Raw genomic sequence first — 89,552 nt, 5'->3', positions numbered from 1 at the left:
TCCGGATCCAGATTGTTCTGCAGCATCCGCAACGCGGCCTCCTGCTGCCAGCCCAGAGCGCTCAGCTCCGTACCGCGCGGGGCCCGAACGGGGCGGGGTCCTGACATGGCGATGCCTCCTCGCGACAGCGACGACCACTACGGGTGTGGGATCTTCTATTCACATCCTGTATGTCTGAATAGTTTTAGTCAACAGCTGCGGCGCGACCCGCCGGATGATTGGCTGAACACCATGACTGCGGACGTGAGTGCGGACGTGATCGCCGACCGTCGTGACCTGGCCGTGCGAGCGGCCGTGGAACAGGGGCTCGTCTCCGAGGCCGAGCCCGTGACCGCCCTGATCGACGTGGCGGGAGTCCGTGCCTCGGCCGCCGCCCTGCGGGAGGCGTTCGCCGCCGTCACCGACGCGCCCGTGCTGCACGCCTTCGCCGTGAAGGCCGCACCGCTGGTGCCGGTCCTCGCCCTCCTGCACGCCGAGGGCATCGGCGCGGAGGTCGCGAGCCCCGGCGAACTGGCCCTCGCCCGGGCCGCCGGCCTGCCCGCAGGTCTGACCGTGCTCGACTCCCCCGCCAAGACCTCCGCCGAGCTGCGCGAGGCCCTCGCCCTGGGGATCGCGGTCAACGCGGACAACTTCCAGGAACTGTGGCGTATCGACGCGCTGATGGCCTCGGCGCCGAGCGCCTCGCCTCTGGGCCTGCGCGTCAATCCCCAGGTCGGCGGCGGCTCGATCGGCGCGCTGTCGACGGCCACGGCCACGTCCAAGTTCGGCTTCGCGCTCGCCGACGCGGGCGCCAGGGACGCGGTCGTGCGCGCCTACGCGGAACGCCCCTGGCTGACCCGTCTGCACACCCACTCCGGTTCCCAGGGAATGCCGCTCGCGCGCATGGCACAGGGCGTCCTCGCGGTCCACGAGCTCGCCGAGGAGATCAACGCGACGGTGGGACGGCGCCAGGTCGACACGATCGACATCGGCGGCGGCCTCCCGGTCAACTTCGCCTCCGACGAGCACACGCCGTCCTTCGCCGCGTACACGCGGCAGCTGAAGGAGCGCGTGCCGGGCCTGTTCGACGGGCGCTACGGGCTGGTCACCGAGTTCGGCCGCTCCCTCGTCGCCAAGCACGGCCTGGTCCTCGCCCGTGTCGAGTACGCGAAGTCGGCAGGCGGCCGTCCCATCGCCGTCACCCACGCCGGCGTCCAGGTCGCCACGCGCACCGTCTACGACCCGGTGTCCTGGCCGCTGCGGATCGCCGCGTACGACGCCAAGGGCCTGCCCAAGCCGGGGCCGGACGTGGCGCAGGACATCGCGGGACCCGCCTGCTTCGCCGGTGACCTGCTCGCCGAGAAACGGGCCCTGCCGCTGCTGGAGCAGGGCGACGTGATCGCGGCGCTCGACACCGGCGCGTACTACTTCTCCAGCCACTACGGCTACAACAGCCTTCCCAGGACCGCCGTGCACGGCTTCACCGCCGGCCCCGAGGGAGTCCGCTTCCGCCTGGTACGAGCCGCGCAGACCCTCGACGAGATCGTCGCGGAGTCGGGCGGCGCCGACCCGGGCGCGCTGCTGTAGCCCAGGCGGCGCAACACGCGGCGTCCCGGCGGCCCTGGAGGCATCACACCGGTCCCACAGGGCAGAACCCCTCCGTCGGGAACGGTCGGGTCCACGGGAAAGGTGTCTCATGAGCGCATCCGCGCCGGCGTCCACCGGAACACCGGACGGGTCCCCTTCGCTCAAGCGGGCGATCGGGCCGAAGCTGCTGATCCTCTTCGTGATCGGAGACATCCTCGGGACCGGCATCTACGCCACCACCGGCAAGGTGGCGGGCAAGGTCGGGGGCGCGCTGTGGCTGCCGTTCGCCATCGGCTTCGTGGTCGCGATCCTGACGGCCGCCTCGTACGTCGAACTGGTCGGGAAGTACCCGCGGGCCGCCGGTGCCGCCCTGTACACGCAGAAGGCGTTCAAGGTCCCTTTCCTGACCTTCATCGTCGCCTTCATGGTGATGTGCTCGGGGCTGTCGTCCGCGAGCGCCGCGGCCCGCGCCTTCAGCGGGGACTACTTCCAGGAGTTCACCGACGCCATCCCGCCCACCGTCATCGCGATCGCCTTCATCCTGGCTCTCGCCTCGCTCGCCCTGCGCGGTGTGTCGGAGTCCGTGAAGACCAATGTGGTGCTGACGCTCGTCGAGCTCACCGGGCTGCTCGTGATCCTCACGATCGGCGCCTGGGCGGTGGTCACCGGTGACGGGGAGCCGTCCCGGCTGGGCGAGTTCGAGGCGTCGGGCACGGGCTACGCGCTGATCACCGGCGTGCTGGGCGCCACCGCGCTCGGGTTCTTCGCCTTCGTGGGGTTCGAGGACTCGGTCAACATGGCGGAGGAGACCCGTGATCCGGTGCGCACCTTCCCCCGCGCGATCTTCACCGGGGTCGCGGTCACCGGGACGATCTACGTGCTCGTCGCGCTGGTGTCGTCGCTGCTGGTGGACTACCGCACCCTGGAGAAGTCCAGCGGCCCGCTGCTGGAGGTCGTCAAAGCGGGCGGGGTCGACTTCCCGCCGAGGCTCTTCGCGCTGATCGCGCTGTTCGCGGTCACCAACTCGGCGCTGATCAACATCATGATGGCCTCCCGGCTCTGCTACGGCCTGGCCAACGAGAAGGTCCTCCCGCGCGGCATGGGCAAAGTGCTGCGGCGGCGCCGCACCCCGGTCACCGGCATCGTGTTCGTGACGCTGATCGCCATCGGGCTCGTGTCCACGGGCGAGATCGAGGGGCTCGGCGACACGACCGCGTTCCTGCTGCTGTGCGTGTTCGCGGTCGTCAACGTGGCGGTGCTGGTGCTGCGCGGGGACCGCGTGGAGCACGCGCACTTCCGTACGCCCACGGTCCTGCCGGTCCTCGGCGCGATCACCGCGGTGATCCTCGCCAGCCCGCTCGCCGACCGCGCGGCGGACGTCTACATCAGGGCGGGAGTGCTGATCGCCATCGGCATCCTGCTGTGGGGCGTGAACAAGCTGGTGCTCAGGCTCCGGCCGGAGGACTGAGCCGCCCCCGTCGTCAGGTGCGGCGCCGCGCCCCGCCCGGGGCGGCGTCGCCCGCGGCGATCCCGGTGGTGCGAAAGCCCTTGACCCGCTCGCCGACCGGACCCTGCGCCATCCAGTCCGTACGCAGCCACAGCAGGGTCTCCTCCGCGCGCTCCCGCCGGCCGATCCACAGCGCCTTGGCCCACAGCCCCGCCCCCGCGCCGGCGAGCAGCGCGCCGCCGACGACCGGCACGGCGAAGGAGGTGCCGACCGCGGCCAGGAAGGCGAGCAGCAGCCGCGTGCGATGGGCGCGCCGCCGCAGACGCAGCGTCACGCGCCGGTCCTGGAGCACGTCGTGGCGTCCCGCGCGCGTGGCGCAGTCCGCAAGGTGGGTGTAGCGGCGGCGGCGTGCGAGCGCGACGACGGCGAAGGCCACGAGGAAGACGGCGGCGCCGGCGAGGGCCCCGATGCGACGGCCGGTGAGCCCGGGGACCAGGGTGCCGATCCCCGCGGCGAGAACGCCGAGCCACCACAGGGGCGCCGCCCCCGCCCGTACCGTCACCGCCACCCGCGCCAACGACTGCGCCCCGCGCCCCACTGCCCGTTCCCTTCCGCCGAGTTCCGTTGCCGCGGGAGGGTAGCGGCCGTTTCTGAGCGGTTCCTGAGAAACGCGGAGGGGTTTCCGCCTAGTCCACGAACAGGCCGCGCTCCGCCGCCTGCACGTCGAAGTCCTCGAGCCGCGCCTGGGCGTCCGGGAGGTCGTCGCACATGGCCTCCAGCAGCACACGGCCGAGCAGCATCGGGGCGCACGCCGTGTCGAAGGCGAGGCCCGTGCCCACGGCGGCGGGGATCAGCACATCGCTGTGGGCCGCGACCGGCGCGAACGCCGAGTCCGCGACGGTCACGACCTTCAGTCCGGCCGCGCGCGCGTACTCCAGCGCCGCCACGACCTCCTTGGGGTGGCGCGGCAGCGCGAAGCACAGCAGAGCGCTCGCCCCGGCCCGCCGCGCGGAGTCGATGCGGTCGGCGAGCATCGAGCCGCCCTCGTCGAGGAGGCGGACGTCGGGGTGGACCTTGGCGGCGAAGTACGCGAAGCCGCGGGCCTGCGAGGACGCGGCGCGCAGCCCGAGCACCGGCAGCGGACGGGAGGCGGCGAGCAGCCGCCCGGCGCGCTCCACGAGGGACGGGTCGGCGAGCATCTCGGCCAGCTGCCGCAGATTCTCGATCTCGGCCTGGACCGCCTGCTGGTACTCGTTGTTCGTGTCCTCGTGCGCGACGGCCTCGGGCGGCGCGACCTCGCGCAGGTGCCTGCGCAGCGCCGGGTAGCCGTCGAAGCCGAGGGCGACGGCGAAGCGGGTGACCGACGGCTGGCTGACGCCCGCGAGCTCGGCGAGCTCCACGCTGGACAGGAACGGCACGTCTCCGGCCCGGCGGACCATGCTGTGCGCGATGCGCCGCTGGGTCGGGGTGAGGCGGTGCCCCTCGAAGAGCGTCTGCAGCCGCGCCGCAGGGCTGTCGTTCATGCCATCCCCCTTGTCCGGCCCGGTCTATTCAGCCACCGACCACTCTGCATGACCATATGCAGCTGCCAGGCGGAGGGGCAAGGGCGGCTCCGACGGGTGAATCCGAGTGGTCGCTCCGGTGCATTGCGTCAAGACTCCGTAACAGGACGTACGGCCGACTGCGCGCCGTCGCCGAGGTCCCGGTGCCGACGAACGGCGGCTCGCCGGCACGGCCGCGGACCGGCAGGGACCTCCTGCGCGAGGCGGTCACCGGCGCAGGTCCCGGCCGTGTCGCAAACAGAAAGGCAGCACCATGGACGCAGCCGAGGCACTCGGGGAACAGGCCGAGGAGACCGCCCGGGAGACGGCGGACGACTCCACGTGGGAGACCCCGGGGCACATGGTCGTCGAGACCGCGCCGCACGTCACCGGCTGCTCCGGCGACCGCGTCTGACGGGCGCGGTGCCGCTGCACGTGCTCGGCGGCACTCGCCCGCTCGCCGCCCGGTGCCCGAACCCCCACCTCAACAACAGCGACCCCTTCGTCGACCCGGCGGCACCGCCGCACGAGCGGCTCGCCGGCCCGGGCGTCGAGGAGGCCTACGACGGGATGGTGATCGAGTGGTGACCACGCTGCTCGCCCCGGTCGGCGACGCCCCCTGGAGCACCGCGGAGTTCGAGTCACGGCTCCGCGCGGTGCCCGAGGAGCGGTACCACGACCGACACGCCTTCAACATCCGCATGCACAGCGGCGCGCTCAGCCGGGCCGAGCTGCGGTGCTGGATCGCCAACCGCTTCCACTACCAGCGCCACATCCCCGTCAAGGACGCCCTGATCACCGCCAAGCTCCCGACCCCCGCACTGCGCCGCATGTGGCTGCGCCGCATCCAGGAACACGACGGCCTGGACGAGGGCGAGGGCGGCATCGAGCGGTGGCTGCGACTGGGTCAGGCGGCCGGCCTCGACCGCGAGTCGCTGCTGCGCGGGGACGCCGTGCTGCCGGGCGTACGGCTCGCCGTCGACGGCTACGTGAACTTCTGCCGCCTGCGCCCGCCCCTCGAAGCCGTCGCCGCCTCGCTGACGGCACTGGCCGCCCCGGATCTGATGCGCACCTGCGTCGACGCCTTCGAACGCCACTACCCGTGGATCGAACCGGACGGCCTCGCCTGCTTCCGCTCCCGGATCTCCGAGGGCGGGCGGGACAGCTCCGAGGCGCTCAGGCTGGTCCTGTCCTGGGCGTGCACGCGCGACGACCAGGAACGTGCCGTGGCGGCGCTCCGCTTCAAGTGCGACGTCCTGTGGGCGCTCCTCGACGCGGTGGCCCACGCGCACTGCCCGGAGGGGTCGTGAAGGCGTCGCACGCGGCCGGCTGGCAGCCTGCGCTGGCCCCGGTCATCGTGCGCCGCCACGACCGGGACCGGGGCGCGGACCTGCTGGTCCTCCCCGAACGCGTCGTCGTCCTCACCGGCAGAGCCGCTCTCGTCGTCGGGCTGTGCGACGGGACCCGGACCGTGCCGGCGATCGTCGACGAGCTGGCCGGACGCTTTCCGGGCGCTCCGGTCGCCACGGACGTGCCGCCGTTCCTGGACCGTCTGCGACAGGAGGGCTGGCTGCAATGACGTCCGCCGCATCGGCCGGCGCGCCGGGGCCCTTGCGAGCTGACCATGTGCCACGGACGGACAGACGGACGGGTGCGGACATCTCGACGCCGTCGACGCACACGCCGCCCGTACGGAGCCGGGTGCGGTCCCGGACCACGGTCTCGTCCGGTGCCGGCCGAGGAGGGCGCGGGCGGTACGCCGCCGTGCCGTACCTGTCACGCGGTCAGGGCGCGCCGCGGCCCTGGCCGTTACGGCGGAGGCCCCCCGGCGGACGGGCGGTTGAAGGATGTCGCGGGGACCGCCGCACCCCCGGCGAGCCGGGGGGCGGGACGACGGCGGTCCCCGCGAAGGACACGGACCGGGTCAGGGCCGGTCTCCGCGTCCGGGGCGTCCAGGGGTCCGGGAGCCGCTCCGGAAGTCCTTGACGCCGTTGGCTGCCGGCCGGGTTACCTGCCCGGTCCCCCTGCCGACATCCACCAATGTGCCGGACGCGTGTTAAGCGGGTGCTGCGCGAACGTGTCGCGCTCGTACCGTTTACGCGAAAGGACTCCGCCCGCCGGTCACTTGGCGTCGTTCGCGAGGAACGCCAGCAGGTCCTGACGGCTCACCACACCCGTCGGCTTGCCCTCGACCAGCACGATCGCCGCGTCCGCGACGTCGCCGAGCACCGTCATCAGGTCGGCCACCGGCTCGCCGGAGCCCACCTGGGGCAGCGGGGCGGACATGTGCTTCTCCAGCGGGTCGTGCAGCGAGGCGCGCTGGGTGAACAGGGCGTCGAGCAGCTCGCGCTCGACCACCGAGCCGATGACCTCGGCGGCCATCACGTCCGGGTGGCCGGCACCGGGCTTGACGATCGGCATCTGCGAGACGCCGTACTCGCGCAGCACCTCGATGGCCTGACCGACGGTCTCCTCCGGGTGCATGTGCACCAGGCTGGGCATGGCGCCCGCCTCCTTGTGGCGCAGCACGTCCGCCACGGTGGCGGAGCCCGTCTCCTCCAGGAAGCCGTAGTCGGCCATCCACTCGTCGTTGAAGATCTTGGAGAGGTAGCCGCGCCCGCTGTCGGGCAGCAGGACGACCACGATGTCGTCCGGGCCGAGCCGCTCGGCGACGCGCAGGGCGGCGACGACCGCCATGCCGCAGGACCCGCCGACGAGCAGGCCCTCCTCCTTGGCGAGGCGGCGGGTCATCTGGAAGGAGTCCTTGTCGGACACGGCGACGATCTCGTCGGTGACGGTCCGGTCGTAGGCGCTCGGCCAGAAGTCCTCGCCGACGCCCTCGACGAGGTAGGGCCGTCCGGAGCCCCCGGAGTACACCGAGCCCTCGGGGTCGGCGCCGATGATCTTCACACGGCCGTCGCTCACCTCCTTGAGGTAGCGGCCGGTGCCGGAGATGGTGCCGCCGGTGCCGACGCCCGCGACGAAGTGGGTGATCCTCCCGTCCGTCTGCTCCCACAGCTCCGGACCGGTGGTCTCGTAGTGCGAGCGCGGGTTGTTGGGGTTGGAGTACTGGTCCGGCTTCCAGGCGCCGGGGGTCTCACGCACAAGGCGGTCGGAGACGTTGTAGTACGAGTCCGGGTGCTCGGGGTCCACCGCGGTGGGGCACACGACGACCTCGGCACCGTACGCGCGCAGCACGTTGATCTTGTCCGTGGACACCTTGTCCGGGCAGACGAAGATGCACTTGTAGCCCTTCTGCTGGGCCACGATCGCGAGTCCGACGCCGGTGTTCCCGCTGGTCGGCTCGACGATGGTGCCGCCGGGCTTCAGCTCGCCGCTCTGCTCGGCCGCCTCGATCATCCGCAGGGCGATGCGGTCCTTCACCGACCCGCCGGGGTTGAAGTACTCGACCTTGGCGAGGACGGTCGCCGAAATGCCTGCGGTCACGTTGTTCAGCTTCACCAGCGGGGTGTCGCCGACGAGGCTGATCATCGAGTTGTGGATACGCACAGTGTTCTCCGGGGTCTCCGTAATGGTGCGGCCAGCGTATGCCGGATGGCCTCTGGATTGGGCGACACCGGCTACGGGGCAGTTAGCTCTAGTACGGCAAGACGGCGGCCTGCGAGGGCCGCGAGGAGGTGGCTGTGTCGAGGGCGAGGGTGGCCAGGCGCATCGCGGCAGGTGCGGCGTACGGCGGAGGCGGTATCGGCCTGATCGGTGCGGCGGCGGTGGGCGTGCTGCTGGCGGAGGTCCAGCTGGCGAAGCGCTCGGTCGGCGGGGGCACGGCACCCGTCCCCCCACGGGGCAACGGCCTGTACGGGATGGCGTTCGGCCGGGACGACCCGCTGTACCTCGCCGTCCTCGGCGACTCCACGGCGGCGGGCCAGGGCGTGCGCAGGGCCGGCCAGACACCGGGGGCGCTGCTGGCCTCGGGGCTCGCGGCGGTGGCGGAACGTCCGGTCGAGGTCCGCAACATCGCGCTGCCGGGCGCCCAGTCGGACGACCTGGAGCGGCAGGTGACCCAGCTGCTCGCGGACCGCACGCGGACCCCGGACGTGTGCGTGATCATGATCGGTGCGAACGACGTCACGCACCGGATGCCCCCGACGCAGTCGGTGCGCTACCTGGCGTCGGCGGTGCGCCGGCTGCGGACGGCGGGGGCGGAGGTGGTCGTCGGCACATGCCCGGACCTGGGCACGATCGAGCCGGTGTACCAGCCGCTGCGCTGGCTGGCCCGCCGGGTGTCACGGCAGCTGGCGGCCGCGCAGACCATCGTGGTGGTGGAGCAGGGCGGGCGCACGGTCTCGCTGGGCGACCTGCTCGGCCCCGAGTTCGCGGCGAACCCGCGCGAGATGTTCGGCGCGGACAACTACCACCCCTCGGCCGAGGGGTACGCCACGGCGGCGATGGCGATGCTGCCGACCCTGTGCGCGGCGCTCGGCCTGTGGCCGGAGAGCGACGCGCTGGACGTGGACCGCGACGAGGACATGCTGCCGGTGGCTCGTGCGGCGGCGACCGCCGCCGCGGAGGCGGGCACCGAGGTCACGGGCGCACGGGCGCCCTGGGCACTGCTCAAGCACCGCAGGCGCCGTCGCCTCCCGGCGGCGGAGGTGCCCCCGACCCCGGAGAGGGAGCCCGCGGAGGCCCGGGTGGAGACGGACTGACGGCCGTACACTTTCACTGAACAAGCGCTTAGAAAAGAGGCCCGCATCACACGGCCCGTACGGTGACCCGGCTGGTACGTACGGGTAACTTCCCAGTCAGTCAGCCTGCCCGTCCTTCCTTTCCCTCATGGAGCCGTGATGCCCGAAGCCGTGATCGTCTCTGCCGCCCGTTCGCCCATCGGCCGGGCCTTCAAGGGCTCCCTGAAGGAGCTGCGGCCCGACGACCTCACCGCCACGATCATCGAGGCCGCGCTCGCCAAGGTGCCCGAGCTCGACCCCCGCGACATCGACGACCTGATGCTCGGCTGCGGTCTGCCCGGCGGCGAGCAGGGCAACAACCTGGGCCGCATCGTCGCCGTGCAGATGGGCATGGACCACCTGCCCGGCTGTACCGTCACCCGCTACTGCTCCTCGTCGCTGCAGACCTCGCGCATGGCTCTGCACGCCATCAAGGCGGGCGAGGGCGACGTCTTCATCTCCGCGGGCGTCGAGATGGTGTCCCGCTTCGTGAAGGGCAACTCCGACAGCCTGCCGGACACGCACAACCCGTTCTTCGCCGAGGCCGAGGCCCGCACGGCGGCCGTCGCCGAGTCCGAGGGCTCCACGTGGCACGACCCGCGCGAGGACGGCCTCGTCCCGGACGCGTACATCGCCATGGGGCAGACCGCCGAGAACCTGGCCCGCTGGAAGGGCGTGACGCGCCAGGACATGGACGCGTTCGGCGTGCGCTCGCAGAACCTCGCCGAGGAATCCATCAAGAACGGCTTCTGGGAGCGGGAGATCACCCCGGTGACGACCCCCGACGGCACGGTCGTCAGCAAGGACGACGGCCCGCGCGCCGGTGTCACGCTGGAGGGCGTCCAGGGCCTCAAGCCCGTCTTCCGACCCGACGGTCTCGTCACGGCGGGCAACTGCTGCCCGCTCAACGACGGCGCCGCCGCGCTCGTCATCATGAGCGACACCAAGGCCCGCGAGCTCGGCCTGACCCCGCTGGCCCGCATCGTCTCCACCGGCGTCTCGGGCCTCTCGCCCGAGATCATGGGTCTCGGCCCGGTCGAGGCGTCGAAGCAGGCGCTGAAGCGCGCCGGCCTGACCACGTCCGACATCGACCTGGTCGAGATCAACGAGGCGTTCGCGGCGCAGGTCATCCCGTCCTACCGCGACCTCGGCTTCGACCTGGACAAGGTCAACGTCAACGGCGGCGCGATCGCGGTCGGCCACCCCTTCGGCATGACCGGCGCGCGCATCACCGGCACGCTGATCAACAGCCTCCAGTTCCACGACAAGCAGTTCGGCCTGGAGACGATGTGCGTGGGCGGCGGCCAGGGCATGGCGATGGTCATCGAGCGGCTGAGCTGAGCCGGAGCGGAGGGTAGGGGTCGCCGCGAGGAACGAGCGGCGGCACCTGCCCGCAGCGGTGGCGAAGCTCAGCGCGACCAGACGAACCGAGCGGCTGAGCCGAGGCCGATCTGACGAGGTCCGTGGGTCTACGCGCTGTGGATCTCAGTTCGTGACGCAATCTCCCCCAGGATGTGACCTATCTCCTGGGGGAGACCCTTTTCCCAGGTCAACGCCTTTTCCCGGCTAAACACAGGAGACAAAGTCCTGTCCAATTCGTGACGTAATGCACTGACAGGAGGCGCGAGCACATCGCAAGCTGAGGTAGGAAGTCGGGGGTATCGAGTGAAACCGGGAGTACGTCAGTGAGCGCCATGTCTCTTGCCCTGCTGCTGACCACGGCCGCCGCCACGGCCGTGGGCGCCGCTGCCCTGCACGCCGCCCACGGACTCCGCAAGCAGGTCACCGCCCTGCGCGCCGAGCTCGCGTCGTCGTACGGGCCCGGCCTCACCGCCTCCGTACCCGCGGCGCGCAGCAGCGACACCGCCGAGATACGCGCGGCCGTCGCCGAGGCGCTGGCGGAGGAGCGGGAGCGCGAGCTGGCCGAGGCGCGCGCCTTCTGGGCGGCGCAGGAGGCCAGGGACGCCGCGGACGCCTCCGCCCGCTACGCCGGCGACGGCTCCGCGCCGCTGTTCGGCGGCCTTCCCGACGCCGGGGACGAGATTCCGCCGTTCTACGTGCCCCGCCAGGCGGACTTCGTGGGTCTGGAGGCCATGGACCTGGACGCCGTGGAGGCGCTCGACGACATGGCGGACCTGCCGGAGATGACGGAGTTCGCCGAGGACTCCCCCGAGCTGGCCGCCGCCCGCCGCCGCCACCCCTCGCACCCCGACTTCGTCCCGGTCCAGACGCCGGTGGTCACCGACCACGAGCGCACGGTCGCACGGCTCGAGGAGCTTGCCGAGACCGGTACCGAGCTGGCCGACGTCCGGCCGGGCCCGCTCGGGACGCTCGACGTCTACGTCTTCGCCGACGGGACGACGCTGTGCATGACTCCCGGCCACCGCGAGACCGCCGAACGCCTCTCCGAGGCGCTGCGCGCGGGCCACGCGCCCGTGCTGCTCGGTGGTTCCAGCGTCTCGGGCGCGTACGCCCTGACCTTCACCTGCGGCGAGGAGAGCGTCTACATCCTCGCGGACCGCGTGATCGCCTCCCACTGAGGCCCCCGGGCCCCACTGCCCGCCGAGCGCCCCCTAGAGCCCCGACCGCGCCGCGGCCTCCTGTACGAGGACGACGGCGGCGTCAACCTGTTCCGGACCTTCCGGGGTGTCCCGCAGGACCTCGGCCAAGTCACGGACCGCCACCACCAGCTGGTCCGCCACCGCGAACACGCCCTCGTCGGGCATGAGCATCGGCTCGCCCGACGGGTCCTCCAGACGCTGCGCCCGCACCGACAATTCCCTGGCCAGGGCCAGCCCCTCGGCCGCCGCGCCACGCTGGAGACGGCTCTGCGGGGCCGCCCGCAACCGGTCCGCGAATCGCTCACCGACAGTGATCAGCTCACTCGTATCAAGCACGCCGCGACCCTACGCGCCCTCGCGGGACTGTTGCCAATACGCGAACGCTCAGGCACGGTGGCGTGAAGAGCACACGCGCAATGCGTCCGGAGGCGCCGATGTCCCAAGTCTTCTCCGAAGAGACCCATCGAAATCTGCTCTCCCGAATCCCCGAATGCACCGGTCGTGAGATCTCCGACTGGCTGCGCACCGTCGAAGAAGGTCCGTCGCTCTTCCGCTTCGAGGAGAAGGTCAGCTGGCTCCGCGGCGAACACAACCTCTCGTACGGCCAGGCCAAAGCGATCATCCATGAGTACGATCTGAGGCGCGCCGCGCGCAAGCTGCTGTAGCGGCTTGGCGGAATCGCGCACGAGCAACGGAAAGGGCCCGCCCGGCAGGTGCCGGGCGGGCCCTTCGTGCGTGTGCCGCACGGGTGAGGACGGACCTGGATCAGTCGTCGCCCTGCAGGATCGACAGCAGACGCAGCATCTCCAGGTAGATCCACACCAGGGTCAGGGTGAGGCCGAAGGCCGCCAGCCAGGACTCCTCGCGCGGAGCGCCGTACGCGATGCCGTCCTCGACCTGCTTGAAGTCCAGGGCGAGGAAGCAGGCGCCGAGGATGACGCCGATGACACCGAACAGGATGCCGAGGCCGCCGGTACGGAAGCCGAGGCCGTCACCGCCGCCGAAGACGGAGAACAGCAGGTTCACCAGCATCAGCAGGACGAAGCCCATCGCCGCCGCCATCACGAAGCCGTAGAAACGGCGCGTGACACGGATCCAGCGCATCTTGTAGGCGATCAGCACGCCGGCGAAGACCGCCATCGTGCCGAGCACGGCCTGGGCGACGACGCCGTCCGCGATGTACGTGGAGACCGCACTGGAGATCACACCGAGGAAAACGCCCTCGAACGCCGCGTACAGCAGGATCAGCGCGGGCGACGCCTTGCGCTTGAAGGCCTGGACGAGCGCCAGCACCATCGCGACCAGAGCCGCGCCGACGGCGATGCCGTACGACGTGCCGAGGTTGGCAGGGTCGACCGGCAGCAGCACCCAGGACAGTATCGCGGTGAGCACGACCGTGCCGAGGGTCATGGCGGTGCGCGTGACGACGTCGTCGATCGTCATCACGCCCGTGCGGGCGGGAGCCTGCGGCGGAGCGCCGAACTGCGTGCCTGCCGGAGCGTAGGGGTTGGTGGCGTACGGGTTGCCCGCGCCCTGTGCGTAGGGGTTCGTTCCAGCGGCGGGGCCCCCGGCCTGCGTCTGCTGCGCGTTGAAGCCCGCGTAGCCGTTGTCGCGGCTGAACCCCCGTCGCGAGAAGACCGGGTTGCTGCTCCTCATCTCACTCCTCCTTGGCCACCGTGCGCGGCCTAGAAGTCAAGAGTAATGCGGAAGCAAAGAGAACACCCTAGTGCTCTGGGAGGATCTTTCCGAGATCGTGACGTACCGAAGGGCCGCCGGGCCGGTGGCCGGGCGGCTGCGGGGCGCGTGCCGGAGGCCGCAGGTGTGCCCGGAGCCGGACTCGAACCGGCACGCCCCGAGGGGCAGCGAGGTTTAAGCTCGCCGTGTCTGCATTCCACCATCCGGGCGTGTACGCGGCTCCGCGTTGGCACCCGAGCCTATCGGTGGAGATCGAACCGACATCGGCCCCGATGGCCCGATGTTGTCTTATTTTATTGGCACCTGAGGGTGCGTCAGGGCTGGTACATGGGTGTTCGTACCCGCATCACGGGGGTCCTGCCCGTCCGCGCACGGCATCCGGAATGACGGAAAACTGCCGGGCGCGTATGTCAGGTCGGCACCGGTGCGCGTCCCCGGAAGGGCTCAGGGGCGCTGTCATACCCAAGGATGACGAGCGCGTCGCCCGGTCCGACCGGAGAGGGCCCCGGGAACGGGCATCGGGAGTGACGATCCACGGCCGGTCGGGCGACACGATGAGGTGGTCCCCTCAGCACCAGGCCGACAGGAGCCCTTCTCGTGACCACCACGCCCATCGCTCACCGCGCCACCGCCGTGGCCGCCCGCGCCACGGACCTGTCCAAGGTGTACGGACAGGGCGAGACCCAGGTGGTCGCGCTCGACCGGGTGAGCGTCGACTTCCGCCAGGCGGAGTTCACCGCGATCATGGGGCCCTCGGGCTCCGGCAAGTCGACGCTGATGCACTGCGTCGCCGGCCTCGACACCTTCAGCTCCGGCTCCGTGCGCATCGGGGACACCGAACTCGGCTCCCTCAAGGACAAGCAGCTGACCCAGCTGCGCCGCGACAAGATCGGCTTCATCTTCCAGGCGTTCAACCTGCTGCCGACGCTGACCGCGCAGGAGAACATCACGCTCCCCATGGACATCGCGGGCCGCAGGCCCGACAAGGAGTGGGTGCAGCGCGTCATCGAGATGGTCGGTCTGCGGGACCGGCTCGGCCACCGTCCGGCCCAGCTGTCCGGCGGCCAGCAGCAGCGCGTGGCCGTGGCCCGCGCCCTGGCCTCCCGGCCCGAGATCATCTTCGGTGACGAGCCGACCGGAAACCTGGACTCCCGCTCGGGCGCCGAGGTGCTGGGCTTCCTGCGGAACTCGGTGCGCGAGCTCGGCCAGACGGTCGTCATGGTGACGCACGACCCGGTGGCCGCCTCCTACGCCGACCGCGTGATCTTCCTGGCGGACGGGCGGATCGTCGACGAGATGCCGAGCCCGAGCGCCGACGGGGTGCTCGACCGGATGAAGGCCTTCGACGCCAAGGGCCGCACGAGCTGACGCTCCCCCGCCCGGCGGGCCGTACGACCGGCCCCGTGCCCGGGGTGCGCGGCGACGCGTCGCGCGCCTGAGGGCCCCCTGCTCGCCTGTTGTCATCGCCCGGCCCGCGGCCGAGCCCGCCGGGCTCGTTCGTCGCGCGCCGGCCCGTTCCCAGGACACACCATGTTCCGTACCGCCCTGCGCAATGTGCTCGCGCACAAGGCCAGGCTGCTGATGACCGTGCTCGCCGTGATGCTCGGCGTGGCCTTCGTCTCCGGCACGCTGGTCTTCACCGACACCCTCGGCAACGCCTACCGCAAGCAGTCCGCCAAGAGCTACGACGACGTCGCGGTCGCCGTGACGACCTACGCAGATCCGGACGACAGCCGGAAGACCCCCGGCATCGACGACAAGACCCTGGAGAGGATCCGGGCCCTCGAGGGCGTGGCCGGGGCCACCGGACGGGTCTCCGGCTTCGCGGGGGTCGCCGACCGGGACGGCAGGCTCATCGGCAACGGCTGGTCCAACACCGGAGCCAACTTCGCCCCCGGCGAGAACGGCAAGGACCCGGCGTACGACTTCACCGACGGCACCGGCCCGAAGGCGGCCGGCGAGATCGCCCTCGACAGGGACTCCGCACGGAAGGGCGAGTACAAGGTCGGCGACACCGTGCGCGTCGCCACCAACGGCCCGGTGAAGGAGTACACCCTGGCGGGTGTGTTCACGACCGAGGACGGCGCGGTGAACGCGGGCGGCAGCCTGGTCCTGTTCGACACCGCCGTCGCGCAGAAGCTCTACCTCCTGCCCGGCTCCTACAAGGACGTCACCGTCACCGCCGCGGCGGGCGCGTCCGACGCCGAGATCCTCGACGCGGTCGTGCCCCTGCTGCCCGAGGACGCCACGGCCCAGACCGGCAGGCAGCTCGCCGACGACCAGGCCCGGCAGATCGAGAGCGGCCTGTCGAACCTCAACACGATGCTGCTCGCCTTCGCGGCCATCGCCCTGTTCGTCGGCGTCTTCCTGATCGCCAACACGTTCACCATGCTCGTCGCCCAGCGCACCAAGGAGCTGGCGCTGCTGCGCGCCGTCGGCGCCTCGCGGCGCCAGGTCAAGCGCTCGGTGATCCTCGAGGCCATGCTCGTCGGAGCGGTCGCCTCGGTGGTCGGCTTCGCCCTGGGCCTCGGCCTGGCGACCGGGCTGCGGTCCGCGATGAGCGCCTTCGGCGCGAAGGTGCCGGCCGGTCCGCTGGTGGTGTCCCCGACCGCGGTCGCCGCGGCGTTCGGCGTCGGCGTGCTGATCACGGTGCTGGCGGCATGGCTGCCCGCCCGCCGCGCCGCGAAGATCGCGCCGGTCGCGGCGATGAGCAGCGTGCACGCGGTCGCGACGACCAAGTCGCTCGTCCTGCGGAACAGCATCGGCGGCGCCATCACCCTGCTCGGCGCGGCCGGCATCGTCGGCGGCGCGGCGGTCGGCAAGGACGGCCGGATGCTCATCGCCGCCGGCGCCTTCCTCGCCCTGGTCGGCGTCATCGTCCTCATCCCGCTGCTGTCGCGGCCGGTCATCGCCCTGGCCCGCCCGCTGCTGCACAAGGTGTTCGGCGTGTCCGGCAAGCTGGCCGGCCAGAACGCGGTCCGCAACCCGCGCCGCACCGGCGCCACCGCATCCGCCCTGGCGATCGGCCTGACCCTGGTCACCGGCCTGTCGGTGCTCGGCGCGACGACGGGCCGGGCCGTCGACAGGATGACGACGGACAACATCCGGGCCGACTACATGGTCTCGATGGCCGGCGGCGGCGCCCTGGACCAGTCGGCGCTGGAGGCGATCCGGAAGGCGAAGGGCGTCAGCGCGGTCTCGCCGCAGCAGGCGACGTCGCTGGAGATCAAGGGCACGTGGCACTCGGCGTCGGCGGTCACCCCCGGTGCCGTGGAGAAGGTCTTCGACCTGAAGACGGTGTCCGGATCGCTCGCGACACTCGCCAAGGGCGAGATCGCGGTCGCCGAGGACACGGCGAAGTCCCACGGCTACAAGGTCGGTGACACGCTGCCGGCGGACTTCGGCGACGCGGACGAGCCGGAGAAGAAGGACGTGCGGATCGGCGCCGTCTACCAGGGCAACGAGTTCCTCTCGCCGGTGCTGGTGTCGACCGACCTCGTGGCCCCGTACGAGACCAAGCCGTTCATCCCCGAGATCTGGGTGGCGATGGACGGCGGTGCGAGCGAGGCGAACGAGCAGGCGCTGGTGGACGCGCTCGGCGACAACCCGGCGATGAGCGTCATGGACCAGCAGGACATCCGGAACATGTTCGGCGGCTTCATCAACACGGCGCTGAACATCATGTACGGCCTGCTCGCGATGGCCCTGATCATCGCGGTGCTCGGTGTGATCAACACGCTGGCGATGTCGGTGTTCGAGCGCCAGCAGGAGATCGGCATGCTGCGCGCGATCGGTCTCGACCGGGGGAAGGTGAAGCGGATGATCCGTCTGGAGGCCGTGGTGATCTCGGTGTTCGGCGCCGTGGTCGGCGTGGGTCTGGGCGCGTTCCTGGCGTGGGCGATCGGCGAGACGATCCGCTCGCAGATCCCGGGCTACGCGCTGATCGTGCCGTGGGACCGGATCGGGATCTTCCTGCTGCTGGCCGGTGTGGTGGGTGTGCTGGCGGCGATGTGGCCGGCGCGGAGCGCGGCGCGGCTGAACATGCTGATGGCGATCAAGACGGAGTAGGCCGGGGGCGGGGCGGGTCGGCCTGGGGCCGCCGCGCGGGCTTTCCCCTACCCGCCCCGTCCCGAACCGGGCTCAGCCCGGACCCGGTGCCGCGCTGTGCGCGGTGTCCTCGACCTCTCCCTACGGCCTGGCGGCCGTGCGCGGTGCCCCCCGGAGGGGGTGATTCGCTCCGCGAAATCCAGCCCCGCCGGCGTTCGAGGCGCGGGGCCGGGGGCGGAGCCCACGGTTCGGGCGGGGGTACCTCCCACGCCGCCTGGCGGCGTGGGAGGGCGGACGGGGGAACGGCCCCGCCGAGCGGTAGCCGCCCGCTAGACCCGCCAGTCCCGTGTCCGCGCGCGCAGGCCCGACTCGCCCGTCGTCGGCGTCCGGACCGCCAGGATCTGGTTGACTCCGATCCGGTTCCGTTCGAACGACACCGCCGACGCCGCCATGTACAGCCGCCACACCCGCGCCCGGCCCGGGGACGTCAGGCGGGACGCGCGGGGCCAGGACGCCTCCAGGTTGGCGACCCAGGCCCGCAGCGTGCGGGCGTAGTGCTCGCGGATCGCCTCCACGTCGCGGACCTCGAAGCCCGCCTCCTCCAGCGTGGCGACCGTACGGCCGAGCGGGGCCAGTTCGCCGTCGGGGAAGACGTACCGGTCGATGAACTCGTCGACGTGATACGCCGCTTCGTCCGTCTCCGGGCGGCGCGCGATCTGGTGGTTGAGCAGCCGGCCGCCCGGCTTCAGCAGCGCCAGGAGCTGGTCGGCGTACTCGCGGTAGCGGACGCGGCCGACGTGCTCCGCCATGCCGATGGAGGAAATCGCGTCGTAGGGACCGTCCCTGACGTCGCGGTAGTCCTGCACGCGGATCTCGATCCGGTCCGTCAGCCCCTCGTCGGCGATCCTCTTGCGGGCGTACGCGGCCTGTTCGCGGGACAGCGTGATGCCCGTGACCTGCGCGCCGTACTCGCGTGCCGCGTGGATCGCCATCGAGCCCCAGCCGCAGCCGACGTCGAGCAGGCGGTCGCCCGTCGCCAGCCCCAGCTTGCGGCAGACCAGGTCGAGCTTGTCGCGCTGGGCGTCCTCAAGCGTGCCCTCGCCCTCGTCCCAGTAGGCGCACGAGTAGACCATCGACGGGCCGAGCACCAGCTCGTAGAAGTCGTTGCCGACGTCGTAGTGGTGGCTGATGGCCTCCTTGTCGCGCCGTCTGGTGTGCAGCGGTCCGGTGCGGCGCCGCACCTCCTCGGCGGGGGCGGCCGGCGGGGGAAGCGCGCCGCCGAGCTTCAGCAGCCCGCGGGCGGCGGCCCGCAGCCGGGGGTCACGCAGCGGGTGCACGGCAGGGGCGGCGTCGGTGTCGGGGTCTCGCTCCCACACGATCCCGGACAGCCGGTCGAGCGCCTCGTAGAGGTTCCCGTCGACGTCGATCTCCCCGGCGACCCACGCGCGCGCGAGGCCGAGTTCGCCCGGCCGCCACAACAGCCGCCGCAGCGCCCGCCGGTGGCGTACGACGAGGACCGGCGCGCCCGGGGGACCGGACTCGCTGCCGTCCCAGGCCCTGATGCGCACCGGAAGCGGCGCTCCCAGCACTTCCTCGGCAAGAGTGGTCAGCCGCAGCGCGGCGTCGGCCATGGCGCACACCTCCGTGAGGGTGGTTCCGCGGAACGCTCCACTTGCGTCCAACACGATGCCCACCCTGTGTACTTCCCCGCACTACGCAATGCACAGGCAAAATGCCCGCACGGCACACCGGCGGACGCCCGGAACGCCGAAGGGGCCGCCCGCACCACGGATGGCGGGCGGCCCCTTCGGGGCGTTGCGGGTGTCGTTACGACGCCTTGGCCTTCTCGGCCTCCGGCTTCGCGACGACCGGGGCCGGCTTGGCGGCCTCGTAGAACTCCTCGCGCGGGCTCTCCATCGCGCCGAGGGAGACGACCTCGCGCTTGAGGAACATCGCGAGCGTCCAGTCGGCGAAGACCCGGATCTTGCGGTTCCAGGTCGGCATGGCCAGACCGTGGTAGCCACGGTGCATGTACCAGGCGAGCCGGCCCTTGAGCTTGATCTTCACCTTGCCCATGACGATCATCGCGACGCCCTTGTGCAGGCCGAGACCGGCGACCGCACCCTTGTTCGCGTGCTCGTACGTCTTCTGCGGGAAGCCGCGCATCCCGGAGATCACGTTGTCGCCGAGGACCTTGGCCTGGCGCAGCGCGTGCTGGGCGTTCGGCGGGCACCAGGCGTTCTCGACGCCGGCCTTGCGGGCGGCCATGTCCGGGACCTGGGCGTTGTCGCCGGCGGCCCAGATGTAGTCGGTGCCGTTGACCTGGAGGGTCTCGTTGCAGTCGACGTGGCCGCGGGGGCCGAGCGGCAGGCCGTAGCGGGCCAGCGCCGGGTTGGGCTTCACGCCGGCCGTCCACACGATCGTGTTGGAGTCGACCTCGAGGCCGTTCTTGAGCACCACGTGGCCGTCGACGCAGGAGTCCATGGAGGTGGAGAGGTAGATCTCGACCCCGCGGGCCTCCAGGTGCTCCTTGCCGTACTTGCCCAGCTTGGGGCCGACCTCGGGAAGGATCTTGTCGGCGGCGTCGACGAGGATGAAGCGCATGTCCTCGCGCTTGACGTTGGTGTAGTACTTGGCCGCGTCGCGGGCCAGGTCCTCCACCTCGCCGATGGTCTCGGCACCGGCGAAGCCGCCGCCCACGAAGACGAAGGTCAGCGCCTTGCGGCGGACCTCCTCGTCGGTCGTCGAGTCGGCCTTGTCGAGCTGCTCGAGGACGTGGTTGCGCAGGCCGATGGCCTCCTCGATGCCCTTCATGCCGATGCCCTGCTCGGCGAGGCCGGGGATCGGGAAGGTGCGGGAGATCGCGCCGAGGGCGATGACCAGGTAGTCGAAGGGCAGCTCGTACGCCTCGCCGACCAGCGGGGAGACGGTGGCGACCTTGCGGTCCTGGTCGATGGTCGTGACCCGGCCGGTGAGAACCTCGGCCTTGGGCAGCACGCGTCGCAGCGGGACGACGACATGCCGAGGCGAGATGCTGCCCGCGGCAGCTTCGGGGAGGAAGGGCTGGTACGTCATGTACGAGCGCGGGTCGACGACCGTGACGGTCGCCTCGCCGTAGCGCATCTTCTTCAGGATGCGACGTGCCGCGTACAGGCCTACGTACCCACCGCCTACAACGAGGATCCTGGGACGCTCCGTGGTGCTCATGCCATCGAGTATCCACCCCCCTCGGAGGGGGTGCTCGTGAGCCCCTTCACAAGCACTGCGGTGTGCTCTGCTACACTGCGCCGCCCACGTGACCGAGGTCATGGCGTGGTACGGGAACCACGGTGTAACGGAGGACGTTGTCCACCCCCCGTGAGCTGGCCCCTAAGCCTTTCTCGGCAGGAGAACCACTCCTCCTTCCCCTCTGAGGGCAACGCATACCGAATGCCTTGGAATCCGCTGCGGAACGCCCAACAGGCGGGTGGAGAGAGGGTTTCGGGGCTCCGGAGCGCCCGTCGGGGCCGAATTCCTTGTGAAGAACTTCACGAACTTTTTCGGCGACGGCTTCCAGGACCCTCCGATCAGTCCGCCCGACCCGGCCCGGCGGCCCGGACACCGTCGGATGCCAGGTCCCGCCGGAGCGGTTCCGCCCTGTTCGGCGCGCGACGGGCCCTGCCCGGTGCCAGGCTGGAAAAGGTGTGCCACGAGCCCTGAGACACCGCCCCGGAGGGAGAGAACCCGCCATGATCACCACCGACTTCGTCCCCGGCTCCCCGTGCTGGATCGACCTGGGCGCCCGCGACGTCCCGGCGGCGGCGGCCTTCTACAACGCCGTCTTCGGCTGGGAGGCCCATCCGTTCGGCCCCGAGCCGAGTGACTACAAGGCACTCCGCCTCGACGGCAAGGTGGTCGGCGCCATCGGGCCGCTCACCGAGGAAGGCGCCCGCTCGGCCTGGATGATCTACTTCCGCACCCCCGACATCGAGGCCACGGTCAAGGCCGTCGAACAGGCGGGCGGCTCCGTCCGCACCCCGCCGTCCCAGACGTCGGAGGAGGGCAGGTTCGCGCAGCTCACCGACCCGCAGGGCGCCCAGTTCGCCGTCCTGCAGCCCGGCAGCTACCCGGGCATCGAGATCGCGGACAGCCCGGGCAGCCTCGGCTGGGTCGAGCTGTACACGAAGGACTCGTCGGCCGCGCTGGACTTCTACGGCACGGTCTTCGGCTGGAGCGGCCAGGACATGGAGCTCCCGGGCGGCGGCGGCACCTACACACTGCTGACCCCGAAGGACCATCCGCCGGAGCGGATGTTCGGCGGCCTCATGACCGTGCCCGGCATGTTCGACTCGGGGGAGGCGAAGCCGTACTGGCACCCCGTCTTCGGCTCGGCGGACTGCGACGCCACGGTCGCCCGCGTGCGGGAGAACGGCGGGTCGGTCTCGATGGGCCCGGAGGACGCGGAGGGCGTCGGCCGGCTGGCGGTGTGCAACGACCCGGCGGGGGCGGAGTTCGTCGTGCTGACCCCCGCCCCGCCGGCCTGAGACACCTCAGAACCAGCCTTCGGCCGCCTTGTAGGCGATGCCGTCGAGGATGTCGTGCTCGCTGACGACGACCTCACGGGCGCCGATGCGCTGCATGATCGTGAGCAGGACGAGCGCCCCGGCCTGGATGACGTCGACCCGGCCGGGGTGCATCACGCCGATCGCCGCGCGCTCGTCGTGCGTCGCGTTCAGCAGCATCGTCGTGACCTCCTCGACCTTCTCGTAGGAGATCCGCGAGTGGTGGATCCTGGCCGAGTCGTACGTGTCGAGGCCGAGCGCGATCCCGGCCACCGTCGTCACGGAACCGGCGAGGCCGACCAGGGTGCGGGCCTCGTCGATCGGGACGGTCTCGGCCGCGAGGTCGAGCGCGGCCTCGATGTCGGCGCGGATCGCCGCGATCTGCTCCGGGGTGGCGGGGCTGCTCGGCGCGTGCCGCTCCGTCATCCGCACGCAGCCGATGTCGACGGACCGGGCGGCAAGAGAGAGGGTGTGGCGCGCAGCGCCTCCGTTGAGGGTGGTGGTGGGCGACGGGCGGGCGTGTTCCTCGCCGACGACGAACTCGGTGGAGCCGCCGCCGATGTCGACGACCAGGTACGGCTTGTCCAGATCGGTGCGCCCGGCGAGGGAGCGGGTGGCGCCGGTGAAGGAGAACTCGGCCTCCTGGTCGCCCGAGATGACCTCCGGCTCGACGCCGAGGATGTCGAGGACACCACGGACGAACTCGTCGCGGTTCTCGGCGTCCCGGGAGGCGGACGTGGCGACGAAGCGTACGGTCTCGGCGCCGAGCTCCTTGATGACGGCGGCGTACTCGCGGCAGGCCGCGAAGGTCCGCTCCAGCGCCGCGGGGGCGAGCCGCCCGGTGCGGTCGACACCCTCCCCCAGCCGGACGATGATCATCCGCCGGTCGAGGTCGACGAGGCTGCCGGACTCCGGGTCGACGTCGGCGACGAGGAGCCGGATGGAGTTGGTGCCGCAGTCGACGGCGGCGACGCGGGTCACTTGTCGTCCTCCTCCGTGACGAGGCCGGTCACACACGGGCCCTTGCGCCACCACTCGGGCAGCATCGCGATCGCCTCGTCCCCCAGCGGGTTCACGCCGGGGCCCGCCGCGAGCGAGTGGCCGACCAGGACGTGCAGGCACTTCACCCGGTCCGGCATGCCGCCCGCGCTGGGGAAGCCCTGGAGCACCTCGATCGCGTCGCGGCGCGCGATGTAGTCCTCGTGCGCGGCGCGGTAGGCGGCGGCCAGCTCGGGGTCGGCGGCCAGGCGTGCCTGCATCTCCTTCATGACGCCGTTGGCCTCCAGCGTGCCGATCGCGGACGCGGCCCGCGGGCAGGTCAGGTAGTACAGCGTCGGGAACGGCGTCCCGTCCGGCAGACGGGGCGCGGTCTCGACGACATCCGGCTGTCCGCAGGGGCAGCGGTGCGCGATGGCGCGCAGTCCGCGCGGCGGCCGGCCGAGCTGCTGCTCGAACGCGGCGATGTCCGCGTCGGTCGGCTCGGTGTGCTCGGTGGTGGGAGGAGGGGTTTCCATGCCTGCCTTGCTGCTGTGGTCGCTACTGGGGGCTACTGGCGGTCGGCGTCGTCCACGCCGTTCCAGACGTTCGAGTACCAGGGCCGGTCCGCCGCACTCTCGTCCTCACGGCGCTCCTCGGCGGTCTCGGGGTCGATCACCGTGTAGCCGGTCTCGCCCGGGAGCACGTAGTGCAGGTGCTCACGTGCCAGGCGCCGGATGTACATGTCGTCCTGGAGGCGCGCCTTCTCGTCGCGGAGCTCCTCGACCCGCTCGCGGGCCTCGGCCATCCGGCGTTCCTGTTCGGCGATCTCGGCGCGCTGCGAGACGTACTGGCGCATGGGGTAGGCGAGGGCGACGACCAGGGAGCAGACGATCAGTGCGAGGAACGCGGCCCGGCCGGTGAGCCGGGAGCGGCGGGCCTGACGGCGGCTCTGCGACCGGTAGACGCGGGCGGCGGTCTGCTCGCCGAGCAGCCGCAGCCTCGTCGCGGTGGAGAACCGGTCCGGCTCCGGCCTGCGTGCCATGCTCTCTCGCCTCCCCTTCACACGCGAACGTCCCCGGACACGGTACGGGACCGGGGCCGGGGACGTACGGAGGCGGGGGTGTCAGCCCGTGATCAGCCCTTGAAGCGCGGGAAGGCGCTGCGGCCGGCGTACACAGCGGCGTCGTCGAGGATCTCCTCGATGCGCAGCAGCTGGTTGTACTTGGCGACGCGCTCGGAGCGGGCCGGGGCGCCGGTCTTGATCTGGCCGCAGTTGGTGGCGACGGCCAGGTCGGCGATGGTGACGTCCTCGGTCTCGCCGGAGCGGTGGGACATCATGCACTTGAAGCCGTTGCGCTGGGCGAGCTCGACGGCGTCCAGGGTCTCGGTCAGCGAACCGATCTGGTTGACCTTGACCAGCAGGGCGTTGGCGGCGCCCTCCTCGATGCCGCGGGCCAGGCGCTCCGGGTTGGTGACGAACAGGTCGTCGCCGACGAGCTGGACCTTGGAGCCGAGCTTGTCGGTGATGGTCTTCCAGCCGGCCCAGTCGTCCTCGAACAGGGGGTCCTCGATGGAGACCAGCGGGTACGCGTCGACGAGCTCCGCGTAGTACTCGGTCATCTCGGCGGCCGAGCGGGCCTTGCCCTCGAACTCGTACGCGCCGTCCTTGTAGAACTCGGACGCGGCGACGTCCAGCGCGAGCGCGATGTCCTTGCCCGGGGCGTAGCCGGCCTCCTTGATGGCCTCGAGGATGAGGTCGAGGGCGGCGCGGTTGGAGTCGAGGTTCGGCGCGAAGCCGCCCTCGTCGCCGAGACCGGTGGACAGGCCCTTGGTCTTCAGCACCTTCTTGAGGGTGTGGTAGACCTCGGTGCCCCAGCGCAGGGCCTCGGAGAAGGACTCCGCACCGATCGGCGCGATCATGAACTCCTGGATGTCCACGTTGGAGTCGGCGTGCGAGCCGCCGTTCAGGATGTTCATCATCGGAACGGGCAGCAGGTGCGCGTTCGGGCCGCCCAGGTAGCGGAAGAGCGGCAGGTCGGACGCCTCGGAGGCGGCGTGCGCGACGGCGAGGGAGACACCGAGGATGGCGTTGGCGCCGAGCGAGGCCTTGTTGTCGGTGGCGTCCAGGTCGAACATCGCCTGGTCGATCAGGCGCTGCTCGGTGGCGTCGTAGCCGACGAGCTCGGGGCCGATCTGCTCGATGACGGCGAGGACGGCCTTCTCGACACCCTTGCCCTGGTAGCGGTTCTGGTCACCGTCGCGGAGCTCAATGGCCTCGAACGCACCGGTGGAGGCGCCGGACGGAACAGCAGCACGACCCGTGCTGCCGTCGTCGAGGCCAACCTCGACCTCGACCGTGGGGTTGCCTCGGGAGTCCAGGATTTCCCGGGCTACGACGACGTCGATGGACGGCACGAGCATCTCCTTCTGGGATGTGACGCGAGAAATGTGCAGAGGTCTGCTTGGCCTTGCGGCAAGAGCCTAACCGTCTCCGGGGCAAAGGCCGGCCGATGCCCGCCCCGTGGGACGAAAAAGGGCATGAACGCTGTGCGTGCCGGACAAAACGCCCGCAAGCTACCCGTAAGTAAGGCTCTTCGGGGCCCTTCACGACCGAACCCCGGCCCGGCGCTTACGGGGGAAGCAGCGCCGGACCGGGGGGCTCGGAACCCGTCCGCGGGCACGCGGACGGCGGGGGGTCAGCTCAGGTGGAGCTGCTGGCCCGGGTAGATGACGTCGGCGTCCTCGATGACGTCCTTGTTGAGCTCGAAGAGCTTCTTCCAGCCGCCCTTGACCTTCTCGGCCTCCGCGATCGAGCCCAGGGTGTCCCCGGCCTTGACCTTGTACTCGCCGTCGCCCTTCTTGAACGTGGCGGCCGCGGCCTTCTTCGGCGCGGGGGCCTCGGCACGCTCGGAGCGGGTGGTCGGGGCCTCGGCACGCTTCTCGGCCGGCTCGGCGGCGGGCTGCGCCGGCTCGGCGGAGCCGCCGTTGTAGGGGGTGCTGGACAGGCCCACGCCGCAGCTCGGCCAGGCGCCCTTGCCCTGACCGGCGAGGACCTTCTCGGCTATCGCGATCTGCTGGGACTTGGAGGCCTGGTCGGCGGACGGGGCGTACGCGGTGCCGCCGTAGGCGGCCCAGGTGGAGGCGGAGAACTGCAGGCCACCGTAGTAGCCGTTGCCGGTGTTGATGGACCAGTTGCCACCGGACTCGCACTGGGCGACGGCGTCCCACTCGGCGGCGGTGGCGGCGGACGCCGAGGTGGCGCCGAGCATCGGGGCAGCGATGGCGGCACCGGCGACGCCGGCGAGCGTTGCGAGGCGAGCCGCCCGGTCGAGGACGGTGGAGCGGCGGTGCTTGGCATGGCCGGAACGCAGCATGGAGCTTCTCCTCACCGACGCCTGCGAGGTGAGCTGTCGGGTTCGGGCCGGAAGAGTTGCCCGGCCGCGCGTCGTTGCGCGCGGCTCCACCCCCAGCCGTTCACGGCCGTCGTCTGCGACGGCCGGGACCGGCACTTACCTTGGGTCCCCCGCTCCTGCCTTCGGCGCACTGAGCGACGACTGTTCCCCCCGACCGACGGCAGGATTCGGCGTGACGGTCGACGGTGCCCGCGATGGCGAGCGGTTCAGACCGTAAACACACCGCTCCCCGATGTTCAAAGTCGAACATCGGGGAGAAATCGCCCGAACCGCCCTCCACTTGGGAGGCGTTTGCGCAGGTCGCGCACGGCTTGGGTGAATTTGCTGGACAGTGTCGGCCAGTTGCAGCAAAGAGACGCTTGTCTCACTTGCACAGAACGGACATATGGCAGCGAATCGCCGCTCGAACTACTGGTCGCCCAGGCCGAGATCGAGGCTCTGACCGGGGAGGATGAGATCGGGGTCGGCACCCACGGTCTTCTCGTTCGCCTCGTAGAGCGCGCTCCAGCCTCCGGGCACCTCCCGCTCGTCGGCGATGGCCCACAGAGTGTCGCCCGGCTGGACGGTGTACGCGCCGTCGGCTGTCACTCCGTCACGTGCCGATGCGTCACCTCGCGAGGCATGACGACCGCTTTCGCGCCCCTCGTCCGTGATGCCCGTTTCGGTGTCGTCATGGGCGGGCTCGCCGCGGTGCCTGCCCGTGCCGGTCGCGGAGTCGGGCGCCCCGGCGTCCGTGCCGGCGGACGGGGACTCGGACACCGGCGCGTCGCCGTCCTCGGGCGTGGGCGCCGGGGAGGCGTCCTCCGCAGGGGCCTCCTGCGGACGGCCCGCCTCGCCCCCGGCCGGGTCGTCGGCGGCCGCGTCACCGGAACCGGCCGGCGCGTCCGCGCCGGCGCCCGCGTCGGCCGTCGTCTCGGGGCTCGCCTCGGCGCCGTCCTCCGGGCTCGCGTCCGGCAGGGGCAGCAGGTCCCCGGGGTCGACACCGGTCGAGACGTCGTCGTTGGTCAGCCCCGCGATCGGGGCGCATGCCTGCCAGGCGTCGGGCCCCCGGGCGTCCAGCACCTTCTCCGCGACCGCGATCTGCTGCGAACGGCTCGCCAGGTCGGCGCTCGGCGCGTACGCCGTGCCGCCGAACTCCTCCCACGTCTGCTGCGAGAGCTGCAGCCCGCCGTAGAAGCCGTTGCCGAGGTCGGCGCTCCACATGCCGCCGCTCTCGCATTCGGCGACGCGGTCCCATGTGGCCGCGTCGGCGGCGGAGGCGGAGCCGGCGCCGAGCAGCGGGAGCGCGATGGCGGATCCGGTCACCCCTGCCGCGACGACGATGGCCGGAGCCTGACGGGGGCGGCGGTGACGTCCGTTCCCGGAGCGCATGCGGTTGCCTTTCGCGTGACTACTGGGGACTGTGCGGCCTGCTGATGCCTGCCGAGTCGACGGTGAACGTAGCCGCATTCGAACGTGAGTCACAAGTCGATGCAGCGCAGATCACGTGAAAGTCACAGACTTGACGGTGCGTCAGCTCTCGAGGGGGGTGAACTCAACGGGCAGAGTGCGCAATCCACGCATGATCAGCCCCCCACGCCACCGCAAATCGGCCGGATCGCCCGCAAGTCGCAAGTCCGGCATCCTCCTGAGCAGGGTCGCGATCGCCGTCTGTCCTTCGAGCCGGGCGAGCGGGGCGCCGAGGCAGTAGTGGATGCCGTGCCCGTACCCCAGGTGCTGGTTGTCGCGCCGGGCGAGGTCGAGCGTGTCGGGCTCGGTGAACCGCTCCGGGTCGCGGTCGGCGGCCGCGAGCACGACGAGCACGGGGTCGCCTGCGGCGATCCGCTGTCCGCCGATCTCCAGCGCCTCGGTGGCGAACCGCCAGGTCGCGAGCTCGACAGGGCCGTCGTAGCGCAGGAGTTCCTCCACACCGGTCTCCAGCAGCGCGCTCTCGCCGGCGGCGAGCGAGCTCTGCAGCCGCTCGCGCTGCACGGGATTGCGCAGCAGGGCGTACACGCCGTTGCCGATGAGGTTGACCGTCGTCTCGAAGCCCGCGAAGAGAAGGATGAACGCCATCGCGGCGGCCTCGTTCTCCGTCAGGTGCTCGCCGTGGTCCGACGCCTTGATGAGCCCCGAGATGAGATCGTCTCCCGGCTGTTCACGCTTGCGGTGGATCAGCTCGGCGAGATAGCCGCGCATCTTCTTCACGGAGCGGGCCACTCCGCCACGCGGCCCGCCGCCGTGACGGATCATCATGCCCGCCCAGTCACGGAAGTCGTCCTGGTCCTCGCGGGGGACGCCGAGCATGTCGCAGATGGCGTAGATGGGGAGCGGGAAGGCGAACTCGTGGATGAGGTCCGCCTCGCCGTTCTCGGCGAAGGCGTCGATGAGCCGGTCGGTCAGCTCCTGCACCCGCGGGGCGAACTCGGCCACGCGGCGCGGTGTGAACGCCTTGGAGACCAGGCGGCGCAGCCGTGTGTGGTCCGGCGGGTCGATGTTGAGCAGATGCGTCATCAGCTCGGCCTTGCGCTCACCCGGGATACCCGTCTTGCCCTTGGCGTGCGCGGGCTCGTCGTGGTGCGCCGGGTTCTTGGACAGCCGCTGGTCCGCGAGCGCCTGCCTCGCGTCCGCGTACCGGGTCACCAGCCATGCCTCCACCCCGGAGGGCAGCGCGGTGCGGTGCACCGGCGCGTGCTCGCGCAGCCAGGCGTAGGCGGGGTACGGGTCGGTGGCGAACTCCCAGGTGAAGAGTTCGGGCGGGGTGTTCGGGTCGTTCACACCCCGACGGTATCCGGGCCGCCGTGCCCCTCCGCCGCGCGGATCGCGTCACGGTAGGCGCGGGCCGCCGCGCGCAGGGCCGCCTCCGGGTCGACGCCGTCCGCCTCGGCGCGCACCGCGAGGTGCAGCAGCTCGTACCCGATGCCCTCACCGGCCGGCGGCGGCGCGTCCAGGCCCGCCGTCCGCACCCGTGAGGCGAGCTTGGCCGCGAGCGCGAGGCCGGGCTGGCCGAGCGGGACGCCGTCGGTCACCGACGCGCGCTGCTTCTCGATCGCCTTGGTGCGCAGCCAGTGCGCCTTGACCTCCTCCGGCGTCTCGGCGGTCTCGTCGCCGAAGACGTGCGGATGCCGGTGGATCAGCTTCTCGACGATGGTGCCGGCGACGTCGTCGATCGAGAACGGCTCCGACCCGTCCTCGGCGCGGCCCTCCTCCGCGATGCGCGCGTGGAAGACGACCTGGAGGAGGACGTCGCCGAGCTCCTCGCGCAGTTCGTCGCGGTCGCCGTCCTCGATGGCCTCGACCAGCTCGTAGGCCTCCTCGATGCCGTACTTGGCGAGGCCCTTGTGCGTCTGCTGCGAGGACCAGGGGCAGGCGCGGCGGATGCGGTCCATGACCTCGACGAGGTCGAGCAGCCGCGCGCCGGGCAGGTCGTACGAGCCGGGCAGCAGCTCCAGGTCCGGCATCCGCACCTGGCCGGAACCGCCGAGGCGGGCCAGTCCGTCGGTCAGCGCCCGGTCGCCCTCGCCGGAGGCGAGGACGACCACGGTGCGCCCCCCGGCACAGGCGTCGACCAGCTCCTGGGCGCTCGGCGCGGCCCGCTCGACGGCGACACCCGCCTCGCGCAGGTACGGCAGCTGCGGGTGGGCGGCGTCGGCGCAGTAAACCTGGTCGGCGGCGTGCAGCGTCTGCCACGCCGGCCAGGACAGCAGTCCGGGCGCCACGCGGTGGCTGGCGGTCAGCAGGACGATACGGCCGGCGTCGACAGGTTCGGTCACCCCTCGAACCTACCTCGGCTCAGGTCCTCTCTTTCGGTCGAGCCCGGCAGGATCCGAAAGAGAGGGCCTATGCGCCGGCCTCGACGGCCTCCGCCTCCCGGGACACCTGCGTGATCCAGGGCGCCTTGTAGGCGCCGAGCTCCAGCTTGGTGTCGTCCCAGGCGCCGTAGCGCGGGTTCACGTCGATCTTCAGCGACTTGGCGGCGGCCGTGAACGTCTCGTTCATCCGCTGCTGCCCTTCGGGGCCGTTCGTCACGCCGAGCGCGGCGGCCAGCTTGTTCACGAGGACGTCCCGGCGCACGACCTCGTCGAGCCGGCCGGGCGCGACCCCGCGCTGCTGCAGATACATGGCGGCCAGCTGTTCCTCCCCGCCGGACTGCGCGGCGAGAGCGGCCCGTGCGTCCTGGATCTCCTTGCGGGTGACCTTCACCCCCGCGTCGGCGGCGGCCTTCGCCACGATCCTGTCCACGATCAGGTCGTAGAGCTTGGCCCGCCCGAGCTGCCCGGTGTCCTTGATCAGCTGGGCGGCCTGGGGTGACGCCTGCTGCGCGTCGCGCACGTCCCTGACCTCGGCCTGGACGGTGGACACCTCGATCCGCTGCCCGCCGACGACGGCGGCGGCCCCGGGGTGTGCCTCGTTGCCGCAGGCGGCGAGGAGGGGCGCGGCGGCAATGATCGCGGAGACGACGAGCGCGGTGCGACGACGGCGGTGCAAAGGGGCCTCCCGGCGTGATTGTGCTTCGCTGCACAAAGCCTTGCGGTGATCGATGGTAGGCAGTCGCAGTGGTGTGGGCCACTGATTCGCCAAACGATTCGCCAGGCGGTCGGGATGCGCGGGGCGGCCGGGGCCTACGTGCGCACCCGCTCCCGCTCCGGAGCGTGCTCGCGGCGGCTGTCGGGCCGGAGCATGATCGTGCGGGAGACCACGAACGTCACGGGGATCGCCACCGCCGCCGCGATCAGCGGGGCGTAGCGGCTGCCGAGGTGGAGCACGTCCACCAGCAGGTACACCCCGCTCGTCGTCACCACGAAGTTCGCCGCGTTGGTCAGCGGGAACAGCAGGAACTTCCGCCACGTCGGCCGGGTGCGGTACGTGAAGTACGAGGTCAGGAAGAAGGAGCCGACCATGCTCAGCAGGAAGGCGACGACATGTGCCGCCACGTACGGGAGCCAGGTCAGCAGCAGCAGGTACAGGCCGTAGTACGTCCCGGTGTTCACCACTCCCACCAGGGCGAACCGCACGATCTGGCCCCGTACTGTCATTTCCCTACCAGTTCCCCCGTGCGCCTGTTCCGCTCGTCGTCCCGTAGGGGAAGGCCGGCGTTGGTCGCCTTCACCAGGAAGTGCGGACGCCGCTTCACCTCGTAGTAGATCCGGCCGACGTACTCGCCGACCACTCCGAGCATCAGCATCTGCACGCCGGCGAGCGCGATGACCGCCACGAGTAGGGTGACATACCCGGGGGTGTCCACACCGTTCACCAGGGCGACACCGACGATCCACGCCGCGTACGCCATGGCGACCGCGAGGAGCAGCATTCCCAGATAGATCGCGGCTCGCAGCGGTTTGTTGTTGAACGAGAGCAATCCGTCCAAGCCGTAGTTGAGCAGTTTTCCGAAGCTCCATTTGGAGCGGCCCTGCTCGCGCACCGCGTTCTCGTACTCGAAAGTCGTCGTACGGAATCCGACCCAGGCGAAGATTCCCTTGGAGAACCGGTTGTACTCGGTCAGCTCCAGAATGGCGTCGACCGTCCGCCGCGACAGCAGCCGGAAATCGCCCACCCCGTCCACGAGCTCGACGTCGACCAGCCGGTTGATCAGCCAGTAGTAGGCGCGGGCAGTGACGGTGCGGGTGACCCGGTCGCCCTTGCGGGTGCGCTTGGCGATGACCTGGTCGAAGCCCTCCTCGTGCAGCAGCAGCATGCGTCGGACCAGCTCCGGCGGATGCTGCAGGTCGGCGTCCATGATGACGACCGCGTCGCCCTCGGCATGCCGGAGACCGGCGAGCATCGCCGCCTCCTTGCCGAAGTTGCGGCTGAAGGAGACATAACGCGTACGGGAGTCGGCCTCGGCGATCTCCTTAAGGAGATCAAGCGTTCCGTCCTGACTTCCGTCGTCCACGTAGACCAGCTCGAATTCCTGCCCGAGCAGGCCCAGTTCGGCGGTCACGTGGTCGTGGAAGCGGCCGATGATCTCCTCTTCGTTGAAACACGGGACAACTATCGAGATCAGCACGGGAGAACAACAACCCGCCCGAATGTCCCCACCCCGTGTTCCACATGACATACAGGCGACCATTCGGTGAACTGACCCGCGTGCAGGATGTTTTGACGATCGGCGCTGGCATATTCGATTCATCATGTGGACTCTGCCCTCCGCGCGCGGCCGTGCCGCTGCCCTCGCCGCGCTGATCGCCGTCGGGACGGTGACCGCCGGCGACGCCGTCGCCCGCAGCTTCCCCTTCGGGCCGCGCACCCGCAGCGTGAACGACCTCGGCAACCAGTTCGTCCCGTTCCACGCCCACCTGTGGGACCTGCTCCACGGACGTGCGGACGGCGGTGTGCTGCTCAACTGGCAGTCGGGCTACGGCACCAGCGCGCTGCCCGACCTCGGCACGTATCTGACGAGCCCCTTCTCCCCGCTCGTCGGCCTCTTCCCGCGGGACGGGATCGACCTCGCCGTCTACGTGGTGACGCTCGTCAAGACGGCCGCCGCTGCCGCTGCCATGACCTGGCTGCTCACCGCCCTGCACAAGGGCAACGGCCGCCGGTGGATGGCGGGGGTGCTCGGCGCCTCGTACGCCCTGTGCGGCTGGTCGGTCGTGGAGGCGTCGTACAACCCGATGTGGCTGGACGGCCTGATCGCCTTCCCGCTGCTGTGCCTGGTCGGCGAGTGGGCGCGCAAGGGCAGGAGGCCGCTGCTCGGCCCGGTGATCGTCGCGCTCGTGTGGATCGCCAACTTCTACACCGCGTACATGGCCACGCTCGGCGCGGCGCTGGTGCTCGTCGCCCGGCTGCTGCTGGAGGACGCGCAGGCGCGGGAGAGGGTACAGGCCCTGGTGCGCGCCGCGTGGACGGTGCTGCTGGGCATCGGCCTGTCCGCCCCGGTCCTGGTCCCGGTGTTCCTCGGCTCGAAGCACGCCTACCCGGGGTGGACGAAGGAGTTCGCGCCGGCCGGCTGGACGGACGTGTTCGCCCGCACGCTGCCGGCGACGTACAGCTTCTTCACCCCTGCCGTCTTCGTCGGCGGAGGCGCGCTGCTGCTGGCCGGCGGCCTCGCCTTCAACCGGTCCGTGCCGAGGCGCGAGAGACGGTTGTGGACCGCGCTCGTGGTGGCGGTCGCCGTCTCGCTCCAGTGGGGCCCGACGCACCTGGTGTGGCACGCCTTCGCCACCCCGAACGGCAGCCCCTACCGGCAGACGTTCGTCCTCGCGGGCATCGTCGTCATCGCCGCCTGGACCTGTCTGTCGCGCTGCTGGCCGGGACGGCGCACCCTCCTCGGGGGCGGCGCCGTCGTGGCCCTGATCGCGCTCGGCGCGAGCACCAGCGAACTGGTCACGGGCCCGGCCTACCTGCTGTTCGCCGCGGGGCTGGCCGCCGTGCTCGGCGGCCTTCTGCTCGCCGCCCGGGGCCGGGCCGTTGCGGTGGCCGCGGTCCTGCTCACGGGGGCGCTCGCCGGCCAGGCCGCGGCGACGACCGCGTACGCCGACCGCGAGCGCCCGGCCAGGCTCGACGACTACCCGCCGTGGAGCGCCTCGCACAGCGAGCGGGCGGCGGCCGTCGCCGCCGCCGACGGCTGGCCCGGCTACCGCACGGACCCCGGGCGCACGCAGCTCACCGGCAACGACCCGATCCTGCTGGGCGGCCAGGGCGCCTCGTACTACAGCAGCCACACACCCGACGTCCTGACGCGCACGCTGGCGGCGCTCGGCGGCGGCTGGACGTCGCGCGGCCGCAGTCTGCAGTCCCTGGACAACCCGGTCACGGACGCCGTCTTCTCGGTCGGGGCCCGGCTGCGGACCGCCCCCGAAGGCAAGCCGCAGGTGGTCCGGCAGGAGACGGCCCCGCTCGTGACCGTGCGGCCGGCCGGCACCGAACCGCGCTACGGCGCCTCGCCGTTCCGCAACCAGGAGCTGCTGCTGGGCGCGAAGGTCTACGAGGCCCCGGTCGCGGGCGCCTGTCGCGTCGGCACCGACGTGTTCCTGTGGGCACCCGACTACACGGGGACGGCGCGCGTGGGCGACGGCCCCGCGGTCGAGCTGCGCGGCGGACAGCCCAAGCGGCGGGCGGCGCTCACCCCGCTCGGCACGGTCACAGAGCCCGGCGCCCGCGTCGTCTACGGCGGCCGGGCGCCGCGTGACGCGAGCGTCGGCTGCCTGGACCGCGACCGGCTGAAGGCCGCGGTCGCCGGTCTCACGAGGACGGGTGCGGTGCGGGTGGACGTCACGGACAGCGGCGTCACGGCCGAGCTGCCGCCGGGCACGAAGGGCACGGCCGTGCTCGCCGCGCCGCGGATCGCGGGCTGGAGCTGCGAGGGACGCCCGGCCCACTCGTACCTGGGGCTGGTCGCCGTGCCGCTGGACGGCACGACCTCGACGGTCACCTGCTCGTTCCGGCCTCCGGGCCTGGTGGCGGGGTCCGCCGCGGGTGCGGGCGCGCTGGTCGCGCTGGCCGTCACCGTCCTGCTCGTCAGGCGGCGAGCGGGCGCGGGAGCCGGCCCCCGGCAGGCGTGAGCGGCGGGTGGCGGCACCCCCACGCGGGCGTCACCTCCGCTCGACCTGGAACCGGAAGGTCCTTCACGGCCGTGACATCAAGACTTCACCTGCGCAGCATCAGCCCTTGGTGGGGTCGGGGGCCCTTCACGCGTACGTTCCCGGACATGCCCTTTGTGCCCAACCGTTTGACGAAGCGAGTCCTGCGCCCCGCCCTCACGCTGGTCGAACCGCGCGTGAGATGGGGCGTGGAGCGTGTGACCAGGACCCTGCGGGCCGACGTGGACTCCCTGCGCAGAGAGGTCGAGGAGATGCGCACCCGGCAGTTCGCGCTGGGTCTGCTCCTCGACAGCACGGGCAGGGGGACGCACCGGATGCCGACGCCGGGCGCGATCGACACCCTGGTGCGCCAGATACAGCAGGTGAGCGGCGGCAGCGAGCACGCACGCCGCAGCGTCGTCGTCGCCTACCGCACGGTGGTCGCCCAGGAGGCGCTCGGCGTGGGCAGGCTGGCGGGCTCCACGTCCAACGTGTGCGGAAAGCTCGCCACCGTCCCCCTGCTGGCCCCGCCCAACGGCAACATCCTCGAAATCGGCACCCTCCACGGGCAGTTCGCCTCCGCCCTGATGCGGATGCTGCACCGGTCCGGCACCCGGCCCGACCTGACGATCGTCGACCCCCTGGCCGGCTCCCAGCTCCAGCCGGGCACCACCCACCACGCGGACCCGACGGGCACCCCCGTCCAGGAGGACGTCGTGCGGGCCAACCTGGCGCTCGCCGGCAGCCCGGAGGCGTACGCGTCGCGGATCGAGCGGGGCTTCTCCTCCGACCCCGACGTGCGCGCGGCCGTCTCGGACCGGGAGTACGGCGTGATCATCGTGGACGGCGACCACTCCGAGGACGGGGTGCGGGCCGACCTGGAGTGGGTCGAGGAGATCGCCGCTCCCGGCGGGATCGTGGTGCTCGACGACTACGGCGACAAGAAGTGGCCCGGCGTGCAGGACGCCCTGGACAAGCACCTGGCGTCCGGCTCGTCCCGGCTGCGGATGCTGGGCAGGGTCTCGACGTCGGCCTATCTTCGGGCGAGCTGAGCGCCCGACGCCGCGCCCCGCGGACGGCCCCGCTGCCGGTGACGGCGGCGGGGCCGCCTTCCGTCTCATCCCGGGCGGAACTGCTGCTGCCGCTCCAGTGCGCGCCGCAGCTCCGCCGGGAGCTGGTGGTACGGACCGTACGCGCGCTCCGCGTCGAGCAGGAGCGACTGGAACTGGTGCCGGGCGGCCGTGTGGTCGCCGACCGCCAGCAGCAGGTGGCCGATGCGGTGGCGGACCTGGAGCGCACGGTCGCGGTCGGCGTTCTCGTAGTACGGCAGGACCGCGCGGTACTCGGTGAGGGCGGCGGCCGGCTCGCCGAGCTGCTCCAGGCACTGGGCCGCGTCGAAGCGGTACTGCAGGCTCTGCGGGTCCGACGGGCCCGCCTCCGCCGTGCGGTCGTCGGCGAGGCGGCGCAGCTCGGGCAGCGCGCGGCGGTACTGGCCGTCGTCCATCAGCGTCGCCGCGTACTGCTTGCGCAGGATCCGCACGACGGGCGAGTGCTCGCCGTGCTCTGCGGCGGCGGCCGGGAGGATGCCGCCGAGGATGTCCACCGCCTGGGTGATGCTGCCCTCGCCGAGCAGGCGCTTGACCTCGTCGACGGCCGCGGCCACGTCCGGCCGGGGCGCGGGCGCCACCGGCGGTGCGGCCGGCGACGGGATGCTCACCCGGTCCGGCCACGGCGCGTGCGGGCGCAGGAAGGGGCGGGTGGGGTCCAGCGGCCCGGCCGGCGCGCCGCGCGCGGGCAGCAGGGGGGCCAGCGTCTCGTACACCTCCTGGGCGCCGGACGGCCGGTGCTGCGGGTCCTTGGCCAGCAGGCGCAGGACCAGCGCCTCGAGCGGCTCGGGGACTTCGGGGCGGACCTGGCGGACCGGCAGCGGCGGCTCGTACAGATGCCGGTGCAGGACGCCGAGGGCGGTCGACCCCGCGAACGGCACGTTCCCGCTGAGCAGTTCGTGCAGGAGCACCCCGAGGGCGTACAGATCGGTGTACGGGCCGACCGCGCCGCCCATCGCCTGCTCGGGGGCCATGTAGGCGGGGCTGCCGATCGGCGAACCGGTGTGCGTGAGACGGGTGGTGTCCGTGTCGATGACGGAGGCGACACCGAGGTCGAGCACGGTGACGGTGCCGTCGGGCTTCACCATCACGTTGCGGGGCTTGAGGTCGCGGTGGACGATCGGCACCGCGTGCACCGCGCCGAGCACCGCGCACAGCTGGGCGGCGACGGAGACGGCCCACTCCCAGGGGTAGGGGTCGTGCTCGGCGAGATGGTCCGCGAGGTCCGCGCCCTCCACGTACTGCATGACGAGGTACAGGTCGTCGCCGTCGCTGCCCGCGTCGTGGACGGTGACGAGACCGGGGTGGGAGACCTGGGCCGTGACCCGGCACTCGCGCACGAAGCGGCGGCGCATGTCGTCGGCGGCGGTGGCGGCGGCCATGTGGTCGGGCCGCAGCAGCTTGACGGCCACGCGGCGGTCGAGGCGGGTGTCGTACGCCGTCCAGACCTGGCCCATGCCGCCCTGCCCGATGAGCGCGGACAGCTCGTAACGGCCCGCGACCACCCGGCCGTTCATCTGTCCTCCTCCTTGCGGAGCAGGTCGCTGAGCTCGTCGAGCTCGGCGCGGACCTGCTCGATGCGGCCGGACCGCGGCGGCTCGGAGGCGGGCGCGGGCCGCGGGGCGGCCTGGGGCTGCGGGGCGGGTGCGGTGGGCGGCGTGGGTGCGGGATGCGGCGGGGTCCCTGTCGGGAACTGCGGTTGCGGGGCGGGCGCCGGGTGGCGGTGGACGGGCGCCGGCGGACAGCCGTACGAGGGAACGGCCGTCTGGTAGGGGGAGCCGGGCATCGGCAGGGCGGGCGGCGGCGGCGCGGCGATCCTGTCGTAGTGGCGGATGTCCGTGATCAGGTAGTAGGTCAGCACCCCGAACGTGCCGATGGCGAACCACGCGATCAGCACGAGGGCCGCCGCGTCGGACAGCTCCGCCTCCGGGTCCTCCTCGAGTGTGCTCTCGCCCACGTAGATCAGGCAGGCCACGTGGAACACGATCAGCGCGCACAACAGGATCCAGTGCAGCGCCCTGCGCGTCACGATCGCGAGGCGCAGCATCGGGATCCAGCCCAGCAGGCCGCAACTCAGCACGGTCACGGCCGAGAAGACGACGCGCAGCGCGATGAGCGACCCGGCGGTGGGACGCGGTGGCTGCGGCGGCGGGAAGCCGTGGCCGTGCATTCCTGCTCCTGACACTGACGTACGAAGTGGGACGAGGAGACGAGCGTATACACCGACAAGGACAACGGCTCCGGGGTTGTACGCAGCAGCTGTCCGGTGCATCACTGCGGCCCGGATCCGCCAGGTCACCGGTCCCGGCCACGGTGGGTCACGCGGTCCAGGCCCGATAGGTCACCCGGTCCCGGCCCGGTGGGTCACTCCGGCCGCACGGTACCGTCCGTCAGCCCGTCGTACAGGCCCTGCACCAGCTGTTCGCCCAGCCTGTTCGCGAGCCGCAGCGCGTCCTCGAAATCGGCCAGCGCCCGGAAGCGGGCCCCGTAGCGCTGCTGGTCGGCGAGCGGAAGACGCGGCAGTTGGAGGCGGCGCACGTCGAGGCGGGTCGCGGTCGACGCGTAGCTGCTGGCCTGGCGCTGGTTGGCGCTGCCGCGCAGGAAGCCCGCGAGGAACCAGGGGTCGAGCGCGGCCGGGTCCGGGCGCAGGAGCTGGAGGTTGCGGCCGAGGGCCGCGCCCGACGCGGCGTCGTCGGCCACGCGCACGACCGTGCCGCCGCCGAGCACGGGGACGACGACGTCGCCCGCCTCGACCAGCACGGGCTCCTCCTCGGGGCCGTCGGGCAGGGTCCCGGAGGGGGGCCTGCCCGCCAGGACGTCCTGCTCGGTGAGGACCGCCACGGGGGCGCCGGCCGGAGCGGCGCCCGGTCCTCCGGCACGCAGGACGAGAGCGCCCGCGCGCGCGAGCTCCCCCACGGTGGTGGACGGCCAGTGCGCGGGGGGGGCCGGGGGCTGCTCGACGGGCGGGGGCGTGAGTTCGCCGGTGCGCCGCAGGCACTCCGTCAGCCGTTCGCGCACGGCGCCCAGTTCGGCGGCGCCGCCGCCCGCGGCGGGGGGCGGCAGATGCCGGGCGGGGGCCAGGTCCACGTCGTCGTCGAGGAGTTCGATGACGGGGACGGGCCTGCTCACGCCGGGGTTCTCCGGGGCGGAGCCGTTCCGTTCGAACGGCAGCCACGCCTGCAGCACCGTGTCCTGGACGGCCGGCCAGTCGAGCTTGTCGCGGCCGGCCGCCGTCGCCTGGTCGGTGCCCGCGGCGTCGACGAGGAGCAGGTCGGGCGAAGGCCGGTCGGTGGTGCCGGGCCTGCGCAGCACCCACAGGTGGAGCGGGATGCCGTACGGGGGCGCCGCCCCGGCGGGCAGGGCGATGACGGCGCGCAGGGCGCCGCGGCGCAGCAGCCCGGCACGGATACGGCGGCCGGAGCGGCGGGACGCGGCGGCCGGGGGCATCAGCAGGACCGCGGTGCCGCCGGGGCGCAGGCGTGCGAGCGCGTGCTGGACCCAGGCCAGCTCCGATTCCGTACGCGCGGGGAAGCCGTACTCCCAGCGGGGGTCGTAGGCCAGTTCGTCGTGGCCCCAGTTGCGCTCGTTGAACGGCGGGTGGCACAGCACGGCGTCCGCGCCGAGATCCCCGAACGCGTCCGCGCGCAGGGCGTCCCCGGCCGCCGCCCGTACGTCGGCGTCGGTGTTCAGGGCGAGCCGCAGGGCCGTGAGGGCGGCCAGGCCGGGGTCCGCCTCCTGGGCGTAGAGCGCGGTGGGCCGCTCGACGGCGCGCAGGAGCGCGCCGGTGCCGGAGGCCGGGTCGAGGACGAGGCCGGCGGGACCGGCGAGAGCGGCCATGAGCGCGGCGGGGCCGGGCGGGGTGAGCGTGTACTGCCGCGGATTCGCGTCGAGATGACGGCCCAGCAGGAACTCGAACGCCTGGCGGGCCCCGGTCTCCGCGGCGAGCTCCGCGACCCCGCGCAGTATCGGCACGGAGGGGACGAGCTCCTCGGCGAGCGGTGTCCTCACGGCGCGCGGGGCGCCGAAACGCAGGCTCAGCACCTCCTCCAGTGCGCCGGGCAGCACCTCGGCGAGGCGGTCGTCGGAGACCGCGGAGAGCTCCAGCCAGCCGGCCGGCCTGTCGCGTACGAAAAGGAGCGCGCAGCCGGCGTGCACCAGGGCCGTGACCGCACCACCGGGGTGGCCCGCCACTTGTTGCCAGACCCGTTCGCGCAGCGGGACCTCCGCCAGTTTCCCCTGGTCGCGCAGCCACTGCTCGACATCGGCGAGGGCGAAGGACGGGCTGGTCTCGGTGCCGCCGACGGGCCGGGGGAAGTCGGCGTGGCGACGCCGCCAGTTGCTCACTGCGGCACGGCCCACTCCCGCGAGCCGGGCGATCCCGGCTGCGGTCACCTCTGCTGCGTTGTCCGGCACCCGGCTGGCTCCCCTCGACCTGTTCCGGCGGCGCACCGGCGGCTGTCGCGCGCCCCGACGGGGCGGGTCTGCCCAGCGGGTGGTCCGGCGACCGTCCGCACGGGCGGTTCCGATGCTGTGGCGGCGATCCTACCCGCGTCCACGACCGACATCACTTCACACACCCATGCCACGTGAACGATGAACTCTTGTTGACTCGGTTCACACGCTCTGCTCTTATTGACCCATCGGAACACGGATCCGGCTCCACGGGTCCGCCACAAATTTCGGGGGGTACACCCATGTCGCAGTCCGCCCAGCAGCCCGAGGCGTCGCACGGCGCCTTGACGTACGGCGCTCCCGGCGCGCCCGCCCCGGTGCGCAACGGGCTCGGCACGGCCGCCCTGGTGCTCGGCATCATCGGCACCGTCACCGGGTTCATCCCGCTGCTCTTCTGGCTCGGCGGTCTCCTCGGCCTGCTGGCCCTGGTCCTCGGCCTGCTGGGCCGGGGCCGCGCCAAGCGCGGGGAGGCCACCAACAAGGGCGCCGCGACGGCCGGAGCGATCCTGGGGCTCATCGCGATGATCGTGGGCGTGGTGATCGGCGTCGCCACCGTGAAGGCCGTGGACGACGCGGTCGACGACCTGAACCGGACCACCGAGAACACGGCCCCGAAGGACCCGTCCGACAAGAAGGACGGGGACGGGAAGAACGCGGAGGCCGAGGTGCTCACCGCCGGCGAGAGCATCGTCTACGACGACGACCTGACGGTCACCGTCTCCGCGCCCAAGCCGTTCACGCCCGGCGAGTTCGCCGTCGGCCACACCAAGGGCAACAAGGCCCACCAGGTCACGATCACCATCGAGAACGCCGGCAAGAAGAAGTTCGACTCGACCCTCGTCACGGTCACCGCCCGCGCGGGCAAGGACGGCGTGAGCGCCGAGCAGATCTTCGACGACAAGGCCGGACAGGGCTTCGACAGCACGATCCTGCCCGGCAAGAAGGCCACGGTGACCTACGCCTTCGACACCCCGGCCGACGCGAAGAACCTCACGGTCGAGGTCGTCCCCGACGTCTGGTACGACGCCTCCCAGTGGGACCTGGCGCTCTGAGCCGGTCCCCGGCGCCTGATCCCGCCACCGCGCGGGACGGGACCGCCCCGGGCGGCCGGCTTCCCAGACCGGCGCCCGCCTCGCACCCCGGCGGCCGGCTTCCCTGATCGGCACCCGCCGAGCACCCCCGGCCGCCGGCTTCCCGTGACACCCCGCCGGACAGCCTCCGCCGCCGGCTTTCCCCTGACACCCCGCCGGACACCCCGGGCGCCGGCTTCCCCGACGCCCCGTCGGACACGCCACCCTCCCCCATTCCCTCCCTGCCCCGGAGCTCCCCATGCCTGCTACCGCCCCCCGCCGGTTCACGCGCCTCGTCCGTGCCGCGCTCTGCACCGGCGCCGCCCTCGCCGCGACAGCCTGCGGCCCCTTCTCCGGCGCGTCCGACGAGCAAGACGGACCCTTCCCCGGGATGTCCGGACCGGAGATCGCCGACAAGGCCGCCAAGGCGACCTCGAAGGCGACGTCCCTGACCGTCGACTTCGCCGGTGACACGACCGACGGAAACATCAAGGCGTACATGTCGATCGACTCCAAAGGCGACTGCAAGGGGACGCTCACCCTGGGCGGCACCGGGACCGCGGAGCTCGTGCGTGCCGGCGACACGGCCTACATGCGCTTCGACGAGGCGTTCCTGCGCAGCCAGAACGAGGGCGGCACGGCCGAGGAGAACGCGGAGGTCCTGAAGGCGCTGGGGGGCCGCTGGCTGAAGGAGGAAGCGTCCTCGCCCGAGGCGAAGGAGCAGCTGCAGTTCTGCGAACTCGACACCTTCCTCGGCGAGTTCCGTGAGGGCTTCTCCCTGATACGGCGCGGCGAGACCACCACGCTCCAGGGGAAGCAGGTGGTCGTCCTCACCGAGAAGGACGGGGACGCGAGCTACAAGTTCTACGTCGCCGCCGAGGGCGAGCCGTACGTGCTGAAGGTGGAGCAGAAGGGCGGCGAGGAGCCGGCCACGATGACGTTCACGGACTTCAACAAGCCCCTGGGGCCGATCGAGCCGGCCGCCAAGGACGTCATCGACCAGCACAAGACACAGCCGGGGCAGTGAGCGCACCGGACGCGAACGACCGGGGAGGCCGCAGAGGGGGCGGCCTCCCCGGCCGCTGTGCACGGCCCCCGGCCGCAGCGCCACACCGAAAGCCCGTGACGCGTCCTGGTCTTCGGATGGGTCGCCACCGGCACATGGCCCGGCGGATCCGCCATGATCCGCCCGATGCCGGCCCGGCCCATCGGGTCATGGGTGACGAACTCGTCGCCTCCCCGCCGCCGTACCCGGAGTCAGCCGCCGCACTGGCGCAGCATCGCCTTCTTGTCGGCCGCGGTCACGGGCAGTTCGTACGCCGTCGCCACCTGGGCGAAGCGCACGGCGTAGGAGCAGCGGACGCGCTTGTGGGGCGGCAGCCAGGAGGCCGGCCCCGAGTCGCCCTTCGAACTGTTCGCCCGGCCATCGACCGGCAGCAGATTCAGCGGGTCGTTGGCGAAGCGCCGCCGCTTGGCGTCGTCCCAGCGGGCCGCCCCCATCTGCCAGCCGTACGACAGCGGCACGACGTGGTCTATCTGCACCTCGGCCGCCCGGCGCTTGCGCCACTCGATGGTCCGGCCGGTGTACGGGTCGTCCAGCGTCATGCGCACCACCACGCAGTCGGAGCCCGAGCGGTGGGCCAGACCATGGCCGTCGCGGGCGAGCAGGTCGTTGCGGGTGTCGCAGCCGTTCCGTGAGAACGGCACCCCGTCCGCTGTGTCCATCCACGCGTAACCGAACTCGTCCCGGCCGTAACCGGTCCTCGGCCCGCGTCCCTTGGTCGCCAGCGCCTCGATGATCCCTCGGGCGTCCGCCCGCTCGCGGTCGGTGGTCAGGGCACCGAGACCGGGCCGGGTCCCCTCGGGGTTGTCGAGGGGACTGGTGCCCGCGGACGAGCCCGGTGCCCGTTCTGCGCCGGGGCCGGGCCGGGCACCGGTGCCGTCGCAGCCCGCGAGCGCGATGACGGCCAGCAGTGCGGCCCCTCCCGCGAACGTCCCGTGTCGTGTCACGCCCGTACGCTATCGGGCCCCCGGGACCGTACGCAGACGGGTCGGGCACGGGTCCGTACGGATGCCGCGTTCACCGGGGATGCGCACTGCCGACGACGGCCTGGCCCCTGGAGCCGGACGAACCGTGACCCGCGCGGGTGCGGCGGGGCCGGCCGCGGCCGGCCCCGGTCACCGACGGGCTACGAGCCCAGGATCGTGGTGAGGAACTCGCCCGTCCACGCCAGCAGTTCACGGCCCACCACCGGCTTGCCGCCGATCTTGCCCGTCGTCGGGCGCGGGACGAGGATCTGGTGGACGGCCGGCTTGATGACCGTGCGCGGGTACAGCCGCTTCAGCCTCAGCTCCTGCGACTCACGCAATTCCACCGGCGCGAAGCGGATGTTGGGCCCCTGGAGCACGATCTCGCCGACGCCGCACGCCCGGGCCAGCATCCGCAGGCCCGCCACCAGCAGCAGGTTCTCGACGGGCTCCGGCAACTTGCCGTAGCGGTCGGTGAGCTCCTCGCGGACCGCCTTGACGTCCTCCTCCGAGTTGGCGGAGGCGATCGCGCGGTACGCCTGGAGCCGCAGCCGCTCGCCCGGCGCGTAGTCGTGCGGGACGTGCGCGTCGACCGGCAGCTCGATCTTGACCTCCAGCGGCGGCTCCTCCTGCACGCCGCCCTCCAGCGAGGCCCGGTAGTCCGCGACCGCCTCGCCGACCATCCGCACGTACAGGTCGAAGCCGACGCCGGCGATGTGGCCGGACTGCTCGCCGCCCAGCAGGTTGCCCGCGCCGCGGATCTCCAGGTCCTTCATGGCGACGTACATGCCGGCGCCCATCTCGGTGTGCTGGGCGATCGTCGCGAGCCGCTCGTGCGCCGTCTCCGTGAGCGGCTTCTCCGGCGGGTAGAGGAAGTACGCGTAACCCCGCTCGCGGCCGCGGCCGACGCGGCCGCGCAGCTGGTGCAGCTGGGAGAGGCCGAAGTTGTCGCCGCGCTCCACGATGAGGGTGTTGGCGTTGGAGATGTCGATGCCGGATTCGACGATCGTCGTCGACACGAGCACGTCGAACTTCTTCTCCCAGAAGTCCACGACCACCTGCTCCAGGGCGCTCTCGCCCATCTGGCCGTGGGCCGTGGCGATCCGGGCCTCGGGCACGATCTCCCGCAGCCGCGCGGCCGCACGGTCGATCGACTCGACGCGGTTGTGGATGTAGAAGACCTGGCCCTCGCGCAGCAGTTCGCGCCGCACGGCCGCGCCGATCTGCTTCTCCTCGTACGGGCCGACGAAGGTCAGCACCGGGTGCCGCTCCTCCGGGGGAGTGGTGATGGTGGACATCTCGCGGATGCCCGTGACCGCCATCTCCAGGGTCCGCGGAATGGGCGTGGCGGACATCGTCAGGACGTCCACGTTGGCGCGGAGCTTCTTCAGCTGCTCCTTGTGCTCGACGCCGAAGCGCTGCTCCTCGTCGACGATGACCAGCCCCAGGTCCTTGAACTTCGTCTCGGACGAGAAGAGCCGGTGCGTGCCGATGACGATGTCGACGGAACCGTCCCGCAGCCCCTCCAGCGTCGCCCTCGCCTCGCCGTCCGACTGGAAGCGGGACAACGCGCGTGTGACGACTGGGAATTGGGAGTAGCGCTCGGAGAACGTGCCGAAGTGCTGCTGCACCAGCAGCGTCGTCGGGACGAGGACCGCGACCTGCTTGCCGTCCTGCACCGCCTTGAAGGCGGCCCTCACCGCGATCTCGGTCTTGCCGTAGCCGACGTCGCCGCAGATCAGGCGGTCCATCGGGACCGTCTTCTCCATGTCCTCCTTGACCTCGGCGATCGTGGACAGCTGGTCGGGCGTCTCCGCGTACGGGAAGGCGTCCTCCAGCTCCCGCTGCCAGGGTGTGTCGGGACCGAAGGCGTGGCCCGGGGCGGCCATCCGGGCCGAGTACAGCTTGATGAGGTCGGCGGCGATCTCCTTGACCGCCTTCTTGGCGCGCGCCTTGGTCTTCGTCCAGTCGGCGCCGCCGAGCCGGTGCAGCGTCGGCGCCTCGCCACCCACGTACTTGGTGACCTGCTCCAGCTGGTCGGTGGGGATGTAGAGCCGGTCGCCGGGCTGGCCGCGCTTGGCCGGGGCGTACTCGACGAGCAGGTACTCGCGGGTGGCGCCCTGCACGGTGCGCTGCACCATCTCGATGTAGCGGCCGACGCCGTGCTGCTCGTGGACGATGTAGTCCCCGGTCTCCAGCGTGAGCGGGTCGATGGTCTTGCGGCGCCGCGTCGGCATCCGCTGACCGTCCTTGCCGGCCGCCTTCTGGCCGGACAGGTCGGTCTCGGTGAGGACGGCGAGCCTGAGCGCCGGGTCGACGAAGCCGTGCTCGACGGAGCCGCACGCGACATGGACCACGGACGGTGTGATCTCGGCGAGATCCGCTTCGAGGCGGGCCGGGATGCCCTCGCCGCCCAGCACCTCAACGGTGCGGGAGGCCGGTCCGTGCGCCTCCGTGACGAAGACCGTGCGCCAGCCGTCGGCGAGCCAGCCCTTGGTGTCGGCGAGCGCCCGGGCGGTGTCGCCGCGGTACGTCTCCGGGGCGTGCATGCCCAGCTTGAGCGTGTCCTCGTCGAGGTCCGCGTCGGCGGCGAACGGGGACACCGACCACCACATCATGCCGAGCTCGCGCGCCCGGTCCCGTACGTCCGCGATGCCCCACAGCGAGGCCGCGCCGAGGTCGATGGGGGCCTCCCCCCCGCCCGCGGTCGCCGCCCACGACGCCTGGAGGAACTCCTGGCTCGTCGCGACGAGATCGGCGGCCCTCGTGCGCACCCGCTCCGGGTCGCACACGACGGCCATGGCGCCCTTCGGCAGGACGTCCAGCAGCAGCTCCATGTCGTCGACGAGCACGGGAGCCAGGGACTCCATGCCCTCGACCGCGATGCCCTCGGCGATCTTGCCGAGCAGCTCCCCGAGCTCCGGGTGCGCCTCGGCGAGCGCCGCGGCCCGCCGCCGTACGTCGTCGGTCAGCAGCAGTTCGCGGCAGGGCGGCGCCCACAGACCGTGCTCGGCGACCTCCAGCGAGCGCTGGTCGGCGACCTTGAAGTAACGGATCTCCTCGACGTCGTCGCCCCAGAACTCCACCCGCAGCGGGTGCTCCTCGGTCGGCGGGAAGACGTCCAGGATGCCGCCGCGCACCGCGAACTCGCCGCGTTTCTCGACCAGTTCGACCCGGGAGTACGCCGCGGCGGCGAGGCCCTCCACGACCTCGTTCAGATCGGCCCGCCAACCGGTGCGCAGCTCCACGGGCTCCAGGTCGCCGAGGCCCTTGACCTGCGGCTGCAGCACGGAGCGCACGGGCGCGACGACGACCTGGACGGGGCCTGCCGCCGGGTCGTCGGACGAGGGGTGCGCGAGGCGGCGCAGCACCGCGAGGCGGCGGCCGACCGTGTCGGAGCGGGGCGAGAGCCGCTCGTGCGGCAGCGTCTCCCAGGAGGGGTACTCGACGACGCCCTCGCCGGGCAGCAGCGAGCGCAGCGCGGCGGCCAGGTCCTCGGCCTCGCGGCCGGTCGCGGTGACGGCCAGCACGGGCCTGCCCGCCTCCCGTGCCAGGGCGGCCACGGCGAAGGGCCGCGCGGCGGGCGGCCCCACCAGATCGACGTGCATCCGGTGACCGTCCCCGGCCGCCTTGACCGCTTCGGCGAGCGCCGGGTCACGTACGACGGCATCCAGCAGACCGTGCAGGCTCATGAAGGGCTTTCCGTCCAGGAGGATCCGGGAGGATCCCCGGGGTGGGCAACGCGATGCGCCCGACACGTGGTACGGGCCGGGGGTCTCCAGCGTACGACGGCGGTACGACACCCGCGTCCCGGTCCCGCGCCGCCGGCCGGAGCCGGAACGTCCGCTGGGCCGAGTGCGACGGCGGTCCGTCCCCGGTTCGCCGGCGCAGGCGTCGAACCGGCGTACGCGGGGCAGCTCCACCCCGAGGCGCGCCACCGGCAGGCCGGTGCGGCGGGTGGCCGCGTGCTGCTTGAGCGCCGCCCGCGCCACCGGCAGGCCGGTGCGCCAGGCGGCTGCGTACTGCTGGAGCGCCGCCCCTGACACCCCGCCCCCGCGTCCCGCGCACGGCGACGGCCCCGGACGTCCGTCGTGGACACCCGGGGCCGCCGCCGTCGAGCCCGTACCCCCGTACCGGGCCCAGCTCGCGCGCTACTCCGTGGCGATGGCGTTCAGGACGTTCATCCGGCCCGCGCGGAACGCCGGGACCAGCGCCGCGAACAGGCCCACGAACGCCGAGCCCACGAAGACCGTGATGATCGTCGGCCACGGGATCTCGAGGACGCCCAGGCCCTCCAGTGCCAGCAGCTTCTGCGCCGAGGCGCCCCAGCCCATGCCGAGGCCGAGTCCGAGCAGCGCGCCGAAGAGAGCGATGACGACCGACTCCAGGCGGATCATGCGGCGCAGCTGGCGGCGCGAGAGGCCGATCGCGCGCATCAGGCCGATCTCCCGGGTCCGTTCGACCACCGACAGGGCGAGGGTGTTCACCACACCGAGGACGGCGACGATGATCGCGAGCGCCAGCAGGCCGTAGACGATGTTCAGCAGCTGGCCGATCTGGTCCTTGAGGTCCTGCTTGAAGTCGGTCTGGTTCTGCACCTTGTACTGGGGGTAGTCGGCCAGCGACTTCTTCAGGGCGGCGTACGCCTCCTTCTCCTTGCCGTCCACCGCCTTGGCGAACATGATCAGGTTCTGCGGCATGCGGCCGGCCGGGACGTACCGTGCGGCGGTCGTGAGGTTCAGGTACATCGCGCCCTTGTCGACGTTCGTGTCGTCGGAGGTGATGGCGGCGACCTTCAGCTCCGCGCTCCGCCCGTGCTGGAACGCCACCCGGATCGTGTCGCCGACCTCCACGCCGTGCTTCCTCGCGTAGTCGTCGCCGACGGACATGGCGTCCTTGCCGTACGCGGCCTTCAGCTCGCCCGCGACGGTCTCGCGGCGCAGGTCGTCGGCGTACGTCGGGTCGGCGGCGACCAGGTTCAGGTCCTCGATGCCGCCGTCAGGGGCGGTGATCTTCGCCCGCACGGACCGGTACTCGGTGATGTGCGCGATGTCCGGCGCCTTCTCCAGCGCCTGCTGGGCCCTCGGCACGATCGGCCGGCCGTCGTTGGCCGAGGACTGGACGATGAAGTCCGCGCCGACCGACTTGTCCAGCTCCTGTGTCGCCGAGGCGACCATGGACGAGCCGACCACGGACAGGCAGGCCACCAGCGCGAGGCCGATCATCAGCGCGGCACCGGTCGCTCCGGTCCGGCGCGGGTTGCGCAGCGCGTTGCGCTCCGCCATGCGTCCCACGGGACCGAACATCCGCAGCACCAGGGCGCTGATCACCCGGACCACCACGCCGGCGAGCAGGGGGCCGATGACGATGAAGCCGATCAGGGACAGCACGACGCCCAGGCCGAGGAACACCGATCCCTCGCTCGCCTTGCCGGCCCGGGTGGCGACGACGAGCGCGGCCGCACCGGCGCCCGTGAGGACGAGGCCGATGACGGCGCGGAGCAGTCCGGCCCTGCCGTCCGCCGGGGTTCCGGCGTCGCGCAGCGCGGCCATCGGGGAGACCTTGCCGGCCCGGCGGGCCGGGACGTAGGCGGCGAGCACGGTCACCACGATGCCGAGCACCAGACCGACCGCGGGCGTCGTCCACTTCACGGTCAGGTCGTCGGTCGAGAGGTTCATGCCGACCGCGCCCATGAGCTTCATCAGCCCGACGGCCAGGCCGACACCGGCCGCGACGCCGGCGACGGAGCCGACCACGCCGAGCAGCACCGCCTCGACGAGCACGGAACGGTTGACCTGCCTGCGGCTGGAGCCGATCGCCCGCATCAGGCCGATCTCGCGCGTGCGCTGGGCGACCAGCATGGAGAAGGTGTTGACGATCAGGAAGATGCCGACGAGGAGCGCGATCCCGGCGAAGCCGAGCATCGCGTACTTCATCACGTCGAGGAAGGAACCGACCTCCTCACGGCCGGCGTCCGCCGCTTCCTTCGCGGTCTGGAGCTTGTAGGGGGCGTCCAGCGCGGCGGCCACGTTCTTCTTGAGCTGCTCGTCCGCCACGCCGGGCGCGGCCGTGACCAGGATGTGCGTGAACTGGCCCTCATTGCCGAGGAGTCCGCGCTGTGCGGTCGCGGTGTCGAAGTAGACGACGGCCGCGCCCGGGTTGGTGACCTTGAAGGAGGCGATGCCGGAGATCTTCGCGGTGAGGTCGCCGGTGACGGCGATCGTGCGCAGCTCGTCGCCGAGCTCCAGGCCGTGCTTGTCGGCCGTGTCGGCGTCGACCATCACCTCGGTGGGGCCCCGGGGGGCGTGACCGGAGGTGATCTCCATGGACTTGAGTTCGTTCCTCGTCCAGTTGGCGGCGATGGTCGGGGCTCCGCCGTCGGACCCCATGTTCTTGTTCGACGAGTCGACGACGGTCACGCTCATGCTCATGACCGCGCCCTCGGCGGAGGCGACGCCTTCGGCGGAGGCGACCTCGTCGAGGAGGGAGGCCGGCAGGGCCTCCGGCCTGCCGGTGGCCGGGTTCTCGTCGTCGCCGGAGCCCTTGGGACTGACGGTGACGTCGGAGGCGGTGACGGCGAAGAGTTTGTCGAACGTGGTGTTCATGGTGTCGGTGAACACCAGCGTGCCCGACACGAAGGCCACGGACAGCAGCACCGCCACCGCGGACAGGGCCATGCGGCCCTTGTGCGCGAGGAAGTTGCGCAGGGAGGTCTTGAGGACGCTCATGAGGTGCGCCCCCGGGCGTCGAAGTCCTTCATCCGGTCCAGGACGGCGTCGGCGGTGGGCCGGAGCATCTCGTCGACGATGCGGCCGTCGGCGAGGTAGAGCACGCGGTCCGCGTAGGAGGCGGCGACCGGGTCGTGCGTGACCATCACGATCGTCTGGCCGAGTTCGTCGACGGATCGGCGCAGGAAGCCGAGGACTTCGGCGCCCGCCCGCGAGTCGAGGTTCCCGGTCGGCTCGTCACCGAAGATGATCTCGGGCCGGGCGGCCAGGGCGCGGGCGACGGCCACGCGCTGCTGCTGGCCGCCGGACAGCTGGGTCGGCCGGTGCTTCAGCCGCTCCCCCAGGCCGACGGTCTCGACGACCCGGTTCAGCCAGGCGGCGTCCGGCTTGCGGCCGGCGATGTCCATGGGAAGCGTGATGTTCTCCAGGGCGTTCAGCGTCGGCAGCAGGTTGAACGCCTGGAAGATGAACCCGATCCGGTCCCGGCGCAGTTGCGTCAGCTTCTTGTCCTTGAGCCCGGTGATCTCGGTGTCGTCGAGGTAGATCTGCCCGGAGGTGACGGTGTCGAGGCCGGCCAGGCAGTGCATCAGGGTCGATTTGCCCGAGCCGGACGGGCCCATGATGGCGGTGAACTGCCCCCGGGCGATGTCCACGTCGACGTGGTCGAGCGCGACGACCCGGGTCTCCCCGGCGCCGTAAGCCTTGACGACCTGCCGCCCCCGTGCGGCGACGGCCGTGCGCCCTCCGGTCTCCCCATGGGCGGGGGTGGTTACAGCCGTAGTCACGGTAGGTCTCCTAGCTGTGGGAAGTGACGACGTCCGATCGCCACGGATACGAGTCGAGTCTTGCGACAGAAGCGGTCACGCGCGCTGGTGCGAGGCGCAGTCCTGACCGGGGGTTCTCCCCACCCCCCGCCGGTGCGCGGCACCGACCGCGGCTGTAGGACCAAGGTAAGGAACGGCCCCGCACCTTCTCGTCGTCCGCCCGGACGACCGCTCCCTGAGCGGAAGTAAGGACAAACCCCTAGGGGCCTCCACCCCCAGGCGGAGCCGCGGTACGACGAGAGTGCACCCTCCCCCTGCGTCAGGTTCAAGTGAGAGGGTGTCCCCCGGAAATAGATGCAGGGGGAAAGGATCTGGACGTGAGCGTGGAGGAGACACCCCGGGGCCCCACGGCCTCCCCGGCGACCGGCGACTCGGCGGCGGGGGGCGGCGGGAAGGCCGACCCGGCCACGGCGCGCCGCGGGCGCGTGGTGGCCGCGCTCATGCTCGGGATGGCGCTCGCCGCGCTGGACGGGACCATCGTGTCCACCGCCGTACCGCAGATCGTGGGCGATCTCGGCGGGTTCTCCGTGTTCTCCTGGCTGTTCGCCGGCTACCTGCTCGCCGTCACCGTCACCCTGCCCGTCTACGGCAAGCTGTCGGACACCTTCGGCCGCAAGCCCGTCCTCGTCGCGGGCATCGTGCTGTTCCTGATCGGCTCGCTGCTGTGCGCCGTCGCCTGGAACATGGCCGCGCTCATCGCGTTCCGCGTCGTCCAGGGGCTGGGCGGCGGCGCGCTCCAGGGCACGGTGCAGACGATCGCCGCCGACCTCTATCCGCTGAAGGAACGGCCCAGGATCCAGGCGAGGCTGTCGACGGTGTGGGCGACGTCGGCGGTCGCGGGCCCGGCGATCGGCGGGCTGCTCGCCGCGTACGCCGACTGGCGCTGGATCTTCCTGCTCAACCTGCCGGTCGGCGCCGTCGCCCTGTGGCTGGTCGTCCGCCACCTGGTCGAGCCGTCCCGCCCCGCGCCCGCGGCCCGGCCCCGCGTCGACTGGGCCGGAGCGCTGCTCGTCTTCGCGGCGGGCAGCCTGCTCCTCACCGCCCTGGTCCAGGGCGGCATCGCCTGGCCCTGGCTGTCGGCTCCCTCCCTCGCGCTGCTCGGCGGCAGCGCCGTCCTGATCGCCGCCACGGTCGTCGTCGAGCGCCGTGCCGCCGAGCCGATCATCCCCGGCTGGGTCTGGCGCCGCCGCACCATCGCGGCGGTGAACCTCGCCCTGGGGGCGCTCGGCCTGCTGATGGTGGCGCCCACGGTGTTCCTGCCGACGTACGCGCAGTCCGTCCTCGGCCTCGGGCCGATCGCCGCGGGCTTCGTGCTCTCGGTGATGACGCTGAGCTGGCCGGTCAGCGCCGCGCTGTCCAACCACGTCTACACACGCATCGGCTTCCGCCTGACCGCGATCATCGGCATCGCTCTGGCCATGCTGATCCTGCTCGCGTTCCCCTTGCTGCCGTTCCCCGGGGCTCCCTGGCAGCCGGCGCTCATCATGCTGCTGCTCGGCGCCGCGCTCGGCCTCTTCCAGCTCCCCCTGATCGTCGGCGTCCAGTCCACGGTCGGCTGGTCCGAGCGCGGCACGACGACCGCGTCGGTCCTCTTCTGCCGCCAGGTGGGCCAGTCGGTGGGCGCGGCCCTGTTCGGCGCGGTCGCCAACGCCGTGCTCGTCTCCCGCCTGGGCGGGGGCGACCTCGACTCGGTCTCGCGGGCGCTGGAACACCCCGCCTCGGGCGCGGCGACCGACCAGCTCCGCAGGGCGGTGGCCGCGGCGGTGGACCACGTCTACGTGGGCGCGGCGGCCGCCGCCGGACTGGCGCTGCTGGCGCTGGTGTTCGTGGCGCCGCGCCGGTTCCCGGTCATCGCCGACAAGGCCGACGCCTGAGACGCCCGTCGACCGGCAGCGGGCCCGTTGCCCCGAATCGTCACCGAAACGACATACCGAACGGTCAGTAACCTCTTACGCAAGGGCTTTACCGGTGAGTAACGTACGCGGACCACCAGCGCTGTCCGCCCCCTCCCGGAGGCGGCAAGGAGCCAGAACGATGTCGTACCACCAGCTCTTCCCCGAACCACCTCCGCAGCCCCGGCCGGCCGGCCGCCACCGCCACGACGCGATGCCCCACGACTGGGACGCCCCGCAGCCCCGGGCCGGCGCGCGGACGCCACCGGACCCCTGGGACACCGCGCGGCCGCAGCAGCCGTGGAACGCCCCGCAGCAGCCGGAGCAGGACCCCGGCCCCGACGACCGCGGCGACCTGCGCGCACTCGGCTCGGCCTACCGCCGGCTGCGCCGCGTCGCGACGTTGACCGCCCTCGGCTACTTCGTGCTCTTCCTGATCCTGTCCGGCTACGCCCCTGGGGCGATGACGGACCGGATCAGCGGCGGACTGACCACCGGGCTCGTGCTCGGCCTGCTCCAACTGCCCGTGGCGCTCGCCGCGATCGCGGTCTACGAACGGATCGCGCGCAGGCGGGTCGACCCGCTCGTGCGCGCGATACGGGCACGGGCCGAGGCGGCCGCCGCCGACCGGACCGAACATCAGAGCCGTCCGGGCCGCCCCGCGTGGCAGCAGTCCATGGGAGGTACGCGCGCATGACCGGCTTCAGCTCCGAGGCGCAGACCATGTCGCTGATCGCCTTCATGACCGTCATCACCGTCACGCTCCTGCTGTGCGTGATGACCGGCCCGGACCGCGACGACCTGGGCGAGTTCTACACCGGCTACCGCTCCCTGACACCCGTGCAGAGCGGCCTCGCCATCGCCGGCGACTACATCTCCGCCGGCACCGTGCTCGGCACCATCGGCATCATCGCGCTCGTCGGCTACGACGGGGTGACACTCGCCCTGAGCACCGTGCTCTCCCTGGTGCTGATGATGTTCCTGCTGGCCGAACCCCTGCGCAACGCGGGCCGGTTCACCATGGGCGACGTCTTCGCACGCCGCGCCCCCGGCCCCGCCGTACGGATCGTCACGGCCGCGGTCACCCTCACCGCACTGCTGCCGCTGGTCGTCTTCCAGCTCGCCGGCGCGGGCGACCTGCTCGCCGTCGTCCTCGGCTTCCACGCCGACGGGTTCAAGACCGGGGCCATCGTGTTCCTCGGCCTGCTGATGATCGCGTACGCGGCGATCGGCGGGATGAAGGGCACCGCCTTCATCCAGATCGTCAAGACCGTCGTCCTGCTCGCCGCGGCCACCGCCGTCACGCTGCTCGTCCTCGAACGCTTCGACTTCAGCCTGCCCGTCCTGCTGGATGCCGCCGCGCGGGGCAGCGGGGCGGGCGACGCCTACCTCGCCTCCGGGCTCCAGTTCGCCGGCGACGAAATCGACATGATCAGCACACAGTTGACGGTCGTGCTCGGCGCGGCCGTCCTGCCGCAGATCACGATGCGCATGTTCACCGCGCGCAGCGCCACCGCCGTGCGGCGGTCGATGTCGTGGGCCGTCTCCATCGTCGTCGTGACCTGCCTGCTGATCGTCGTCATCGGCTTCGGCGCTGCGGCCGTCGTCGGGCACGAGACGCTCGTCGCCGGAGAGCCGCAGGGCAAGACCGCGTTCCTGATGGTCACCCAGGCCGTTCTCGGCTCCGACCCCACGACGCTCGAAACACTGCTGTTCACGGCGGTCGCCACGGCGATCTTCCTCACGCTGCTCGCCTCCGTCGCCGGAATCACGCTCGCCTGCGCCAACTCCCTGGCGCACGACCTCGTCGCGCACGGGCTGCGGCGCCGTACGACGCTGCCGCCCCGCACGGAGACGGCCATCGCCCGGGCCGCCGCGGCCGGGGTCGGCCTGGTCGCCCTCGTCATCGCCGCCGGGGCCCGGCACCTCAACCTCCAGGCGCTGCTGACCCTGTCGTTCTGCATCGGCGCCTCGGCGGTCGCCCCGGCGCTCGTCTACAGCCTCTTCTGGCGCCGCTTCTCCCGCACGGGCCTGCTCGCCACCCTCGTGACGGGCACCGTCGCCTCGCTGATCCTGATGACCGGAAGCAACCTCGTGTCCGGATCGCCGCAGTCCGTCTTCCCGGACGCGGACTTCAACTGGTTCCCGTTCACGACGACCGGCCTCGTGTCCGTCCCGCTGGGCTTCCTCGCGGGCCGTCTGGGCACGGTCCTGTCCGAACGCGACCGGGCCGGGCAACGGCAGCGCTACGAGGAGCTGGAACCGGAGATCCTGGCCGGCGCCGTGGACACCCCCTCCGGGCCGTGACGACGACGGGGCCGCGGTCCTGAAGACACGGCCGGGCGCCGCGGTCCGCCCTCGCGGACCACGGCGCCCGGCCTGCTGCTCAGCGGGTCAGAGCAGCCCGTCCCACATCTGCTCCAGCAGCACCGACCACCAGCTCTCCGGAGACGACAGCGCCGCCGGGTCAAGGGCGGCCAACTGCGCCTGGAAGTCGACCGTCCAGCGGCCCGCCTGCTCCGGGTTCAGCCCGAAGCGCAGCCGCCACATGCGGCCGAGCAGCGCCATGCAGCGCACGAACTCGGGCAGGCCCGTGTTCACGAACTGCGGCGCCACCGGCGCACCGCCCGGGCCGCCCTCGACCGGGACCGCCACGATGTGAGCCGTGCCGTACTGGACACAGACCGCACGGCCGAAGTCGCTGCCGAGCACCAGGTACGAGCCCGCGTCCGACGCGGGCTGCACCTGCCGCTGCGCGGCCAGCTCCGCGAGCGTCGGCACCACCGGCTGCGCCGGCTGCGCCCAGAAGAACGGGTTGAAGTCGCCCGGCAGGCCCGCCCAGACCAGGGTCGCCGCCACGATCTCCGGCACACCCTGGCGCGACACCGCCCGCTGGTCGAACCGGCACAGCCCCTGCGGGCCGAACGCCGCCGCCAGCTCCTGCGCGACACCCTCCGGGGGGATCGGCGGAGCGGGCGGGACCTGCGGCAGCGGGGCACGCACCGGTGCCGGCCGGGCGGGCCCGTCCGCGACCTGGTGCAACTCGCCCTGGTGGGCGATCAGTTGTGCCATGCCCTGCTGACGGGACGCGTGGTCCCTGCCGTACGGGGCGATCGAGGTGATCCGCGCCTGCGGCCACGTCTCACGGATCATGCGCGCGCAGTACGCCCCGGGCAGCTCGCACGACTCCAGCTCGGTGTGCAGCTCCAGCACCTGCTGCGGCGGCACGTTCATGGCGCGCAGCTCGTGCAGGATCTGCCACTCCGGATGCGGGGTGCCCGGCGCCGAACGGCGGATCAGCTGGGCCTCGGAGCCGTCGGGCGCGCGGTAGCGCAGCACCGCCTGGTAGCCGGGGCCGACCGTCGGCGCGCCGGAGGGCTGCTGCGGGTAGCCGTACGCGGGCGAGCCGCCCGCCGGCTGCCCGGGCCGCGGCATGTGCGGCAGTGGGCCGGGAGGGCCCGGAGGCTGCGGCGCACCCGGACCCATCTGCGCAGGACCCGCCAGCATCGTCGCCGCATGATGCACCCCACCACCACCAGGCGGCGTCGCACCAGGAGGCGCGGGCGAACCCGGAGGCGGCGGCGTCGAACCCACGGCAGGCGGCGGACCAGGAGGCCCCGGAGGCTGCGGCGCACCCGGACCCATCTGCGCAGGACCCGCCAGCATCGTCGCCGCATGATGCACCCCACCACCAGGAGGCGGCGTCGCACCAGGAGGCGCAGGCGAACCCGGAGGCGGCGGCGTCGAACCCACGGCAGGCGGCGGGCCGGGAGGCCCCGGAGGCTGCGGCGCACCCGGACCCATCTGCGCAGGACCCGCCAGCATCGTCGCCGCATGATGCACCCCACCACCACCAGGCGGCGTCGCACCAGGAGGCGCGGGCGGACCCGGAGGCGGCGGCGTCGAACCGGACGGCGCCGGGGGCTGGTGCCCCTCCGGCCCGAGCTGCGGGACGAGCTGCGTCGGCAGATAACCTCCCGCGGGCGCGCCGGGAGTCCCCGGGCCCGTCGGCGGCGGTGTGGCACCCGGCCGCGCGCCGGGCGTGCCCGGAGCACCGGGCGGCGGCGGAGGTGTCGCGCCCCCGGCAGCCGCACCGCGCGCACCGCGCGGCGGAAGGACCGCCTTGCTCGTCGCCGCGTCCGCGATGTCGGCCGCGCTCGTGCCCTGCGGCGCCGCCGGCGGGCCGGCGGGCGGCGGCGTCACCGCGGGCGCGGGGACGGACGAGGAGGCAGCCGAGGAAGCGGGCGGCTGCGCGCCCGGCCCGGCCTGGGGATCGAGCGCCGGAGCGACCGTGGTACGCGGCAGCTGGCTCCCGCCCGACATGAGCGCCGTCGGAGCATCCGGGGCGACCGGTGGCGGGGTGGCGTCGTCGTCCACCGTCACCGGCGGTGCGAACACCGTCGCGGGCAGCGGCACGGACGCGTCGTCGCCGCCGTCCGCGCTCGTGTCGGTCCAGCCGGTGCTCCCGGCCGGACGCGCGGGCACACCGTCGGACGCCGTCGGCTCGTGGTCGCCGCCGCCCGCGCTCGGCCACGCCGGGCCGCGCGGGGCGTCCTCGTCCGCGGCAGCGCCGGCATCCGGCCACGGGGCGGCGGAAGACGCCGACGAGGAACTCACGGCTCCCGGCGAGGAGTTGCCACCGGACGAGCCGGCGTCGTCGTCGCCCGCGGCGGGGCCGAACGCCTGACCGGAGGCGCCGGGAGAGGACGGCACACCCGCCGGCGCGGGCGACGCCTCGGCGTCCGCGCCGGACACCGACGCGCGCCGGTCCGGGATGCCCAGCTTGTCCGCCGCTTCCTGCAACCACTCCGGCGGGCTCAGCAGGAACGACGTCTGGTTCAGATCGATACGCTGCGGCGGCTCCGCCGCAGACGGGGCCGCCGCGACCGCCTGCGCCCCGTACTCCTCCTCGTACCGGCGGATCACCTCACCCACCGGCAGCCCCGGCCACAGCGTCGCCTCACCGCTGTCCCGGGCGATCACCAGCCGCTGGTCACCGCCGTCCGAACGCGCACCTCCCTCGCGGTCCTCCGCCCACACCACGAAGCCCAGCTCGAACTCCCGCACCCGCACCTCCCGGTGCTGGTACGCGGGCACATCGCCGTTCACCCACTCCTCGGCGCGCTCCTGCGCCTGCGCAAACGTCACCATCGGACCGTCACCCCTCGCCCGGAACCGGAACGGCCCGCGCGAAGCCGCCGTCCACCATCAGATTCGCCACGGTCTCCAGCTCCGGCGGATTGCCGGCGAGCCGCCGCAGGAACGCGTCGAAGTCCTCGCCGCACGGCAACAGCAGGCGATCCACCCGCTCCTGCACGCTCCAGCCGGCCGCTTCGCTGACGTCCCGCGCGTCGTCGTACGCGCAGAACCACACCGACCCGACGTCCGAACCCCTCACCTTCACCGCGAGGATCCCGCCCTGGACGAACGCGACGCCCAGATAGTCCTTCGTCAGATGGTCGCGAAGACACTTGTTGACGTACACCAGGTCGTTCACCGCGGCCTCGTCCCGCACCGTGAAGAACGGCTGGTCCACCAGCAGCCCCAGCTCGGCGTCGAGCGCCGCGCCCACCGGCGCCGAGCCGCCCGCCGCCTTCAGGAACGAGCGGTACGGCCCCGGCAGCCGGTAGCCGAGATCCTCCTCGACACCCTGCAACTGCTGCTCCGTCACCGACACCGCGTTCCTCGGCAGACCGAAGTGCGCGGGCCGCGTCTCCTGGAGCGGGCGCGTGCCGCGCTTGCCCTGGTCCACCGGAGCCGTCGCCAGACCGCCGTGATGCCGCAGCAGCGCCTTCACCTCGACCGGCACCAGCTCGAGCCGGCGCGTCCCCGGCACGTGGTGCCAGGTCCAGCCGTGCGGCGTCGCCACCGCGGGAACCGCGTCCCACAGCGCGTGCCCGTCCGCGTGCAGCGCCGCGTTCGCCGACACGAAGTCGGTGAGCCGCAGCTCGTCCACGCCGAAACCCTCCGGGGGCTCGGCGATCTCCGCGGCCGCGCGCGCGTACGGCGAGAAGTCCGGGAAGCCGTTGTCGTCGACGCGCACCCCGCGCGGGTGGCGCGCCGCCCGGACCGGATCCGGGAAGTGCACGACCTGCCCGGCGTAGGCCGCATTCGGTGGCGCGGTACGCGCGCCGGCCCCGGGGCCCATTGCTGCCCCCAGGCCCTGCCGACCTGTCGTCATGGCGATTTGCCCCCTGTGGCGTCTGGCTGGTTCAGCACAGCCTATGCGGTACGGCAAGACCGGCTGCCGACGCTCCACTTCCGTAACGAACAGTCACTTTCGAGTGACCCAGAGCCCATCGGCGACACGTTTCAGCTACCCAGCTTCCACACCCCCCGCCCCATTTGGCAGGCTGTTCCCTCGCCACTCGGGGGAGTGCACGGGAGGGACCGAAGCGCCATGCACACAGCGCGACCACGCACGAACGGTGATCCACGCCTCAGCTGGAGCAGCGACGACACCACACGCACGCCCGGCCTCCGCCACCGCCGCGACGGCATCCTGCCCGCCGTCGCCGCCGCACTCTCCGTACGCGGCGAGACCCTCACCTGCACCGCGGGCAAGGCGGACCAGCCCCCTACACTCCACCCGCTCGTACAGGACTTCCTCGACACCCTCACCAGCGGACAGCGCGAACGCTTCACCGGCCGGTGCCCCGAGGCCATCCTGCTCTCCCGGCACCTCACCTCCGCCGAGAGCCAGCGCTCCAAACGCGCCCAGCGCAAGCCCCTCACCCACAGCGAGGCCCGCCGCGCACTCAAGCACTCCAAGCTCACCGCACGACGCATCCGCGAGGACGGCGACCCGCTCCACGGCAGCTACGCGCCGCCCTGCCGGTCGTGCACCGCGATGCTGGACCACTTCGGCGTACGTCCCGTCGACCCGACCGCACCCGAGAACGGCTGACACCCACACCGATGCCCGACCACCTGAGCACGACCCGGTTCCCCGTCGCCGTCGACGCAGCACTGCGCGAGGCCGGCTGGCAACCCGGCCGGTGGGACATCAAGCAGGCCGAGCACTGGGCCGACACCCTGCGCGCGCACGTCTCCCCCGCCGGCCACCGGCACAGCGTCTTCCCCGCCGTCGTCGAGGCCTGGGCCGAGTTCGGCGGGCTCGCCGTCACCGCCCCCGGCCCCGGCCGGCAACACGCCCCCGCCCCCTTGCACTTCGACCCCCTCGCCGGCCTCCACCTCGCCCGCACCCTCTCCGACCTGGGCCGCGCCCTGGACACCGAGATCTCACCGCTCGGAAGGGAAGGAGACCACCAGGCCGTGCTCGCCATGGACACCGAGGGCCGCGTCTACAGCATCGACCACACCGGCGACTGGTACCTGGGCCCGGACATCGACCAGGCGCTCACCACGCTGATCACCGGCATCCAGCCCGCCCGCCTCACGACGGAGTAGCACCCGGACGGGCCGCGCCCCAAAGTCCCGGTCAGGCCGCCTCGGCGCGGTACGGGAGAACCGCCGAGACCCGGAAACCGCCCACATCCGTCGGGCCCGAGACGAACACCCCGCCCAGCGCCGTGACCCGCTCACGCATCCCCACCAGTCCGTTGCCCCCGCTCGGCAGACCCGGCGCCGACGCGGCGCCCGCCGCATCCGGAGCGCCGTTCTCCACCTGCATCGCGACCTCGGCCTCACGGTGCGCCAGCCGCACCCTCACCTTCGCGCCGGCCGCGTGCTTGTGCACATTGGTCAGCGCCTCCTGCACCACGCGGTACGCGGTCTGCTCCACCTCAGGCGCGTAGCCCCGCGCCTCCCCCTGCACCGTGAAGTCCACCACCATGCCCGCCTGGCGGGACTCACCCACCAGCACCTCGATGTCCGCCAGACACGGACCGTCCTCCGCCGCGGCGGCCGCGGCAGCCGCGGCCGCCGCCCCGACCGCCGCCAACGGCACGGGCTTGTCGTCCGGGCGCCGCTCGCCCTCACCCGCACGCAGCACGCCCAGCATCTCCCGCAGCTCGGTCAGCGCCTGCCGGCCCATGTCGCCCACCAGCGCGGCGTTCCTCACCGCCTTCTGCGGATCCTTCAACGCCACCGCCTGCAACGCCGCAGCGTGCACCACCATCAGGCTCACCCGGTGGGCCACCACGTCGTGCATCTCGCGCGCGATCCGCGTCCGCTCCTCCTGACGCGCCCACTGCGCCTGCTGCTCCGCGCGGTCCGCCAGCAGCGACAGCTCCTGCTCCAGCGAGTCGGCCCGCTCCCGCAAGCTCTCCATCAGCCGGCGCCGCGCCCCTATGTACAGACCGAAAAGCACCGGCGGAGCCGTCAGCCCCAGCGACATGAAGCCGGCCATCAACGGCACGTACCAGGCGCCGAACTCCCCGCCCTGCACGTCCTGGCGCACCCGCACGAACGTCACGATGAACGTCGCCGCCAGCGACATCCCGGCCAGCGTCGCCGTGATCCGCCGCGGCACCTCCGATGCGGCCAGCGTGTAGAGGCCGACGACGGCCATCAGATAGCCCATCTCCGCCGGCGTCGTCGCCACCGACACCAGCACCACGGCGACCGGCCACCGCCGCCTGAGCACCAGCACCGAACCGACAGCCAGCCCGAACAGCACCCCGAACGGCACCGGCAGCGCCGCCCGCTCGGCGAACACGACCCCCTGCAGCGCACATTCCACGGCGGACACGCCCGCCAGCCCCACGTCGAGCACGGCACTGCGCCGTCGCCCCCACCACAGCCACGCCCGGGCGGTCGAACCCGTGGCGGCCTGCTCTGCCCCCGTTGCGGTCATGACTCCCAGACTACGGGCGGGCGCGAGTCATTTTCGCGGGCATACGGGAGCACGCCAGGTGCGCACGTTCGTACCGGAATGCCCCAGCTCCACTCGAACTGGTGAATCGACCAGGCATTCGACCCGGACGTCCGCATTCCGGACGACGATCACTCCATGACACCCACCGCCGGCAAGTACGCCGACCTCGAGGGACACGAGAGCGCGGACGCCTCGAAGGCGGAACGGTTCTGGGCCGCACTCGCCGGCGTCGGCCCGTCAGTGTTCCAGCCGGCGACCCTCAAACGCCACAACCCCAAGACCGTTCGCAAGAACGTCGGCGAGGCCTACGGGGGCCGCCTCGTCATCCACGTCACCAAGAGCGCCGATCTCTACCGTCGCATGGAGGGGGCTTGGTACGGCATAGTGTTGGGTGCCCAGTAGGCACCTGGCGACATGTCCGTTTCGGGTGCTTTATAGTCCCCTGTGGTGTAATTGGCAGCACTGAGGCTTTTGGTGCCTTATGTCCGGGTTCGAGTCCTGGCGGGGGAGCTCCATGCATGGTTCGGGTCCTGACCTCCCTGGTCAGGACCCGCGCTCGTTTCTCGCCTGAAACCCCCCGGTATCCTTCGGATGTCCACCACCCGAAGCCGAAGGGCATACCCCGTGAGCGCCAATCGCCCGGCAGCCGTCGTCGTTCTTGCAGCGGGTGAGGGCACCCGCATGAAGTCGAAGACTCCCAAGGTCCTGCACGAAATCGCCGGGCGTTCGCTCGTCGGACACGTCGTCTGTGCCGCCCGTGAACTCGAGCCCGAGCAGCTCGTCGTGGTCGTCGGCCACGCGCGTGACCAGGTCGAGGAGCACCTCGCGCAGCACTATGCGGGGACCCGTACCGCCTTCCAATCCGAGCAGAACGGCACCGGCCATGCCGTACGCATGGGTCTCGAGGAGCTCGGCGGTGAGCTGCGCGGCACCGTGATCGTCGTCTGCGGTGACACCCCGCTGCTGTCCGGGGACACGCTGACCGCCCTGGCCGCCACGCACGCCGCCGACGGCAACGCCGTGACCGTGCTGACCGCCGACGTACCGGACTCCACCGGGTACGGGCGCATCGTGCGTGACGCCGCGACCGGCGCCGTGACGGCGATCGTCGAGCACAAGGACGCGACTGACGCGCAGCGTGCGATCCGCGAGATCAACTCGGGCGTGTTCGCGTTCGACGGTGTCCTGCTGGCCGACGCCCTGAAGAAGGTGCGGACCGACAACAGCCAGGGCGAGGAGTACCTGACCGACGTGCTCGGGATCCTGCGTGAGGCGGGGCACCGGGTCGGCGCCTCGGTCGCCGCCGATCACCGGGAGATCCTGGGCATCAACAACCGCGTGCAGCTCGCCGAGGCGCGCCGGCTCCTGAACGAGCGGCTGCTGGAGCGGGCCATGCTGGCCGGTGTCACGGTCGTGGACCCGTCGTCGGTGCTGGTGGACGTGACGGTGACTTTCGGCCAGGACGTCGTCGTGCACCCGGGCACGCAGCTGCTGGGTGTCACACATGTGGCGGAGGACGCCGAGGTCGGCCCGAATACGCGGCTGAAGGACACCGTGGTGGGTGCGGGCGCCCGGGTGGACAACACGGTGGCGGACAGCGCGGAGATCGGCGCCGCGGCGAATGTCGGCCCGTACGCGTATCTGCGTCCGGGGACGAAGCTGGGCGCCAAGGGCAAGATCGGTACGTACGTCGAGACGAAGAACGCCGTGATCGGCGAGGGCACGAAGGTGCCGCATCTCTCCTATGTCGGTGACGCGACGATCGGGGACCACTCCAACATCGGTGCGGCGAGCGTCTTCGTGAACTACGACGGCGAGCAGAAGCACCACACGACGATCGGGTCGCACTGCCGTACCGGCTCGGACAACATGTTTGTGGCTCCTGTCACGATCGGGGACGGCGCGTACACGGCCGCCGGGTCGGTGATCACGAAGGACGTGCCGCCGGGTTCGCTGGCAGTCGCCCGTGGCCAGCAGCGGAATATCGAAGGCTGGGTGGCTCGTAAGCGCCCGGGCAGCGCTGCCGCGCAGGCCGCCACGGCGGCAACGGAGGGTGTCGCCGAGGGGAACTGACCGGAAACGGGTGCGTCGGACTCGGCGTACCGTGATACGTGCACACAAATTCGGCTGGCTCGCGCCCAGGACCTTCGCGGCCAGAGAACACGTCTGAGGAGACAGTGCTGTGACCGGGATCAAGACGACCGGCGAGAAGAAGCTGATGCTCTTCTCCGGCCGCGCCCACCCCGAGCTGGCCGAGGAGGTTGCACACCAGCTCGGTGTCGGCCTCGTCCCGACGAAGGCTTTCGACTTCGCCAACGGCGAGATCTACGTCCGCTTCCAGGAGTCGGCCCGTGGGGCCGACTGCTTCCTGATGCAGAGCCACACGGCTCCCATCAACAAGTGGATCATGGAGCAGCTGATCATGATCGATGCTCTGAAGCGGGCTTCGGCCCGGAGCATCACCGTGATCATCCCGTCGTACGGATACGCCCGTCAGGACAAGAAGCACCGCGGCCGTGAGCCGATCTCGGCCCGTCTGATCGCCGACCTGCTGAAGACCGCCGGTGCGGACCGCATCCTCACGGTGGATCTGCACACGGACCAGATCCAGGGCTTCTTCGACGGCCCGGTGGACCACCTGTCGGCGCTGCCGGTCCTCGCGGACTACGTGGGCGCGAAGGTGGACCGGGACAAGCTGACGATCGTGTCTCCGGACGCGGGCCGGGTGCGGGTCGCGGACCGCTGGTGCGACCGTCTGGACGCGCCGCTGGCGATCGTGCACAAGCGCCGTGACAAGGACGTCGCGAACCAGGTGACGGTCCACGAGGTCGTGGGTGAGGTCAAGGGCCGCGTGTGTGTGCTGGTCGACGACATGATCGACACGGCGGGCACGATCTGTGCCGCGGCGGACGCGCTGTTCGCGAACGGCGCCGAGGACGTGATCGTGACGGCGACGCACGGCATCCTGTCGGGTCCCGCCGCCGATCGCCTGAAGAACTCGAAGGTGAGCGAGTTCGTGCTGACGAACACGCTGCCGACGCCGGGTGAGCTGGAGCTGGACAAGATCAAGGTGCTGTCGATGGCGCCGACGATCGCGCGTGCCGTGCGCGAGGTCTTCGAGGACGGTTCGGTGACGAGCCTGTTCGAGGAAGAGAAGTAGGCACGACAGTCCCGAGGAGGGCCGTCCCGCGCCGCGCGGGGCGGCCCTTCGGCGTGTGTCGGCACGGTCCGCGGGCGGCGGTGCCGGTGATCCATTTGGGTGCCGGCGCGGGTGGCGCGTAGACTGCCGTAGTTGCTCGGCGAGGGAGGCCGCACCTGTGGTGCGGCGGTCCGTTATCGACGCGCTCTTCGTAGCAGGCCTGTCGTGGCCGGGTGACCGCCACCAGTTTCCGCATCTACGAGGAGTGCACATGTCCGAGGTGAAGCTCGCCGCAGAGCTCCGTTCCGAGTTCGGCAAGGGCGCCGCCCGCCGTATCCGCCGTGACAACAAGGTCCCCGGCGTTCTGTACGGCCACGGCTCCGACCCGGTCCACGTCACGCTGCCGGGCCACGACCTGCTGCTCGCCCTGCGTACCCCGAACGTCCTGCTCTCCCTGGACATCGAGGGCAAGAGCGAGCTGGCCATCCCGAAGGCCGTGCAGCGCGACCCGCTGAAGGGCTTCCTGGAGCACGTCGACCTGCTGCTCGTGAAGCGCGGCGAGAAGGTCACGGTCGAGGTCCCGGTCCACACCGAGGGCGAGCTGGCCCCGGGCGGCTACCTGCTCGAGCACGTGCTGAACGCTCTGCCGGTCGAGGCCGAGGCCACCCACATCCCCGAGTCCGTCACGGTCTCCGTCGAGGGCCTGGAGGCCGGTGCCTCCGTCCTCGCCAAGGACATCACCCTGCCGAAGGGCACCACGCTGGCCGTCGAGGAGGACGCTGTCGTCCTGCAGGTCCTGGCCGCGCAGGCCGAGGAGCCGGCCGCCGAGGGCGAGGGCGAGGCCGAAGAGGGCGCCGAGGCCTGAGCCGTAAGCTCTGCTTGAGGCTTTTCACGGGGTGGCGGGCTGCGGCCTGCCACCCCGTTCTTCCTGTTCGGGCCGGTGACGAGGAGACGCAGCGCAGATGTCCGACGTGAACGCACCCTGGCTGATCGTGGGCCTCGGCAATCCGGGGCCCGGTTACGCCGCCAACCGGCACAACGTGGGGTTCATGGTCGCCGACCTGCTGGCCGAGCGGATCGGCGGCTCGTTCAAGCGTGCGCAGAAGGCGCAGGCGCAGGTGCTGGAGGGCCGTATCGGCTCCCCGGGTCCGTCGAACCGGCGGGTGATCCTGGTGAAGCCCATGTCGTACATGAACCTGTCCGGCGGTCCGGTGACGGCGCTGCGGGACTTCTACAAGGTGCCGACCGCGCATGTCGTCGCTGTCCACGACGAGTTGGACATCGACTACGGCACGCTGCGGCTGAAGCTGGGCGGCGGGGACAACGGCCACAACGGGCTGAAGTCGATGACGAAGGCGATGGGGCCGGACTATCACCGGGTGCGGTTCGGGATCGGCCGGCCGCCGGGCCGGATGCAGGTCGCGGACTTCGTGCTGAAGGACTTCTCGTCGGCCGAGCGCAAGGAGCTGGACTACTTCGTGGACCGTGCGGCGGACGCGGTGGAGTGTCTGGTGATCGACGGTCTCGAGCGGGCGCAGGGGACGTACAACTCCTGAGACCTGGGTCTCCTCCGGCCGGTGCGAGGTTGACCCGCGGCAGTCCTATGGCCAAGGATCGCGGGCCATGAAGCGGAACTCCTCCGGCCGGATATTGACCCATGCCCGCAAGGCGGCGATGGCGCTCGTCGCCCTGCTCCTCCTGGTCGCCGGCTTCTGGTCGTCCTGGGGCAACGCGCAGCACATCCTGCTCTCCAAGGGCCGTGAGCACGGCACGCTCACGGTCGCACGCTGCGACGGCGACGTGTGCACGGGTCCGTACGTGCCCAGGGAGCCGTCGCCGGAGCGCGAGCGCGTGACGATCGACAGGTCGGTCGCGGTGAAGAAGGGCGAGACGCTCACCGTCGTCCTGAAGCCGGGGACGGCGCAGGCGGTGCGGACGGGGCCCGGTGGCGGGCTGCACGCCTGGCTGCCGCTGGGCGGCGCGCTGTTGCTGGCCGCACTCGTGATCGGCGGCGGGCTGCGGCTGACGCGGGTGGCGTGGGTGTCGGCATCGGCGGGCGGGGCGGTGCTGCTGGCGTCGTTCCTGGCGTTGTAGGGCCGTCAAGGGACGTTGAAAACTCAGCAGTTCACCTGATCGTTATCAGGACTATCGAGGGCGAATCATCATCTCTGGCGCAGATGCGGAACAAGAGCCCTTGACTGGCGGGTGTGTTCACAGGACGCTGAGCCGCCCCCCACGCCATCTTCCCTCTCTCTCACGATGGACACCTATATGCGCATCCTTCGTCCCACCGGCGCTCTGGTGGTTGCCGCAGCGCTGTCGCTGTCGGCCGCACCCGCCGCGTTCGCCGCGAACGGCGACAACGGCACTGTGAAGATTCACGACTCCGCGACCGGTGAGGAACTCCGCAAGAACGAGCCGAAGGTCTGCGAGTTCTACCTCGACGCCTTCGGCTTCGACGCCGGCCAGCTGGTCCAGTGGCACATCGAGGCCTGGGCGAACAACGACCTGCCCAAGGGCGAGACCGTGAAGTCCGGTTCGCTCACCCTCGACGCCGACGGCCACGAGCGCACCGAGGACATGACCCTGCCCGACGGGCAGTACAAGCTGTTCTGGAACTTCGACGGCGAGAACGGCAAGGCCAAGCACAAGGTCTTCAAGTCCGACTGCGAGGACGACAAGCCGGGCGAGGACAAGCCCGGTGAGGACAAGCCCGGTGAGGACAAGCCGGGCGAGGACAAGCCGGGCGAGGACAAGCCCGGTGAGGACAAGCCGGGTGAGGGCGAGCCCTCGACGACCCCCGACACCTCGGCCCCGGCGGCCCCGGCGCCGAGCTCCGACGGCACGTCCGGTGACCTCGCGGAGACCGGCAACGGCGCGCCCATCGGCGTGCTCGCCGCGGTCGCGGCCGCGCTGGTCGCCGGTGGCGGCTACCTGATGGCGCGCCGCCGTACGGCCCGTCAGCACTGACACCTGACATGAGGATGCCCCTCGCCTGAGTTCAGGCGAGGGGCATCCTCATGTCGTGCGGCGTCAGCCCGTGTTGCGCAGACCGGCCGCCACGCCGTTGACCGTCAGCAGCAGGGCGCGCGCCAGCAGCGGGTCCGGCTCCTCGCCGCGCTCGGCGGCGTCGCGCTGCCGCTTGAGGAGCGCGACCTGGAGGTAGGAGATCGGGTCCAGGTACGCGTCCCGGATCGCGAACGTCTGGCGCAGCACGGGGTTGGAGCCGACCAGCTCGTCGTTGCCCGTCACCTTCAGCACCTCGCTGACGGTGAGTGCGTGCTCGGCCTCTATGACGTCGAAGACGTGCTTGAGGTGGTCGGGAACGAGCGTGTCGACGTAGTGGCGGGCGATGCGCAGGTCGGTCTTCGCGAGCGTCATCTCCACGTTGGCGATGAAGTTCCGGAAGAAGTGCCACTGCTCGTGCATCTCGTCGAGCACGGTGTCCAGACCCGCCTCGCGCAGCGCCCTGAGGCCGGAGCCGACGCCGAACCAGCCGGGCACGATCTGCCGCGACTGCGTCCAGCCGAAGACCCACGGAATGGCGCGCAGTCCGTCGAGACCTGCACCGGAGTCGGGGCGTCGCGAGGGCCGCGAGCCGAGGTGGAGCTCGGCGAGCTGGTCGACGGGGGTGGAGGCGAAGAAGTACGCGGGCAGGTCCGGGTCCTCGACCAGCCTGCGGTACGCGTCATGGGCGGCGTCGGAGACGGTGTCCATGGCGGCGTCCCAGCGGGCGAGCGCCTCGTCGGACTGGCGGGGGGCGGTGTGCAGCGCGGAGGCCTGGAGGGTGGCGGCGACCGTCAGCTCCAGGTTCTCCCTGGCCAGCGAGGGGATCAGGTACTTGTCGGAGATGACCTCGCCCTGCTCGGTCACCTTGATCTCGCCCTCGAGCGTGCCCCAGGGCTGGGCGAGGATCGCGTCGTGCGAGGGGCCGCCGCCGCGGCCGACCGTGCCGCCGCGGCCGTGGAAGAGCCGCAGGCGCACCCCGTGGCGGTGGGCGACGTCGCGCAGCCTGCGCTGAGCGCGGTGGATCTCCCACTGGCTGGTGGTGATGCCGCCGAACTTGGAGGAGTCGGAGTAGCCGAGCATGACCTCCTGGACGTCGCCGCGCAGCGAGACCAGGCGCCGGTAGGAGGGGTCGGCGAGCATGCCTTCGAGGATGACGTCGGCGGCCTTGAGCTCGTCGGTGGTCTCCAGGAGCGGCACGATGCCGATCTTGGCCCAGCCGGCGTGCAGGTCGATGAGTCCGGCCTCGCGGGCGAGGACGGCGGCGGCGAAGACGTCGTCGGCGCCCTGGCACATCGAGATGATGTACGACTCGATGACCTCGGGCCCGAAGCGCTCGAAGGCTTCCTTGACCGTGTGGAAGACGCCGAGGGTCTTCTCCCCGGCGGCGTCCAGCGGCGCGGGCGTGGGCGCGAGGGGGCGCCGGGAGCGGAGCTCCTTGGCGAGCAGCTTCTGCCGGTAGTCGCGCGGCATGTCGGCGTAGCGCCAGGACTCCTCGCCGAGCCGGTCGAAGAGCTGGCCGAGGGCGTGGTGGTGGGCGTCGGCGTGCTCGCGGACGTCCATGGTGGCGAGCTGGAGGCCGAAGGCGGACAGGGTGCGGATGACCCGGTCCATGCGGCCGTCGGCGAACAGTCCGCCGCGGTGCTCGCGCAGCGACGTCTGGATCAGGGCGAGGTCCTGGATCAGCTCGGCGGTGCCGAGGTAGTCGCGGCCCGGCTCGTGCGGGGTGCCCTTGGCGAGGCGCTCGCGGGTGTTGAGCAGCTTCTGGCGGACGCAGGTGGCCTTGAGCCGGTAGGGCTCCTCCGCGTTGAGCCGCTTGTAGCGGGGGCTGATCTCGGGGAGCCGCTCCAGGTCCTGCTGGAGCGAGTCGAGGAGCTCCTGCGTGGCGCCGGCGTACCGGATCGAGTTGGACAGGAAGCCGCGCAGCTCGTCGATGAGCTCGATGGCGTCGGTGATGCCGTGCTCGTGCTGGAGGATCAGCACGTCCCAGGTCACGGCGGGCGTGACGTTGGGGTTGCCGTCGCGGTCGCCGCCGATCCAGGTGCCGAAGGTCAGCGGGCGGGTGCCGGCGGGCAGCTCGACGCCGACGCGCTCCAGCTCCGCGGCGAGGTCCTCCAGGACGTCGCCGACGGCGTTCGCGTGGAGCTCGTCCAGGTAGTAGATCGCGTTGCGGGCCTCGTCGGCCGGCTCGGGGCGTACGACGCGCAGCTCGTCGGTCTGCCAGATCAGGTCGATGCTCTCGGCCAGCCGCAGGTCGTGACGGCGCCGGTCGGAGGCGATGACCGGGGTCTCCAGCAGTTCGGCGATGCGGCGGAGCTTGTTGAGGACGGAGCGGCGGGCGGCCTCGGTGGGGTGCGCGGTGAACACGGGGCGCACGTTGAGGTTCCGCACGGTCTCGCGCAGGTGCTCGGGGTCGGCGTCCTTGAGCATGTCGGCGGTGCGGGACAGCAGCCCGCCCTCGACCGCGCGGCGCTCGCGCATCTCGTGGCCGCGGTGCACCTGCTCGGTGACGTTGGCCAGGTGGAAGTACGTGGAGAAGGCGCGGACCAGCTTGGCCGCGGTCTCCAGGTCGGTGTCGCCGAGCAGCTCGGCGGCTGCTTCACCGTCGGTTCGCGTCAGGGCGCGGACCCGCTCGACGAGCTCCAGCAGCTCGGGGCCTTCCTGGCGGACGAGGGTCTCGCCCAGAAGATCGCCCAGTCGGCGGATGTCGGCACGAAGTTCGGCGTTGGCGGTGGGGGACTGGTCGGCACTGCTCACAGGTGCGGCTCCTTGCAGTGTTTGAGCACGTCTGGAGGGGTACTGGAGGCTTGCGGACCGCGCTGTCCGACGACATCCAGGATAGGTGTCCATTTCCCTGACGTTGTCCGCAGGTCTCTTGCCGCGCCTCGGGGCCCTGCCATACTTACGTCGCCGTAGGTTACGGGACCGTAGCCAGGACCGTGGCACCAGCGGCATTTCGTCCCCTCTCCCCACCCCCAGGGAACCCTCATGACCACAAGCCCCGATCTGCTGGACGGCACCGCTCAGCCGTCCGCCGGCGCATCGTCCGCCACGCTCGGCGGGGACAGCAAGCGGTCGATCGAGCAGATCGCCCTGCTGCTGTTCATCACGGTCCCCTTCCTCGCCCTGCTCGCCGCGGTCCCGCTCGCCTGGGGCTGGGGCGTGAGCTGGCTCGACCTCGGTCTGCTGGTGGCGATGTACTTCATCGGCTGCCACGGCATCACGATCGGCTTCCACCGGTATTTCACGCACGGCTCCTTCAAGGCCAGGCGCCCGCTGCGTATCGTGCTGGCGATCATGGGGTCGCTGGCGGTGGAGGGCCCGCTGGTGCGCTGGGTGGCAGACCACCGCAAGCACCACAAGTTCTCCGACGCCGACGGCGACCCGCATTCGCCGTGGCGCTTCGGCGAGACGGTCCCCGCGCTGATGAAGGGCCTGTGGTGGGCGCACATCGGCTGGATGTTCGACGAGGAGCAGACTCCTCAGCACAAGTACGCCCCCGACCTGATCAAGGACCCGGCGCTGCGCCGGATCTCCCGGGACTTCGTCTGGTGGACGGTCCTGTCGCTGGCGATCCCGCCGCTGGTGGGCGGCCTGGTGACGATGTCGTGGTGGGGCGCGTTCACGGCGTTCTTCTGGGGCTCGCTGGTCCGCGTCGCGCTGCTGCACCACGTGACGTGGTCGATCAACTCCATCTGCCACGCGGTGGGCAAGCGCCCGTTCAAGTCGCGTGACCGCTCGGGCAACGTGTGGTGGCTGGCGGTGCTGTCGTGCGGTGAGTCGTGGCACAACCTGCACCACGCGGACCCGACGAGCGCGCGGCACGGCGTGCTGCGGGGGCAGGTGGACTCCAGTGCCCGGCTGATCCGCTGGTTCGAGCTGGCGGGCTGGGCGTACGACGTGCGCTGGCCGCAGCAGTCCCGTATCGACGCCCGTCGCGCGGACGCGGACGGTGAGGACGCCCGCGGCAGGCGTGCCACCGCCGACGCGGCATGATGGACGGCGTGGCGAGTGACGGCAGTACGAGCAGCGCGGACAAGAACCGGTCGCCCGGCGGCAGGCGGGCCCGCCGGGTGCGGATGACCGGCGCCGAGCGCCGGGAGCAGTTGCTGGACATCGGGCGCACCCTCTTCGCCGAGAAGGGGTTCGAGGGCACGTCCGTCGAGGAGATCGCGGCCAAGGCGGGTGTCTCCAAGCCGGTCGTGTACGAGCACTTCGGGGGCAAGGAGGGCCTGTACGCGGTCGTCGTGGACCGTGAGATGCGCCAGCTGCTGGACATGGTGACGGGGGCGCTGACCGCCGGCCACCCCCGGGAGCTGCTGGAGCAGGCGGCGTTCGCGCTGCTGGACTACATCGAGACGTACACGGACGGTTTCCGCATCCTGGTCCGCGATTCGCCGGTGGCCCAGTCGACGGGTACGTTCGCGTCCCTGATCAGCGACATCGCCACACAGGTCGAGGACATTCTCGGCATGGAGTTCAAGAACCGCGGTTTCGACCCGAAGCTCGCCCCGCTGTACGCGCAGGCGCTGGTGGGCATGGTGGCGCTGACGGGCCAGTGGTGGGTGGACGCCCGCCGCCCGAAGAAGGCCGAGGTCGCGGCGCACCTGGTGAACCTGGCGTGGCACGGTCTGGACGGCCTGGAGCAGAAGCCCCGCCTGATAGGCCACCGCAAGAACTGACGCGGCGGCGTCCCGTCTCGCATCCCCCGGCACGCGCAGCGGCCGGCCCCCTTCGCGCAGGAGGGGGCCGGCCGCTGTCGCGTCCGGGGGCGCGCGCCGGCCGGGAGGCAGCGTGGAAATCGAGCTGTTTCCCGTACATCCCTTGATCCCCCTGGATGGTCTGTATCGGTGCCTCGTCCCGCATGACGAGGCACGAACCGACTTTTTCCCCGAGGGGGGACTTTGACTTCTGTGGAATCCGGCCGCGCCGCCGTCGTGCGCCGTTCGGCGGCGCGCCGCGTCGCGGCCTGCACCGCGCTGGTCGTCTCGGCGGGCATGCTGCTCGCCGTCCCGGCGCAGGCGGACGACGCCCCGGCGTCGCGCAAGCCGGCGCAGCACACCGCTCCGACCGTCGAGAGCATGCCGAAGTCTCCGATCATGCGGTCCGGCGACGCGGCGAAGGCGCCGTCGGTCTCCGCGGCCGGGGTCGCCGAGACCGCGGCTCCGGCCGTGCCGCGCAGCGACATCGACCGCGACGGCTTCAGCGATCTGCTCCAGCGCAGCCTCGACGGCCAGTACTGGGTGACGCCGACCGGCAGCGAGGAGCCCTACCCCTACCTGCTGGGCGAGAGCGACGAGACGTTCAAGGACGCGTTCACGATCGCGGGCATGGACACGGCCGACCCCACCCGTCCCACGGTCTTCACGCTGTCCGCCGACGGCCGCCTCTCGTCGTACGTCAGCCACGAGACCTACGCCGACCTGCAGTGGTCCGGCACGGGCTGGCAGCAGTTCAACAAGGTCTTCTCGCCCGGCGACCTGAGCGGCGACGGCGTCGGGGACGTCCTCGCGCGCAACCCCGCCGGTGAGCTGTTCCTGTACCGGGCCCAGCCCGGCGCGGCCGAGCCGTTCGGGACGAAGATCCGCGTCGGCTCGGGGTGGGGCCAGTTCGACCAGCTCGTGGGCGTCAACGACGCGAACGGTGACGCGATCGCGGACGTGTTCGCGCGCAACCCCGCAGGTGAGCTGTTCTTCTACGCCGGCACCACGGCTGAGCAGCCCTTCAAGCCGCGCGTGAAGATCGGCACCGGCTGGGGCATCTACAACCAGCTGTTCAGCGTGGACGACCTGAACGGCGACGGCTTCGGCGACGTGCTGGCCCGCACCGTGTCCGGCACGCTCTACCGGTACTACTCGACGGGCACCGGCACCCTCCAGCCGAGGACGCAGCTCGGCACCGGCTGGAACGACGTCTCGCAGTTCTCCGGCGCGGGCAACAACCCGCACTGGGGCAGGAACGAGCTCCTCGGCGTCAACACGTCCGGTGTCATGTACGCGTACTACGGCATGAACAACGGCCTGCTCAGCCCCCGTCAGGAGGGCGGCCCGGGCTGGACCGGCGCGAAGCTCGCGGTCACCTCCTCGTTCAACGGCGACGGCTACGGCGACCTGCTCGAGGTCTTCGAGGACGGCACGCTGTTCAACTACGACGACTACGTCGGAGACGGCGAGATCGGCAGCGGCTGGGGCATCTACAACACCCTGGTCGGCCCGGGCGACCTCTCCGGTGACGGCAGGGGTGACCTGCTGGCCCGCGACAGCGCCGGCGTCCTCTACCTGTACCGGGGCAACGGCAACGGTTCGGCGTTCGCCGCCCGCCAGAAGATCGGCACCGGCTGGGGCCAGTTCACCGTGCTCGCGGGCGCCGGTGACATCGACGGCGACGGCCGCGCGGACATCGTCGCGCGGGCCAAGGACGGCAGCCTGTACCTGTACGCGGGCACCGGCACGGCCACGGCGCCGTTCAAGGCGAAGAGGCTGATCGGCACGGGCTGGAACCAGTTCAACAAGTTCGTGGCCCCCGGCGACCTGACCGGTGACGGACGCGCCGACCTGCTGGTCCGCGCGTCCGACGGTGTGCTGTACCGCTACGACGCCGACGGCAAGGGCGGCTTCAAGCCCAGGGCGAAGGTCGGCTCGGGCTGGAACACCTACCGCATCCTGCACTGATCCCGCTGCCCCGGCAGCACGGCGCCCCGCCGCGGTTCTCCCGCGGCGGGGCGCCGCCGTACGCCCGGTCCCTCACCCGGCCGGCTCCGGGAACTCCAGGCGGTTGCGCACGTCCCCGCAGTGCGCGCGCGGCGCGTCCTTGGCGCCGGGAGGCGCGGCGAGCCGGCCGCGGCCGACGGCGGCCGGCATCACGCCACCTTCCGGGCGACGGCGAAGATGCGGCGGAACGGGAAGACCGTGCCGTGCGGCCCCGGCGGATACGCCTTGCGCAGCAGGTCCCGGTACTGGGTCAGGAACTCGCGCTCGGCCTCCGGGTCGTCGGCGAGCGCGGTGAGGACGGGACGCAGCGCGGTGCCCTTCACCCAGTCGAGGACCGGGTCCTCGCCGCCGAGCAGCTGGAGGTAGGTGGTCTCCCAGACGTCCGTGTCGCAGCCCAGGTCGGCGAGCCGCAGCAGGTACTCGGCGGGCTCCAGTATGTGCACGTAGCGCCGCCCGTGGTCGCCGAGACGCTCGCGCCACTGCGGGGAATCGCAGAGGTCGCCGAGCAGGGCGTGGCTGGGCGAGGTGAAGTTGCCGGGCACCTGGAAGGCGAAGGTGCCGCCGGGCGCCAGTCCGTCGATCCAGACGGCGAAGGACTCGGGATGGTCGGGGACCCACTGGAGTGCCGCGTTGGAGACGATCAGGTCGTACGGCTCGTCGGGGGTCCAGTGCGCGGCGTCGGCTGGACGGAAGTCCAGCAGGCCGCCGCCGGGCGTGGTGCCGGCGTGGTCCTTCTCCGCCCGGGCGAGCATCTCGCGGGAGAGGTCGAAGCCGGTGATGTGGGCGTCGGGCCAGCGGTCGGCGAGGAGCGCGGTGACGTTGCCGGGGCCGCAGCCGATGTCGGCGATCCGGGCGGGGCGGCTGCCGCATGGCAGCGGGGGTATGCGGGCGAGCATGTCGAGGAAGGGGCGCGTGCGGTGCCCCGCGTGTCGCAGGTACTGATGTGGATCCCAGGTGGGTACGGAATGCATGGTCGAGTCCCCCTTGCAGGAACGGGCAGCCGAAACGGAACGGTTCCGGCCCGACCCTGCCCACTAGTCAATCAGACTATATCTTGACGTCAAGAGACTTCATGTCGACAAACCAACTACACTGATCGACATGGAGGACGAGGTCGATCGACTGGTCGCAGCATGGCGCCGAGAGCGCCCGGACCTCGACGTGGAACCGCTCGAGGTGCTCAGCCGCGTCTCCAGGCTCGCCCGCCATCTCGACCGCGCCCGCCGGCTGGCCTTCGCCGAGCACCAGCTGGAGCCGTGGGAGTTCGACGTGCTCACCTCGCTGCGCCGGGCCGGCGCGCCGTACCAGCTCTCCCCCGGCCAGTTGCTCACCCAGACCCTGGTGACGTCCGGCACGATGACCAACCGCATCGACCGGCTCGCCAAGAAGAACCTGGTCGAGCGGCTGCCCGACCCCAGCGACCGGCGCGGCGTCCTGGTGCGCCTGACCCCCGAGGGCCGCGACCGGGCCGACCAGGCGCTGGCCGGACTGCTCGCCCAGGAGCGGGCGATCCTCGCCCAGCTCTCCCACGCCCAGCGCGCTGAACTGGCCGCGCTGCTACGCCAGTTGACCGCCCCGTTCGACAACATCCCCGGCTAGGTCCACCGGGCCGACACCCGCCCTGCGCGCCAGGGCGACCGCGGCGAGCGTGGAGTGCACGCCGAGCTTGCCGAGCACGTTCTGCATGTGCGTGCGGACGGTGTGCGGTGACAGGAACAGGCGCTCGGCGACCGCCTTGCGCCCCAGGCCCGCCACCATGCAGCGCAGCACCTCCTGTTCGCGCGGGGTCAGCGACTCGACCAGCTGCTCGCTCTCGGTGCGGTGCTTGCGCGCCGCGGTCAGCTCGCGCAGGACGCCGGTGAGCAGTGCGGGCGACACATGGGTCTCGTCCCGCAGCACCCCGCGGATCACGCCCAGCAGCCGTTGCAGCGAGCAGTCCTTGGCGACCCAGCCCGAGGCCCCTGACTGGAGCGCGAGCGCCGCGCGGGCGGCGTCGTCCTTCTCGGCGAGCACCACGGACCGCACGGCGATCCGGTGCGAGCGGACACCGGCGACCAGCGAGATCCCGTCCACCAGCCCGTCCTCGGAGCCCCCCACCGAGCGCGGCGCCGGAACCGGAGCGATGCCGAGGTCCGCGTCGACGAGCATGACGTCGAAGCGCCGCCCCTCGGCCGCGGCCCGCTCCAGGCAGCGCAGCGCGGCGGGCCCGCTGCCGGCGGCGGCGACCTCGACGTCGGGCTCGGCGGCGAGAGCCGCGGCGAGCGACTCGGCGAAGATCCGGTGGTCGTCCACCACCAGGACCCGGATACGAACCACAAGCACCCCCAGTGCCGAGGACGGATCGGCGTGGACACGACGCCCGGAGAAGGAGGTACAGGAAATCGCCCGGCCGCCGCCGTGCTCTGACTGATACCCCACCCCGGGCGCCGTACCCAACGGTCTCGCCCCCTGATGAACACCGGCCCCCACCGGTGCTGAGCATCAGGGTACGGACGGGCGGCCGCGACGGAAGCCCCTTTGCACAAAAGACCGTCCCGGCCACGTGGTCGGCGCGACTCGCCGCCCGTCCGTGCCGGGACCGCCCGTTCCCGGGGTGGATGCGGATCCGCCGCTTCAGGACACGCGCCGCGCTCCCGCCGACGGGACAGCCGTGAAGACGCGGGGCTCGTCCAGGGACCGGGCCGCGAACGCCTCCTGGACCGACTTCGTCACCAGGCGCGCCGATGACGACTCGACGAGCACGATCGCCGAACCGCCGAAGCCGCCGCCCGTCATCCGCGCGCCGAGCGCCCCGGCGGACAGTGCCGTGTCGACCACCAGGTCGAGTTCACGGCACGAGACCGCGAAGTCGTCGCGCAGGGAGGCGTGGCCCTCCGTCAGGACCGGGCCGATCGCGCGGACCTCACCCGCCTCCAGGTGCGCGATCACGCGCTCCACCCGGTGGTTCTCCGTGACGATGTGACGGACCAGGGCGCGCACCTGCGGGTCGTCGAGGCGGGCCAGGGCGTCGGCCAGTCCGTCGAACGGGACGTCCCGCAGCGTGTCGACACCGAGCGCCGCCGCGCCCGCCTCGCAGCCGGCGCGGCGCTTTCCGTACTCCCCCTCGCTGTGGGCGTGCTTCACCCGGGTGTCCACGACAAGGAGTTCGAGGCCGTGGGCCGTCAGGTCGAAGGGGATCTGACGCAGCGAGAGGTCACGGGTGTCCAGGTGCAGGGCGTGGCCCTCGACGCAGCAGGCCGAGGCCATCTGGTCCATGATCCCGGTGGGGGCGCCGACGTAGGCGTTCTCCGCCCTCCGGCACATGCGGGAGATGTCCCGGGAATCCAGGCCCAGTGCGTACAGGTCGTTCAGGGCGAGTGCGGTGACGACCTCGATCGCGGCGGACGAGGACAGTCCGGCGCCGGTCGGCACGGTGGACTCGTAGTGGACGTCGGCGCCGCCCACCGCGAGGCCCGCCCGGCGCAGCGCCCACACGACGCCCGCCGGGTAGTCGGTCCAGTCGCCCGAACGCGCGGCCGGGGCCAGGTCGTCGACGCGCAGTTCGACAGCATCGCCGGCCACGTCGGCGGAGTGGAGCCGCAGCACGCCGTCGTCACGGCGCGCCACGGTCGCCACCGTGGTGTGCGGCAGCGCGAAGGGCATGACGAAACCGTCGTTGTAGTCGGTGTGTTCACCGATCAGATTCACCCTGCCGGGGGCTGCCCACACACCGTCGCTCATGACGCGTTCTCCCTCCCGCGGGCGAATGCCCAGGCGTCGGACACGATGCCGGCCAGGTCGGCGCGGCTCGGTTGCCAGCCCAGGCGTTCCTGGGCTGCGGCTGCGGAGGCGACGAGGACCGCGGGGTCGCCGCCGCGGCGCTCGGCCATGACCTCGGGCACCGGGTGGCCGGTGACCTTGCGCACGGTCTCGATGACCTCGCGCACGGAGAAGCCGTTGCCGTTGCCGAGATTGCAGATCAGGTGCTCGCCGGGCTTCGCCGCGTCGAGCGCGAGCAGATGGGCCTCGGCGAGGTCGGCGACATGGATGTAGTCGCGGACGCACGTGCCGTCCGGCGTGGGGTAGTCGTCGCCGAAGACGGAGATGGACGGGCGCCTGCCCAGCGCGACCTGGAGGACCAGCGGGATGAGGTGCGACTCGGGGTCGTGGCGCTCGCCGCAGTCGCCGTACGCGCCCGCGACGTTGAAGTACCGCAGGGACACCGCGGCCAGCCCGTGCGCCGCGGCCTCGCCGCTGATCATGTGGTCGACGGCGAGCTTGGAGGCACCGTAGGGGCTGGTCGGCGCGGTCGGGTCGGACTCGGTGATGGGGGTCGAGACCGGCTCGCCGTAGGTCGCGGCGGTGGAGGAGAAGACGAGGGTGCGCACGCCGGCGGAGCGCATGGCGGACAGCAGCGCCATCGTGCCGCCGACGTTGTTCTCCCAGTACTTCTCCGGCTTGGCGACCGACTCGCCGACCTGCGAGAAAGCGGCGAAGTGCAGTACGCCGTCGTACGAGGCGTCGAGATGGCGCGCGGCGTCCTGGATGCGGCCCTCGACGAACCGCGCGCCCGCCGGGACGCCCTCGCGGAACCCGGTGGAGAGGTCGTCGAGCACGGTCACCTGGTGGCCGGCCTCCACAAGGTGCTGGGCCACCACGCTGCCGACATATCCCGCACCGCCTGTGACCAGGTACTTCTTGCTCACTTAGCTCGCTACCTCTCGCAGTCGCTCGGCCGCGGCTTCTGGCGGCACGTCGTTGATGAACACGCTCATACCGGACTCGGAACCCGCGAGAAACTTCAGCTTGCCGGAAGTGCGGCGGATGGTGAAAAGCTCGAGATGCAGGGCGAAGTCGTCCCGCCCTTCCGCGGTGAACGGCGCCTGGTGCCAGGCGGAGATGTACGGGGTCGGCGGTTCGCCCGGACCGAAGATCCGGTCGAAGCGCCTCAAGAGTTCCAGATAGACCTGTGGGAACTCTGTGCGCGCGGCCTCGTCCAGGGCACGCAGGTCGGGCACCCGGCGCTTGGGATAGAGGTGCACCTCGTAGGGCCAGTGCGCCGCGTACGGCACGAAGGCGACCCAGTGCGCGCCCTCCAGCACCACGCGGGCCTCCTCGGCCAGCTCGCCCGCCACGACGTCGTCGAACAGGTTGCGCCCGGTCGCCGCGCGGTGTCCGGCAGCTGAGCGCAGCATGAGGGCGCTGCGCGGGGTGACGAAGGGGTAGCCGTAGATCTGGCCGTGGGGGTGCTGGAGGGTCACGCCGATCTCGGCGCCGCGGTTCTCGAAGCAGAAGACCTGCTCGACGCCGGGCACTTCGGCGAGGTCGGCGGTGCGGTCCGTCCATGCCTCCAGGACGAGCCCGGCCTGCTCGGCGGTGAGATCGGCGAACGAGGCGTCGTGGTCGGAGGTGAAGCAGACGACCTCGCAGCGGCCGAGCTCACCGGCGAGGGAGGGGAAGCGGTTCTCGAACACGGCGACGTCGTAGTCGGCGGCGGGAATTTCGCTGTGGCGCCCGTCGCGCGAGGGGCAGAGGGGGCATTCGTCGGCCGGCGGGTGATAGGTGCGGCCCTGCCGGTGCGAGGCGATGGCGACGGTGTCGCCGAGGAGGACGTCGTGACGCACCTCGGCGGTGGTCGACACGGCGTCGAGGGGCCGCGGGTCGGCGGCGTCGCGTACGACGTCGTCCCGGGCGTCGTAGTAGAGCAGCTCACGCCCGTCGGCGAGCCGGGTCGACGTCTTCTTCACACGGAGCTCCTCACCCACCCCTTACCAACAGAATCAAACACAACTAACCATGCTCGAACAGATGGCGTCAAGGAGGTCGCCCCTCTCCCCGCAGAGCCCGCGGGTCCGGGGGTTCCTGTGATGACGGTCGATGCGGCGTACACCTCGCGCATCCGCGCATGCGGGCACGTCGACAGGGCCGCTCCGGCTGAATCCCGCCTGACGGCCCCACCGCGCCCCGTGGACTAGTCGCGCCCCGGGCCTGGTGTCACACCGCTGCGCGCCGCCCGGTCCAGCAGGCCCGTGCGGGCGGCCAGGGCCGCCGCCTCGAGACGGGAGCCGACGCCCAGCTTCATGAGGACGCGCTGCACATGCGTGCGCGCGGTGCTCGGCGCGATGCCCATCCCGGCCGCGATCAGCCGGGTGTCCTCGCCCTCCGCGACCCGCACGAGCACCTCGACCTCGCGCGCGGTGAGCAGCGAGAGGAGCCGCTGGCCCTCGTCGTCGGGCTGCGCCGCCGGGTTGAGGAGCTCGGCGAACGCGCCCTGGAGGAGCTGGGGCGCCACCACCGCCTCGCCCGCCCGGGCCTTCACCAGCGCGCGCTCCACTCCTTCGATGCGCTCGTCGTGACGCACGTAGCCGGACGCCCCCGCCGCGAACGCCGCGGCGATGCCCCGCGGGCTGGGCACCGGTCCGAGGACCAGGACGGCCACCTGGGGGCGGTCCCGCTTGATCCGCACGACCGGGTCGAAGGCGCCCGGCGCGGCAGGTGCCTGGGTCCCCAGCAGACAGACCTCGGGCGCCCTCGCGACGACGAGTTCGGCCGCCCCGGCGGCGGGCGCGGCCGCCGCCAGCACCCGGTGGCCGCGCAGTTTCAGCGCCGAGGCGAGCGCCTCCGCGAGCAGTCTGTGGTCGTCGACCACGATGAGCCGCACGCCCATCGAGCAACCCTCCCCGTCGGAGCAGGCCCCCCGGCCTCCTGACCCGGCAAGCTACACGCTCGTGCCCACGAGCGCGCCCCCGACTCGGCAGAAGCGCCCCACAATGCCGAATTCCTCGGCAAACGGGACCACTTGTGCCGGCTCTCGGCGACAAACACCGCGGCCCGGCCCGTCGAAGCGACGGGCCGGGCCGGACGGCGTTCTCCTGTGGGTCAGTCGGCCACGCTGAAGGCGACCGCCAGGTACTTCTTGCCGAACTGCGAGTCGTTCTCGCGCGGCTTGCTCATCAGGTCCTGCGAGATGAAGAACCGGCCCCCCGCGTAGTCGTACTCGGCACCGGTCTCCGGGAAGCTCGTCTCGGCGTCGCGCACGGCGCGGTCGGAGGGGTTCTCCAGCAGCACCGTCTGCTTGAAGGTGGCGCCGTCGATGCTCACGACCTGACCGCCCTTGTTGTAGGGAGGCCACTTGTAGACGATGAGGTTGCCACCGTCCATGCGCAGCGGCAGCGAGTGGTAGCCCTCGCCGGCGTCCGCGCGCTCGGGCGTGCCCTTTCCGGTCGCGAGGTCGAAGGCGATGATCTCGTTGGTGCGGCCGAGTGCGCCGCTGCCGTCGTGCTCGGCGGTCGGCAGGTAGAGCCTGTCGTTGCCGACGAGCACGAACTGGCAGCCCTCGACGCCGTCGCTGGCCGAGCAGCGGGCCAGGTACTGGTCGCCCGGAGCCGCGATCTTCGCGCGCAGCTTGCCGGTCTTGCCGTCGATCGAGAAGAAGTCCGAGATGCCGAACGTACCCGTGTCACCGACGTCGGCGGCGACGACCAGCGGGTCACTGGACACGACCCGGGCGTCCTCGACGCCCGCCGGCATCTTGAACGACGACAGCGGGGTGCCGTTGTCGGGGTTGAGCGTCTGGACGGAGGCGGTGCGGTTGTCGTAGTCGCCGCAGGTGCGGACCGCGACGAGCGCCTTGCCGCCGCCGTAGCCGATGTCACGGCACTGCTGGGCGTCGACCTTGGGCTTCCAGCGGACCGCTCCGGTGGTCAGGTCGAACGCGGCACCGCCGTAGAGCCCGCCCGCGGCGACCGTGTTGCCGCTCTGCGTGACCTGCTCGAACTGGGTCTTCTCGTCGCCGTCGCCCGCGACCGACTTGCTCCACAGCAGCTTGCCGGTGTTGAGGTCGAGGACCCCGACCTCGGTGCACTTCTCGTAGAACTTGGGGGCGGTGCGCTTCTTCGCCTCGAAGAGGATCGCCGTCTTGTGGTCCTCGGTCATGTGGCGCGAGGCCGCGCACACCTGACCGGCGAGCGGGGTGGTCCACAGGACGCTGCCCTTGGCGACGTCGTACGCGACGACCGAGTTGACGCCCGGCTTCACGTACGCCTTGTCGGTGACCCAGGAGCCGGGAACGGCCGTCAGGTCCTCACGCGGCGGCTCGGGGAGCTGGAAGGCGACCTTGGCCTTGGTGTTGGCCCCCGCCTTCTCCTTGCCGGCCCCGTCCCGGGCGGGCTCGGTGTCCGCGCCGCCACCGCCGGACGCGCCGCCCGAGGAGTTCTTGGCCTCGTCCTTCTTGCCGTCGTCACCGGTGTTCGCGTACACGATGCCGCCAACGACGATCAGGACGACGGCCACGCACGCGGCGATGATGATCTGCATCTGCGTGCTGAGCCTGCGGCCGCCGCCACCGTTCTGCGGCGGCGTGTACTGCGGCTGCATGGGCTGCGTCGGGTAGCCGTAGCCCTGCTGCGGCAGGCCCGGGGCGCCCTGCTGCGGGTAGCCGTAGGGCGGCTGGCCCGCGCCGGGCGGCGGGGGCTGGGGCGGCTGCCCGTACGGCGGCTGGGCGGGCGGCGGGGTCTGCGGGTAGCCGTACGCGCCGTCCTGCGGCGGCGTCGGCGCGCCGAACCCGCCCGCCGGCGGCTGCTGCGGCGCACCGAACCCTCCCTGCGGGGGCTGGTGCGGCGGGCCGGCCGGGGGCTGGTGCGGCGGCGGGCCGGGCGGCTGGTTGGGCGGGGGCGGCGGCTGCGTCATGGGGTGCTTACCTCTGGGAGCGGTACGGCTGAAGAGCGGACAAGGTTCGGGGGGCGACGGTCACGGTCACTGGCCGAAGGCCATCATGGTCTTCGTCTCCTTCTCCTCCTCGTCGTTGCTCGCGCTCACCCGCCCTGCGGCGATGAAGAAACGGCCGTCGGCATAGGCCGTCTTGGGCGAGTAGAAGGTGTTCTCGATCCGCGCGGTCGACGCCGGGTGCTGCAGCAGCGTCTTCGGCGCGCCGCCGGTGGGGGCGATCGTGGCGACCGTGCCGCCCTTGTCGTAGGAGGCGCCCATGTAGACGAGGACGTTGCCGCCCTCCATCCGCAGCGGAGTCATCCGGCGCTCGGCCGGCGCCTTGGAGCGCCACTTGGCCTTGCCGGTGTCGAGGTTGAAGGCGACGACCTCGTTGGCGGTGCCGTAGCCCGTCTCGGTCGCCATGTAGAAGGTGTCGGCGTCGGCGGCCACGCCGGTGCAGCCCTCGAGGTTCTGGCCGAAGACCACGAAGGAGCCGCCGCACCGGGGCTGGTACTTGTCCGTGCCGCCGTCGATCTGCGAGCGCGGCTTGCCGTTGTCGGTCAGCGCGATGATGGACCACTTCTTGGGCTCGCGCTGGGTGATGGAGACGACCAGCGGGCTCGCCGAGTAGACCTTGTCGATCTCCCAGCCCTCGGGCGTGTTGTAGGTCCACTTGGTCCTGCCGGTGACCGGGTCGACCTCCTGGAGCTGCTGCTTGGGCTTGTTGTAGTCCGAGGTGGGGCAGCTCGCGCCGGCCAGCAGGCGGGGTCCGCCGGCGAAGGCGAACGGCTTGCAGTCGCCCGACGGCTTGCCGAACAGCTGCTTGCCGTCGGCGAGGGAGTAGCCGTACGAGTTGCCGCTGCCTCCGACCGCCAGTGTGTTGCCGCTGATGGCGAGGGTGAAGTCGGACAGGCCGGCGAAGCCGGAGGCCTTGGGGATCGAGTTCTTCCAGCCGGCCCTGCCAGTCTTGAGGTCGACCATCTGCAGGTCGTTGCACTTGGCCTTGTCGGTCAGACCGTCCTTGACACCGAAGACGATCTTCCCGTCCTCGGAGGCGTTCGCGGGCGCGGAGCACACCCCGGTGGTCACCGGCACACTCCACTTCTTGGTGCCGTCGGTCACCGAATACCCGGCGATCTCGCGGTACATGGCCTTGACGACGGTGTCGCCGACCACCCACGGGCCGAACACGTCGGAGCCGTTGCGCGGCAGGTCGACGTCGTTCTTGGTCAGGAAGAGGACCTTGGCCTCGCCCTCCTGGCGTCCCGCGTTGAGGTCCTCCTCGCCGTCACGGGCGCCGTCGCCCTTGCCGTCGCCCTGGTCGACGGTCGGCGAGCCGGTCGGCTTCGGGTCCTCGCTGGACTTGCTGACGTTCGGCTTGTCCTGCGTGTCGTCACCGGCGACGGCGAAGTACGTGCCACCGCCGATGAGGAGCAGCGCGGCCGCCGAAGCGGCCACGATGATGCCGGTCTTCCCCTTGAAGAAGTTCCCGGAGCCGCCGGACGGCGGGGTCGGCGCACCGGGGTACTGCGGCTGCGCCGGGTAACCCCCGTACGGGCCGGGCTGGTTGTACGGGCCCGGCTGTTGGTTGTACGGGCCGGGCTGCTGGGCGTACGGGCCGGGCTGGCCCGCCTGCGGGTATCCGTAGCCGGGCTGCTGCTGCGGGTATCCGTAGCCGGGGGCCTGCGGTGCGCCCGCGGGGGGCGCCGGCGGGGCCGGCGGCATCTGGGGCGGCTGGGCGGGCGGCTGCGGGACGCCCTGCGGGTCCTGGGGAGCTCCGAAGCCCGGCTGCGGCGGCTGGTTCGGCGGCTGTGTCATGGCGTACTACCTCTGGAGAGTTCGGGGCGAGTAGGGGTGGGGGATGTCCGGATGACCCAGACCGCGTTCAGTTGCCCCTCGGCGACGTCGTCCGGCCCGACGGAGCCGGTGGGCGAGCGACGGGCTCCGGGGCGCCGGCGACGGGCGGCGTCTTCTCGTCCTCGCCGCTCGGTGCCGCACAGGTGACATCGCCCGCGAGGCGCGGTCCGGCCACAGCCGTGGCGGCGGGGCCCGTCCGGCTCACGAGGAAGCGGCGCGGTCCACGCGCCTGATGCGGGACCTGGGGCTGCGTAGGACGGGAACTCCGGACGGGCGCAAGGGGGTACGCGCCCCCGTGCCGCTGACGGTGCGCAGCGCCGGAGCTCCCCTGTGGCCCCTGTCGATCAGGCGGCTGAGTCATCAGCGCCTCCCCCTCCTCCTGCGGTCCGCTGCCCGGCGGGCACCCCCCACGGCTCTCGGCGTGATCGGCGGTGCCCCGGCCCCCGTGGCTCCCCCGGCGGGCGGCCGGAAGCGCAGTCGGACGCGCTTCTTTGTATCACCCGCGACGAACGCGGAACGGGCTCGGTTCGCCCCTGTTCCCAAGGGAGGACCGGCCCGTGATGCTGTTGTTACGCGGTTTCCACGGCTTCTCTACGAACGGCCTCTAGGCGTCTTCCGCGAGTTCGAGCCAGCGCATCTCCAACTCCTCGCGTTCGCTCGCCAGTTCGCGCAGCTCGGCGTCCAGCTTCGCGACGCGCTCGAAGTCGGTCGCGTTGTCGGCCATGTGAGCGTGCAGTTTGCTCTCCTTCTCGGAGATCTTGTCGAGCTGTCGCTCGATCCGCTGCAGTTCCTTCTTCGCCGCACGCGCGTCCGCTGCCGACTTCTCCTTGCCCCCCGCGGCCGCCGGGGCGGGCGGCGGTGTGGGCGCCGACGCCTCGACCATGCGCGCCCGGCGCTCCAGGTACTCGTCGATGCCGCGCGGCAGCATCCTCAGCGCGCCGTCGCCGAGCAGTGCGAACGTGCGGTCCGTGGTCCGCTCGACGAAGAACCGGTCGTGGGAGATGACCACCATCGAACCGGGCCAGCCGTCGAGCAGGTCCTCCAGCTGCGTCAGCGTCTCGATGTCGAGGTCGTTCGTGGGCTCGTCGAGGAACAGGACGTTCGGCTCGTCCATCAGCAGGCGCAGCAGCTGGAGGCGGCGGCGCTCACCGCCCGACAGGTCGCCCACCGGCGTCCACTGCTTCTCCTTGCCGAAGCCGAACTGCTCGCACAGCTGGCCCGCGGTCATCTCACGGCCCTTGCCGAGGTCGACGCGGTCGCGGACCTGCTGCACCGCCTCCAGCACCCGCAGCGCCGGGGGCAGTTCGGCGACGTCCTGCGAGAGGTACGCGAGTCTGACCGTCTTGCCGACGACGACGCGGCCGGCCACGGGCTGCTTCTCGCCCTGGGTGCGGGCGGCGTCGGCGAGGGTGCGCAACAGCGAGGTCTTGCCCGCGCCGTTGACGCCGACCAGACCGATGCGGTCGCCGGGGCCGAGCTGCCAGGTCAGGTGCTGCACCAGCACCTTGGGCCCGGCCTGGACGGTCACGTCCTCCAGGTCGAAGACCGTCTTGCCGAGGCGGGCGCCGGCGAACTTCATCAGCTCGGAGGTGTCGCGCGGCGGCGGGACGTCGGCGATCAGCTCGTTCGCGGCCTCGATGCGGTAGCGGGGCTTGGAGGTACGGGCGGGGGCTCCGCGCCGCAGCCAGGCCAGCTCCTTGCGCATCAGGTTCTGCCGCTTGGCCTCCTCGGTGGCCGCGATGCGCTCGCGCTCGGCCCGGGCGAAGACGTAGTCGCTGTAGCCGCCCTCGTACTCGTACACGGCCCCGCGCTGCACGTCCCACATGCGGGTGCAGACCTGGTCGAGGAACCAGCGGTCGTGCGTGACGCAGACGAGCGCCGAGCGGCGGGTCTGCAGATGCCTCGCGAGCCAGGCGATGCCCTCCACGTCGAGGTGGTTGGTGGGCTCGTCGAGGACGATCAGGTCCTGGTCGGCGATGAGCAGCTTGGCGAGCGCGATGCGGCGGCGCTCGCCGCCGGACAGCGGCCCGATCACGGTGTCGAGTCCCTGCGGGAACCCGGAGAGGTCGAGCCCGTCGAACAGTCCGGTCAGCACGTCGCGGATCTTGGCGTTCCCGGCCCACTCGTGGTCGGCCAGATCACCGATGACCTCGTGGCGGATGGTGGCCTCGGGGTCGAGCGAGTCGTGCTGGGTGAGCACGCCGAGCCGCAGCGCGCCGCTCTGGGTGACCCGGCCGGTGTCCGGCTCCTCCAGCTTGGCGAGCAGGCGGATGAGGGTGGTCTTGCCGTCGCCGTTGCGGCCGACGACGCCGATGCGGTCCCCCTCGGAGACGCCGAGGGAGACGGAGTCGAGCAGGGCGCGTGTGCCGTACACCTTGCTGACTGCCTCGACATTGACCAGATTGACGGCCATTTCTCTCCTGCCAGGGGGAACGATCGACCCCCCAGCCTACAAGTCACGCGCTCCTGCCCCGTCCGGCCCGTTCCACCAGCAGCCAGCCGCCGAGCGCCATGGCGACGGCCGCGGGTGCGCTGACCGGCACGGCTACGAGCGTCGCGGTCCTGCCCTCCAGCAGCCCCCCGAAGCCGACCATGGACAGGCCGAGGACGCCGAACAGGCACAGGGTGATCCCCGTGGCGGCGACGGGCCCGGTGCCCGGCACGGGCACACCAGCGCTGTGCGCGGGGCGCTCGAAACGGCGGAAGACGGCGACGAGGCCGGCGGTCGCCAGGGCCGCCGCGGCGATCCGGAACGGGGCTCCGGCCCACCAGGCGGCCCCCGCGGGTTCCGGCAGCCGAAGGCCCGCGGCGATCATCGCCCCGTACACGCCGAGCATGGCGGTCAGGTGCCACAGGAACGCGGTCATGGCGATGCCGTTCGCGGCGACGACGCCCCGCCAGACGCGGGGGCGGCGCAGCAGGCGGGCGCCCGGCCCTCTGAGCAGCTCGACGGCGCCGACCAGCCACAGCCCGTGGCAGAGCAGGGCGAGGGTGGGCGGAGCCATGTTCGAGATCTTCTCGCCGGGCATCCCGACCATGGAGAGCGGATACGGCCCGAGGGCGACGAGCGCGGCGGCTCCGGCGAGACCGGCGGACGCGAGCGGGGCGGGCCTGCGGATGCGGCCGTCCGCCCGCAGGAAGCCGAGCTGGTGGACGGCGAGCCAGACGAAGGCGAAGTTCAGGAACTCGACGAAGGGCACGTCCGCGGCGAACCGCAGCACGTCGACAGCGGCGGCGGCCGCGGCGAGCGCCCCGAAGGCGCCCCAGCCGAAACGTTCGTGCAGCCTCAGCAGCGGCGGCGTGAAGGCGACCATCGCGAGATAGATGCCGATGAACCACAGCGGCTGGGCGACGAGCCGCAGCGCGACCCCCGTCGTCCCGCCGCCCCCGCCGAGCAGCTGCACGGCGAGCGCGGCGGCGCCCCAGACGAGGACGAAGGCCATGGTCGGCCGCAGCAGCCGCTGGAGGCGTCCGCGCAGGAAGACGGAGTACACGGGCCGGTCGGGGTGCCGGCGCCGCAGCGACCGGTAGGAGAGGGCGTGCGAGAACCCGCCGACGAAGAAGAAGACGGGCATCACCTGGAGGACCCAGGTGAGGACCTGCAGCTCCGGCACGACGGCGAGCAGGTTCCCGACCCCGTCGTCGGTCACGGCGGCCATGAGCCAGTGCCCGCCGACGACGACGCCGAGGGACGCCACGCGAAGGAGGTCGACGTAGCGGTCGCGGGTGACGGGAGTGGCGGCGGCGAGCTCGGTGGCGGTGGTCGTGGCGGTGGTCATGGGCGCCAGGCTGCCGTGGGGGTCCGGCGGGCGGGAGGGCGCGGGTACTCATGTGGGCCTGAGTACGTGGGGGCGAGTGATCGCCCGCGGCGTGCGGCCCCCGCCCCGCCCGCCTACGCCTGGCGGCGTGGGAGGCGCCCCCTCCCGAAACCGGGCTCCGCCCGGACCCGTACCGCGCTTCGCGCGGTGTCCTCCCCTTACGGCCTGGCTGCCGTGGGCGGTGCCCGCGGACGGGCTGACATCGCTCCGCGAAAATCCAGCCCGCCGGCGTTTGAGGCGCGCGGGTGCGGGGGGCGCCCCAGAGGGCGGGGTGGGGAACAGCCCCCGCAGCGGCCCCCTCCACGCAGCGCCGACCTGCCCAGGGCACAGCCCGGAACGGGCCCGGAGGCAGAGGCCCCCGAACGGCTCAGGGCGCAGTCCGGAACGGGGCCGGGCGCAGCCCCGAAGGGGGCTGGGCGCAGCCCGGAACGGGGGCCGGGAAACAGCCCCGCCGCAGCGGCCCCCGCCACGCAGCGCCGACCTGCC

72 protein-coding genes, 2 tRNA genes, 1 pseudogene and 1 riboswitch are annotated in these 89,552 nt (G+C 71.9%); of the genes and pseudogenes, 34 read left to right on the top strand and 41 right to left on the bottom strand.

Going from position 1 to position 89,552, the window contains the following annotated elements:
• A partial coding sequence (locus tag AB0K02_RS05325; RefSeq protein ID WP_365991023.1) for a hypothetical protein occupies nucleotides 1-107 on the bottom strand: 107 nt, incomplete at its 3' end.
• 124 nt (nucleotides 108-231) lie between these two features.
• On the opposite strand from AB0K02_RS05325, the gene AB0K02_RS05320 reads away from it, so the two are divergent.
• Complete coding sequence (locus AB0K02_RS05320) at nucleotides 232-1,566, top strand: diaminopimelate decarboxylase (protein ID WP_365991003.1); 1,335 nt, start codon at nucleotides 232-234, stop codon at nucleotides 1,564-1,566.
• 109 nt (nucleotides 1,567-1,675) lie between these two features.
• Nucleotides 1,676-3,034, top strand: coding sequence for an APC family permease (locus AB0K02_RS05315; protein WP_365991002.1), 1,359 nt, complete (start codon nucleotides 1,676-1,678; stop codon nucleotides 3,032-3,034).
• 13 nt (nucleotides 3,035-3,047) lie between these two features.
• Here AB0K02_RS05315 and AB0K02_RS05310 read toward each other — a convergent pair whose 3' ends face one another.
• Both AB0K02_RS05310 and AB0K02_RS05305 read right to left on the bottom strand, forming a co-directional pair.
• A complete protein-coding gene (locus AB0K02_RS05310; RefSeq protein WP_365991001.1) occupies nucleotides 3,048-3,611 on the bottom strand; it encodes a hypothetical protein in 564 nt (187 codons plus the stop codon).
• 88 nt (nucleotides 3,612-3,699) lie between these two features.
• Nucleotides 3,700-4,536 (bottom strand): MurR/RpiR family transcriptional regulator, encoded by an 837-nt coding sequence (locus tag AB0K02_RS05305; RefSeq protein ID WP_365991000.1) that lies wholly within the window; start codon nucleotides 4,534-4,536, stop codon nucleotides 3,700-3,702.
• Between the two features lie 292 nt (nucleotides 4,537-4,828).
• Here AB0K02_RS05305 and AB0K02_RS05300 point away from each other — a divergent pair, with 292 nt between their 5' ends.
• From AB0K02_RS05300 to pqqD, 4 genes are read left to right on the top strand one after another with little or no spacing between them, the layout of a single operon-like run.
• Complete coding sequence (locus AB0K02_RS05300; protein ID WP_365990999.1) at nucleotides 4,829-4,969, top strand: pyrroloquinoline quinone precursor peptide PqqA; 141 nt, start codon at nucleotides 4,829-4,831, stop codon at nucleotides 4,967-4,969.
• 8 nt (nucleotides 4,970-4,977) lie between these two features.
• Nucleotides 4,978-5,142 carry a hypothetical protein gene (locus tag AB0K02_RS05295; RefSeq protein ID WP_365990998.1) on the top strand — a complete coding sequence of 55 codons (165 nt, stop codon included), beginning with the start codon at nucleotides 4,978-4,980 and terminating at the stop codon, nucleotides 5,140-5,142.
• Nucleotides 5,136-5,864, top strand: a complete 729-nt coding sequence (gene pqqC, locus AB0K02_RS05290; RefSeq protein WP_365990997.1) for a pyrroloquinoline-quinone synthase PqqC — start codon at nucleotides 5,136-5,138, stop codon at nucleotides 5,862-5,864. The genes AB0K02_RS05295 and pqqC overlap by 7 nt, the downstream gene beginning before the upstream one ends.
• Entirely contained in the window at nucleotides 5,861-6,133 is a 273-nt protein-coding gene (pqqD, locus tag AB0K02_RS05285; RefSeq protein ID WP_365990996.1) for a pyrroloquinoline quinone biosynthesis peptide chaperone PqqD, read from the top strand. The genes pqqC and pqqD overlap by 4 nt, the downstream gene beginning before the upstream one ends.
• A 542-nt stretch (nucleotides 6,134-6,675) precedes the next feature.
• On the opposite strand, the gene AB0K02_RS05280 is transcribed toward pqqD, so the two are convergent.
• Nucleotides 6,676-8,064 (bottom strand): cystathionine beta-synthase, encoded by a 1,389-nt coding sequence (locus tag AB0K02_RS05280; RefSeq protein WP_365990995.1) that lies wholly within the window; start codon nucleotides 8,062-8,064, stop codon nucleotides 6,676-6,678.
• 149 nt (nucleotides 8,065-8,213) lie between these two features.
• Here AB0K02_RS05280 and AB0K02_RS05275 point away from each other — a divergent pair, with 149 nt between their 5' ends.
• From AB0K02_RS05275 to AB0K02_RS05265, 3 genes are all read left to right on the top strand, one after another.
• Nucleotides 8,214-9,218, top strand: coding sequence for an SGNH/GDSL hydrolase family protein (locus AB0K02_RS05275; protein WP_365991022.1), 1,005 nt, complete (start codon nucleotides 8,214-8,216; stop codon nucleotides 9,216-9,218).
• Between the two features lie 138 nt (nucleotides 9,219-9,356).
• On the top strand, nucleotides 9,357-10,577 hold the full coding sequence (locus tag AB0K02_RS05270) for an acetyl-CoA C-acetyltransferase (protein WP_365990994.1): 1,221 nt from the start codon (nucleotides 9,357-9,359) through the stop codon (nucleotides 10,575-10,577).
• Between the two features lie 344 nt (nucleotides 10,578-10,921).
• Nucleotides 10,922-11,776 carry a hypothetical protein gene (locus AB0K02_RS05265; RefSeq protein ID WP_365990993.1) on the top strand — a complete coding sequence of 285 codons (855 nt, stop codon included), beginning with the start codon at nucleotides 10,922-10,924 and terminating at the stop codon, nucleotides 11,774-11,776.
• 33 nt (nucleotides 11,777-11,809) lie between these two features.
• Here the strand turns inward: AB0K02_RS05265 and AB0K02_RS05260 are convergent, their stop codons facing one another.
• Complete coding sequence (locus AB0K02_RS05260; RefSeq protein ID WP_365990992.1) at nucleotides 11,810-12,133, bottom strand: hypothetical protein; 324 nt, start codon at nucleotides 12,131-12,133, stop codon at nucleotides 11,810-11,812.
• A 98-nt stretch (nucleotides 12,134-12,231) separates the two neighbouring features.
• Between AB0K02_RS05260 and AB0K02_RS05255 the strand changes: the two genes are divergently transcribed.
• Nucleotides 12,232-12,462 (top strand): DUF4287 domain-containing protein, encoded by a 231-nt coding sequence (locus AB0K02_RS05255; protein ID WP_177152356.1) that lies wholly within the window; start codon nucleotides 12,232-12,234, stop codon nucleotides 12,460-12,462.
• Nucleotides 12,463-12,562: 100 nt separating this feature from the next.
• On the opposite strand, the gene AB0K02_RS05250 is transcribed toward AB0K02_RS05255, so the two are convergent.
• On the bottom strand, nucleotides 12,563-13,453 hold the full coding sequence (locus tag AB0K02_RS05250; protein WP_365990991.1) for a Bax inhibitor-1/YccA family protein: 891 nt from the start codon (nucleotides 13,451-13,453) through the stop codon (nucleotides 12,563-12,565).
• Between the two features lie 166 nt (nucleotides 13,454-13,619).
• Nucleotides 13,620-13,701 (bottom strand) — tRNA-Leu (locus AB0K02_RS05245).
• 388 nt (nucleotides 13,702-14,089) lie between these two features.
• On the opposite strand from AB0K02_RS05245, the gene AB0K02_RS05240 reads away from it, so the two are divergent.
• Complete coding sequence (locus tag AB0K02_RS05240; RefSeq protein WP_365990990.1) at nucleotides 14,090-14,860, top strand: ABC transporter ATP-binding protein; 771 nt, start codon at nucleotides 14,090-14,092, stop codon at nucleotides 14,858-14,860.
• 162 nt (nucleotides 14,861-15,022) lie between these two features.
• Nucleotides 15,023-17,560 (top strand): FtsX-like permease family protein, encoded by a 2,538-nt coding sequence (locus AB0K02_RS05235; RefSeq protein ID WP_365990989.1) that lies wholly within the window; start codon nucleotides 15,023-15,025, stop codon nucleotides 17,558-17,560.
• 308 nt (nucleotides 17,561-17,868) lie between these two features.
• Here the strand turns inward: AB0K02_RS05235 and AB0K02_RS05230 are convergent, their stop codons facing one another.
• Together AB0K02_RS05230 and AB0K02_RS05225 are read right to left on the bottom strand one after the other, a co-directional pair.
• Nucleotides 17,869-19,170, bottom strand: coding sequence for a cyclopropane-fatty-acyl-phospholipid synthase family protein (locus AB0K02_RS05230; RefSeq protein ID WP_365990988.1), 1,302 nt, complete (start codon nucleotides 19,168-19,170; stop codon nucleotides 17,869-17,871).
• 196 nt (nucleotides 19,171-19,366) lie between these two features.
• The gene (locus tag AB0K02_RS05225; RefSeq protein WP_365990987.1) at nucleotides 19,367-20,746 is read right to left on the bottom strand and encodes an NAD(P)/FAD-dependent oxidoreductase; all 1,380 of its coding nucleotides are present in this window, start codon (nucleotides 20,744-20,746) and stop codon (nucleotides 19,367-19,369) included.
• Nucleotides 20,747-21,267: 521 nt separating this feature from the next.
• Between AB0K02_RS05225 and AB0K02_RS05220 the strand changes: the two genes are divergently transcribed.
• The gene (locus tag AB0K02_RS05220; RefSeq protein WP_365990986.1) at nucleotides 21,268-22,062 is read left to right on the top strand and encodes a VOC family protein; all 795 of its coding nucleotides are present in this window, start codon (nucleotides 21,268-21,270) and stop codon (nucleotides 22,060-22,062) included.
• 6 nt (nucleotides 22,063-22,068) lie between these two features.
• Here the strand turns inward: AB0K02_RS05220 and AB0K02_RS05215 are convergent, their stop codons facing one another.
• The 11 genes from AB0K02_RS05215 to AB0K02_RS05165 form a co-directional block, all read right to left on the bottom strand.
• Complete coding sequence (locus AB0K02_RS05215; protein WP_365990985.1) at nucleotides 22,069-23,061, bottom strand: Ppx/GppA phosphatase family protein; 993 nt, start codon at nucleotides 23,059-23,061, stop codon at nucleotides 22,069-22,071.
• Nucleotides 23,058-23,594 carry a DUF501 domain-containing protein gene (locus AB0K02_RS05210; RefSeq protein WP_365990984.1) on the bottom strand — a complete coding sequence of 179 codons (537 nt, stop codon included), beginning with the start codon at nucleotides 23,592-23,594 and terminating at the stop codon, nucleotides 23,058-23,060. The genes AB0K02_RS05215 and AB0K02_RS05210 overlap by 4 nt, the downstream gene beginning before the upstream one ends.
• 32 nt (nucleotides 23,595-23,626) lie before the next feature.
• Nucleotides 23,627-24,100, bottom strand: coding sequence for a septum formation initiator family protein (locus AB0K02_RS05205; protein WP_365990983.1), 474 nt, complete (start codon nucleotides 24,098-24,100; stop codon nucleotides 23,627-23,629).
• Between the two features lie 92 nt (nucleotides 24,101-24,192).
• The gene (gene eno / locus AB0K02_RS05200) at nucleotides 24,193-25,479 is read right to left on the bottom strand and encodes a phosphopyruvate hydratase (RefSeq protein WP_365990982.1); all 1,287 of its coding nucleotides are present in this window, start codon (nucleotides 25,477-25,479) and stop codon (nucleotides 24,193-24,195) included.
• A gap of 275 nt (nucleotides 25,480-25,754) precedes the next feature.
• Complete coding sequence (locus AB0K02_RS05195; protein ID WP_365990981.1) at nucleotides 25,755-26,432, bottom strand: transglycosylase family protein; 678 nt, start codon at nucleotides 26,430-26,432, stop codon at nucleotides 25,755-25,757.
• Between the two features lie 3 nt (nucleotides 26,433-26,435).
• Nucleotides 26,436-26,609, bottom strand: a riboswitch (cyclic di-AMP (ydaO/yuaA leader).
• Nucleotides 26,610-26,879: 270 nt separating this feature from the next.
• The gene (locus AB0K02_RS05190) at nucleotides 26,880-27,842 is read right to left on the bottom strand and encodes a transglycosylase family protein (protein WP_365990980.1); all 963 of its coding nucleotides are present in this window, start codon (nucleotides 27,840-27,842) and stop codon (nucleotides 26,880-26,882) included.
• A gap of 141 nt (nucleotides 27,843-27,983) precedes the next feature.
• Nucleotides 27,984-29,228, bottom strand: coding sequence for a cytochrome P450 (locus tag AB0K02_RS05185; protein ID WP_365990979.1), 1,245 nt, complete (start codon nucleotides 29,226-29,228; stop codon nucleotides 27,984-27,986).
• Complete coding sequence (locus AB0K02_RS05180) at nucleotides 29,225-30,223, bottom strand: nucleoside triphosphate pyrophosphohydrolase (protein ID WP_365990978.1); 999 nt, start codon at nucleotides 30,221-30,223, stop codon at nucleotides 29,225-29,227. Before AB0K02_RS05180 ends, AB0K02_RS05185 begins: the two co-directional genes overlap by 4 nt.
• 67 nt (nucleotides 30,224-30,290) lie before the next feature.
• Entirely contained in the window at nucleotides 30,291-30,938 is a 648-nt protein-coding gene (locus AB0K02_RS05175; protein ID WP_365990977.1) for a SurA N-terminal domain-containing protein, read from the bottom strand.
• 134 nt (nucleotides 30,939-31,072) lie between these two features.
• Nucleotides 31,073-31,486 (bottom strand): GtrA family protein, encoded by a 414-nt coding sequence (locus AB0K02_RS05170; RefSeq protein ID WP_365990976.1) that lies wholly within the window; start codon nucleotides 31,484-31,486, stop codon nucleotides 31,073-31,075.
• Complete coding sequence (locus AB0K02_RS05165) at nucleotides 31,483-32,457, bottom strand: glycosyltransferase family 2 protein (protein WP_365990975.1); 975 nt, start codon at nucleotides 32,455-32,457, stop codon at nucleotides 31,483-31,485. The genes AB0K02_RS05170 and AB0K02_RS05165 overlap by 4 nt, the downstream gene beginning before the upstream one ends.
• A 124-nt stretch (nucleotides 32,458-32,581) precedes the next feature.
• Between AB0K02_RS05165 and AB0K02_RS05160 the strand changes: the two genes are divergently transcribed.
• A complete protein-coding gene (locus tag AB0K02_RS05160) occupies nucleotides 32,582-34,954 on the top strand; it encodes a YfhO family protein (protein WP_365990974.1) in 2,373 nt (790 codons plus the stop codon).
• 146 nt (nucleotides 34,955-35,100) lie between these two features.
• Nucleotides 35,101-36,024, top strand: a complete 924-nt coding sequence (locus AB0K02_RS05155) for a class I SAM-dependent methyltransferase (RefSeq protein ID WP_365990973.1) — start codon at nucleotides 35,101-35,103, stop codon at nucleotides 36,022-36,024.
• A gap of 65 nt (nucleotides 36,025-36,089) precedes the next feature.
• Here the strand turns inward: AB0K02_RS05155 and AB0K02_RS05150 are convergent, their stop codons facing one another.
• The 3 genes from AB0K02_RS05150 to AB0K02_RS05140 form a co-directional block, all read right to left on the bottom strand.
• Nucleotides 36,090-37,595 (bottom strand): serine/threonine-protein kinase, encoded by a 1,506-nt coding sequence (locus AB0K02_RS05150; protein ID WP_365990972.1) that lies wholly within the window; start codon nucleotides 37,593-37,595, stop codon nucleotides 36,090-36,092.
• A complete protein-coding gene (locus AB0K02_RS05145) occupies nucleotides 37,592-38,248 on the bottom strand; it encodes a hypothetical protein (RefSeq protein ID WP_365990971.1) in 657 nt (218 codons plus the stop codon). Before AB0K02_RS05145 ends, AB0K02_RS05150 begins: the two co-directional genes overlap by 4 nt.
• Before the next feature lie 194 nt (nucleotides 38,249-38,442).
• On the bottom strand, nucleotides 38,443-40,491 hold the full coding sequence (locus AB0K02_RS05140; protein ID WP_365990970.1) for an N-6 DNA methylase: 2,049 nt from the start codon (nucleotides 40,489-40,491) through the stop codon (nucleotides 38,443-38,445).
• Nucleotides 40,492-40,772: 281 nt separating this feature from the next.
• On the opposite strand from AB0K02_RS05140, the gene AB0K02_RS05135 reads away from it, so the two are divergent.
• Nucleotides 40,773-41,582 (top strand): DUF4352 domain-containing protein, encoded by an 810-nt coding sequence (locus AB0K02_RS05135; protein ID WP_365990969.1) that lies wholly within the window; start codon nucleotides 40,773-40,775, stop codon nucleotides 41,580-41,582.
• A 277-nt stretch (nucleotides 41,583-41,859) separates the two neighbouring features.
• On the top strand, nucleotides 41,860-42,627 hold the full coding sequence (locus tag AB0K02_RS05130; protein WP_365990968.1) for a hypothetical protein: 768 nt from the start codon (nucleotides 41,860-41,862) through the stop codon (nucleotides 42,625-42,627).
• A gap of 230 nt (nucleotides 42,628-42,857) precedes the next feature.
• On the opposite strand, the gene AB0K02_RS05125 is transcribed toward AB0K02_RS05130, so the two are convergent.
• The 4 genes from AB0K02_RS05125 to AB0K02_RS05110 all read right to left on the bottom strand — a co-directional run bounded on the left by AB0K02_RS05125 (nucleotide 42,858) and on the right by AB0K02_RS05110 (nucleotide 51,141).
• Nucleotides 42,858-43,562 (bottom strand): HNH endonuclease family protein, encoded by a 705-nt coding sequence (locus tag AB0K02_RS05125; RefSeq protein WP_365991021.1) that lies wholly within the window; start codon nucleotides 43,560-43,562, stop codon nucleotides 42,858-42,860.
• Between the two features lie 227 nt (nucleotides 43,563-43,789).
• Nucleotides 43,790-47,320: a transcription-repair coupling factor gene (mfd, locus tag AB0K02_RS05120; protein ID WP_365990967.1), complete on the bottom strand. Its 3,531-nt coding sequence runs from the start codon at nucleotides 47,318-47,320 to the stop codon at nucleotides 43,790-43,792.
• A 459-nt stretch (nucleotides 47,321-47,779) separates the two neighbouring features.
• Nucleotides 47,780-50,356, bottom strand: a complete 2,577-nt coding sequence (locus AB0K02_RS05115) for an FtsX-like permease family protein (RefSeq protein ID WP_365990966.1) — start codon at nucleotides 50,354-50,356, stop codon at nucleotides 47,780-47,782.
• Nucleotides 50,353-51,141, bottom strand: a complete 789-nt coding sequence (locus tag AB0K02_RS05110; protein ID WP_365990965.1) for an ABC transporter ATP-binding protein — start codon at nucleotides 51,139-51,141, stop codon at nucleotides 50,353-50,355. The genes AB0K02_RS05115 and AB0K02_RS05110 overlap by 4 nt, the downstream gene beginning before the upstream one ends.
• A gap of 356 nt (nucleotides 51,142-51,497) precedes the next feature.
• Here AB0K02_RS05110 and AB0K02_RS05105 point away from each other — a divergent pair, with 356 nt between their 5' ends.
• The 3 genes from AB0K02_RS05105 (at nucleotide 51,498) to AB0K02_RS05095 (ending at nucleotide 55,379) form a co-directional block, all read left to right on the top strand.
• Nucleotides 51,498-53,054 (top strand): MFS transporter, encoded by a 1,557-nt coding sequence (locus AB0K02_RS05105; protein WP_365990964.1) that lies wholly within the window; start codon nucleotides 51,498-51,500, stop codon nucleotides 53,052-53,054.
• A gap of 160 nt (nucleotides 53,055-53,214) precedes the next feature.
• Nucleotides 53,215-53,769, top strand: coding sequence for a DUF485 domain-containing protein (locus AB0K02_RS05100; RefSeq protein ID WP_365990963.1), 555 nt, complete (start codon nucleotides 53,215-53,217; stop codon nucleotides 53,767-53,769).
• Nucleotides 53,766-55,379 carry a cation acetate symporter gene (locus tag AB0K02_RS05095; protein ID WP_365990962.1) on the top strand — a complete coding sequence of 538 codons (1,614 nt, stop codon included), beginning with the start codon at nucleotides 53,766-53,768 and terminating at the stop codon, nucleotides 55,377-55,379. The genes AB0K02_RS05100 and AB0K02_RS05095 overlap by 4 nt, the downstream gene beginning before the upstream one ends.
• An 87-nt stretch (nucleotides 55,380-55,466) precedes the next feature.
• On the opposite strand, the gene AB0K02_RS05090 is transcribed toward AB0K02_RS05095, so the two are convergent.
• Nucleotides 55,467-58,223: an SUKH-4 family immunity protein gene (locus tag AB0K02_RS05090; RefSeq protein ID WP_365990961.1), complete on the bottom strand. Its 2,757-nt coding sequence runs from the start codon at nucleotides 58,221-58,223 to the stop codon at nucleotides 55,467-55,469.
• Nucleotides 58,224-58,230: 7 nt separating this feature from the next.
• Nucleotides 58,231-59,253 (bottom strand): SMI1/KNR4 family protein, encoded by a 1,023-nt coding sequence (locus AB0K02_RS05085; protein WP_365990960.1) that lies wholly within the window; start codon nucleotides 59,251-59,253, stop codon nucleotides 58,231-58,233.
• A 219-nt stretch (nucleotides 59,254-59,472) separates the two neighbouring features.
• On the opposite strand from AB0K02_RS05085, the gene AB0K02_RS05080 reads away from it, so the two are divergent.
• Nucleotides 59,473-59,979, top strand: coding sequence for a YwqJ-related putative deaminase (locus tag AB0K02_RS05080; protein ID WP_365990959.1), 507 nt, complete (start codon nucleotides 59,473-59,475; stop codon nucleotides 59,977-59,979).
• 11 nt (nucleotides 59,980-59,990) lie between these two features.
• A complete protein-coding gene (locus AB0K02_RS05075; RefSeq protein ID WP_365990958.1) occupies nucleotides 59,991-60,482 on the top strand; it encodes an SUKH-3 domain-containing protein in 492 nt (163 codons plus the stop codon).
• A gap of 31 nt (nucleotides 60,483-60,513) precedes the next feature.
• Here AB0K02_RS05075 and AB0K02_RS05070 read toward each other — a convergent pair whose 3' ends face one another.
• Nucleotides 60,514-61,830 carry a histidine kinase gene (locus AB0K02_RS05070; protein WP_365990957.1) on the bottom strand — a complete coding sequence of 439 codons (1,317 nt, stop codon included), beginning with the start codon at nucleotides 61,828-61,830 and terminating at the stop codon, nucleotides 60,514-60,516.
• Nucleotides 61,831-62,025: 195 nt separating this feature from the next.
• Here AB0K02_RS05070 and AB0K02_RS05065 point away from each other — a divergent pair.
• From AB0K02_RS05065 to AB0K02_RS05030, 8 genes and pseudogenes are all read left to right on the top strand, one after another.
• Nucleotides 62,026-62,253 (top strand): annotated as a pseudogene (locus AB0K02_RS05065) (hypothetical protein); the annotation flags it as partial.
• 36 nt (nucleotides 62,254-62,289) lie between these two features.
• A tRNA-Gln gene (locus tag AB0K02_RS05060) sits at nucleotides 62,290-62,361 on the top strand.
• Nucleotides 62,362-62,475: 114 nt separating this feature from the next.
• Complete coding sequence (gene glmU / locus AB0K02_RS05055) at nucleotides 62,476-63,924, top strand: bifunctional UDP-N-acetylglucosamine diphosphorylase/glucosamine-1-phosphate N-acetyltransferase GlmU (RefSeq protein ID WP_365990956.1); 1,449 nt, start codon at nucleotides 62,476-62,478, stop codon at nucleotides 63,922-63,924.
• Between the two features lie 109 nt (nucleotides 63,925-64,033).
• Nucleotides 64,034-65,011: a ribose-phosphate diphosphokinase gene (locus AB0K02_RS05050; RefSeq protein ID WP_365990955.1), complete on the top strand. Its 978-nt coding sequence runs from the start codon at nucleotides 64,034-64,036 to the stop codon at nucleotides 65,009-65,011.
• A gap of 250 nt (nucleotides 65,012-65,261) precedes the next feature.
• Nucleotides 65,262-65,855 (top strand): 50S ribosomal protein L25/general stress protein Ctc, encoded by a 594-nt coding sequence (locus AB0K02_RS05045; RefSeq protein ID WP_365990954.1) that lies wholly within the window; start codon nucleotides 65,262-65,264, stop codon nucleotides 65,853-65,855.
• A 97-nt stretch (nucleotides 65,856-65,952) separates the two neighbouring features.
• Nucleotides 65,953-66,546 (top strand): aminoacyl-tRNA hydrolase, encoded by a 594-nt coding sequence (gene pth, locus AB0K02_RS05040; RefSeq protein WP_365990953.1) that lies wholly within the window; start codon nucleotides 65,953-65,955, stop codon nucleotides 66,544-66,546.
• Nucleotides 66,547-66,613: 67 nt separating this feature from the next.
• On the top strand, nucleotides 66,614-67,084 hold the full coding sequence (locus AB0K02_RS05035) for a hypothetical protein (RefSeq protein WP_365990952.1): 471 nt from the start codon (nucleotides 66,614-66,616) through the stop codon (nucleotides 67,082-67,084).
• Between the two features lie 177 nt (nucleotides 67,085-67,261).
• Nucleotides 67,262-67,960 carry a hypothetical protein gene (locus AB0K02_RS05030; RefSeq protein WP_365990951.1) on the top strand — a complete coding sequence of 233 codons (699 nt, stop codon included), beginning with the start codon at nucleotides 67,262-67,264 and terminating at the stop codon, nucleotides 67,958-67,960.
• Nucleotides 67,961-68,023: 63 nt separating this feature from the next.
• Here AB0K02_RS05030 and ppc read toward each other — a convergent pair whose 3' ends face one another.
• Nucleotides 68,024-70,753: a phosphoenolpyruvate carboxylase gene (gene ppc / locus AB0K02_RS05025; RefSeq protein ID WP_365990950.1), complete on the bottom strand. Its 2,730-nt coding sequence runs from the start codon at nucleotides 70,751-70,753 to the stop codon at nucleotides 68,024-68,026.
• A 231-nt stretch (nucleotides 70,754-70,984) separates the two neighbouring features.
• Between ppc and AB0K02_RS05020 the strand changes: the two genes are divergently transcribed.
• The 3 genes from AB0K02_RS05020 to AB0K02_RS05010 all read left to right on the top strand — a co-directional run bounded on the left by AB0K02_RS05020 (nucleotide 70,985) and on the right by AB0K02_RS05010 (nucleotide 74,667).
• Complete coding sequence (locus tag AB0K02_RS05020) at nucleotides 70,985-71,992, top strand: fatty acid desaturase (RefSeq protein WP_365990949.1); 1,008 nt, start codon at nucleotides 70,985-70,987, stop codon at nucleotides 71,990-71,992.
• Nucleotides 71,989-72,678, top strand: a complete 690-nt coding sequence (locus AB0K02_RS05015; RefSeq protein ID WP_365990948.1) for a TetR/AcrR family transcriptional regulator — start codon at nucleotides 71,989-71,991, stop codon at nucleotides 72,676-72,678. Before AB0K02_RS05020 ends, AB0K02_RS05015 begins: the two co-directional genes overlap by 4 nt.
• A 231-nt stretch (nucleotides 72,679-72,909) precedes the next feature.
• A complete protein-coding gene (locus AB0K02_RS05010) occupies nucleotides 72,910-74,667 on the top strand; it encodes a VCBS repeat-containing protein (RefSeq protein WP_365991020.1) in 1,758 nt (585 codons plus the stop codon).
• 188 nt (nucleotides 74,668-74,855) lie between these two features.
• On the opposite strand, the gene AB0K02_RS05005 is transcribed toward AB0K02_RS05010, so the two are convergent.
• Complete coding sequence (locus tag AB0K02_RS05005) at nucleotides 74,856-75,677, bottom strand: trans-aconitate 2-methyltransferase (protein ID WP_365990947.1); 822 nt, start codon at nucleotides 75,675-75,677, stop codon at nucleotides 74,856-74,858.
• Nucleotides 75,678-75,807: 130 nt separating this feature from the next.
• Here AB0K02_RS05005 and AB0K02_RS05000 point away from each other — a divergent pair, with 130 nt between their 5' ends.
• Nucleotides 75,808-76,305 (top strand): MarR family transcriptional regulator, encoded by a 498-nt coding sequence (locus AB0K02_RS05000; RefSeq protein WP_307715065.1) that lies wholly within the window; start codon nucleotides 75,808-75,810, stop codon nucleotides 76,303-76,305.
• Here AB0K02_RS05000 and AB0K02_RS04995 read toward each other — a convergent pair.
• The 9 genes from AB0K02_RS04995 to AB0K02_RS04955 form a co-directional block, all read right to left on the bottom strand.
• Nucleotides 76,264-77,022, bottom strand: a complete 759-nt coding sequence (locus tag AB0K02_RS04995) for a response regulator transcription factor (RefSeq protein WP_365990946.1) — start codon at nucleotides 77,020-77,022, stop codon at nucleotides 76,264-76,266. The genes AB0K02_RS05000 and AB0K02_RS04995 overlap by 42 nt on opposite strands.
• Nucleotides 77,023-77,319: 297 nt before the next feature.
• Complete coding sequence (gene galK, locus AB0K02_RS04990) at nucleotides 77,320-78,426, bottom strand: galactokinase (RefSeq protein WP_365990945.1); 1,107 nt, start codon at nucleotides 78,424-78,426, stop codon at nucleotides 77,320-77,322.
• Entirely contained in the window at nucleotides 78,423-79,391 is a 969-nt protein-coding gene (galE, locus tag AB0K02_RS04985) for a UDP-glucose 4-epimerase GalE (protein ID WP_365990944.1), read from the bottom strand. The genes galK and galE overlap by 4 nt, the downstream gene beginning before the upstream one ends.
• Nucleotides 79,392-80,432, bottom strand: coding sequence for a galactose-1-phosphate uridylyltransferase (gene galT, locus AB0K02_RS04980; RefSeq protein ID WP_365990943.1), 1,041 nt, complete (start codon nucleotides 80,430-80,432; stop codon nucleotides 79,392-79,394).
• Between the two features lie 224 nt (nucleotides 80,433-80,656).
• Entirely contained in the window at nucleotides 80,657-81,352 is a 696-nt protein-coding gene (locus AB0K02_RS04975) for a LuxR C-terminal-related transcriptional regulator (protein WP_365990942.1), read from the bottom strand.
• Nucleotides 81,353-81,564: 212 nt separating this feature from the next.
• Nucleotides 81,565-83,373, bottom strand: a complete 1,809-nt coding sequence (locus tag AB0K02_RS04970) for a PQQ-binding-like beta-propeller repeat protein (RefSeq protein WP_365990941.1) — start codon at nucleotides 83,371-83,373, stop codon at nucleotides 81,565-81,567.
• A gap of 66 nt (nucleotides 83,374-83,439) precedes the next feature.
• A complete protein-coding gene (locus AB0K02_RS04965) occupies nucleotides 83,440-85,209 on the bottom strand; it encodes a PQQ-binding-like beta-propeller repeat protein (protein WP_365990940.1) in 1,770 nt (589 codons plus the stop codon).
• 643 nt (nucleotides 85,210-85,852) lie between these two features.
• Entirely contained in the window at nucleotides 85,853-87,661 is a 1,809-nt protein-coding gene (locus AB0K02_RS04960; protein WP_365990939.1) for an ABC-F family ATP-binding cassette domain-containing protein, read from the bottom strand.
• 43 nt (nucleotides 87,662-87,704) lie between these two features.
• Entirely contained in the window at nucleotides 87,705-89,027 is a 1,323-nt protein-coding gene (locus AB0K02_RS04955) for an acyltransferase (RefSeq protein WP_365990938.1), read from the bottom strand.
• Nucleotides 89,028-89,552 lie beyond the last annotated feature (525 nt).

It is taken from the genome of Streptomyces sp. NPDC049597, from assembly GCF_040675505.1.
Lineage (GTDB): Bacteria > Actinomycetota > Actinomycetes > Streptomycetales > Streptomycetaceae > Streptomyces.
Note: the sequence above shows the minus strand (reverse complement) of the source record. Positions and strands in the feature narration are given on the sequence as shown.

Excerpts from the sequence above, each read along its gene's own strand:
- mfd (WP_365990967.1), bottom strand. The coding sequence starts at position 47,320 with ATGAGCCTGCACGGTCTGCTGGATGCCGTCGTACGTGACCCGGCGCTC.
- AB0K02_RS05075 (WP_365990958.1), top strand. The coding sequence starts at position 59,991 with ATGCCCGACCACCTGAGCACGACCCGGTTCCCCGTCGCCGTCGACGCA.
- AB0K02_RS04965 (WP_365990940.1), bottom strand. The coding sequence starts at position 85,209 with ATGACACAGCCGCCGAACCAGCCGCCGCAGCCGGGCTTCGGAGCTCCC.
- AB0K02_RS05305 (WP_365991000.1), bottom strand. The coding sequence starts at position 4,536 with ATGAACGACAGCCCTGCGGCGCGGCTGCAGACGCTCTTCGAGGGGCAC.
- AB0K02_RS05080 (WP_365990959.1), top strand. The coding sequence starts at position 59,473 with ATGCACACAGCGCGACCACGCACGAACGGTGATCCACGCCTCAGCTGG.
- AB0K02_RS05155 (WP_365990973.1), top strand. The coding sequence starts at position 35,101 with ATGCCCTTTGTGCCCAACCGTTTGACGAAGCGAGTCCTGCGCCCCGCC.
- AB0K02_RS05190 (WP_365990980.1), bottom strand. The coding sequence starts at position 27,842 with ATGCGCTCCGGGAACGGACGTCACCGCCGCCCCCGTCAGGCTCCGGCC.
- AB0K02_RS05020 (WP_365990949.1), top strand. The coding sequence starts at position 70,985 with ATGACCACAAGCCCCGATCTGCTGGACGGCACCGCTCAGCCGTCCGCC.
- pth (WP_365990953.1), top strand. The coding sequence starts at position 65,953 with ATGTCCGACGTGAACGCACCCTGGCTGATCGTGGGCCTCGGCAATCCG.
- eno (WP_365990982.1), bottom strand. The coding sequence starts at position 25,479 with ATGCTCGTGCCGTCCATCGACGTCGTCGTAGCCCGGGAAATCCTGGAC.
- AB0K02_RS05210 (WP_365990984.1), bottom strand. The coding sequence starts at position 23,594 with ATGGAAACCCCTCCTCCCACCACCGAGCACACCGAGCCGACCGACGCG.
- AB0K02_RS05090 (WP_365990961.1), bottom strand. The coding sequence starts at position 58,223 with ATGGTGACGTTTGCGCAGGCGCAGGAGCGCGCCGAGGAGTGGGTGAAC.
- AB0K02_RS05220 (WP_365990986.1), top strand. The coding sequence starts at position 21,268 with ATGATCACCACCGACTTCGTCCCCGGCTCCCCGTGCTGGATCGACCTG.
- AB0K02_RS05170 (WP_365990976.1), bottom strand. The coding sequence starts at position 31,486 with ATGACAGTACGGGGCCAGATCGTGCGGTTCGCCCTGGTGGGAGTGGTG.
- AB0K02_RS05205 (WP_365990983.1), bottom strand. The coding sequence starts at position 24,100 with ATGGCACGCAGGCCGGAGCCGGACCGGTTCTCCACCGCGACGAGGCTG.
- AB0K02_RS04975 (WP_365990942.1), bottom strand. The coding sequence starts at position 81,352 with ATGGGCGTGCGGCTCATCGTGGTCGACGACCACAGACTGCTCGCGGAG.
- AB0K02_RS05320 (WP_365991003.1), top strand. The coding sequence starts at position 232 with ATGACTGCGGACGTGAGTGCGGACGTGATCGCCGACCGTCGTGACCTG.
- AB0K02_RS04970 (WP_365990941.1), bottom strand. The coding sequence starts at position 83,373 with ATGACGCAGCCGCCGCCCCCGCCCAACCAGCCGCCCGGCCCGCCGCCG.
- AB0K02_RS05235 (WP_365990989.1), top strand. The coding sequence starts at position 15,023 with ATGTTCCGTACCGCCCTGCGCAATGTGCTCGCGCACAAGGCCAGGCTG.
- AB0K02_RS05135 (WP_365990969.1), top strand. The coding sequence starts at position 40,773 with ATGTCGCAGTCCGCCCAGCAGCCCGAGGCGTCGCACGGCGCCTTGACG.
- galK (WP_365990945.1), bottom strand. The coding sequence starts at position 78,426 with ATGAGCGACGGTGTGTGGGCAGCCCCCGGCAGGGTGAATCTGATCGGT.
- AB0K02_RS05045 (WP_365990954.1), top strand. The coding sequence starts at position 65,262 with ATGTCCGAGGTGAAGCTCGCCGCAGAGCTCCGTTCCGAGTTCGGCAAG.
- AB0K02_RS05100 (WP_365990963.1), top strand. The coding sequence starts at position 53,215 with ATGTCGTACCACCAGCTCTTCCCCGAACCACCTCCGCAGCCCCGGCCG.
- AB0K02_RS05095 (WP_365990962.1), top strand. The coding sequence starts at position 53,766 with ATGACCGGCTTCAGCTCCGAGGCGCAGACCATGTCGCTGATCGCCTTC.
- AB0K02_RS05005 (WP_365990947.1), bottom strand. The coding sequence starts at position 75,677 with ATGCATTCCGTACCCACCTGGGATCCACATCAGTACCTGCGACACGCG.
- AB0K02_RS05255 (WP_177152356.1), top strand. The coding sequence starts at position 12,232 with ATGTCCCAAGTCTTCTCCGAAGAGACCCATCGAAATCTGCTCTCCCGA.
- AB0K02_RS05085 (WP_365990960.1), bottom strand. The coding sequence starts at position 59,253 with ATGACGACAGGTCGGCAGGGCCTGGGGGCAGCAATGGGCCCCGGGGCC.
- AB0K02_RS05130 (WP_365990968.1), top strand. The coding sequence starts at position 41,860 with ATGCCTGCTACCGCCCCCCGCCGGTTCACGCGCCTCGTCCGTGCCGCG.
- AB0K02_RS05145 (WP_365990971.1), bottom strand. The coding sequence starts at position 38,248 with ATGCACGGCCACGGCTTCCCGCCGCCGCAGCCACCGCGTCCCACCGCC.
- AB0K02_RS05270 (WP_365990994.1), top strand. The coding sequence starts at position 9,357 with ATGCCCGAAGCCGTGATCGTCTCTGCCGCCCGTTCGCCCATCGGCCGG.
- AB0K02_RS05230 (WP_365990988.1), bottom strand. The coding sequence starts at position 19,170 with ATGGCCGACGCCGCGCTGCGGCTGACCACTCTTGCCGAGGAAGTGCTG.
- AB0K02_RS05160 (WP_365990974.1), top strand. The coding sequence starts at position 32,582 with ATGTGGACTCTGCCCTCCGCGCGCGGCCGTGCCGCTGCCCTCGCCGCG.
- AB0K02_RS04955 (WP_365990938.1), bottom strand. The coding sequence starts at position 89,027 with ATGACCACCGCCACGACCACCGCCACCGAGCTCGCCGCCGCCACTCCC.
- AB0K02_RS05070 (WP_365990957.1), bottom strand. The coding sequence starts at position 61,830 with ATGACCGCAACGGGGGCAGAGCAGGCCGCCACGGGTTCGACCGCCCGG.
- AB0K02_RS05000 (WP_307715065.1), top strand. The coding sequence starts at position 75,808 with ATGGAGGACGAGGTCGATCGACTGGTCGCAGCATGGCGCCGAGAGCGC.
- AB0K02_RS05115 (WP_365990966.1), bottom strand. The coding sequence starts at position 50,356 with ATGAGCGTCCTCAAGACCTCCCTGCGCAACTTCCTCGCGCACAAGGGC.
- AB0K02_RS05015 (WP_365990948.1), top strand. The coding sequence starts at position 71,989 with ATGATGGACGGCGTGGCGAGTGACGGCAGTACGAGCAGCGCGGACAAG.
- AB0K02_RS05030 (WP_365990951.1), top strand. The coding sequence starts at position 67,262 with ATGCGCATCCTTCGTCCCACCGGCGCTCTGGTGGTTGCCGCAGCGCTG.
- AB0K02_RS05195 (WP_365990981.1), bottom strand. The coding sequence starts at position 26,432 with ATGCTGCGTTCCGGCCATGCCAAGCACCGCCGCTCCACCGTCCTCGAC.
- AB0K02_RS05300 (WP_365990999.1), top strand. The coding sequence starts at position 4,829 with ATGGACGCAGCCGAGGCACTCGGGGAACAGGCCGAGGAGACCGCCCGG.
- AB0K02_RS04960 (WP_365990939.1), bottom strand. The coding sequence starts at position 87,661 with ATGGCCGTCAATCTGGTCAATGTCGAGGCAGTCAGCAAGGTGTACGGC.
- AB0K02_RS05150 (WP_365990972.1), bottom strand. The coding sequence starts at position 37,595 with ATGAACGGCCGGGTGGTCGCGGGCCGTTACGAGCTGTCCGCGCTCATC.
- AB0K02_RS05315 (WP_365991002.1), top strand. The coding sequence starts at position 1,676 with ATGAGCGCATCCGCGCCGGCGTCCACCGGAACACCGGACGGGTCCCCT.
- AB0K02_RS05035 (WP_365990952.1), top strand. The coding sequence starts at position 66,614 with ATGAAGCGGAACTCCTCCGGCCGGATATTGACCCATGCCCGCAAGGCG.
- AB0K02_RS05225 (WP_365990987.1), bottom strand. The coding sequence starts at position 20,746 with ATGAGCACCACGGAGCGTCCCAGGATCCTCGTTGTAGGCGGTGGGTAC.
- AB0K02_RS05250 (WP_365990991.1), bottom strand. The coding sequence starts at position 13,453 with ATGAGGAGCAGCAACCCGGTCTTCTCGCGACGGGGGTTCAGCCGCGAC.